The sequence below is a fragment of the Bartonella sp. AA89HNZF genome (genome assembly GCF_042196905.1).
Lineage (GTDB): Bacteria > Pseudomonadota > Alphaproteobacteria > Rhizobiales > Rhizobiaceae > Bartonella.
This window is the reverse complement of the sequence record NZ_JBHIRD010000006.1, coordinates 1-115,343: the sequence shown is the minus strand read 5'-3', so window position 1 is coordinate 115,343 and position 115,343 is coordinate 1. Positions and strand designations below refer to the sequence as shown.

The 115,343-nt window shown below is 37.0% G+C and carries 90 protein-coding genes, 2 tRNA genes, 2 other RNA genes and 3 pseudogenes (1 of these 97 running past the window's edge); 40 read left to right on the top strand and 57 right to left on the bottom strand.

Annotated features, from left to right (window positions below; genetic code table 11):
* Positions 1–178 (top strand): annotated as a pseudogene (locus tag ACFIN0_RS04625) (hypothetical protein); it begins 235 nt to the left of the window's first position.
* Between the two features lie 1,338 nt (positions 179–1,516).
* On the opposite strand, the pseudogene ACFIN0_RS04620 reads toward ACFIN0_RS04625, so the two are convergent.
* From ACFIN0_RS04620 to ACFIN0_RS04610, 3 genes and pseudogenes are all read right to left on the bottom strand, one after another.
* Positions 1,517–1,678: pseudogene (locus tag ACFIN0_RS04620) on the bottom strand (hypothetical protein); the annotation flags it as partial.
* Between the two features lie 46 nt (positions 1,679–1,724).
* On the bottom strand, positions 1,725–2,189 hold the full coding sequence (locus tag ACFIN0_RS04615; protein WP_375610516.1) for a hypothetical protein: 465 nt from the start codon (positions 2,187–2,189) through the stop codon (positions 1,725–1,727).
* A gap of 78 nt (positions 2,190–2,267) precedes the next feature.
* Positions 2,268–2,683: pseudogene (locus ACFIN0_RS04610) on the bottom strand (DEAD/DEAH box helicase family protein); the annotation flags it as partial.
* Between the two features lie 573 nt (positions 2,684–3,256).
* On the opposite strand from ACFIN0_RS04610, the gene ACFIN0_RS04605 reads away from it, so the two are divergent.
* From ACFIN0_RS04605 to ACFIN0_RS04590, 4 genes are all read left to right on the top strand, one after another.
* A complete protein-coding gene (locus tag ACFIN0_RS04605; protein ID WP_375702007.1) occupies positions 3,257–3,865 on the top strand; it encodes a fumarylacetoacetate hydrolase family protein in 609 nt (202 codons plus the stop codon).
* The gene (locus ACFIN0_RS04600; protein ID WP_375702006.1) at positions 3,862–4,494 is read left to right on the top strand and encodes a LysE family translocator; all 633 of its coding nucleotides are present in this window, start codon (positions 3,862–3,864) and stop codon (positions 4,492–4,494) included. Before ACFIN0_RS04605 ends, ACFIN0_RS04600 begins: the two co-directional genes overlap by 4 nt.
* Before the next feature lie 783 nt (positions 4,495–5,277).
* On the top strand, positions 5,278–6,678 hold the full coding sequence (locus ACFIN0_RS04595; RefSeq protein ID WP_375607000.1) for an amino acid permease: 1,401 nt from the start codon (positions 5,278–5,280) through the stop codon (positions 6,676–6,678).
* Positions 6,679–7,707: 1,029 nt separating this feature from the next.
* On the top strand, positions 7,708–9,099 hold the full coding sequence (locus ACFIN0_RS04590; RefSeq protein WP_375606999.1) for an amino acid permease: 1,392 nt from the start codon (positions 7,708–7,710) through the stop codon (positions 9,097–9,099).
* A gap of 116 nt (positions 9,100–9,215) precedes the next feature.
* On the opposite strand, the gene ilvC is transcribed toward ACFIN0_RS04590, so the two are convergent.
* The 3 genes from ilvC to ACFIN0_RS04575 form a co-directional block, all read right to left on the bottom strand.
* Positions 9,216–10,235, bottom strand: coding sequence for a ketol-acid reductoisomerase (ilvC, locus tag ACFIN0_RS04585; RefSeq protein ID WP_375610513.1), 1,020 nt, complete (start codon positions 10,233–10,235; stop codon positions 9,216–9,218).
* A gap of 1,286 nt (positions 10,236–11,521) precedes the next feature.
* The gene (locus ACFIN0_RS04580) at positions 11,522–12,256 is read right to left on the bottom strand and encodes a pyridoxine 5'-phosphate synthase (RefSeq protein ID WP_375606997.1); all 735 of its coding nucleotides are present in this window, start codon (positions 12,254–12,256) and stop codon (positions 11,522–11,524) included.
* A gap of 84 nt (positions 12,257–12,340) precedes the next feature.
* A complete protein-coding gene (locus ACFIN0_RS04575; protein WP_375610512.1) occupies positions 12,341–13,462 on the bottom strand; it encodes an ATP-dependent RecD-like DNA helicase in 1,122 nt (373 codons plus the stop codon).
* Between the two features lie 1,041 nt (positions 13,463–14,503).
* Here ACFIN0_RS04575 and ACFIN0_RS04570 point away from each other — a divergent pair.
* From ACFIN0_RS04570 to ACFIN0_RS04550, 5 genes are all read left to right on the top strand, one after another.
* Positions 14,504–15,430 (top strand): D-2-hydroxyacid dehydrogenase family protein, encoded by a 927-nt coding sequence (locus tag ACFIN0_RS04570; RefSeq protein WP_375702005.1) that lies wholly within the window; start codon positions 14,504–14,506, stop codon positions 15,428–15,430.
* 230 nt (positions 15,431–15,660) lie between these two features.
* On the top strand, positions 15,661–16,134 hold the full coding sequence (locus ACFIN0_RS04565) for an MFS transporter (protein WP_375702004.1): 474 nt from the start codon (positions 15,661–15,663) through the stop codon (positions 16,132–16,134).
* A gap of 76 nt (positions 16,135–16,210) precedes the next feature.
* Positions 16,211–16,828, top strand: coding sequence for an MFS transporter (locus ACFIN0_RS04560; protein WP_375702003.1), 618 nt, complete (start codon positions 16,211–16,213; stop codon positions 16,826–16,828).
* 68 nt (positions 16,829–16,896) lie between these two features.
* Positions 16,897–17,565: a hypothetical protein gene (locus ACFIN0_RS04555; RefSeq protein ID WP_375702002.1), complete on the top strand. Its 669-nt coding sequence runs from the start codon at positions 16,897–16,899 to the stop codon at positions 17,563–17,565.
* Positions 17,549–17,887, top strand: coding sequence for a hypothetical protein (locus tag ACFIN0_RS04550; protein ID WP_375702001.1), 339 nt, complete (start codon positions 17,549–17,551; stop codon positions 17,885–17,887). Before ACFIN0_RS04555 ends, ACFIN0_RS04550 begins: the two co-directional genes overlap by 17 nt.
* Positions 17,888–18,558: 671 nt before the next feature.
* Here ACFIN0_RS04550 and ACFIN0_RS04545 read toward each other — a convergent pair.
* From ACFIN0_RS04545 to ACFIN0_RS04515, 7 genes are all read right to left on the bottom strand, one after another.
* Complete coding sequence (locus ACFIN0_RS04545; RefSeq protein ID WP_375702000.1) at positions 18,559–20,358, bottom strand: acetolactate synthase 3 large subunit; 1,800 nt, start codon at positions 20,356–20,358, stop codon at positions 18,559–18,561.
* 270 nt (positions 20,359–20,628) lie between these two features.
* Complete coding sequence (gene miaA, locus ACFIN0_RS04540) at positions 20,629–21,501, bottom strand: tRNA (adenosine(37)-N6)-dimethylallyltransferase MiaA (protein ID WP_375701999.1); 873 nt, start codon at positions 21,499–21,501, stop codon at positions 20,629–20,631.
* A 705-nt stretch (positions 21,502–22,206) separates the two neighbouring features.
* Positions 22,207–23,730 carry a Do family serine endopeptidase gene (locus ACFIN0_RS04535; protein ID WP_375701998.1) on the bottom strand — a complete coding sequence of 508 codons (1,524 nt, stop codon included), beginning with the start codon at positions 23,728–23,730 and terminating at the stop codon, positions 22,207–22,209.
* 151 nt (positions 23,731–23,881) lie between these two features.
* Positions 23,882–24,820 (bottom strand): protease modulator HflC, encoded by a 939-nt coding sequence (gene hflC / locus ACFIN0_RS04530; protein ID WP_375606990.1) that lies wholly within the window; start codon positions 24,818–24,820, stop codon positions 23,882–23,884.
* A 2-nt stretch (positions 24,821–24,822) separates the two neighbouring features.
* Positions 24,823–25,962 (bottom strand): FtsH protease activity modulator HflK, encoded by a 1,140-nt coding sequence (gene hflK, locus ACFIN0_RS04525; protein ID WP_375701997.1) that lies wholly within the window; start codon positions 25,960–25,962, stop codon positions 24,823–24,825.
* 119 nt (positions 25,963–26,081) lie between these two features.
* The gene (locus tag ACFIN0_RS04520) at positions 26,082–26,591 is read right to left on the bottom strand and encodes a dihydrofolate reductase (RefSeq protein WP_375701996.1); all 510 of its coding nucleotides are present in this window, start codon (positions 26,589–26,591) and stop codon (positions 26,082–26,084) included.
* On the bottom strand, positions 26,588–27,382 hold the full coding sequence (locus ACFIN0_RS04515; protein ID WP_375701995.1) for a thymidylate synthase: 795 nt from the start codon (positions 27,380–27,382) through the stop codon (positions 26,588–26,590). Before ACFIN0_RS04515 ends, ACFIN0_RS04520 begins: the two co-directional genes overlap by 4 nt.
* Before the next feature lie 221 nt (positions 27,383–27,603).
* On the opposite strand from ACFIN0_RS04515, the gene ACFIN0_RS04510 reads away from it, so the two are divergent.
* The 3 genes from ACFIN0_RS04510 to ACFIN0_RS04500 all read left to right on the top strand — a co-directional run bounded on the left by ACFIN0_RS04510 (position 27,604) and on the right by ACFIN0_RS04500 (position 33,109).
* Complete coding sequence (locus ACFIN0_RS04510) at positions 27,604–28,911, top strand: MFS family transporter (protein ID WP_375607008.1); 1,308 nt, start codon at positions 27,604–27,606, stop codon at positions 28,909–28,911.
* A gap of 909 nt (positions 28,912–29,820) precedes the next feature.
* A complete protein-coding gene (locus ACFIN0_RS04505) occupies positions 29,821–31,131 on the top strand; it encodes an MFS family transporter (RefSeq protein WP_375606986.1) in 1,311 nt (436 codons plus the stop codon).
* A 670-nt stretch (positions 31,132–31,801) separates the two neighbouring features.
* Entirely contained in the window at positions 31,802–33,109 is a 1,308-nt protein-coding gene (locus ACFIN0_RS04500) for an MFS transporter (protein WP_375606985.1), read from the top strand.
* Between the two features lie 68 nt (positions 33,110–33,177).
* Here ACFIN0_RS04500 and ACFIN0_RS04495 read toward each other — a convergent pair whose 3' ends face one another.
* Positions 33,178–33,483 (bottom strand): DUF2853 family protein, encoded by a 306-nt coding sequence (locus tag ACFIN0_RS04495; protein ID WP_375606984.1) that lies wholly within the window; start codon positions 33,481–33,483, stop codon positions 33,178–33,180.
* A gap of 96 nt (positions 33,484–33,579) precedes the next feature.
* On the opposite strand from ACFIN0_RS04495, the gene ssrA reads away from it, so the two are divergent.
* From ssrA to ACFIN0_RS04470, 5 genes are all read left to right on the top strand, one after another.
* Positions 33,580–33,936, top strand: a transfer-messenger RNA (tmRNA) gene (gene ssrA / locus ACFIN0_RS04490).
* Between the two features lie 169 nt (positions 33,937–34,105).
* Entirely contained in the window at positions 34,106–34,657 is a 552-nt protein-coding gene (locus ACFIN0_RS04485) for an SspB family protein (RefSeq protein ID WP_375606983.1), read from the top strand.
* 8 nt (positions 34,658–34,665) lie between these two features.
* Positions 34,666–34,848 carry a DUF4169 family protein gene (locus ACFIN0_RS04480; RefSeq protein WP_375606982.1) on the top strand — a complete coding sequence of 61 codons (183 nt, stop codon included), beginning with the start codon at positions 34,666–34,668 and terminating at the stop codon, positions 34,846–34,848.
* A gap of 10 nt (positions 34,849–34,858) precedes the next feature.
* Complete coding sequence (locus ACFIN0_RS04475; RefSeq protein ID WP_273788067.1) at positions 34,859–35,110, top strand: ribbon-helix-helix domain-containing protein; 252 nt, start codon at positions 34,859–34,861, stop codon at positions 35,108–35,110.
* Between the two features lie 120 nt (positions 35,111–35,230).
* The gene (locus ACFIN0_RS04470) at positions 35,231–37,570 is read left to right on the top strand and encodes an ATP-dependent helicase (protein WP_375701994.1); all 2,340 of its coding nucleotides are present in this window, start codon (positions 35,231–35,233) and stop codon (positions 37,568–37,570) included.
* A 51-nt stretch (positions 37,571–37,621) separates the two neighbouring features.
* Here the strand turns inward: ACFIN0_RS04470 and ACFIN0_RS04465 are convergent, their stop codons facing one another.
* Positions 37,622–38,251: a DapH/DapD/GlmU-related protein gene (locus ACFIN0_RS04465; protein ID WP_375701993.1), complete on the bottom strand. Its 630-nt coding sequence runs from the start codon at positions 38,249–38,251 to the stop codon at positions 37,622–37,624.
* 139 nt (positions 38,252–38,390) lie between these two features.
* Here ACFIN0_RS04465 and ACFIN0_RS04460 point away from each other — a divergent pair, with 139 nt between their 5' ends.
* The 3 genes from ACFIN0_RS04460 to ACFIN0_RS04450 are packed head-to-tail and all read left to right on the top strand — an operon-like array spanning position 38,391 to position 41,712.
* Positions 38,391–38,972 carry an SCO family protein gene (locus ACFIN0_RS04460; protein WP_375701992.1) on the top strand — a complete coding sequence of 194 codons (582 nt, stop codon included), beginning with the start codon at positions 38,391–38,393 and terminating at the stop codon, positions 38,970–38,972.
* A 26-nt stretch (positions 38,973–38,998) separates the two neighbouring features.
* Positions 38,999–39,868 carry a 50S ribosomal protein L11 methyltransferase gene (locus ACFIN0_RS04455; RefSeq protein ID WP_375701991.1) on the top strand — a complete coding sequence of 290 codons (870 nt, stop codon included), beginning with the start codon at positions 38,999–39,001 and terminating at the stop codon, positions 39,866–39,868.
* A 17-nt stretch (positions 39,869–39,885) separates the two neighbouring features.
* Positions 39,886–41,712, top strand: coding sequence for an aminopeptidase P family protein (locus ACFIN0_RS04450; RefSeq protein WP_375701990.1), 1,827 nt, complete (start codon positions 39,886–39,888; stop codon positions 41,710–41,712).
* 607 nt (positions 41,713–42,319) lie between these two features.
* Here the strand turns inward: ACFIN0_RS04450 and ligA are convergent.
* The 25 genes from ligA to ettA all read right to left on the bottom strand — a co-directional run bounded on the left by ligA (position 42,320) and on the right by ettA (position 75,315).
* Positions 42,320–44,479: an NAD-dependent DNA ligase LigA gene (ligA, locus tag ACFIN0_RS04445; protein ID WP_375701989.1), complete on the bottom strand. Its 2,160-nt coding sequence runs from the start codon at positions 44,477–44,479 to the stop codon at positions 42,320–42,322.
* 112 nt (positions 44,480–44,591) lie between these two features.
* Positions 44,592–46,253: a DNA repair protein RecN gene (gene recN / locus ACFIN0_RS04440; protein ID WP_375701988.1), complete on the bottom strand. Its 1,662-nt coding sequence runs from the start codon at positions 46,251–46,253 to the stop codon at positions 44,592–44,594.
* Positions 46,254–46,259: 6 nt separating this feature from the next.
* Positions 46,260–47,153, bottom strand: a complete 894-nt coding sequence (locus ACFIN0_RS04435) for an outer membrane protein assembly factor BamD (protein ID WP_375612003.1) — start codon at positions 47,151–47,153, stop codon at positions 46,260–46,262.
* Between the two features lie 158 nt (positions 47,154–47,311).
* Entirely contained in the window at positions 47,312–48,196 is an 885-nt protein-coding gene (lpxC, locus tag ACFIN0_RS04430; RefSeq protein WP_375701987.1) for a UDP-3-O-acyl-N-acetylglucosamine deacetylase, read from the bottom strand.
* Positions 48,197–48,410: 214 nt separating this feature from the next.
* On the bottom strand, positions 48,411–50,174 hold the full coding sequence (gene ftsZ, locus ACFIN0_RS04425) for a cell division protein FtsZ (RefSeq protein ID WP_375606973.1): 1,764 nt from the start codon (positions 50,172–50,174) through the stop codon (positions 48,411–48,413).
* Positions 50,175–50,237: 63 nt separating this feature from the next.
* A complete protein-coding gene (ftsA, locus tag ACFIN0_RS04420) occupies positions 50,238–51,539 on the bottom strand; it encodes a cell division protein FtsA (protein ID WP_375701986.1) in 1,302 nt (433 codons plus the stop codon).
* Complete coding sequence (locus ACFIN0_RS04415) at positions 51,536–52,444, bottom strand: cell division protein FtsQ/DivIB (protein WP_375702010.1); 909 nt, start codon at positions 52,442–52,444, stop codon at positions 51,536–51,538. The genes ftsA and ACFIN0_RS04415 overlap by 4 nt, the downstream gene beginning before the upstream one ends.
* Positions 52,432–53,352, bottom strand: coding sequence for a D-alanine--D-alanine ligase (locus tag ACFIN0_RS04410; protein ID WP_375610496.1), 921 nt, complete (start codon positions 53,350–53,352; stop codon positions 52,432–52,434). The genes ACFIN0_RS04415 and ACFIN0_RS04410 overlap by 13 nt, the downstream gene beginning before the upstream one ends.
* 239 nt (positions 53,353–53,591) lie before the next feature.
* The gene (murB, locus tag ACFIN0_RS04405; protein ID WP_375606970.1) at positions 53,592–54,569 is read right to left on the bottom strand and encodes a UDP-N-acetylmuramate dehydrogenase; all 978 of its coding nucleotides are present in this window, start codon (positions 54,567–54,569) and stop codon (positions 53,592–53,594) included.
* Positions 54,547–55,974 (bottom strand): UDP-N-acetylmuramate--L-alanine ligase, encoded by a 1,428-nt coding sequence (gene murC, locus ACFIN0_RS04400; protein WP_375615073.1) that lies wholly within the window; start codon positions 55,972–55,974, stop codon positions 54,547–54,549. Before murC ends, murB begins: the two co-directional genes overlap by 23 nt.
* A complete protein-coding gene (locus ACFIN0_RS04395) occupies positions 55,958–57,094 on the bottom strand; it encodes a UDP-N-acetylglucosamine--N-acetylmuramyl-(pentapeptide) pyrophosphoryl-undecaprenol N-acetylglucosamine transferase (RefSeq protein WP_375608233.1) in 1,137 nt (378 codons plus the stop codon). The genes murC and ACFIN0_RS04395 overlap by 17 nt, the downstream gene beginning before the upstream one ends.
* A complete protein-coding gene (locus ACFIN0_RS04390; RefSeq protein WP_375606967.1) occupies positions 57,087–58,241 on the bottom strand; it encodes an FtsW/RodA/SpoVE family cell cycle protein in 1,155 nt (384 codons plus the stop codon). Before ACFIN0_RS04390 ends, ACFIN0_RS04395 begins: the two co-directional genes overlap by 8 nt.
* 141 nt (positions 58,242–58,382) lie before the next feature.
* Positions 58,383–59,777, bottom strand: coding sequence for a UDP-N-acetylmuramoyl-L-alanine--D-glutamate ligase (murD, locus tag ACFIN0_RS04385; RefSeq protein ID WP_375701985.1), 1,395 nt, complete (start codon positions 59,775–59,777; stop codon positions 58,383–58,385).
* A gap of 4 nt (positions 59,778–59,781) precedes the next feature.
* Complete coding sequence (gene mraY, locus ACFIN0_RS04380) at positions 59,782–60,852, bottom strand: phospho-N-acetylmuramoyl-pentapeptide-transferase (RefSeq protein ID WP_375606965.1); 1,071 nt, start codon at positions 60,850–60,852, stop codon at positions 59,782–59,784.
* Between the two features lie 22 nt (positions 60,853–60,874).
* On the bottom strand, positions 60,875–62,296 hold the full coding sequence (murF, locus tag ACFIN0_RS04375; protein WP_375610493.1) for a UDP-N-acetylmuramoyl-tripeptide--D-alanyl-D-alanine ligase: 1,422 nt from the start codon (positions 62,294–62,296) through the stop codon (positions 60,875–60,877).
* Positions 62,293–63,744: a UDP-N-acetylmuramoyl-L-alanyl-D-glutamate--2,6-diaminopimelate ligase gene (locus ACFIN0_RS04370; RefSeq protein ID WP_375701984.1), complete on the bottom strand. Its 1,452-nt coding sequence runs from the start codon at positions 63,742–63,744 to the stop codon at positions 62,293–62,295. Before ACFIN0_RS04370 ends, murF begins: the two co-directional genes overlap by 4 nt.
* 23 nt (positions 63,745–63,767) lie before the next feature.
* The gene (locus tag ACFIN0_RS04365) at positions 63,768–65,510 is read right to left on the bottom strand and encodes a peptidoglycan D,D-transpeptidase FtsI family protein (RefSeq protein WP_375701983.1); all 1,743 of its coding nucleotides are present in this window, start codon (positions 65,508–65,510) and stop codon (positions 63,768–63,770) included.
* Positions 65,510–65,914, bottom strand: a complete 405-nt coding sequence (locus tag ACFIN0_RS04360; protein WP_375606961.1) for a hypothetical protein — start codon at positions 65,912–65,914, stop codon at positions 65,510–65,512. The genes ACFIN0_RS04365 and ACFIN0_RS04360 overlap by 1 nt, the downstream gene beginning before the upstream one ends.
* Positions 65,911–66,909, bottom strand: coding sequence for a 16S rRNA (cytosine(1402)-N(4))-methyltransferase RsmH (gene rsmH, locus ACFIN0_RS04355; RefSeq protein ID WP_375609263.1), 999 nt, complete (start codon positions 66,907–66,909; stop codon positions 65,911–65,913). Before rsmH ends, ACFIN0_RS04360 begins: the two co-directional genes overlap by 4 nt.
* A gap of 260 nt (positions 66,910–67,169) precedes the next feature.
* Positions 67,170–67,560: RNase P RNA component class A (gene rnpB / locus ACFIN0_RS04350), an RNA gene on the bottom strand.
* A gap of 83 nt (positions 67,561–67,643) precedes the next feature.
* Positions 67,644–68,153, bottom strand: coding sequence for a lytic transglycosylase domain-containing protein (locus ACFIN0_RS04345; protein WP_375610489.1), 510 nt, complete (start codon positions 68,151–68,153; stop codon positions 67,644–67,646).
* Between the two features lie 350 nt (positions 68,154–68,503).
* Positions 68,504–68,695 (bottom strand): hypothetical protein, encoded by a 192-nt coding sequence (locus ACFIN0_RS04340; protein ID WP_375606958.1) that lies wholly within the window; start codon positions 68,693–68,695, stop codon positions 68,504–68,506.
* 817 nt (positions 68,696–69,512) lie between these two features.
* A complete protein-coding gene (locus tag ACFIN0_RS04335; protein ID WP_375615072.1) occupies positions 69,513–69,890 on the bottom strand; it encodes a hypothetical protein in 378 nt (125 codons plus the stop codon).
* A 2,162-nt stretch (positions 69,891–72,052) separates the two neighbouring features.
* Positions 72,053–72,991: an ArsR/SmtB family transcription factor gene (locus ACFIN0_RS04330; RefSeq protein ID WP_375701982.1), complete on the bottom strand. Its 939-nt coding sequence runs from the start codon at positions 72,989–72,991 to the stop codon at positions 72,053–72,055.
* A gap of 674 nt (positions 72,992–73,665) precedes the next feature.
* Positions 73,666–75,315, bottom strand: coding sequence for an energy-dependent translational throttle protein EttA (gene ettA, locus ACFIN0_RS04325; protein ID WP_375701981.1), 1,650 nt, complete (start codon positions 75,313–75,315; stop codon positions 73,666–73,668).
* A 160-nt stretch (positions 75,316–75,475) separates the two neighbouring features.
* On the opposite strand from ettA, the gene ACFIN0_RS04320 reads away from it, so the two are divergent.
* A complete protein-coding gene (locus ACFIN0_RS04320; protein WP_375606954.1) occupies positions 75,476–76,012 on the top strand; it encodes a hypothetical protein in 537 nt (178 codons plus the stop codon).
* Between the two features lie 47 nt (positions 76,013–76,059).
* Complete coding sequence (gene pncA / locus ACFIN0_RS04315; RefSeq protein ID WP_375606953.1) at positions 76,060–76,668, top strand: bifunctional nicotinamidase/pyrazinamidase; 609 nt, start codon at positions 76,060–76,062, stop codon at positions 76,666–76,668.
* A gap of 470 nt (positions 76,669–77,138) precedes the next feature.
* Here the strand turns inward: pncA and ACFIN0_RS04310 are convergent, their stop codons facing one another.
* The gene (locus tag ACFIN0_RS04310; protein ID WP_375606951.1) at positions 77,139–78,191 is read right to left on the bottom strand and encodes a DUF475 domain-containing protein; all 1,053 of its coding nucleotides are present in this window, start codon (positions 78,189–78,191) and stop codon (positions 77,139–77,141) included.
* A gap of 361 nt (positions 78,192–78,552) precedes the next feature.
* Between ACFIN0_RS04310 and ACFIN0_RS04305 the strand changes: the two genes are divergently transcribed.
* Together ACFIN0_RS04305 and ACFIN0_RS04300 are read left to right on the top strand one after the other, a co-directional pair.
* The gene (locus ACFIN0_RS04305) at positions 78,553–79,092 is read left to right on the top strand and encodes a helix-turn-helix domain-containing protein (RefSeq protein WP_375606950.1); all 540 of its coding nucleotides are present in this window, start codon (positions 78,553–78,555) and stop codon (positions 79,090–79,092) included.
* A 391-nt stretch (positions 79,093–79,483) separates the two neighbouring features.
* Positions 79,484–79,663, top strand: a complete 180-nt coding sequence (locus tag ACFIN0_RS04300) for a DUF1508 domain-containing protein (RefSeq protein WP_142416545.1) — start codon at positions 79,484–79,486, stop codon at positions 79,661–79,663.
* 753 nt (positions 79,664–80,416) lie between these two features.
* Here the strand turns inward: ACFIN0_RS04300 and ACFIN0_RS04295 are convergent.
* Positions 80,417–80,728: a hypothetical protein gene (locus tag ACFIN0_RS04295; protein ID WP_273790799.1), complete on the bottom strand. Its 312-nt coding sequence runs from the start codon at positions 80,726–80,728 to the stop codon at positions 80,417–80,419.
* Positions 80,729–81,304: 576 nt separating this feature from the next.
* Positions 81,305–81,430, bottom strand: coding sequence for a hypothetical protein (locus ACFIN0_RS04290; RefSeq protein ID WP_375606949.1), 126 nt, complete (start codon positions 81,428–81,430; stop codon positions 81,305–81,307).
* A 609-nt stretch (positions 81,431–82,039) separates the two neighbouring features.
* Here ACFIN0_RS04290 and ACFIN0_RS04285 point away from each other — a divergent pair.
* Complete coding sequence (locus ACFIN0_RS04285) at positions 82,040–82,354, top strand: helix-turn-helix domain-containing protein (protein ID WP_007347852.1); 315 nt, start codon at positions 82,040–82,042, stop codon at positions 82,352–82,354.
* On the opposite strand, the gene ACFIN0_RS04280 is transcribed toward ACFIN0_RS04285, so the two are convergent.
* Positions 82,278–82,460, bottom strand: coding sequence for a hypothetical protein (locus ACFIN0_RS04280; RefSeq protein ID WP_273790801.1), 183 nt, complete (start codon positions 82,458–82,460; stop codon positions 82,278–82,280). The two genes, ACFIN0_RS04285 and ACFIN0_RS04280, sit on opposite strands and share 77 nt — an antisense overlap.
* A gap of 1,684 nt (positions 82,461–84,144) precedes the next feature.
* Positions 84,145–84,221, bottom strand: a tRNA-Ile gene (locus ACFIN0_RS04275).
* A 181-nt stretch (positions 84,222–84,402) separates the two neighbouring features.
* On the opposite strand from ACFIN0_RS04275, the gene ACFIN0_RS04270 reads away from it, so the two are divergent.
* The gene (locus ACFIN0_RS04270; RefSeq protein ID WP_375606948.1) at positions 84,403–85,140 is read left to right on the top strand and encodes an SIMPL domain-containing protein; all 738 of its coding nucleotides are present in this window, start codon (positions 84,403–84,405) and stop codon (positions 85,138–85,140) included.
* A 28-nt stretch (positions 85,141–85,168) separates the two neighbouring features.
* Here the strand turns inward: ACFIN0_RS04270 and ACFIN0_RS04265 are convergent, their stop codons facing one another.
* The 3 genes from ACFIN0_RS04265 to dnaG all read right to left on the bottom strand — a co-directional run bounded on the left by ACFIN0_RS04265 (position 85,169) and on the right by dnaG (position 90,538).
* The gene (locus ACFIN0_RS04265) at positions 85,169–85,630 is read right to left on the bottom strand and encodes a YcgN family cysteine cluster protein (RefSeq protein ID WP_375606947.1); all 462 of its coding nucleotides are present in this window, start codon (positions 85,628–85,630) and stop codon (positions 85,169–85,171) included.
* A gap of 601 nt (positions 85,631–86,231) precedes the next feature.
* Complete coding sequence (gene rpoD / locus ACFIN0_RS04260; protein WP_375606946.1) at positions 86,232–88,247, bottom strand: RNA polymerase sigma factor RpoD; 2,016 nt, start codon at positions 88,245–88,247, stop codon at positions 86,232–86,234.
* Positions 88,248–88,600: 353 nt separating this feature from the next.
* Positions 88,601–90,538 (bottom strand): DNA primase, encoded by a 1,938-nt coding sequence (gene dnaG / locus ACFIN0_RS04255; RefSeq protein WP_375610486.1) that lies wholly within the window; start codon positions 90,536–90,538, stop codon positions 88,601–88,603.
* Between the two features lie 134 nt (positions 90,539–90,672).
* Here dnaG and ACFIN0_RS04250 point away from each other — a divergent pair, with 134 nt between their 5' ends.
* From ACFIN0_RS04250 to ubiC, 4 genes are all read left to right on the top strand, one after another.
* Positions 90,673–91,890: a mechanosensitive ion channel family protein gene (locus tag ACFIN0_RS04250; protein WP_375606944.1), complete on the top strand. Its 1,218-nt coding sequence runs from the start codon at positions 90,673–90,675 to the stop codon at positions 91,888–91,890.
* A 69-nt stretch (positions 91,891–91,959) separates the two neighbouring features.
* Positions 91,960–93,651, top strand: a complete 1,692-nt coding sequence (locus tag ACFIN0_RS04245; RefSeq protein WP_375610485.1) for a Na/Pi cotransporter family protein — start codon at positions 91,960–91,962, stop codon at positions 93,649–93,651.
* A gap of 855 nt (positions 93,652–94,506) precedes the next feature.
* Entirely contained in the window at positions 94,507–94,758 is a 252-nt protein-coding gene (locus tag ACFIN0_RS04240) for a GlsB/YeaQ/YmgE family stress response membrane protein (protein ID WP_375611967.1), read from the top strand.
* A gap of 1,156 nt (positions 94,759–95,914) precedes the next feature.
* Positions 95,915–96,421: a chorismate lyase gene (ubiC, locus tag ACFIN0_RS04235; RefSeq protein WP_375606941.1), complete on the top strand. Its 507-nt coding sequence runs from the start codon at positions 95,915–95,917 to the stop codon at positions 96,419–96,421.
* Positions 96,422–97,097: 676 nt separating this feature from the next.
* Here the strand turns inward: ubiC and ACFIN0_RS04230 are convergent.
* The gene (locus ACFIN0_RS04230) at positions 97,098–97,550 is read right to left on the bottom strand and encodes a GatB/YqeY domain-containing protein (protein WP_375701980.1); all 453 of its coding nucleotides are present in this window, start codon (positions 97,548–97,550) and stop codon (positions 97,098–97,100) included.
* Between the two features lie 258 nt (positions 97,551–97,808).
* On the opposite strand from ACFIN0_RS04230, the gene carA reads away from it, so the two are divergent.
* Entirely contained in the window at positions 97,809–99,005 is a 1,197-nt protein-coding gene (carA, locus tag ACFIN0_RS04225) for a glutamine-hydrolyzing carbamoyl-phosphate synthase small subunit (RefSeq protein WP_375701979.1), read from the top strand.
* An 870-nt stretch (positions 99,006–99,875) separates the two neighbouring features.
* Here carA and ACFIN0_RS04220 read toward each other — a convergent pair.
* Positions 99,876–101,096: an MFS transporter gene (locus ACFIN0_RS04220; RefSeq protein ID WP_375701978.1), complete on the bottom strand. Its 1,221-nt coding sequence runs from the start codon at positions 101,094–101,096 to the stop codon at positions 99,876–99,878.
* Positions 101,097–101,642: 546 nt separating this feature from the next.
* Here ACFIN0_RS04220 and ACFIN0_RS04215 point away from each other — a divergent pair.
* Entirely contained in the window at positions 101,643–102,482 is an 840-nt protein-coding gene (locus ACFIN0_RS04215) for a DUF1460 domain-containing protein (protein WP_375701977.1), read from the top strand.
* Between the two features lie 716 nt (positions 102,483–103,198).
* Here ACFIN0_RS04215 and ACFIN0_RS04210 read toward each other — a convergent pair.
* Positions 103,199–104,107, bottom strand: a complete 909-nt coding sequence (locus ACFIN0_RS04210) for a cation diffusion facilitator family transporter (RefSeq protein ID WP_375610480.1) — start codon at positions 104,105–104,107, stop codon at positions 103,199–103,201.
* A gap of 766 nt (positions 104,108–104,873) precedes the next feature.
* On the opposite strand from ACFIN0_RS04210, the gene ACFIN0_RS04205 reads away from it, so the two are divergent.
* On the top strand, positions 104,874–105,683 hold the full coding sequence (locus ACFIN0_RS04205; protein WP_375610479.1) for a TrmH family RNA methyltransferase: 810 nt from the start codon (positions 104,874–104,876) through the stop codon (positions 105,681–105,683).
* A gap of 280 nt (positions 105,684–105,963) precedes the next feature.
* On the opposite strand, the gene mnmA is transcribed toward ACFIN0_RS04205, so the two are convergent.
* Positions 105,964–107,187, bottom strand: coding sequence for a tRNA 2-thiouridine(34) synthase MnmA (gene mnmA / locus ACFIN0_RS04200; protein ID WP_375606934.1), 1,224 nt, complete (start codon positions 107,185–107,187; stop codon positions 105,964–105,966).
* Between the two features lie 404 nt (positions 107,188–107,591).
* Here mnmA and ACFIN0_RS04195 point away from each other — a divergent pair, with 404 nt between their 5' ends.
* The gene (locus tag ACFIN0_RS04195) at positions 107,592–107,867 is read left to right on the top strand and encodes a DUF1153 domain-containing protein (RefSeq protein WP_273790817.1); all 276 of its coding nucleotides are present in this window, start codon (positions 107,592–107,594) and stop codon (positions 107,865–107,867) included.
* A gap of 139 nt (positions 107,868–108,006) precedes the next feature.
* Here the strand turns inward: ACFIN0_RS04195 and ACFIN0_RS04190 are convergent, their stop codons facing one another.
* On the bottom strand, positions 108,007–108,393 hold the full coding sequence (locus ACFIN0_RS04190) for a flagellar export protein FliJ (RefSeq protein ID WP_375606932.1): 387 nt from the start codon (positions 108,391–108,393) through the stop codon (positions 108,007–108,009).
* A 562-nt stretch (positions 108,394–108,955) separates the two neighbouring features.
* Between ACFIN0_RS04190 and ctrA the strand changes: the two genes are divergently transcribed.
* Entirely contained in the window at positions 108,956–109,657 is a 702-nt protein-coding gene (ctrA, locus tag ACFIN0_RS04185; protein ID WP_375606931.1) for a response regulator transcription factor CtrA, read from the top strand.
* A 221-nt stretch (positions 109,658–109,878) separates the two neighbouring features.
* On the opposite strand, the gene chpT is transcribed toward ctrA, so the two are convergent.
* Positions 109,879–110,517: a histidine phosphotransferase ChpT gene (gene chpT / locus ACFIN0_RS04180; protein WP_375608212.1), complete on the bottom strand. Its 639-nt coding sequence runs from the start codon at positions 110,515–110,517 to the stop codon at positions 109,879–109,881.
* Between the two features lie 214 nt (positions 110,518–110,731).
* Between chpT and ACFIN0_RS04175 the strand changes: the two genes are divergently transcribed.
* From ACFIN0_RS04175 to ACFIN0_RS04165, 3 genes are read left to right on the top strand one after another with little or no spacing between them, the layout of a single operon-like run.
* Positions 110,732–111,328 carry a DUF1134 domain-containing protein gene (locus tag ACFIN0_RS04175; RefSeq protein ID WP_375606929.1) on the top strand — a complete coding sequence of 199 codons (597 nt, stop codon included), beginning with the start codon at positions 110,732–110,734 and terminating at the stop codon, positions 111,326–111,328.
* 27 nt (positions 111,329–111,355) lie between these two features.
* Positions 111,356–111,742: a hypothetical protein gene (locus ACFIN0_RS04170; RefSeq protein WP_375701976.1), complete on the top strand. Its 387-nt coding sequence runs from the start codon at positions 111,356–111,358 to the stop codon at positions 111,740–111,742.
* Complete coding sequence (locus ACFIN0_RS04165) at positions 111,732–111,998, top strand: hypothetical protein (RefSeq protein ID WP_375608211.1); 267 nt, start codon at positions 111,732–111,734, stop codon at positions 111,996–111,998. The genes ACFIN0_RS04170 and ACFIN0_RS04165 overlap by 11 nt, the downstream gene beginning before the upstream one ends.
* 314 nt (positions 111,999–112,312) lie before the next feature.
* On the opposite strand, the gene ACFIN0_RS04160 is transcribed toward ACFIN0_RS04165, so the two are convergent.
* Positions 112,313–113,431, bottom strand: coding sequence for a DegT/DnrJ/EryC1/StrS family aminotransferase (locus tag ACFIN0_RS04160; protein ID WP_375606926.1), 1,119 nt, complete (start codon positions 113,429–113,431; stop codon positions 112,313–112,315).
* A 49-nt stretch (positions 113,432–113,480) separates the two neighbouring features.
* A complete protein-coding gene (locus ACFIN0_RS04155; RefSeq protein ID WP_375701975.1) occupies positions 113,481–114,437 on the bottom strand; it encodes a Gfo/Idh/MocA family protein in 957 nt (318 codons plus the stop codon).
* 159 nt (positions 114,438–114,596) lie between these two features.
* On the opposite strand from ACFIN0_RS04155, the gene ACFIN0_RS04150 reads away from it, so the two are divergent.
* Positions 114,597–114,673 (top strand) — tRNA-Met (locus ACFIN0_RS04150).
* A gap of 196 nt (positions 114,674–114,869) precedes the next feature.
* Here ACFIN0_RS04150 and ACFIN0_RS04145 read toward each other — a convergent pair.
* On the bottom strand, positions 114,870–115,343 hold a 474-nt coding region (locus ACFIN0_RS04145; protein ID WP_375701974.1), incomplete at its 5' end, for a DnaB-like helicase C-terminal domain-containing protein.

Genomic DNA, 115,343 nt, shown 5'->3' with positions numbered 1-115,343 from the left:
TGGTCATGTCTATGGCAATGCCGAGGTCTGTAGCTCTGTTTATGGAAATGCCAAGGTCTGGGGTAAAGCCTATGGCAATGCAAAATTAAACAGTCAAAGTAAAGTAAGTGTCGTTCCCAAAAAATGTGAGGTTTATGAAAACGATAATATTATCAAGATTACAGATACAGATAAATAAATGACAGGCATGGACGGCGCCTTCTTTATGGTTATAAACGCATATAAAATGCATTGCTATAAACATATCATAAAAGAGAGAGTAAAATAAAAGAAATCCGTGCCAAATGATATGACGCGGCTTTCAAAATGAATCATCCATATGGAGTAATGAGTGCATATATACAAAACGTATCATATTGCAAGCGCTCTATTATCTTTATGAAAACTTATCAAAAGGAATGTAAATGTTGCATACGATTTTTACTCACTCATTTTAACAAGAGAGCCTATAAACGCTTGTTATGGCTATCAAACGTATCAAACAAATCAAAACGCTTGGTAGCTTTATCAAAACCCGCTTTTTACATTTACGAGCGTTGGTTTTCAAAACAATCTCTCATAAGACAATAAACAACCGATTTTATCAAACGCAAGGCTTTAAAAACTGTTATAAACATCAGTTTCAAACATTTAAACATGCATTTAGAAAAGCTTTCATAAGCGTATTTTCATTTTGCACTCAAATGTAACTTCTTTGCAAATTAATCGCTCTATATTTGGCTAGCAAAATTAAGTAAAATCCCATGCCTTATGATGTTAAAATATTTTTGAATTTTGCTTGCTTATCTTTGCCTCAATAGCAGCCCCCAATTTTGGGGTGAGTAAATCGCTAAGTTCATATTTGGCTCTGTGCTTTTAAACGGTAACTTTTAAAACGTTTTTTAGTACCATATCTAAGTAGATAGTATTCTACTGCTATGGCATTGTTCGTTTCCATTTTTTTGTGGAAACGAATACAGTTTCGTTTTTAAAAATTAGCATAGCTGTTGTGATGATACTATATTTATGCTTCTTACTTATCGTTTCTAAATTTTTAGAAAGCTTTTTTAAAAGCGATCTTTTCTTTAAATCCTTTTATGCAATCTTTAAAATTTTCGGTGTTATGATGATGCTGTTATAACAGCTCTCTATTTTACGCTTCTCAATTTTGAGAACTGTAATTTTATGTTTTTATCATGTGATTAACAATCCAATCATTAAAACAAGGTATGATCTTTAAACGTGTGTTATCGATAATTCCAAACAATTAAATTTTAAAACAATGTGATTTGTGCTGTGATAAAAACGTGTCATAAAATTTATAAACTGTTATGAATGATATCTGCTTTTCATTTGAATGACACATGCGTTATAACATTTACATGATGATTTGCTTTTTATGGTCTATTCATACATGGCAATCTTATATAAAAAATAGTCAAATGAATCATGCATAAAAGTGTAGATTTTTAAGGGGATTCATATAAAATAATTACACTCAAACTATTGACTTTATTGTATTTTTTATTATTATATCTTATATGCTTGATAAGAGATGACCTTCGATCTCACCAACATTCGCACATAGCGTATGAAATCCACTAATCTTTTTAGAATTATCCTCTGTATAGCCATCAGGAGCCGTCAGATTTTGCGAAAGATCAAAGGATAGCTCATTCGTCTGATCTTTTAGGAAGAGATATGTATAATAAAATCCTTTCCTGCTTCAAGATCTTCGTCAAAAGTCATCCTTCCATGCCCTGGAATGCGGTAAAAGAGGTACCTACCCCCACATTCTCACCACCATGATAAAAGCGAAAACATGCCCCTTCATTGATCACAAGACCTTTTCTATTTTTCGGATCGGCTTCCAGAATTCTGTCAGGTTGATGAAAACGCACATCCTCTAAAAAATTAGTGGAAAGAGAACCTACATTACCTTGAAGTTCAGAAAGACTGTCACTGTTCCTCTGAGCCTTCTCTTGAACTTCTGTCAATGCACTCTTCGCTTCTTCCGCTAACACTTTTGCCTCAGAGGCGGCTGTATTCGCAGAATTTGTCGTTGCTGTCACCGTGTCTAATGAACTCCTGACCTCTCCAAGCCCTTGCTTCGTCGTATCAGCTTTTTCTTTTGCTTGCTCCGCAACACTCTTCGCTTCTTCCGCTGTTGTCTTCGCAGTCTCAGCTACTTCCTTGGCTTCTACAACCAAAGGTTCTACCTTATCCGCCTTAACCTGCGCTACTTCACAAATGATCAGATCAAATTCTGATAAACCGTATTTCTTTTAAGCATCCGAAATCACTTGGATTGATTGGTAAGTAGCAAACACCACAGTCATTGCATTTACTAATACTTTATTTTCTTTTTTCAAAGCTTTTAAGCATCAGTTGGTAGCTGATAGAGCGAGATCTGAGACATCGAGTTCGGCAGCAGCATCTTTGTTTTACGACACTTGCCAACTTATGTATCAGAATACACCACAAAGGAATGAAACGGTACTTCTGTATAGCGTGTCCATTCTCTTATTGTTTGTGGCATCAAAGCCAGAAAAGGCACGAAAAACAAAACACGCTCTCCAGTTTCGGCTATTTGTTGTGCTATCTTAAAGCTGGTAAAAATCTTCTCCGTTCCACATACCATAATAAGTTTGCCACGGTCTGCTTCTTTTAAACCCTCATAGACTTTCTCATACTTTTGGATTTGTTGAAAAGTTATCCCTAATTGGTGCCCTAATTGCTTTTACGACATTCCCAGCATTTTTCTTTAAAAGCGAATTTTTTGCCTATAGAAATGCCGTTAAAATGTAGCTTTTTCTTTTCACTCTTAAGCTCCCCCCGCTGGGTGCGAGCACCCTCGCATTAATATTCCGAGAGCCTGAAAGTATTGAACACGAAACAGATCTTTTCTTTTAGTGCTCATAGCACCTAGATATAGAAAAATATCCCATAATTCCGAGACACCCACAGAGTGGGCTCATTTATGATCGAACTTTAGGGCTTTCAGACCCTACTAATCGCTGCGTAGACGAGCAAAATCACTCTTTAAGTAATAAAGTAATTTCAGGAGATTAGCAATCAAAATGAAAATAATCTCAAAAACTATAAGATTGAGCACTCTTCAAAAGAGGATAATGCGAAGGGCTGTCATCGTGGTTAGTCATTAACCCACATAATGCTTCTTTTCCAGAAAACGCAAAACGCGATATAAGAAAAAATGTTGTTTGCAAAGTTTTCTCTTGCCTATACAAAGAGAAAATAAAAAATTTGGAGGGCTCCCATGATAAATGACATCTACTGTGTTGGATACAATTATGTTGAACATGTTCATGAACTAGGCAATATTGTTGAAGATGAACCCGTTATCTTTAGCAAGCCAAAAAGTTCACTCGTTTTAGGTAATGAAATTTATCTTCCTAACTTTTCTAAAGAAATCCATTTTGAAACTGAAATTGTGCTCAGAATCTCAAAGGACACTTTCATGGTCACAGAGAAAGAAGCAGAAAAATGCTATGATGCCGTAGCAATAGGTCTTGATATTACCGCAAGAGACTTGCAAACAAAACTGAAAGAAAAAAAGCTTCCTTGGCTTTTATCTAAAGGATTTAAAGGAGCGGCATACGTCTCTGACTTCATAAACAAAGAAAAAATAAACAACCCAATAACCTTTACAATGAAGTTAAATGGCGAAACGAGGCAAGTTGGCAATACGAAAAATATGATCTTTAGCTTTGAGAAAATAATATCATTTTTAAGTCACTACATTCAGCTAAGGCGTGGTGATATCATATACACAGGCACTCCACAGGGCGTAGGAAAACTCTCTAAATTTGACAGAATAGAATTATATCTTGAAGCTCAATTAATCTCAGAGCTAAAAGTAGAATGAGTCATCAAATACTAACCTTTTTCATTGTTTCATTTTTTTTAGTCATCTCACCGGGACCAAACATGGCCCTTATCATCGATAATGCAACGAGATTGGGGAAAAAGAACGCATTTATGAACGTTTTAGGGTTATGTACAGCAACATATGCGCATAGAGCATTTTCCATATTAGGGGTATCAGCACTCATTCTCAACAACAAAACGCTCTTTCTTTTAGTAAAACTCATGGGAAGCTGCTATTTATTATATATGGGCTTTAAATCGATTAAATCTGGAATACACAGCTTAAATTCAAAAGAAAAAATATCAACGAATGAAAAAAGCATTGTCGGTACAACAAAGCTTTTTACCAGCTATATGGATGGTTTTTTGACACAAATACTAAATCCCAAAGTATCAATATTTTACATAGCAGCCTTTCCAAAATTCTTAGCTTCTGGCGGTAGCATTAAAAAAGGCTTTGAACTTGTAACGATACATTCCTTCAACATCTTTACATGGTTTACTTTAATGACCATTTTTATATCATTCGCAAACGCCACTTTAAAAAAGAAAAAAATAAAAGGATACATTAATATTGCGACAGGAACAGTTTTATCTCTATTTTCTTTTTTCATTTTCTTTGGATAATGTTATTTCGATAACAAATTGTAAAGTTAATAGAGCAATCTTTTCCTGATTCTGTCTCTCACTATGAATAGCTAAATCTCTAACAGAGCTTATACAATCCCCAGTTCTTTTTTTCTTTGTATAACTGAATTACGTTGCATTTCTTTATCATACTCTCAAGGACGCTTGTGTAAACAATGCGAGTCTCTCGTAACATTTTATAAAATGTTACCAATGTCTAAACAAAATCCTTATTCATCACTTTAAAAGAAAGAACTATGATATTGTTCTTTTCCTTTGTGAAACAAAAGTAATTCCTTCTCACTTATGATAGCATCATAAAAATAAAAAAATGATTTTAGAAATCATTTAAATTTTCCATTAAAAATTGTTCTTAAACTAAGATGAGAACTCTCGAGTGCTATTTGAGTAAAAATTAAAACTCTCACCATTATGAATAATAATAAATAATGTACTGATTACAAATAATAAGTTTCAAAAAATTATAAAAACTCCTGACAACTTTCTGAAATAATTTTAAAAGCTCCACGTCTTTTAATGAACAATTTATTTGTTATTAATAACAATAAAAAGTTCCCTATTCAGATATCCGTTACGTTATTTAAGAGGAAAACATTCTCTTTTTTCAAAACCATATTCCTAAAACATATTCTTGTCTTTATCCACACAAAATCATAAAAAACGTTTTTTTCCTTTACACCTCATTTATATCATGCTTCGATACAGAATAATGCATTTTTAGTGTAATTTAATCTCAAAATAATTAAAGGGAACCCCCAAAAAATGAGCTATAAACAAAATTTAAAAGATGGTCCTCAGATGAAACTACAACGTGGCCTAGATAACCGTCACGTACAACTTATAGCCCTCGGTGGAGCTATTGGAACAGGACTCTTCATGGGATCAGGAAAAACAATTAGTGTAGCAGGCCCTTCCATCGTACTCGTTTATGCTATTATTGGATGTGCCCTATACTTTGTCATGCGTGCTATGGGAGAATTATTGCTTTCTAATTCACAGTACCGGTCCCTTATTGATTTTTCAACCGATATGCTAGGACCGGGAATCGCTTTCTTTGTAGGCTGGAGCTATTGGTTGAGCTGGGTTGTAACTGGAGCTGCAGATATTATTGCCATCATCACTTATATGCACTTTTGGTGGCCAACGCTTAATCCATGGATTGCCGTTTTTTCTTGCATTGGTTTCTTTTTAATTTTTAATCTCTTTGCCGTAAAACTATTCGGTGAACTTGAATTTTGGTTTGGTCTTATCAAAGTCGTAGCAATTTTAGCATTAATTGTTGTTGGTTTTTATATGATCGCTACGAGCTTTACTTCTCCCAATGGTACTGTTGCTTCTCTCAATCACGTATGGAACGATGGAAATATCTTTCCGCGAGGAATGACAGGTTTTTTTGCTGGATTTCAAATTGCCATTTTTTCTTTTGTTGGTATAGAAATTGCAGGAACAACTGCAGCTGAAGTCAAAAATCCTAAAAAAGTTCTACCAAAAGCAATTAATGCAATACCAGTACGTATTGTACTCTTTTACATCTTCTCTCTCATCGTGATTATGTCAGTCACACCTTGGGATCAAATTGTTCCAGATAAAAGCCCCTTTGTTTCGATGTTTTGGCTTGCTGGTATTCCGATAGCTGCTGGTTTGGTAAACTTTGTCGTTCTCACCTCGGCTGCTTCTTCGGCAAATAGTGGTATTTTTTCTACTAGCCGTATGATATATGGGCTTGCAACACAAAAAGGTGCTCCTCCAATTTTAGGTAAGCTTTCCAAATATCATGTTCCAGCCAATGCTCTATTCTTTTCCTGCTTATGTATTTTAATAGGGTATACAATTGCCTCACTCTCTCCAAGCCTCATAAGTGCTTTCACAATTGTGACGAGCATCTCAGCTATTGCATTTTTATTCGTATGGTCTGTAATTTTGGTTAGCTATATTGTATATCGTCGCAATCACCCTCATTTGCATGCTGAATCCGTCTACAAAATGCCAGGAGGAATTATCGTGTGCGGGATAATTTTAGTTTTCTTTGCTTTCATGCTCTATTTGTTAACGTTAGAAGAAGACACCCTAACAGCTTTAAAATACGGTATATTCTGGTTTATTTGCTTAGGCATAACCTATTTTACATTTGTAAAGAAAAAAATAACTCAAGGTAACAAATAAAGTCTATACATAAAACATCTCAAAAAAGGGTAATTTTAGTTACCCTTTTTCTACTTAACCTCCTCCCCAAACATCAAAAAACGACGATTCCTACCAGCGCCGGTTTGTGAACAATCCAGCTTATTAAGAGGGAATGCTGCTGATCATTTATATGGTTCACCTACATAAGGCTCTATGGGCTAGCCCTGCCCTGAATACTCACCACACATTATAAAAATACTTAATGCGTAAAAATGTTATATGCTTTATATCACTACTCTACACAACAGTATTTTACTGCACAATAAGATAAGAAACGAGCTATTCTGTAAAAAATTCTCTATAAACTTCACTGACATTGTTTACTAATAAAACATGAGATTTATCTAAAACTTTTTCCCCTCCAAAAGTTTATATTCAATTTTTTATCAAAATTAAAAATATAGCTTTAAACAGAATATATCTTAATAGCTATCTGCAATAAAAAAAGATTCTATGAAAATATTTTTCTATTTGTAATAAATTTTAAATATAAATAATTAAAGGTAAATTTTTAAATATATTTTTTAATATTTAAAATAATAGTCTAACTATTTAAACTTATTTTATTTATATATAAAGTTTTATATTTAATAAATTTGCAATTTTATTTATATTTAATATATTTAGAAATCTAAATTAATAAATAATTTTAAATATAAAAGTTATTTATACAATATTTTACTATAAATAAATATATATAAATATAAATATATATAAATATAAATATATATAAATATAAATAATAATTATATGTAATATATTTTATATTATATATAAAATATATTACATATATATAAAATATAAAAAATCAAAAAAATGTAATAAAATTTATCTTTTGTTTCTTATATATAAAATAATTATTCCATTAATTAATAATGTTTTTGCTTTATTCTCATATAGTCATAGAAAAAAATTCCTTTACTCCCTAGCTATATCATGTTTCGATAGAAGGGATTACCTTTTTTAGGGTAATTTTATCTTAAAATAACTAAAGGGAACCTCCCAAAAATGAATAAACAAAATTTAGAAAAAAAACCTAAGAAGAAATTGCAACGTGGACTACATAACCGACACATACAACTTATAGCCCTTGGTGGAGCGATTGGAACAGGTCTCTTCATGGGATCAGGAAAAACAATCAGTGTAGCAGGGCCTTCGATTCTACTCGTTTATGCAATTATTGGTTGTGCTCTATACTTTGTCATGCGTGCTATGGGAGAGTTATTGCTTTCTAATACACAATACCGATCTTTTATTGATTTCTCAACCGATCTTCTAGGGCCATGTGCCGGATTCTTTATCGGCTGGACATATTGGTTGTGTTGGATTGTCACTGGAACTGCTGAAATTATTGCCATTGTCACTTATACACACTTTTGGTGGCCTGAACTCAATCCGTGGATTCCTGTTATAATTGGTCTTATGTCCTTTTTAATTCTTAATCTCGTCGCAGTAAAACTATTTGGCGAACTTGAGTTTTGGTTTGGTTTTATCAAAATCGTAGCAATTCTAGTCCTAATCGTTGTAGGATTTTATATGATCTTTACCGGTTTTGTCTCTCCAAACGGTACGGTTGCTTCTCTTAGCCATATATGGAACGGTGGGAATATTTTTCCGCGAGGAATTACAGGCTTTTTTGCTGGATTTCAAATTGTTATTTTTGCTTTTGTTGGCATTGAACTCGCTGGAACAGCTGCTGCTGAAGTAAAAGAGCCTCAAAAAGCTTTACCACAGGCTGTTAATTCAATACCAATCCGCATTGTATTCTTTTATATATTCTCTCTTCTTGTGATTATGTCTGTGACGCCGTGGGATCAAATCAGTCCAGAAAAAAGCCCATTTGTAACAATGTATGCACTTATTGGTATTCCAACTGCTGCAGGTTTGATGAACTTTGTTGTCCTCACAGCTGCCGCATCTTCAGCAAATAGTGGAATTTTTTCTACCAGCCGTATGATATATGGGCTAGCAACACAAAAAGGTGCTCCTAAGTTTTTAGGAAAACTTTCTCGTAACCACGTTCCAGCCAATGCATTATTCTTTTCATGTTTATGCATCTTATTTGGTTATGCCGTTGTATCGTTATCTCAAACACTCATAGCTGCTTTTACAATTGTTACGACAATTGCCGCAACTTTGTTTATATTTGTATGGTCTATCATTTTGATCAGCTATATCGTCTATCGTCGCAATCGTCCTCTCCAACATACTGTTTCTCCTTATAAAATGCCAGGAGGTGTTGTTATGTGTTGGGCGCTTCTTATTTTCTTTGCATTCATTATTTATTTATTGTCATTAGAAGCTGACACTGCCATAGCTTTAAAATATACTCCAGCGTGGTTTATATTTTTAGGGATTGTATACTTTCTTTTTGGAAGAAAGAATTATGCAAAAAATTAAAAAATAAAGCTTATGTTGCCAAAAACATATAAAAAAGGGTAACTAAAGTTACCCTTTTTTTTGATATTTATCTATAAAATTATAAAAGCTATTGATCAAATATCTCTGTAGAAGCTTCAATTACGCTCTTTATCAACCAAAGCGTTAGATTTTATCCAAGGCATCATAGAACGAAGTTTTTTACCAACTTCTTCAATAGGATGATTATCATTTAAACGCCGCATACTTTTAAAATGAGCAGCACCAGCCTTATATTCTTGAATCCAATTCGATGTAAATTTACCCGTTTGAATATCTTTCAATATACGTTTCATTTCTGCTCTGGTTTTATCCGTAATCACACGTGGACCAGAGATATATTCACCCCATTCAGCTGTATTAGAGATCGAATAATTCATATTTGCAATGCCCCCTTCATACATGAGATCAACAATCAGTTTCACTTCATGTAAACACTCAAAATAAGCCATTTCTGGTGCATAACCTGCTTCCGTTAATGTTTCATAACCAGCTCGAATCAATTCAACAAGACCTCCACAGAGAACCGCTTGTTCACCAAAAAGATCAGTTTCGCACTCTTCTTTAAAAGTTGTTTCAATCACCCCAGCACGTCCACCACCAAGACCACATGCATAAGATAATGCTAAATTATGAGCATGCCCTGAAGCATCTTGCGCCACCGCTATTAAGCAAGGAACACCACAACCCCGTTGGTATTCATGACGAACTGTATGCCCTGGACCTTTAGGAGCAATCATCACAATATCAACGTTTTTTTTAGGTTCAATCAAGCCAAAATGAATGCTCAAACCATGCGCAAAAGCAATCGCTGCCCCATCGTGTAAATGATCATGAATATGTTCCTTATAAATATCAGCTTGCAATTCATCTGGCGTTGCCATCATGATGAGATCTGCCCATTTTGCTGCTTCAGCAACACTCACCACTTTAAAACCATCAGCCATGGCTTTTTTAACTGTTTCCGACCCTGGACGCAAAGCTATTTGCACATTTTGGACACCGGAATCTTTCAAATTTAAAGCATGCGCACGCCCTTGAGAACCATAACCAACAATGGCTACTTTTTTCCCTTTAATGAGATTAACATCCGCATCACGATCATAATAAACACGCATAAAAAAATTCCTTCTTTCTCTATTTAAACTGGATTTCAGATTACTTTTATTCAATAAGAAACATTATCTACAGTGCATCACACACTTATAAAGACAAAAAACACCGCTTATAAGAACACAGCAATTGAATAATTTTAAAGTTTACATATTGCATAGAAAAAACTGTAGTCCCCAAACATTCCTAAAACATATACGGATCCCCAAATAAACTTCAACTGCTATTCTACAAAAACAATAATTACACAAAATAAGATTTCTAAAGAAAATTTAGCTAATATTCTACTCTTTTATCGTGCAACAAAACGCTATATTCTAAAAATTAAGATACAACACACAATTTTTAACATGAACCAAATCAATATAGATAGCAAGAAAAATTACAAAATAACAAGTATTGTTTTAGTACAACCTTCAAAAGCATACACAGCAATATCTTTAGAATAATAGAGAAGACGCTTTTACTTGTTACATTCTTTAATAACCACGCCTCTCACCAAAACAGAATGCCATTGTGTTATTCATTCATGCGCTTATTAAAAAATTCTTAATGCGCTCGAACTCTTTTCAATAGTCCTCTATAATAATCTAAGATTTATCGTACACGCCCCCTTTACTTTATAAAGTTACAAGTTGATATCATCATTCTATTTTCTCGCTCCCAATATTGCAATAGCTCATATTACATTGAGCCTATTCATAAAAAGCATTTTGTGACTTTAAATCTGTTCGATGAAATCATCCCCCTTGCGCGTCACAAGCAGAATTGCATGTGAATATGTCTTATGAACCATCGCATGGCAAAAGCTGCCGCAACATTAAACGAGCCCAAAAATGAAGACGATAATTTATATCTTTATGACGTAAAATGGTGATGCATAAGAGGTTTTACGTTACACTTTTCACAAGTAACACTGTGAAATAAGCTCAAACATATTAAAAGATATCTCTCAAACACCTTATGACGCTCAATAAATTTTGTGCACTGATCCATTTAAATTTCTTCGCCAATCCCTTATAAGAAAAATACTCTAAAAAACTATATTCCTTCGAAAAAATTATAGTAAGTAGATTTGGTAAAATTTCCTCATAATGGATGGTATATAAAAAAGCATTTCATACCCTAAAAAACACAAAAAATAGAAAGCTACTAATAAACAGAGGAAAATAGAATATTTTATAATGTATGCTAATAGTGCTATTTATCTCAACATATATAAAATTGTTTTTTTAGATAAATTGATAAAGCTTTATAAAAATTTTTTCCCAATTTTATAGAGAAACAAAGATTACGATAATAACCGGATAAAACGCTGAACAGTATCATGCATTCCATACTCTAATGCATCAGCAATAAGCCCATGGCCAATAGAAACCTCATCAAGCCAAGGAATACTTTTGACCAGAGCAGGAAGGTTCATAAGTGTCAGATCATGCCCAGCATTCATACCTAACTGCAACTCTTTAGCTCTTCTTGCTGCTAAAACAAGTTTATTGAGCTCTTGATCTTGTTTTGTTTTATCCTGAAATTCACCACCATAAGGTCCCGTGTAAAATTCCACACGATCAGCACCCATTGCTTTAGCAATATCAAGACCATCGACAGCAGGATTAGCAAAAAGGGATACACGAATCTTTCTTTTTTTTAAATTCTGAATAATAGGTGCTAAAAATTCTGCATCATGAGCAAAATTCCACCCATGATCAGACGTTGACTGATCTGGATCATCAGGAACAAGGGTAATCTGGTCCGCATAATTTTCAGCGATATCCAAAAATTGATCACTTGGATAACCTTCAATATTAAACTCAGCCGTAGGAAAATTGTTCTTTATTAAACAGTATATATCTGACAAATCCGCAAAACGAATATGCCTTTCATCAGGGCGTGGATGAACCGTCAAACCCGCTGCTCCAGCAGCAAGCGCTATATGCCCAATATTTGTTATACTTGGCCACGGAAGATTACGTCGATTACGCAAAACAGCAACAGCATTAAGATTAACCGAAAGTTTTACCGCCATGCCCATTTCCATTTTTTTATAGTGTGTAACAAGATAGAAAAAAGGCATTTTCTATCTGAAACTGGGATGATACACACATTTTCTCTATCGAACAATCGTTAAATGCTCTGCTGCGCGGGTAATTCCCGTATAAAGCCAGCGTGCATACATATCACGAAATGCAAAACTTTCATCAAACAAAACGACGTTATTCCATTGAGAACCTTGCGCCTTATGAACCGTTAATGCATACCCATAATCAAAATCATCATATCGCTTTTTTAATTGCCATGAAATTTCTTGATCAGGGTTTTCAAACGCTGCTTTTAAAAGTTTAATCTTTGCTACCCCACGCTCACTTTCTTCTGGTTTCACAAGAAGATTAATACTTGGTTTAACGGTCTCCTTCTGTGAAGTCATCACCTTCCATAAAGAGCCATTCAACAAACCTTTAATGGGATCATTTCGCAAACACACCAGCTTATCTCCCGCTTGCGGATAATCTGCTGTAAATCCCTTTAACACACGCAAACGCTGATTATAAAGGTGGCGTGTACGATTAACCCCTACCAAGACCTGATCAGCATCCAAAACCAATTGTTGATTGACCTCTTTACGTGTAACAACGCGCGCTTCTCCATAGTCACCATAAGCAATATCGCGTCCTTCGCGCACGTCCATAGCAAGACGTATAATCGGATTATCTCGCGCTTGCCGATGAATTTCTGAAAGAAGAAAATCTGGTTCTCCATTAGAAAAAAAGCCTCCACCAGATATAGGAGGCAATTGACCTGGATCACCAAGAACAAGAATTGGCGTCCGAAAGCTCATTAAATCACGTGCCAATTGTTCATCGACCATCGAGCATTCATCAACGATAATGAGTTTAGCTTGTGCAGCAGCACTTCTTCGATTTAACGTAAATGTTGGAGCAATAGACTTTTTTCCTGTTATTTCATCGGAAACTTCCTCTTCTCCACGCGGACAATAAATTAGCGAATGAATAGTACAAGCATTGCTTGCACCTTTAGAACGTAAAACCTGCGCCGCCTTCCCTGTAAAAGCAGCAAATTGAACAGAACCATCAACTGTCTCTGCAAAATAGCGTGCAAGCGTCGTCTTACCCGTCCCCGCATAGCCAAAAAGGCGAAAAAGAGGAGAACGCCCTTCCCTCAACCACGCGGCAACAGCCTTCAATGCATTATCCTGTTCCCGTGAAAACTGCATAGCTTACCAATATAAGTTTTGCATAAAAAAAGCAGTATTTTGAAAAAAACCGACTATCAAAAAAAACTTTTTTATTAAGAATTGCTGACACACACCCATCTAACAACTTTCGTAGCACAATTATCAATTATTTACCCATTATTTTTTCAAGATATTATAACAATTTAAATTTTATCTATACATCGATCTTCTTGGTAACAGCTTATACTTATCAAATAAAATATCATTTTTTACAACAGTAACACCAACAATGGAATATGCATATCTTAAATTTAAAATAACACCTAGTATACGCTTTTTATAACCAAAATTTAGAATGAGAAAAAGAGTATTGCCTTTGCAAAACCCTAGCTAGAAAAATGTCCTTAACAGGATAAAAATAATGTAATTTTATGAATACTATTTTACACAAAAAATCAGCTTTCTTGCACATAAAAATAAAGTATATCTACTATTCTGAAATAATAATTAAATATATCAAAAACCTTTTGGCAGAAATAAAAATAGCTCTCAACAAAACTACTTAATCCTATGATGATACACCTCTAAAGTTCCTATCTCCCTCTTATCATGATTTTAATAAATTTACTCTTCATGCTACAAATAAATTATATCTCAACGAATAAAGAGAGGCATCACGCTTATATGAAGCACGCTTTATCTCGCACAAATATGGAGCTTTTTCTGTTTCAACAATAAAACATGGTTCGTAAGTATGGCCTTCTTGGTAGTCTATTATAGAAAACTGGGACATGGTTTCAGTCCAACGTAGCACTTCAGGTTCGTCCTCTAGAATATGAGAAAAGCGCAATTCTTCATCTATTGAGTCAAACTTTTTCTTTTTGTCGCAATGTTTTAAAGTTTATAAAAACTAACTGATTAATGCTATTCTTATTGCTAGAAATAACAATGAAATCAAGGCGGATAATTTGTTAATAGGCTTGGCGTTATGCCAAAATATCAGCGGTAATATTGCTTTTTGTTTGTTTTAGAAATGAAATAATGAACTCAAATATTGATGAATGAAACAGGAGGTTTAAATTGAAAATATTAATTCCAGACGACTATCAAAAAGCCACCCTAACATTACAGTCTATTACAAAATTAATGAAATCACATGAAGTGCTGGTTATAAATAATTTAGCTAAAGAATGTGATTTAGAAGATAAGCTCAAAGAGATAGATATTCTTATCTTAATCAGAGAGCGGACTATAGTTGATAGAAATCTTCTCCTGAAACTGCCAAATTTAAAATTAATCTGCCAAACAGGCCCTATAGGTTCACATATTGATATAGAAACTTGTAGAGACTTAGGAATTGAAATATTAGACGGTGGTGGAGATCCAACTTCTGCTGCTGAATTTGCGTGGCTCTTAATTATGTCTGCGCGTAGAAAACTCTGTAAATCTGTATCTGATATGAAAAAAGGACGATGGCAAACAACATTTGGCAACCAAATGAAAGGGGCTACTCTTGGAATATTCGGGTTTGGCCGTATTGGTAAAATGGTTGCTCAATATGCTCAAGCTTTTGGCATGTCCATTTTGGTTTATGGGAGCGAGCGTTCAACGCAAGAAGCAAAAAATTTAGGTTATCATTTTACGCATTCAAAAGATGAGTTTTTTACACGTCCTGACGTTATATCCGTCCATTTACGTTTAAGCGATAAAACCAGAGAAATCATAAAATTAGATGATCTATTGAGCATGAAACCTCATGCTATTTTTGTCAACACAGCGCGTTCAGCTTTGGTTGAAAAAGGGGCGATAGAAAAAATACTAAGTTTGGAAAATTCAATTTACTTTGCACTGGATGTTTATGACAGCGAGCCAGTATATGAAAGCAAATTATTGCAATCAGATAGAGTTCTTTGCACACCGCATCTGGGCTATGTGACTGAAGAAAGCTTTGAGAATTATATTGAAAAAGCTTGCCAAAATATAGCGTCTTTTATAAAGAGCACTTAATGCCGGCTGAGCCAATGTTTGTAAAATTTATCTTATATCACTAGCATATCAAATTTGTACGACACATAATAGCTTATTTCCTTAAATTAAGCATATTCCTTAGCTTTCATATTAATGCCAATCGTATTGACAGATTTTTATGTAATCAGCAAAAATACCTCATTTATTGTTGCAAGCATTATTAAAAAAGGCTACTTTATTGGAATACAATTTAATTGGAGGGGGGCTGAGTGAGCAATAATAAATTTATAGAAAAGAATTATTATAGATGGATTGTATTGCTTGTTGCCACTATCGCTCAAGCATCAGCTTGCTTCTTTGTTCAAGGGATTGGTCCTTTAGCTGAATTTTTTAAGAAGGATTTCTCGCTTAGTGACTCTCAAATAGGTTTGCTGTCTTCAGCAGCGCAGTTCCTACCTATTATTGGGTTACTCATAGCTGGTGAATTACTAGACAAGTTTAACGAGCGCTATATTGTTGGCGTTGGCGCACTCGGCGTTTCTATCGCTCTTTTATTGGGAGCAATTGCAGATAACTCTATTTCCCTTTTGGTTTGTTTGCTAATTGTAGGGGGATTTTATAGTTCTGCTCAACCTGGTGGCGCTAAATCTGTTTCTGCATGGTTTCCACAATCGCAACGCGGATTTGCAATGAGAATAAAGCAGGCGGGGCTACCATTAGGTAGAGGCATTAGCTGGGTATAGTTATTCCTGCGAGTGCCCTTGTCTATGGCATACAAGGTGCGTTTTTGGTCGGTACCATAGTTTCTTTTTTAGGTGGATGTATATTTATTATTTTTATCACTCACCAACAAAAGTTGTAGCTATCGCTCCAGAAAGCAAAGCAAAAGTTTCGTTCTATGCAAATGTAAAGTCTCATCTTGCGATGTTAACTGCACCACATATGAAGAATATTATTTTCTCAGGCGTTTCACTTGTGATCGTTCCATATGTTTTAACCATTTTTATAACGATTTATTTTTATAGAATCTATCACCTGTCTTTAGCTAAAAGTGCTTATTTATTTTTTGTTTCACAGGCTTCTGGTGCCTTAGGAAGAATTATTTTAGCAGCGTGGAGTGATCATTGTAGAAAAGGACGATTTTTTCCTGTCTTGTTTTGCATGATTGCAGTCGTTTTTGGATTTTTAATATTAATTTTAGGCATGAGTGGATCCATAATTTATTTAACTATTTTATCTGCTTGGTTAGGTTTTTTTGGATTGGGATGGTATGGCCCTTGGGTCGCCTATATTGTAGACTCTTCACCAAAAGAAAGCGTTGGCTTTTCTCTGGGGTTAGCAATGTCTATAAATCAAATCGCAATTATTACTGCTCCACCATTATTTGGATTAATCCAAGATTTTACAGACACTTATGTACTAACATGGCTGTTTTAATTTTAATTATTATTTTTTCACTTTTCTTAATAAGAAAGTAGGGAAAGATAATTGGGGAGGAAATTATAATGATAAATGAAAATACTTTTGAGTTGAGCAATCTCGAAAGAGACAAACTTTGGGAGGCTTTGGACCATGTTATTTATGATCCATACTGTGGTATTGAATATTCGGTTAAGCTAAAAAAAATAGCATTTTCGCTGCTACCCCATAGAATATTGACAATTCTTATGAATCAAAAGATGTCTATTACCCCTAGAGCATATTTAATCTTTGAAAACCTTCCAATTGATAGACAAATTAATACGTCACCTAATCCTTATAATTTAGATGCGTCTTGTAAAAGTGGCTATATTAGCGAAAATTTAATTATGATGTTTTCTTTATTAATCGGAGAGCCTTATTCAATTAAATTTGAAGGCGAACATATAGTAAACAACCTAGTTCCTTTAGAGGATAATAAAAAAGATTATACAGGATTAGGATCTGAAGTTGAGTTAGATTTTCATATAGAAAATGCTGCGCTAAAATTTATAACAGGTTTAAATTTATCTCCTAAAGGGATACTTTTATCTGGTGTTCGCAATGATGTTAATGGCCCATTGACTAGAATATCTGATGCACGTCTCGCTTTAAAACTTTTAAGTGAGGAAGATTTGAGGAGCTTAAGGGATAATTTATATATAATTAATGTTCCTTATAGATTGGAGAAGAAATGGGATGACCTCTACAGGTAAAGTACCCATCGTTCAAGGGAACGGTGAATTCCCAGATATCAGCGCTGTTTTTTATCCAGGCATGTTAGAACCACAGTCAAAAAAAGCCAAGGAAGCTTTAGATCATTTTAAGGCTGTATCTTTTGGAATTGATGTACAACCAGGAAGATTATTATACATTGATAACAGAATGGCTCTACACTCTAGAGATAAATTTTTTGGATCATTTGATCGTTATGAAAATCCAATGCGGTGGATTCAAAGAGTGTTTGTGTCTGCAGATTTATGGAATCATAGATATGTAGAACAAATAAAAGAAAGAGTATTTGATTTTCAATGTTAATGTCCTAATAATGATATGATGTTGAGTATTATTCTGGTTTATATATATTGACTACACATCTCATATGTATAGATTTTTCCCGCATAATCAGGTGAGGTTACTACCTGATTATAAGCTATGGTGGCCAATTGATTTTCCATGGCTGTATTCGCTTTTTGTTATTTTCGCCATTCCTTTCAAGCCTCTAGGGGGATTTTCCTATCAAGCCCTTGAAAGAGCTATTTGGAGTAGTTTCATAATGCAAAACCAAAACATAGTGACAAACTTTTCTATTGTTTTCACAAGTATAACGGTTTGCATGGTTGCACCCTTCAAGCATGGTGGTTTTTTTCTTGCACGATGAAATCTTTCATATATGAGACAACATAATTAATTTATAACAGATAATTCAATGTATTATCTAAAAAATGCAACGATATAGCTATTAATGTGAACATATGAATTAAAAAAACAAACATCGCGTACAAATAAATTCAAACATAATTTGGCACACGACTTATAACATTTTTTAGATGAACAAATAATAATACACCCCATGTCTTTAAACAAAGAATGAAAATCATAAAATGAGCTCTAAGGATAATAAGAACTCTCCACAAAGAAGTGACAGAGATGAAGACTCCAAAGACTTCATCATCACCATCCTTCAGCATTTTGTTAACATATTCATTTTATACAAGAATCTTTCCCTCAGAAGAAATAGCATTTGCAATAGCTTCTTCGCTTGCCTCATCGGGTAATAACATCTCATTATGAGCACATCCCGATGGGATCATAGGAAAACAGTTTTCTAAATGATAAACACGACAATCAAAAAGAACAGGCTTATCACAATCAATCATCTGCTGAATTTTATCATCAAGTTCATCGGGTTTTGAACAATGAATTCCCACGGCTCCATAAGCTTGTGCCAATTTCACAAAGTCAGGCATAGATTCCGTATAAGAATGAGAAAGACGATTACCATGCAGCAATTGCTGCCACTGGCGGACCATTCCCATATACTGATTATTTAAAATGAAAATTTTCACCGGTGTGTCATGCTGAATAGCTGTTGCAAGCTCTTGAATATTCATCTGAATGGAGGCATCACCAGAAATACACACAACAAGCGCATCAGGATGCGCTATTTGAACACCTATAGCAGCAGGTAAACCATATCCCATCGTTCCAAGACCACCAGAAGTCATCCAATGTTTTGGTTCATCAAAATGATAATACTGCGCTGCCCACATCTGATGCTGCCCGACATCCGTTGTAATATAAGCATTCGCATCTTTGGTAAAAGCATACAGCCGTTCAAGAGCATATTGCGGCATAATGACATCTTTTTTCTCCGCATATGCCAATGAATTACGAGCTTTCCAACGGTTAATTTGCGTCCACCACGCCTCACGGACTTCACTGTTAAACGCTGGTTGCTGTATCTTTAAGAGTTGCGTCATATCTCCTAAAACACAAGCCACATCACCAATAATTGGAACTTCTGCTTTTACAATTTTATTGATAGAAGAAGGGTCAATATCAATATGAATAATACGCGCATGAGGTGCAAATGCATCAAGGCGCCCGGTGATACGATCATCAAATCGTGCTCCAACAGCTAACATGACATCACAATCATGCATGGCCATATTAGCCTCATAGGTTCCATGCATTCCAAGCATTCCAAGCCAATTTTTACCGGAAGCAGGATAAGCACCAAGTCCCATTAATGTTGAAGTAATCGGAAAATCCCCCAATTGAACCAAATTACGTAAAAGCTGTATAGCTTTCATCCCCGATGAAATAACACCACCACCAGAATAAATAATAGGGCATTTTGCCTCAACTAAAAGAGAAACGGCAGATTCAATAGCCTTAGTATTCCCTTTCAACGATGGAAAAGAATGTAAAGATTCCTGAACTTGAGGTGCTCTATAAAATCCTGAAGCAAATTGAACATCCTTAGGAATATCAATCAAAACCGGCCCAGGACGACCTGATTGAGCAAGAGCAAAAGCTTCATGAATAATAGCCGCAAGATCATTGACATTTTTAACCAGCCAATTACGCTTCGTACAAGGCTTTGTAATTCCAACTGTATCAGCCTCTTGAAAAGCATTTGTTCCAATCACCGTTGTTGACACCTGCCCAGAAAAACAAATAAGAGGTATCGAATCCATAAGAGCGTCTTGCAAAGGTGTAACAGCATTCGTTGCCCCTGGACCAGAAGTCACAAGCATAACCCCTACCTTCCCTGTGCTGCGTGCATAGCCTTCAGCTGCATGCCCTGCGGCTTGTTCATGGCGCACCAAAATATGCTGGAGTGTATCTTGGTGATAAAGAACATCAAAAATAGGCAAAACAGCCCCACCAGGATAACCAAAAATATGTTCAACGCCTTGATCTATAAGAGCTTGAACCACTATTTCAGCGCCCGACATTATTTTCCCATCTGCACTCTCTTGCTTTCTTGGATCATTTCTCATTTTTCCCACTCACCTACTTTATAGGACAATAAAAAAGCCCCTAACGGAGCCCATAAAAAAAGCCCCCAAAGGAGCCCATTACACAACACATACTGTATGATTACCCCCATTATTCCAACGTATAAAATATATAAAAAATTCCTTGTAGAAAGATTTCTAATTCCATTGATACCATTCGTCAATAAAAAATTATATTTTCTAAAAAATTTCTTTTTCACGAATTATCTTTTATCTTTCGATAAGTTTCTTTGCAAAGCTCTAACTCTTTTATCAAAAAGTAAGCATCCATTCTTCATCAAATTGATTACGAAACCATGTCATTTGTCTTTTTGCATATCTCCTCGTTTGTATTTTTACCGCTTCAAGAGCATTCTCAAAGCTTCTATATCCATCCAAATAAGCCATAAATTCAGGTATACCAATAGCCTTCATTGCTGGTAAAGAAGGGGAAAGTTTAAGTTTTTTCATAGCCACCACTTCTTCTAAAGCTCCTCTTTCAATCATAGAATCCAAGCGTTTATGAATACGTTCATAAAGCAGAGAACGTGGTGGCATGAGAAGAATTTTTTCGGTCAAATTCGGCGCAATGATAGGTGTTGTTTTTTGTTTCTGCCACCAACTGAGCGTCTTACCGGTTGCATCATAAACTTCCAAAGCACGGACAATACGCTGTCTATCGTGCGAAGAAATTTTTTCAGCAACATCAGCATCAATCTGTAACAACTGGCCATAAAGACTTTCAGGTCCTTCTTGATCAAGCAGCAGACGCCATTTCTGCCGCACAACATCTGGAACATGAGGAATTTCCGCAATCCCTTCCAAAAGAGCACGAAAATAAAGTCCTGTTCCGCCAACAAAAATAACTGATCTCAAAGAAAAAGTAGCCAATAGCTTCTCAACATCACACAACCATTGCCCTACTGAGTAATTCAATGTAGGACTCACATGACCATAAAGATAATGGGGAACAATCGCAGTATAAGCCTCTCTCGGCCGTGCTGTTAAAATATTTAAAACATCATAAACCTGCATTGAATCAGTATTAATAATGAGAGCATTTTTTTCTTTAGCCATTTGCAAGGCAAGTTCTGACTTCCCACTTGCCGTTGGCCCCGCTATTAATGTAACTGTTCTCTGTGTCATGAATAGCAATTTCTCCCAATCAATAACTTATTGCAACATGCAGACACCCCCAAAGCCACTGTATTTTCTCTCCATGATCATAGAGTAAATACTTCAAACAAAAATACGAACACAAATTCTCTTTAATACAAAGAAAATCCTATGAAACTTATAAAAAAGAAAAAATGGACTTAATAACAACACCAAAGGAATTTCCAAGCATTTTTTGCTATCATAATTCAATAACAAACCACAGCTATAATAATTCTGTCCGTTAATGCCATTAAAAACATACTCTTTGTCATCATTTATGAAAATAATACTAAGTTTAATCTATACAATCAAATAGCTTTATTTTTTCCTATAAAAATAGCATGCTACGCCGGTTTATAATCAGAGCCTTATAAAGCATCATATCAATACCATTTACTTGCGCATCACAAGCAGAGATAAAAATGGACTTAAGAAAGGTGTACCAATATCTCTTATGCAGCATTTCAAAGTCTAGGCTGTTACAATATTGATAACTGAAAAATACTATGATGGCACCAATTTATACTTTATATCCAGCATAAAGATATAATGATTTCCTATAGATTTTATATTGCACAGCCCATGCTCTCTATCGTGAAATGAGCTTGAGAAACATTGAACATCACATGCCTGACTTGCAAAAGACCCCATATACTAAATCTGCTAAAAAACAAAAAAATAATTTTTCAAACATCAATCCATTAAAATCGTTACGAACCGTAACTCTCCATCTGGACGCGCAACAATAAAGAGAGCATTTTTTCGTCCAGCTTCACGTAATTTATGAATACGTCTCTTAGCCTCATCAATTGTTGTGATAGAACTCTGATTAATATCAACTATCACTTCACCAACGCGAATACGCTTTTTATCCGCTGCACTATTTTGTGCAACAGCTGTCACCACTAGTCCTCGAAGTTTATCTGAAATTGAATAACGATGACGCAAATCCTCTGTCAGTTCAGATAACGTCATGCCCATAAATTGCATTGTCACGTTTTTCGACAGATCTTGATTTTTTTTATCATCAACTTCTTCTGTATCTTCATTTGGATCTGTTTCAATCAAACGTCCAAGCTTAACTTTTACTGTTTCTTCTTGCCCATTGCGTAAAACAGTAACGTCCACCACTTTTCCTTCTGAACTCTCTGCAACTAAACGCGGCAAATCACGTGCATGCTTAATTTTGGAATTACCAAAGGAAAGAATAATATCTCCAGTTTGTAACTGGCTATTATCTACATTATTTTCTTTCGTCTGTTCTATTTTACCAGCCACCAATGCTCCCACAGCATTGTCCAATTTTAAACTTTTTGCAATATCCTCTGTTACCGGCTGAATACGAATAGCCAACCAACCACGCCTTATTTCTCCAAAATCACGCAATTGATTAATAACAGAAAGAGCCATATCCGATGGAATAGCAAATCCAATACCGATAGATCCTCCCGAAGGTGAAACAATTGCTGTATTAATGCCAATGACTTCACCATTTCTATCAAATAACGGACCACCAGAATTGCCACGATTAATTGCTGCATCTGTTTGAATAAAATTATCATAAGGACCAGCATTAAGATCACGGTTACGTGCAGAAATAATGCCAACTGTTACACTTCCACCAAAACCATAAGGATTTCCAATAGCCATAACCCAATCACCAATACGTGCCTTTTCTGAATCACCAAAACGCACAGCTTTTAATTTTTTACTTCCTGCATCGACTTGAAGCAACGCCAAATCAGTTTTGCTATCCTTTCCAAGAAGCTTTGCCTTTAGTTTTGTACCATCCGTAAAATTAACTTCAATATCATCAGCATCAACGATAACATGATAATTTGTAACAATAATCCCTCTTTGCGCATCAATCACAAAACCAGACCCTAAAGAACGCACCTTTTGAAATTGACTATCTTTTTGACCATCTTTAGGCGTAAAGAAATCACTAAAATATTCCTCCAACAATGAATCTTTTGGGATAATGGGTACCGCAGTATTTTCATCCTGTTCTGTTCCTTCAACAGTCTGCGCCGTGGAAATATTCACAACTGTTTCCAAAAGCTCAGAAGCTAAATCGGGAATAGAAAGCAATGCCTTGCTTGTCTCGGCTCCCCAAGACAAACTCACTGATCCTGATAGAAACAAAGTCACACAAAAAACAACTCTTGTGATAAAAAACTTTAAAAACGTATTTTTACTCACGACACTTCTATCCATGACATGCCTTTAATCAAAGATGCAAAGAGCCCTACTAAATTTATCTACGTAAAACCAGCACGGCTCGATACTCTCTACCACTTTTACCATAAAAGAAAATGGTCACAGATCATTCTTTTCATGCAAAATCTCGTATCTGCAATCCATTATTTTATCTATTCTCTCCCGATTTTGGATCAGTTTTACTGAGGCCAGTATTCATTGTCGGTAAGAATGCTTTATTTGCCTGCGGCGGATTACGAAAATAGAAAAAGAAATCCTCATTTGGAGAAATCACCATCGGTGTTTTCTCTAAATTCTTGTATTGTTCCATCGCCAACCAAAAATCGTAAAAAGACGGATTAGCCTCCCTCGCATTCAATAAAAGACGAATACTTTCAGCTTGACCTTCACCACGGGTAATTTCAGCATCACGCTTCGCAGCTGCTACAATTTCCTCATACTCACGATTAGCTTCTGCCACAATACGATCTCGCTCCTGCTGACCACGAGCTCGGATATTTTCCGCAGCAGCTTCACGTTCAGCTGCCATTTGCCGATAGACATCTTCTGAAACAGCATCAGTCAAATCGGTTTTACGAATACGCACATCAACAATGGTAATACCCAACGAACCTGCATCTACAGAAAATTGCTTCTGTACTTCAGCCATCATCGCGCCTCGTTCATCCGATAAGGCTGCTTTAAATTCTCGCTTACCATAAACAGCACGCAAAGCGTCAATAAACCGTGGTGCAAGGTTTTCACGTGCCGCAATTTGTGGACGCCCAGAAGCAATGCGCTGTAAAAACAACTTAGGATCTGTAATACGGTAAATAAAGAACGCATCCACCTCATAATACGCACCACCACGAACCTGTACAGATTGTGTAGGAACATCGTAACGCAATAACCGATTATCAACAATGATCATCTTATCGATAAAGGGCGCCTTGAAATAGATTCCAGGATTAGATTCTACCTGAACAATTTGTCCAAAACGCTTAATTGCTACTTGTTGACGAGGATAGACGATAAATACGGACATCCACAAAATCATCAAAACAAACACTATAGCACTAAAAACAAACAAAAAGCGAGATTGCTGCATAATTAATCTCCTCCAGAAATACGAGAATCTAAGAGTAACGCAGGACGCGCTGCTGTTGCCTTTACTTTTTCCGATGACTTGCTACGCAACAATTCATTCAAAGGTAAATAAGGCACCGCTGGAGAATTTGCCTGATCAAGAACCAGCTTATTTGGTGAAGAAAGAATCCGCCCCATCGTCTCCATATAGAGACGGTAGCGCGCAGCTTCTGGTGAAATCGCAGCCTCTCGAGCTATTGCCTGAAAACGTTCAGCACGCCCTGTTGCCTCTTCAACCATTTGTGCCTTTTCACCTTTTGCGATTTCCCGTGTGCGTGAAGCTTCACCATTTGCTAAACCAATTTTCGTAAAACGCACACGATTCCCCTCTTCAATCATTCTTCCACGTTCCTGCTCCGCCTGTTGAACAGAATTAAACGCAGCAGCAACCTTTGTTGGAGGAGCAGCTTCACTGATAGACACACGGCTTATTTCGACACCAAGTTGATATTTATCCACAGTCAACTGGATAATCTTTCTAACGTCATTAGCAACTTCTTCTTTCTTGTCACGTAAAACATCATCAACCGGCCGCGAACCAATGACCTCACGCATTGCACTCTCAGCAACTTGGCGGACAGTTCCCTCTTGATCATTCACATTGAATAAAAACTGACTAGGATATGAAATCCGATAGTAAACAGAAAAATTAACATTAACGATATTCTGATCACTCGAAAGCATTAAACCATCACTTTGTTGCGCCTGACCGGGCTTCCCACCAATCGCGATTGTTTTTTCCGTTAAAGGGACTTTCATATAGGTCTCAATTGGCCAAAAATGAAAATGCAACCCATCACCAATAATGCCTTCTTTAGGGATGCCAAAGCGCAACTCTACCGCTTGTTCATTTTGCTGAACAATATAAATTGACTGGTATAACCAAAAAAACACAATAAGCAGAAGGAACAAAACAGAAAGACTACTTCTCCCGAATTGTTTAAACTGATCCTGCCCTTTGCGCAAAATTTCATTAAGATTAGGACCATTTTCGCCACCATTACCGCCACCAGAACCAAAGATATTCTTAGCTGGTGTTTTTTTGTCACCACTGTTTTTATCGCCACTCCACGGGCCACCACCATTTTGATTTGTCCAGGGCATTATCACCTCTTTAACTGATTACCACTACTCGAACACCAACCATTTGCTTGATCTTATAGGGTGTCTCTTACCTCATTACAATACAACTGATAAACCCTTCCACTTCATATTACAAAAAATTATTTCCGCTCATAAACAACAAAACGTGTCGGATGACTATCTTTATCCCCTTTTGGAATATCTTGTGTTTGCACAATAGTCCACTTTTCTTTATCAAAAACAGGAAAAAAACTATCACCTTCTATAGAGGCTAAAACTTCTGTAAGGAATATTTTATCAGCCATATGCAACCCTTGTTGAAAAATTTCACCACCACCAATAATAAAAATTTCCTCTACATCATTTTGAGAAGCAACATTTGTTGCAAGAGAGCAAGCTTGCGATAAAGAGTGAGCAACAACAGCCCCTTCAGCGTTGAAAGTACAATCACGCGTAATGACGATATTTGTACGCCCTGGTAAAGGGCGCCCAAGAGAATCCCAAGTTTTTTTTCCCATAATAATGGGCTTACCCAATGTCAAAGCTTTAAAGCGTTGCAAATCCGTTGATAAATGCCACGGCATTACACCTTCACGACCGATAACACCATTTTCTGCAACAGCAGCAATTAAACAAATGGAAATCGTCATATTGCTACCGGCGCTTTAATATGGGATTGTGCTTCATAATTAAGCAATTCAAAATCCTCAAATTGAAAAGAAAAAAGATCTGTTACCGCTGGATTTATGCGCATACATGGCAAAGCATTTGGTCTACGAGACAATTGACATTTTGCCTGTTCAAAATGATTAGAATAAAGATGAGCATCCCCCAGAGTATGAATAAAGTCGCCTACTTTAAGACCGCTTACTTGCGCAATCATCATCGTTAACAGTGCGTAGGATGCAATATTAAATGGAACACCTAAGAAAATATCCGCCGAACGCTGATAAAGCTGACAGGACAATTTTCCCTCCGCAATGTAAAATTGAAAAAGACAATGGCACGGAGGTAAAGCCATTTCTTCTATTAATGCAGGATTCCAAGCAGATACAATCAAGCGACGAGAATCTGGCATTTCTTTAATCATTGTTAAAAGATTACTAATTTGATCAATATGGCGCCCATCAGGAGCAGGCCAAGAACGCCACTGATAACCATAAACAGGACCAAGATCTCCTTTTTCATCAGCCCACTCGTCCCAAATTGACACACCATGTTCTTTCAACCATGCAATATTTGTATCACCTTTAAGAAACCACAAAAGCTCGTAAATAATTGAACGTAAATGTAGTTTTTTTGTTGTCAACAATGGAAATCCTGCTTGTAAATCAAAGCGCATCTGATATCCAAAAATAGATCGCGTTCCAACGCCCGTCCGATCTGTACGATCAATACCCTGATTTAAAACGTGGGATAAAAGAGCCAGATATGATTTCATGAGGGTTATTATGTCCGATTCTCCTCATTATAGAAAATAAAAACTGTAAAATTCGTACAAACATAATTCAAATCTTTATCCGAAAACATCTTACACAAGAAATTATCGTGATCTGACTAAAATTTTTATGCAAAAGATAAAATACTATAGACAGCTTCTGAAGAAAAGAACATAGAGTGATAATGAACAAAAATGGTGAACGTGAAATGAAGGGATTGACTATGGAAAAACAAGAATCTTTAGCATCACATGATACGCAAAAACGTATCTGGGCTATTGTATCCAGTGCATCAGGTAATCTAGTAGAATGGTATGATTTTTATGTTTATTCTTTTACATCCATTTACTTTGCATCACAATTTTTTCCCTCAGATGGCGATGTCGTTGCACAACTTTTAAAGGCCGCTGGTGTCTTTGCTATTGGTTTTCTTATGCGCCCAATCGGCGGATGGCTCTTTGGCTTCATTGCTGACCGCTATGGACGTAAACGCTCAATGCTTATTTCTGTTGGTATGATGTGTGGTGGTTCTTTCTTAATCGCCATACTTCCTACTTATGAAACTATTGGAATGGCAGCAGCAATTCTTTTACTTTTACTCCGAATGCTTCAAGGACTTTCTGTCGGGGGTGAATATGGTACGACAGCCACTTATATGAGTGAAGTGGCACTCAAAAACCGCCGTGGATTTTTTAGCTCTTTTCAATATACCACACTGATTGGTGGACAACTTCTAGCCAGTCTGGTTATATTCATTCTAGCACTTTATCTTACAGAGGATCAACTAAAAGCGTGGGGATGGCGTATTCCATTTGCCATTGGTGGCCTAGGAGCAGTTGTTGCAATTTACCTCCGCCGTACACTTCATGAAACAACCACAGAAGAAAATCGTTCTAAAAAGCAAGCTGGTAGTCTTTTAGAGCTTCTACGCAATCACAGAAAAGCTTTTTTTCTAGTTGTTGGCTTTACAGCTGGGGGATCGCTCACATTTTATACCTATACAACTTATATGCAAAAGTATCTGATCACAACCACCGGCTTTGATAAACATACTGCAACAACAATCATGACTGCTGCGCTCTTTGTTTTCATGTTACTTCAACCTGCATTTGGTTTTATGGCTGATAAAATTGGAACAAGAACTTCACTGCTTATTTGGAGTGTTTTATCTATTATCTTTACGATTCCTGGACTTCATGTAATTGGTAACACTAATGAAACATGGATTGCTCTATCAGTCATTATTGGAATGCTATGCATTATGAGCTTTTATACATCCATCTCTGGTATTGTAAAGTCAGAAATGTTTCCCGCTTCAGTGCGAGCAACAGGTGTTGGATTCTCTTATGCTATTGCCAATGCAGTGTTTGGCGGCTCTGCTGAATACGTAGCGCTTGAATTAAAAGACCTTGGATACGAATCTGTCTTCTATTTTTATATAACCGGCATGATGATTATTGCATTCATTGCGGTTCTCTTGATGCCCGATGCGCGCAAAAAAGGATATTTACAAGGAGACGATATTCATTAACTTTTGATGTTAACAAAAAAGCCCAGTATTCTGGGCTTTTTGTAATTCTTTCCCATAGAAGCTTAAAGCGCACGATTTTTTATCTCTTCAAACACCTAAAGAAGAAATTTTCTCTCCTGCATATACTGCTTATAAAAATAAACAGCTGCATATTATTATGAATAAATGCTTCTTTTGCTGAAGATAAAAAATTTTTGATTTATTTTAATACCCCCCATTCCCACTCAAAATCGAAGAAAAGTGATTATCTTTCAAGAAATTTTATCAATAATAAAGATTACACTCATGATTTTGTTTAATACGTTCTTAATAGTACCCCCTCATGCAAAACAAATCCTTTCATGAAAAATAGAAAATACAATTATATTATGAATTCGCACACTTTTTTGAGAAACATTTCTCAATATACCCAACTCCATTTCACAACGGCACCCGTGAATGACATAACGTAAAAGCCCCGTAAAATATAAACATGGGCATCACTCTCTTTACACTTAATAAAAGTGCAAGCCGCTATTATTATACTATTGACGAACTCTTAATATTGTACTCCCCCTTAACACTTAAGATCATTTCTAAAAAGTATTTTAACTGATACACCAACCTCGCATGCAATAGTCAATAACATCATTTTACGAAACAACATCAAGCATATAAACTAAAGAGTATCATATCTTCATAAATACTCTGCATATGCAAATAATTCACAATCAAACAAAAAACAATATTTCCTTAAGGATAGATTTACGCAATATAACAACACCATGAGCCCAAAACAGCACTGATAGATCTAGAAAAAATCTTTATGTTTCCCTAAAAATTTATCATGATACAATGGCGTTTTTATAATGCACATCGTAAATAGCTTTAAAAAGAAGAAAAGTTATAAATCTAAAAGGGGAATACTTCATGAATAATCAAACAACTTTAGATCCACATGATACAAGGAAACGTATTTTTGCTATTATATCCAGTGCATCCGGTAATCTGGTAGAATGGTACGACTTTTACGCTTACTCCTTTGCATCGGTTTATTTCGCTTCGCAATTCTTTCCTGAAGATGAAGATATCGTTACACAATTGTTAAAAACGGCAGGAATCTTTTTTATTGGCTTTCTTATGCGTCCAATTGGAGCATGGCTCTTTGGGTTTATTGCTGATCGTTATGGACGTAAACGCTCAATGCTTATTTCTGTTTTTATGATGTGTGGGGGCTCTTTTCTCATTGCCATACTTCCCACTTACAAAACTTTGGGAATAACAGCAGCATTCCTTCTCCTTTTTGTCCGTATGTTTCAAGGGCTTTCCGTTGGCGGTGAATATGGTACAGCCGCAACGTATATGAGTGAAGTTGCGCCCAAAAATCGTCGTGGTCTCTTTGCTTCTTTTCAATATGCAACAACGATCTCAGGTCAACTTCTGGCAAGTTTTATAATATTTATTTTAGCCATTTACCTTAACGAGGATCAGTTAAAAGCATGGGGATGGCGTATTCCCTTTGTCATTGGTGGCTTTGGAGCAATCGTTGCAATTTATCTGCGTAGCTTGCTTCATGAAACAACAACCCTCAAAAGCCGCTCTGAACAACACGCTGGTAGTCTTAAAGAACTTTTTCGTAATCATAAAAAAGCGTTCTTTTTGGTTGTTGGCTTCACAGCTGGCGGATCACTCACATTTTATACATACACCACTTATATGCAAAAATATCTGATCACAACCACTGGCTTTGATAAACAAACCGCAACAACAATAATGACTGCCGCCCTCTTTGTTTTTGTGTTACTCCAACCGCTTTTTGGTTCGCTAGCCGATAAAATTGGAGCAAGAGCTTCACTCATCAGTTGGGGTGTATTATCCATTATCTGCACCATTCCTGTACTTAAAATGATCGGGAATGCCCATAATCCATGGACAGCACTCTTAATCATTATTGGAATACTCTGTGTTATGAGTTTTTATACGTCCATTGCTGGTATCATAAAAGCAGAATTGTTCCCTGCTTCAATCCGAGCAATTGGTGTTGGCTTTGCTTTTGCCATTGGCAACGCACTGTTTGGCGGTTCTGCTGAATATGTAGCGCTTGGATTAAAAAATATGGGATACGAATCTGTTTTCTTTTTTTACATCGTTGGTATGATGGTCATTGCACTCATCTCTATTCTTCTTATGCCTGATATAGATAAAGGAGGATATCTCGATAAAGACGATAGACTTCATTAAACTTATTTTCTGGATAAAAAAAGCCCAAGAAATTGGGCTTTTTTTGATCTCCTCTCCACCCTAGTAAAGAACGAAAACCCGCCCCGCATTCGTCTTACAAACAACTCAGTTTCTCTTAAATTGTCTATAGTTACTGCCCTCTTTATGTAATTTACTTGATAAGATTCTATGGGCAGCCCTACCCTAAATATTTATCACGATATCTAAAAAACACCTCATACGGAAAACCTTATCTGAGGCTTACCTCACCCTCCTAAATGATGATGTGTTATGATACAATAAGATAAGTGAGGACACAAAATCCCCTTTTACATTATTTAAGCTTTATGAAATATTTTCAGTTTTGGGGCTTTCTGCTCATAAAGACCATCTCTTCTATGATCTTCCGGTATGATGCCAATATTGCATTCTTCTCATAAAGTTTAAAGGTATCTTGATCTACTTTTCAATGTTCTCTCCCTTTAAATGCAACGTGATAACTTTTTATTCTATAACACAAGTAAAACTCTTAAAAATAATAACAATATAACTCCAATAAATCATCTTAAAGAATTTCTCTAAGAAATTATCATGATACAATTGGATTTTTCTGGAAATCATAAAAAATTATGTTTAGAAATTATATTTAGAAATAAATATATGGACTATAAATCCAAAAGGGGAACAATTCATGGAAAATGAAACAATTTCAGCATCACAGGATGCAAGAAAACGTGTTTTTGCTATTATAGCAAGCGCATCAGGAAATCTCGTAGAGTGGTATGATTTTTACGTTTACTCATTTGCATCAATTTATTTTGCATCACAATTCTTTCCCTCCGATGGTGATACGATTACGCCACTGTTAAAAACCGCGGGTGTGTTTTTTATTGGCTTTCTTATGCGCCCTATTGGAGCTTGGTTTTTAGGATTTATCGCCGATCGTTATGGACGTAAACGCTCGATGCTTATATCCATTTTTATGATGTGTGGTGGCTCTTTTTTCATCGCCATACTTCCCACCTATGAAACCTTAGGAATAACATCAGCAATCCTTTTACTTTTAGCTCGGATGATGCAAGGACTTTCAGCGGGTGGTGAATATGGTACAGCAGCCACTTATATGAGCGAAGTTGCTCTCAAAAAACATCGAGGGCTTTTTGCTTCTTTCCAATCAGCCACCCTTATTACAGGTCAACTTCTTGCCAGCTTCATTATATTTATTCTAGCATCTTATCTCTCTGAAGATCAGTTAAAAGCATGGGGATGGCGCATTCCTTTTGTGATTGGTGGTTTCGGGGCAGTGATTGCGATTTATCTGCGTCGTTCTCTCCACGAAACAACCACGAAAGAAAGCCGCTCTCACAAACACTCTGGCAGTCTTAAGGAACTTCTCACCAAGCATACAAAAGCCGTTGTCGTAATTGCATGCTTTGCATCAGGAGGATCACTCACATTTTACACCTTTACGACTTATATGCAAAAATATCTGATCACAACCACCGGCTTTGATAAACATACCGCAACAACGATTATGACAGCTGTACTATTTATTTTCATCCTATTCCAACCCATAGCTGGTATCATAGCCGATAAAATTGGAACAAAAACTTTACTTATCATTTGGAGTATACTCTCTGTCATCTTTACATTTCCTGGACTCTGGATAATCGGTAATACGCATAGTCTATGGGTTGCCTTATCGGTCATTATTGGCTTGCTCTTCATTATGAGCATGTATACATCCATCTCTGGTGTCGTAAAATCAGCAATGTTTCCCTCTTCAATACGTGGATTAGGCGTTAGTATCTCTCATGCCATTGGTAACGCTTTATTTGGTGGTTCTGCTGAATACGTTGCGCTTGGATTAAAAAAGTACGGTCATGAATCACTCTTTTATTTTTATATAACCGTCGTGATGATCATGGCATTCATTGCTCTTCTCTTTGTCCCGAGTATGCGTAAAGGGGGATACCTCCAAGAAGATGAAAAACATTAACCCTTTTTATAAACGAAAAAAGCCCAAGAGATTGGGCTTTTTTATCATTATCGCAAATTTAATATTGTTTAAATTTTATGAAGTGCATTAAGGTGCTTAGCAACTAGATAATAAAAAGTCAGTCGACTTTTTCTACGCTCTCCAGACATCATCTCAGCCACTTTTGAAACGGCCATTTTAGCACTCTGTTCATCAGCTTCTAAAACATCTTGAACCCATTTTTCAACACGTTCTAACTCTTTTGGATCCGATGTAGCAACAAGCGCTGCATCCTGCTTTTTCATCACTAAAGCTAAACGACGGCTAAGTCGTTCTACTGCTGCTTCATCGGGATTTGAATCATATAGTTTAATATCTGCTAAATTATTTGTCATTTTGCATCATCTCCTCTCCAAAAATGAGCGGACTATAATTTACAGCCGCATCATATAGCTCTATAAATAATTAGAGGATTAAAAATATTAACAACCCCCCTTTTCCTAAGACTGTTCTTCATCTATATTTAAAAGGCTGGTTTACCAGCTATGGTAATAAATGGACGGTGAAATAAACCTATTGGACCCGGGGGCGGTACCCGGCGCCTCCACCAAAATATAAGAAAGCAAAGTTATATTTTGGTGGGGGCGAAATAGGATCGACAAGGGTGTAAAGATCGCTCTTTTACTCGGCATTGTACCACCGTTATCGGGCTAAATGAGTAGTTGCAAATGACAACTATGCGGAAGCACGTCTCGCCGCTTAAGGTGGTGTGAATGTTTCAAATTGAGTCTTAAACCGTCGCAGGTTTAAGCGGGGTTCGGAGGCACCTGGCAACAGAAGCCTTCACTTTTTAAATGTTGTTGATTGATCTTTCAGACATTATCAGACATTATTTACCATAGAGTTTCGTATTTATTGAGGTGCATCGTAGAAAAAATCTGCTAATTTAAAATATATTCTATCACACAATATCAATACGCCCCATTCTGCTACGTGAAATAAAAGGAATAAACTTCGATGGTTAAAGATCAAATCCGTTACGATATTCTCGTTCAGGATGCACTTCGTGGAGTTATCCGTAAAGTTTTATCGGAAGTTGCCAAAGCAGGTCTTCCGGGAAATCATCATTTTTTTATAACTTTTTTGACAAATGCCCCAGGCGTTAAAATTTCTCCTCGGCTAAAAAATCGCTATCCCGAGCAAATGACAATCGTCTTACAACATCAATTTAGAGATCTGAGTGTTTCAGAAACAGCTTTCGAAGTAACCCTCTCTTTCAGGGAAATAACCGAAAAGCTCGTGATTCCTTTTACTTCCATTCAAGTCTTTTATGATCCTGTAGCAGCATTTGAAGCAGCATTTGATCTGCCCTCAAATCTGACCTCTGGAGAAAGTGAACATTCAGAAAATACCTCAACTACGCCCATTACCTTATCAAACAAACAAAAAAAAGAAAATACGCTTACAAAAGAACAAAATCTCAGTACAAATATAGAACCTTCAAATAACGATGCAAAACAAAATCAAAGTGCTGATGTTGTCTCTTTAGATTCCTTTCGGAAAAAATAATTTTTCTCATGACTGAATTGATTAATCTTCGCCAATTTCGAAAACAAAAAAAACGTACAGAAAAATCTCTTTGTGCTGAGCAAAATCGTTATCGTTTTGGACGAACAAAAACTGAAAAACTTTTTGAGCAACAAAAATCTTTAAAAACGCAAAAATTTCTTGATCAAAATCGTTTACGAAACGACGAATAAAGGTGGAAAAATGCACGAAAATAATTCTATCGATTGGTCAAAAGTCATTCCACGAAAGATATCTGTTCGCGTTGATGGACACGCAACAAGCGTTTCTTTAGAACCACCATTTTTAGATATTCTAAAAGATATAGCCCGCAAAAAAGGACAATCTTTAGCCTTTATTATTACCGATATTGATAGCAAAAGACCACAACAAGTAAATCTTTCGGCCTCGTTACGCGTTTATGCCCTTCAAAGCGTTCTCACCCAACGCCTTTAATGTTTGTGCTTATTTTTTTACGTTCTCTTTCTGTCTGTTCAACTGAAACTGTTGTGACTTTTTAAGAGAAGTTTTTTTAATCTAGAACTTCAATGAAAAAAAGACTACAAAAGAGATACAATGAGTAATTTTTCTGATCACACCATACCTTTCTTTGAAGAAGATTCCCCTCCAGACCATGATAAGGAAAATTCTGGGTTTTCTTCCCCTGTCCTAAAAGAAAAAAAATCATATAATACAAACTATTTAGAACAGCTCAATCCAGAACAGCAACAAGCTGTTATGAATACTGAGGGGCCTCTTTTAGTTCTTGCAGGTGCTGGTACTGGAAAAACACGCGTTTTAACAACCCGTATTTCTCACATTCTGTGCTCTGGACTCGCCTCACCTCAACAAATACTTGCTGTCACTTTCACCAACAAAGCAGCCCGTGAAATGAAAACACGTATTGGTGAACTTATTGGAGAAGTTGTTGAAGGTATGCCTTGGCTTGGAACCTTTCATTCCACTGGAGCTAAAATTTTACGCCGTCACGCAGAGCTTGTTGATTTAAAAAGAAACTTTACAATTCTCGATAGCGATGATGTTCTTCGACTTTTAAAACAACTTATTCAAGCTGAAGGATTAGACGATAAGCGTTGGCCCGCACGAAACCTTGCCATGATGATTGATTCTTGGAAAAATCAAGGACTTTCACCAACACATATCTCAAAAAGTGATGCTCATTCCTTTGGTAACGGCATGGGACGTGAACTTTATCACAGTTATCAAAATCGATTAAAAGATCTTAATGCTTGTGATTTTGGTGACCTTCTACTTCATTCTATCTCTATCTTCCAACATAATCCAGATATTCTTCGCGAATATCATTCTCAATTTCGTTATATTCTTGTCGATGAATATCAGGATACAAATACAGCACAATATCTTTGGCTTCGCCTTTTGGCCCAACATCCTCAAGGTCAACATGTTAATCTTTGTTGTGTTGGCGATGATGATCAATCCATTTATGGATGGCGTGGTGCAAAAGTCGAAAATATATTACGTTTTGAAAAAGATTTTCCTTCTGCTAAAATTATTCGTCTAGAACGCAATTATCGCTCAACATCCCATATTCTTAAAACCGCCTCCCATCTCATTGCGCATAACGAAGAAAGACTGGGAAAAGTCCTTTTTTCTGCTCAAATAAAGAGTGAGGAAGAAAAGGTAAAAATTCATTCAGCATGGGATTCGGCAGAAGAAGCACGAGCAATCGGAGAAGAGATCGAACGCGCACAACAAACCGGTCATGCATTAAATCATATGGCTATATTGGTACGCGCATCATTTCAAATGCGTGAATTTGAAGATCGCTTTGTAACACTTGGCCTTAACTACCGCGTCATTGGTGGCCCACGCTTTTATGAACGCATGGAAATACGTGATGCCATGGCTTATTTACGCGTTGTTGTCCAACCTACTGATGATTTAGCTTTTGAGCGTGTTATTAATACACCAAAACGCGGCATAGGAGATGCAACCCTGCGCATTCTTTATGAGAGTGCACGTGCACGTGCTGTTCCTCTCTTTTCTGCTGCCGCAGACATCATTGAAACAGATGAATTAAAGCCTAAGGCACGCAGTGCGTTACGAATCCTTATTGAAAACTTCCGCCGCTGGCAAAATATGCTTCAAGACACTCCTCATAGAGAACTTGCCGAGATCATCCTTGATGATTCTGGTTATACAAACATGTGGTTAGAAGATCGCTCACCAGAGGCTCCTACAAGACTAGAAAATCTTAAAGAAATGATTCGTTCCATGGAACAATTTGAAAATCTTCAAAGTTTTTTGGAACATGTTGCACTCGTTATGGAAACGGAAAATAATGAAAATATGGATGCAGTCAACATCATGACCCTTCATTCAGCCAAAGGACTTGAATTTGAAACAGTTTTTCTTCCAGGTTGGGAAGAAGGACTCTTTCCCCACCAGCGCTCATTAGATGAAGGTGGACGTTCAGGATTAGAAGAAGAACGGCGTCTTGCTTACGTAGGTCTAACAAGAGCAAAAAAACATTTGCATATATGGTTTGTATCGAATCGAAGAATTCATGGACTTTGGCAACCTGCTCTCCCCTCCCGTTTTTTAGATGAATTACCAGCAGAACATATAGAAGTTGTAGAAATGGAAACATCCTATGGTGGTTATGGAAAATCTTCCTTTCAACATCACGATTCCTTTTATAATGACTATGCAACACCAAGACAAAAGCGTGCACAAAAAAACAAAAATATTGAAGGGAAAGTTATCTCTCAATCACTCTCTCATGCACCATCAGATTTTTCTGTCAATGATCGGATTTTTCACATAAAATTTGGTTATGGTCATATTACAGCAATAGACGATCATAAATTGACAATAATGTTCGAAAAAGCCGGAGAAAAGCGTGTACTGGATAATTTTGTAAACAAAGCTTAAATAAAAAGCAAACCACAATCGTTTTTTTAAGAGACAACTTTATTTTAAATGTCATTTCCATTTGCGAACAAAGGCTTCAATGGGCAAATTTTGCATATCAGGCAATGCGTTGTGAATTTTATCAAGCGGCCAATCCCACCAAGCCATATCTAAAAGGCATTCTATCACATGATTGGGAAAACGCATCCGCAATTGCTTAGCAGGCACCCCAACGACAATCGTATAAGGCAAAACATCTTTCGCTATAACAGCGTTCGCGCCAATGATAGCGCCATGACCAATTGTCACCCCAGGCATAATAACCGCACCATGTCCAATCCACACATCATGCCCAATAATAACACGTTTTGCACAACGCCTTTCACGAAAACCACTATCGAGTGCCATATAACGAAAATATTCGTTTGGACGATAGGTTATTTTATGCGTTGAAACGCGCTCCATGGGATGCTCCAACGCATTCACACGGACATGAGATGCAATAGAACAAAAACGCCCAATATCGCTGTAAATAGCCTCACTGTTACGTTCTAAATAAGAAAAATCTCCAACTATTACATCACGCAAAACTACCCGCTCATTAATTTCCACATAGCGCCCTAATTTACAACCATGCAGCCGTGCTGTCGTATGGATACGAGGTTTACTTTCATGAAATCGAAGATCGTTTTCAATATTCATTCTTACCTTCCATCAATTGCTTCATCAATAGATATGGAAAGACATACCAACCAAGCCAATAAAATCAACCGTGAAACAAACATTGCAAAACAAACCAGCCAATGCTAGAATTTTTTGACACTTTTAAAAGAGACAAACTATGAAAAATGTACTCCGCATTTTAGGGCTAACAGCTATATTTCTTACGGGGATTTTTATTTATGATGCATTTATAAATAAGCCTTTAGGTGATAACTTTACGCTCACTGATTCAAATGGAAAAACGATTACTGAAGCGGATATTCGAAGCCAGCCTTCAATAATTTTTTTTGGCTTCACTATGTGTCCTGAAATCTGCCCTACCACACTGATGAATCTTGATCAATGGCTTACAGCGCTTGGACCTGAAGCTGATAAGTTAGGAGTATGGTTTGTGACTGTTGACCCCGAACGTGATACACCAGAAGTACTCCATAATTATCTCAGCAATTTTAACAATAAAATCGTTGGCATCAGTGGAGATCCTGATAAAGTTCATAAAATGGTCAATTCTTTCAACATCGTTGCTGAAAAAGTCCCTGAAACAGATGAAAACTATACTTATAACCATACGGCAGCAATTTTTTTACTCAAAAAAGGTGGAAAATTAGCGGGTGTTATCCGTTATGACACGAAAGAAAGCGATAGCGAATTAAAAGATGAAATCGCCATTGAACGGCTAAAAAAACTCATATCAAACTAAAAAAGCCAATCAAAAGAAAGAACAGCATGTCGCAACAAATTCGCTTCTATTATACTGCTTTTAAAAGTGAAGCAGAGCAATTTTATACCCTTATAGAAAGAGCTTTTGATGAAGAAGGATATCCTCTTGCTCTTATAGAGATAGATGAACAAAATGCTATATATGAGCTTTCTCTATATGTTGATCAAGACAATCAAGAAGACGCATTGAAACGTTTTGCAAGCGTTCTTTCTATAGATTCTGATAAAATTAATATGGAAGTTTTACCCAATATTGATTGGGTACAAAAAAGTCTAGAAGGACTAAAACCTGTACATGCTGGTCCTTTTTTCCTTCATGGAAGTCACAACAGAAACGCCATTCCAGCTAATGTTCTCCCTATTGAAATTGAAGCAAATCAAGCCTTTGGAACAGGACATCATGGGACAACAGCTGGTTGTTTGGAAATGATTGCCAAAGTAATGAAACACGAAAATCCAAAAAATGCCCTTGATCTTGGAACTGGTAGCGGAGTCTTAGCCATTGGCATAGCAATGCTCAAGCCCATTAGTATTCTCGCCTCCGATATTGATCCTATTGCTATTCAAGTTGCACAACATAATATCGAGCTTAATGGCGTAAAAGAGTATATTACAACTGTTACAGCAACAAGTTTTACCCATGAACACATTGCAACACGTGCGCCTTTTGATCTCATTGTTGCCAATATTCTTGCCAATCCTCTCATTGAACTTGCGCAAGAAATGGTAAAAGCCCTTAAAAAAGGGGGATCACTTATACTCTCTGGAATTCTTGAAGAGCAACACGCCTACGTTTTAGATACTTATATAAAACAAGGACTCAAGCATATCGAAACATACCACCGTCAAGGATGGGTAACGATACATCTAAAATAAATGAAAAGGACGTCGTTATGTATCAATCTTTTGAGGCGACAACAAATCCCACGCATGCTGCAAAACGCATTGCCTCCCTTCGTAAAGAACTTGATCGCCTTGGACTAGATGGTTTTCTTGTTCCACGGTGCGATGAACATCAAGGAGAATATGTCCCCCCTCATGCTCAACGTCTTAGCTGGCTAACCGGCTTTACTGGTTCAGCTGGGATTGCACTGATTTTAAAAAACAAAGCCATCATATTTACAGACGGGCGATATAAGCTCCAAGTTCGCCAACAAACTGATCCTGATATTTTTGATTATGAAGATCTCATAACTTGCCCTCCTTCACAATGGCTTGAAAAAAATGGTCAAAAACTTTCTATTGGCTTTGATCCATGGCTCCACACGATTGCTGCCACCGATGCATTGAGAAACGCATTAGAAATGAAAGCAGGTGGAAAACTTGTAGAAGTTCAACATAATCCCATTGATCTGCTCTGGCATAATCAACCAAAATTACCACAATCTGCCTTATCAATTCACCCTCTCAAATATGCTGGGTGCGATACAGATGAAAAGTTGGCATTGATTTGCAGATATATACAAAAAGCAAATGCAGATGCTTTTATTTTTACAGACCCCTCTTCCATTGCATGGACATTTAATATACGGGGTAATGATGTTTCCAATACGCCTTTTTCCCTTTGTTTTGCTCTCATTCCCATCCAAGAAACACCAGCCTTATTCATTAATAGCAAAAAACTTGGTGGAGAACAGAAACAATATCTGGAACGTTATACAAAATTATATGAACCAGAACAGCTTATTCCAAAGATTAAAGAATACGCGCAAAAAGGGATAGCTTTTGCCTTAGATCCACAGTTAACATGCGAAAAATTACGAACTGTCATTGAAGAAGAAAATAACTCTTTCATCACACTTACCGACCCTGCTGCTCTACCACGTGCCATTAAAAATGACACAGAACTCAATGGCGCACGCAAAGCACACCTACGCGATGGTGTTGCCCTAACCCGTTTTTTTTCTTGGTTAGATAAACAAATACCAGGGTCAATAAGTGAAATTTCTGCTGCTCAAAAATTAGAAGAATTTCGCATAAATACAGCAAACGAAATGGGAGAAAAACTTAAAGATCTTTCTTTTGATACAATCTCAGCCGCAGGGGCAAATGGTGCCATTATTCATTATCGTGTAACAACGCAAACAAATAAACCACTCAATGCTGGTGAACTTTACCTCGTTGATTCAGGTGGACAATATCGTGATGGCACGACTGATGTCACACGCACAGTAGCAATTGGGAATATTGGAGAAGAAGAAAAACGCTGTTTTACGCTTGTCCTCAAAGGCATGATTGCTCTTTCAACTGCAAGATTTCCAAAAAGCACACGCGGACAAGACATTGATGCTCTTGCACGCATTGCATTGTGGAAAGCTGGTTTTGATTATGCCCATGGCACCGGTCATGGTGTTGGATCTTATCTTTCTGTCCATGAAGGACCGCAAAATATTTCTCGCAAAGGGTGCCAAGAACTCATCTCCGGTATGATTCTTTCAAACGAGCCAGGCTATTACCGCGAAGGCGCTTTTGGTATCCGTCTTGAAAATTTGATGATTGTGAAGCCAACACAAAAAATTGATGGTGGAGATATAGAAATGCTCTCGTTCGAAACACTCACACATTGCCCCATTGATCGACGGTTAATCCTTCCAGAGCTTTTGACACAAGAAGAACGACAATGGCTCAATGATTACCATGCGCGGGTTTATCAGATGAATGCGCCTTACTTAAATGAAGAAGATAAAAAATGGGCAAAAGAAGCAACAATGCCCCTTTAAATGAAGCAACGTATAACTTTTACTCTTTCTACAAAACATTACACCCTTCTCTTTTAAAGAGAGAAGTGCGAATTTACCATCAGCAAACACAAAAAATGCTTCTATGAAATACTTCAAGTTTTTTTGCCGATACGACAAAAGCCTTCCAAAATTGAAACAGAACGGGATACACTCTCAAAAGATAATGCTTATCAATTATCCTCCACCATCTCAACATGAGTTATAGCCTTATTCTGCTATACAGAAATTTTCATTATATTTTGTAATCCTCCGCGTCGCATTTCTAAAACGCCCATTATAACCAACTTATTACGCCGTTTAGATTCAAAAATTCTGCATATTTATTTACAATTTTTACCTTGCTTCACAGTAATAATTTATATTTTTTACTAATAATAACCTTGCATATTCTTCATCATAATAGTTTAAGTTTAATATTTAAGTTCAATGTTAATTATTTTAAATAACGTAATAAATATCAAAATATATGGCGCTCTGTTTTTGCAAAATAAACAGCCCCTATTATCCCCCTTTTTGATTTCATCCCCCCCAAAAATGTAAGAGCGATAATCATACAAATAGCATACGATCTTCTAGAAAACATCCTCTAAACATTATGTTTCTCAATCAGCTGTAGCCAAGCCTCTTCATCGATAACCTCAACACCTAATTCTTCAGCTTTAGCCAATTTGGAGCCCGCTCCAGGTCCTGCAACAAGAAGATCTGTTTTTTTAGAAAGTGAACCAGATGTTTTGGCCCCTAATCGCTCTGCCAATGCTTTTGCTTCATCACGTGACATATGTGCTAAAGTTCCCGTAAAAACAATGATCTTCTCCGCTATTGGTGAAGAAGCTATCATGATAGGTGCCTCATCAAGAGGTGTTACTTCTTCAAGCAAAACAGACAAAACTTCACGGTTATGCGCTTCTCTATAAAAATCAACAATTGCGCCCCCTACCTGTGGTCCAATTCCTTCAATATTGGTAAGTTCCATCCAAGCTTCATTGCCTTCTTTGTTTTCCTGCTCACATGGCATAAATGCTTCCATAGCCGCCGTTTCAAAAGCTGTATAATTTTGATATGCTCGTGCAAGGCGGCGTGCATTCACCTCTCCAACATGACGAATCCCCAATGCAAACAAAAAACGGCTTAAAGGAATTTCGCGGCGTGCATTAATGGCATCATACAGTTTCCGCACTGAAACAGTACCAAAACCTTCCATATTTTCTAAACGGATCAAAGACTTTTCTTGGCGCCGTTCTAAAGTAAAGATATCAACTGGTGTATGAATACAAAGCGCCTCATCTTGAGCATGGAAAAAAAATTCTACCTGCTTTTTACCCAAGCCTTCAATATCAAACGCATTGCGTGAAACAAAATGACGAATACGTTCAATCGCTTGTGCAGGACAAATAAGCCCACCGGTACACCGACGCACCGCTTCTCCTTCTTCACGAACAGCATGACTCCCACAAGCGGGACACAGATGAGGAAAAACAAAAGCAGAAGCATCTTTTGGACGTTTTTCAGCAATAATATCAACAATTTGAGGGATTACATCACCAGCGCGTTGTACAATCACGGTATCGCCTACACGAATATCACGCCCTTCACGAATGGGCTCTCCTTTATGGCCAATTCCCTTAATATAATCCTCATTATGCAAACTGGCATTGGTCACCACCACCCCACCAACAGTAATAGGTGTAAGGCGTGCAACAGGCGTCAAAGCTCCCGTACGACCGACCTGAATATCAATATCTTCCAAAAGCGCCATTGCTTTTTCTGCTGGAAATTTATGGGCTATTGCCCAACGCGGCGAACGAGAAACAAATCCCAAACGCTTTTGGAGCATCAAATCATTAACCTTATAAACAATGCCATCAATGTCATAGCTTAAAGAATGACGGCGTTCTTCTATATCACGATAATAGAAAATAATTTCTTTGACTGTCCTAAAGACTTTTATTAATGGATTGATAACAAAGCCATATTCTTTTAGCTTTTTCATCATCTCTATTTGACTTTCTGCAAATACTTCACTCACTTCACCACAAGCATAAGCAAAAAATTGAAGCTTTCTGCTGGCGGTTATCCGTGAATCAAGCTGACGGAGCGAACCAGCCGCTGCATTTCGAGGATTGGCGAAGGTTAACTTTCCCTTCTCTTGTTGGCTTATATTAAGAGCTTGGAAATCTTCCCGTCCCATATAAACTTCGCCGCGAACCTCGATTACCTCAGGAAAATCACCTTGCAAAACTTGTGGAATATCAGCAATTGTTCGAGCATTTGCCGTCACATTTTCACCGACAGTTCCATCCCCACGCGTTGCCGCACGCACAAGCCGCCCCTTTTCGTAGCGCAAAGACAAAGATAAACCATCAATTTTTGGCTCCGCTGTTATTTCCAACACTTGTGTTTCTGGAAGACGTAAAAAACGACGAATACGCTCAATAAATTCAGTAACATCTTCAGAGCTAAACGCATTATCAAGTGAAAGCATAGGCTGTGCATGAACAGACTTTTCAAACTTTTCAGAAATTGGTGCCCCAATTTTATGTGAAGGAGAATCAACACGAATAAGCTCTGGAAAAAGAGCTTCAATTTCTGCATTACGGCGGCGCAATGCATCGTATTCTGCATCAGAAATTTCAGGCCGATCATCACGATTATAAAGCACATCATGACGTGCAATTTCTTTTGCCAACCACTCTAATTCACTTTCTGCTTCAACAGCTGAGAGATTTTTAACTGCATCTTTGTTCATAAAATCTATTCCAAATTACGAGTTACTGCCATAAGGACTTCCACGCTTCCTCATAAAGTGAATCGCAAATAAAAATAAGCTTTCCAGTATTTTTATCACTGGCTAATTACCTTTATGCGAGAAGCTTTTGAGCCGCTGCACGCGCTTCTTCAGTAATCTGTTCTCCTGCCAACATACGAGCAATTTCTTCTGCACGTTCATGCTCTTCCATTTTATGAATAGCAGTAACAAAGCGTCCTTTATCATGACTCTCAATTTTCGAAATAAGAAAATGACCATGCGCTTTCGATGCAACCTGTGGTGCATGCGTAATAGCAAAAACCTGAACACGTTCTGATAAGCGTTGCAACCGTTGTCCAATAGCCGCTGCAACAGCCCCCCCAACACCTGTATCAATTTCATCAAAGATCAGCGTCGGTGCTGATCCTCGATCAGACAAAACAACTTTTAATGCCAACAAAAAACGAGACAATTCACCGCCAGAAGCCACACTAAGCATCGGTCCAGCTCGTGTTCCAGGATTTGTTCGCACCCAATATTCAATACGATCACATCCCTCTGCACTCCGCCTTTCCACATCACTTTGCATTTCAACAATAAACTCGGCCCTCTCTAATTTCAATGCAGGCAACTCAGCCATCACGCTTTCAGACAAGTGTTTTGCAACCTCTTGACGTTTTATTGACAACGCTTGTGCTAACATATCATAATTTTTCTTTGCCTGCTTTGCCTCATCTTCAAAACGTGTCAATATAGTCTGAGCCTCTTCAAAATCAGCGAGTTCAGCGTCCATTTTATCGCGTAACTGAATCAATTCATCCGCAGAAACTTGATATTTACGAGCAAAACCCCGAAGAGAAAAAAGACGCTCTTCTATCCGTTCCAATTCATCAGGTTCAAAATCTAATGCTCGTATTGCCGTCTCAATACCTTCTTGTGCTGTTGCAAGTGCATGCAATGCCTCATCAATAGATTTCACCACTGGTGCAATAAGTTCTTGCGCCTCAGGAATTTTCCGCTCCAAACGCCTCACCAAATTAGAAAGCACTGGGATTGGTGATTTTTGACCCGTTAAAAGATCATCCGCTTCTTTAATATCTGTTGCTATTTTTTCTAATTTAAGCATATCAGCACGACGAAGAGAAAGAGCTTCCTCTTCACCAACTTTAAAATCAAGCTTTTCAAGCTCTTCTACACACGCACGAAGATAATCAACCTCCCGTACAGCACTCTCTACTTTAAGACGCTGCCGTTGCAAACGCTCCTCAAATTCACGCCATGTGTGATAACACTGACGCAAATTTTCCACTTCATCTTCAAGACCACCAAAGGCATCTAATAATTGGCGATGTGTAGCAACATCAACAAGCGCACGATCATCATGTTGTCCATGGATTTCAACCAACAAACGGCCAACACTCCGCATCAATGCAACACTAGACACCTGATCATTGATAAAGACACGGCTACGTCCATCACTTGATTGCACACGTCGTAAAATAATATCACCCTCATCATCAAGACCATTCTCACGAATAAGTTGACGTGCAGGATGTGAAACAGACACATCAAAAACAGCTGTAACCTGCCCGCGGTCAACCCCATGACGCACAAGCGAAGCATCACCCCGCCCCCCTAGAGCAAGTGATAAAGCATCAAGGAGAATAGACTTCCCCGCACCCGTTTCTCCAGTTAAAACCGTCAACCCCGCTGTAAAATAAATATCGAGCGTTTCGATCAAAACAATATTATGAATCGAAAGCTGTACCAACATAGAGAATCAACGTACCCTCTTCTTATCACCACCTAAAGCATTTGAGATCCAAGAAGATTTATGCTCACGTGGCGATATTTTATTCTTCTGCAAGAGATTATAAGAAAATTTATACCACTCACTTTTGGGATAATTACGTCCTAAAATAGCTGCTGCCGTCTGTGCTTCTGCCGTTAAGCCGAGAGCTAAGTTAACTTCCGTTAAGCGGAAAAGTGCTTCTTCAATTTGATTTGTATCAGAATACTCTTCAACCACGGTACGAAACCGTCTACTTGCCGCAAGATAGCGCCGCCCCTCTTCATAATAGCGGCCAATCTGCATTTCTTTACCAGCTAGCTGTTCGCGACCAAAACGGATTTTATCCTTAGCATCCTTGACATACTCAGAATTAGGATAACGCTCTATAAGAAGCTGCATAGCAGCAATAGCACGTTTCGTGTCACGTTGATCACGCGTAACATCAGGAATCCGACGGAAAGAAGAAAGACCAATAATATAGTACGCATAAGCCGAGTCAGTCGACCCTGGATAAAGCGTAATATAGCGTTGAGCCATACTAATTGAATCATCATACTTTCCGAGTCGATAATTTGTAAAAGCGCCCATCACAAGAGATTTGCGCCCCCAGTCTGTATAAGCGTACTGTTTTTCAATCTTCAAAAACTTTTTCGATGCGTCCCCAAGCCGCCCACTTTCAAGGCTAGCAAGCGCTTGATTATAGAGAACATCTGGTGGCTCTATTTTCAAAACATAAGCAGATGGATCAAGGGTATTTTTCTCTTTAAAGAGGCATCCCGCTAACATACAAGTGCTTCCCAAAAGCACCACCCCCAATATCTTGCGTACAATGTTAGATTTTCTATATGTCATATTTCCAATGCACACATGAGATTTTTTCATATTTTTTCCGGCCTCCACAGAATATCACCTTGTAGCAAAAACAATTTATCAAAGGTTTTATACCATATCACTATAAAATCCACATAACCAATTTAGCAGTTCAGGTCAATCATCCCCTTAAAAATCAAATAAATAATAAAAAAATCTTGTCAATTTTTTTACTCTTTCTCTAAAAAGCTTTTTTCGTAATATGATTCGTCTGCCAAAACAGCCTTCACCAATTGCGCATTAATTCTATGCCCACTACAATAAGAACGAAATAATCCAATAAAAGGTGCACCAAGCAAAGCAGTATCACCAATCGCATCAAGCATCTTGTGCCGAACACATTCATTCTCCCAATAAGGACCATCGGGATTTAAAATTTTATCATTAAGGTCGATAACAAGAGAATTTTCCAAAGAAGCGCCTTTTGCCTTTCCAGAAAGCCGTAATTTTTCCACGTCTTTGATAAAACCAAAAGTGCGTGCCCGTGACAAATCATCTCGAAATCCTTGTGTGGTAAGATCAAAACTGAAATGTTGCTTACCAATAGCAGAAGAAGAAAAAGAAATCGTTATATCAAAACGACGTCCATTAAATGGCAAAAGCTCTGCAACACCATGAGCTCCTTCAACCCGCACCGGCTTTTTTATAATGAAATAAGAACGCAACGCATTTTGCTGTACAATACCAACATCTTCAAAAGCTTGGCAATATAGCCACGCTGAACCATCCAAAATAGGAATCTCATTATGTGACACTTCAATAATAAGATTATCCAAATTATAAGCAGCAATTGCTGCCATCAAATGTTCAATTGTTTCAACCCTTACATCTCCATCTCCAAGTACTGTTGATAATTCAGTTTCTCCTGTTTGCGATGCATGGGCTTGAAATATTTTCTCTGTTCCGTCTAATCCACAACGCCTAAAAATAATACCACACCCAACATCCGCTGGACAAACCTTTACCACTGACAAACAGCCACTATGAACGCCAATCCCCTTAAATGTTACTGCTTTTTTAAGAGTAGACTGATATTTTGGTACTAAACTCATCATATCATTTTATTAAATTGCTTGTACATCTTTTAACAAAATTTATAAAACTATAAAAAATATTCATAGTAAATAATAAAAAAAAACCGCTTATTGTAAGCGGTTTTTTTTAAACAAAGTATTTTATTCAAAAAACAGTAATATATTTTACTATATAATTTTTGACTGAGCATTAAAGAAATAATAAAATCTCTTACTTTACCTCATTTTTCATCAATTAATTTGCCTGACGACGTAAAAATGCTGGTATTTCCAACTGATCTTCTTCACTTATAAAAGTACGCTGATCTTGTGGTACCTGAGGATGCAGCTCACCAGAACGACGTGGAACATAAACAGAAGCATCTTGAGAAAGCGCCTGAGAGTTTTTATTGTAAACATGAGACTCTTTCTGCTGAGACGATCTAACAGCAGGCTCCAACCTCGCTTCTGGCTCAGCTTCTTCACGATGTGTCAAGCTCTGTTTCAAACGCTGCCAAAGATTACGAGGACCTTGATCAGTCACAAATGTTCTTTGGCTTTGTCCATGAGCAACAGGAGGAAAATCCTTTAACTCAGGCATACGCATTGGAGCGCGCGCTTGCATTTGTTTTGGTTGCACTGGCTTTTCTGTTTGCTTCACAACCCCTGTCATCTCATCAAGAACATGCGCTGTTGCCTCCATACTCACGGGAGCCGCCATCGCCTGTTGAGAACCGCGGCTTACTTGCATACGAGGCACATTTAATTTCTGTTCCTGAACAGCATTTGAGCCATACGCAACAGCACTCGTCGCACTTCGTGTCGTCATTGCTTCTACAGGATGTGCAAAAATTTGACTTTTGGGACGGAACTGTTCTCCGGTTGATTTACCCTTCTCTATTTCAAGTGATTCGATCACTTCTACCATTGACTCAGAACGCAGAGGCGATGATTGAACATGAAAAGAACTGTGTGACGTTCCAGGATCGCTCTTGCGTATTGAAGAAGCAGGCCTTTGAATCTGAGGATGAGAGGACTGAACCACATCACTAACTTCACGATCGATACCGGTCGCAACCACAGAAACACGAATAACACCTTCCAATGACTCATCATCAATAGCGCCAAAAATCACATTCGCATCAGCGTCCACTTCTTCACGAATACGATTAGCAGCTTCATCAACCTCAAAGAGAGTCATATCACGACCACCCGTAATAGAAATCAGTAAACCACGCGCCCCACGCATAGAAGTATCATCCAACAATGGGTTCGCAATAGCAGCTTCAGCAGCAGCCAAAGCACGCCCATCACCAGATGCCTCACCGGTTCCCATCATGGCTCGACCCATTTCGTGCATAACAGAACGAACATCAGCAAAATCAAGGTTAATCAAACCCTCTTTAATCATCAAATCCGTAATGGAAGCAACACCAGAATAAAGCACTTGGTCAGCCATAGCAAAAGCATCAGCAAATGTTGTCTTATCATTTGCAATACGGAAAAGATTTTGATTGGGAATAACAATCAATGTATCGACAGACTTTTGTAATTCTTCAATACCAGCCTCTGCCGTTTTCATACGACGTGCCCCTTCAAACTGAAACGGCTTTGTCACAACACCAACAGTCAAAATACCTTTTTCACGCGCTGCGCGAGCAACAACGGGAGCAGCTCCTGTTCCAGTTCCTCCCCCCATACCAGCAGTAATGAAAACCATATGAGAGTCTGCAAGATGATCAATAATTTCATCAATACATTCCTCCGCCGCGGCTTGCCCAACTTCCGGTAAAGCACCAGCACCCAAACCTTCTGTCACAGCTGCCCCAAGTTGGATAACACGTTCAGCCTTTGACATAGCCAAAGCCTGTGCATCCGTATTTGCAACAACAAAGTCAACTCCCTGAAGACCAGCATTTATCATATTATTCACGGCATTCCCGCCACCACCTCCAACACCAAAAACGGTAATGCGTGGCTTCAATTCCGCGATATCTGGCCGATGCAGATTAATCGTCATTTTCTTTTCCTTCTCATAAGACACCGCAAGCCAAAGCGATGAAATTTATCCAACTAGACTTAACTAAAAACTCTCACGCAACCACTGACCAACACGCTGAAAATACCCACGCGTGCCCATCGATAAATGATTTCCTGCCGCCTGCATTGTTTTTTCTTCAAAACCCACCAATTGCGGATAAATTAACAACCCAACAGCAGATGTAAACGCCGCCCCTTTTGCAAGAGAAGGAAGCCTCGAAATACCTAAAGGCCGCCCGATACGAACATTTCTTCCTAATATAGTACGTGCCATTTCTGGCAATCCTGTTAACTGGCTTGCTCCCCCAGTCAAAATAACACGTTTACCAATGATGTGACCAAAACCAGAACGATTTAAACAATCACGGACCATTTCTAAAATTTCTTCAACACGCGCACGAATGATACGCCCAAGAACTGCGCGAGGATATCGAGTTTCACGCTGTTCACTCCCAATTTCTGCTACATTAATCATTTGCCGCTCATCAGCACTTGTTAAAAGTGCTGAACCATAAACAACTTTTAAACGTTCCGCCTCTGTTAAAGACATAGAAAATCCGCGCGCAACATCAAGAGTGACATGATGCCCCCCAACAGCAAGAGCATCTGCATGAATAAATTTCCCCTCAAAAAACACTGAAAATGTTGTTGTTCCACCACCAAAATCAATACATGCAGCCCCTAAACGCGCCTCATCATTCATCAAAACAGCAAGACCACTTGCAAAGGGAGTGGCAACCATTGCTTCAACACTCAAATGTGCACGATTAATACAAGTTTCTAAATTACGCAAAGATGCTGTTTCCGCTGTTACCACATGCACATCGACACCAAATGTTTCCCCTGCCATGCCAATAGGATCAGAAATTCCTTTATCTCCATCCAATACATAAGAAACTGGAACTGAGTGCATAACATGACGTTCAGCATCAAAGGCTTTGCGCGAAACATCTGAAAAGGCCATACGCATATCACGCTTGGTGACTTCACGACCATTCAAATGGACCTTTCCATTAATCAAAGCACTTTGTAATCGACTTGAGGAAAAATTCACAATCACTGAATCCACCACCAAACCCGCCATTTTTTCTGCCGCATCAACAGCCAAGCGTATTGATTGCTCTGCTGCAAACATATCCATCACAACACCAGATTTAATACCACGTGAACGCTGCACACCAAAACCTAGAATTTCCGTAGAATGTGTACGACCATGTAAATAGTGCGCATGCTTCAAAGGACGCAAACAAGCAATAAGACAAACAATCTTACTTGAACCGACATCAAGTACCGTTAAAAAACGTGTTTTACGCCCCTTCAAATGATGTGATCTGAGTAGCATCATAGGCTTCCTGCCTTTCGCGCTTTTAAAATACGTTCTTCTTCTACAGTAGTATGATAACGCTCCAACGTTTCATCTGATAAAGAAACAGTAATCCGATCAGCAAGGCGTAAATCAACACTGAGAATATCGCGAGATAAAAGATCTTGCATTGTACCGGACGAAACAAGAGAAGAAAGCCTTTCAAGCGCACCACTTTCAGGCAACATAACGCGCATTCCGTTATCCAAAACAAGATCCCAACGCCGACCCCCTACCCGCACGAAAGCACGAACACGATTATATATTTCCGGATAAACTAACAGCGCTTGAATAAACACTTTAGCAGCATTTTGCGCCCCCTGCCCAACCACAAGCGGCAAATTCCAAACATTTTTCCCTTTAAAGGGCACAATGACACGACCTGTATAATCAACGATATCGACCAAGCCATCGTGTTGCCAAATGGCATAAGGTTCACGCTCCACGATGGAAATCCGCATTCTATTAGGATAAATCTTCTGAACATTAGCGGATTGAACCCAAGGCTGTTTTTCCAAAAGAGAGCGTGCTCTTTCAACATCAAAAGTGAATATAGAGGATGCAACATCAAGTTTTAAAATTTTCAAAATATCCTGCTTTGCTAAGCGGTTATTCCCTCTTATATCGACATCTACAACCACAAAACCAATATCTGATATTATCGTTTTTACGATCACACCCATCTGACCACTGGATGACAATCCATAAAAGGCCGTCACCAAGAAAAACCATACAACAGCAAAAGAGCCAAAATGGCGTGGAATATGAATATTGACAAAAACAAACTCAAACATAAACCGAAGAAAACGACGATAAAGACGTGGCAAAGCCGGCACTGAAAGCACCTCCATCGGAATATTCGTTTTATTAATACTCAACGCATGCATGATGCGTCCTCCACTATCCATTGAACAATATCGCCATAAGTACGACCGCTCGCTTTTGCAATATCAGGAAGAAGAGACGTCGATGTCATACCGGGTTGCGTATTAATTTCAAGCCAAACCAATTCTCCTGTTTTCTCATCAAAACGAAAATCAGAACGGCTAACACCTCGACACCCTATCGCCTGATGGGCTGCTAAAGACATTCTTTGCACACTTTGGTAAATATTTAGTGAAAGTTGTGCAGGACAAATGTGAAGAGAACCACCCGTTTTATATTTTGAGTCATAATCGTAGAATGGAAAGTGTTTATCGGGAAGAATTTCACACACATCCAGCACTTCGTTCCCCAAAACAGCACAAGTCAATTCACGACCAGGAATATATTTTTCAATCATTACCTCATCCGCATATCCCCACTCAGCTCCCCCAATATTATGCGGCGGTGCAGCTTCATTTCCTTGAACAATGACAACACCAAAACTTGATCCTTCACACACAGGTTTAATTACATAAGGAGGCTCCATGGGATGTGTTCGACCCAAAGCAAAGCGGCTCATAATACGAGAAGGAGCAACACAAACCCCAACACTTGCAACGATAATTTTTGCACGTCCCTTATCCATTGCCAAAGCAGATGCCATCACACCAGAATGGGTATAAGGAATTTTTAAATACTCAAGAATCCCTTGAATCCGGCCATCTTCACCAAATGGACCATGCAATGCATTGAAGGCAATATCGGGCTGTAACTGTTCAAGAACAGAAGCAATATGAGCGTCAACATCCACGCGGCTCACGCGATACCCCTGCACCTCTAGAACATCAGCACAAGCCGCCCCTGAAGATAAACTTACAGACCGTTCAGAAGAAAAACCTCCCATTAATACAGCTATATGTTTATCTTTCATAATAAATCACCCTCTTTCGCATACTATATGTAGTCTATATAGAATACATCAGCACCACATACAGGAAAAAACAAAGTTTATCCTTGCGAATCAATAACCTAGCATTTTGCATAATGAATCAGACTCAAAAGCTTGATGCAAGAGATTCTTTGTTAATTTATTGATTCTTAATAGAAATTTTTTATTATCTCTTTGAAATGACTCAATTTTTTATTTTCACTTTTTTAGTGAACAATAAATCAATGAAATGGATCAAAAGGAGGAACACTTCGACCACGCTCAAATTGACCAATACGCTCTATTTCCCATTGTAAAAGGTGGGCTGAATGTGCAAAAACACGTGCACGCACTGTTTCTCCCAATGCTTCAAGATCATATCCTGTTGCTTGCCCTGTATTGATCATAAAATTACAGTGCATTTCGCTCATCTGAGCACCACCAATCCGTAAACCACGACACCCTGCCTCATCAATCACGCGCCACGCAGATATATTCTCAGGATTTCTAAAAGTTGATCCACCGGTCTTTTCACGAATAGGTTGCACTGTTTCCCTATGGAGGGCAACTTCATCCATAGCAGCACGAATATCATCTTTATTACCGGTTTGTCCTTCTAATAAAGCAGCAGTAAAAATAAACCCTTCAGGAATATCACAATGGCGATAGGAATAATGCATATCTTTCAAACTCAAAATATGACGTTTTCCTTTACGATCCAGCGCATAAACCTCAACAACACGTGCTGCGGTTTCAACACCATTTGCACCCGCATTCATTTTGAGTGCCCCTCCAAGACCACCAGGAATACCGTGATAAAAATGAAAACCTGCGATTTCTGCCTTTAAAGCAGCGGTAGCTAAATGTTTATCGGCCGTACCTGCACCAACTAAAAAACGTTTTGGAGAAACTTGTTGCACTTGCCCAAAACCTTTTGGCGAAAGACGAATCACAACACCAGGAACACCCCCATCACGCACCAGCAGATTAGAACCTATTCCTACAATTGTTACAGGAATAAATTCAGGCAAATTTTGAAGGAAAAGAGCTAAATCTTCCTCATCAACAGGCTGATAAAAAAGTTCTGCTAACCCACCAGTGCGAAACCACGTCACCTTACGCATCTCAACGTTAGGTGTAAGCTTGCCTCTTATACCCCCCAACAGTGGTTGCAATTGCGCCAATAACGCCTCACCATCAATGTGCTGAAAATTTATCATGACCATCAAATACCAACAACTGATGAGGCAATGCACACGCCCATTGTGTGATATTGCCAGCACCAAGAAAAACCACATAATCCTCTGCCTGAGCAAATGTTGAGACAAGAGACACAACATCTTCCAGACCATGTATTAAGCGCACATCACGATGACCAGCCATTTTAATATGCTCTACCAATTCTTGAGAACCAAATCCTACAATAGGTTCTTCACCAGCCGCATAAACGGGCGTAATCAACACTGTATCTGCATCATTAAAACAAGCAGCAAAATCATCAAATAAATGATACAAACGCGAATACCGATGGGGTTGTGCAATCGCAATAACACGCCCTTTTGCACTCTCACGTGCAGCACGCAAAACTGCCTTTATTTCAACAGGATGATGTCCATAATCATCAAATATTTCAATGCCACGCCAACTTCCTATTCGCGTAAAACGCCGTTTTACTCCGCCAAATTCTGCTAAGCCCCTTTTTATAGCTTCATTTGAAATGCCAAGTTCATGCGCAATAGCAATCGCCGCCGTTGCATTGGCAACATTATGCTGCCCTGCCATGGGCAAAAGCAAATTTTTTAACTCAATCTTTCTTCCTGTTTTGCGTGAGCGAACAAGAACATCAAAATGCGTTTTTTGACCATCCATCGAAAGATTAAGAAAACGAACATCCGCTTGTGGATTTTTACCATAAGTGATCACCCAACGATCATCAATACGGCCCGCCAATGACTGAACCTCTGGATGATCAAGACACAAAACAGCAAAACCATAAAAAGGAACATTTTCTACGAATTGCCGAAAAGCCTCACGCACAGCATCAAAACTTCCATAATGATCCAAATGCTCAGCGTCAATATTAGTAATAACAGCAATATCAGCAGGCAGCTTTAAAAATGTACCATCACTTTCATCAGCTTCAACAATCATCCAATCGCCATCTCCTGTACGAGAATTCGTACCATAAGCATTAATAATACCGCCATTAATCACCACTGGATCAAAATGACCAGCATCAAGAAGGGCTGCGACCATTGATGTGGTTGTTGTTTTACCATGTGTACCACCCACTGCAATTGCACGCCGAAACCGCATCAGCTCCGCCAGCATTTCTGCACGTCTGACAAGCGGCAAATGTCTTTCCTTTGCAGCAATATACTCAGGATTTGTTTTTTTAACGGCAGTAGAAAAAACAACAACCTCTGCATTCCCTAAGTTTTCAGCACAATGACCTATATGAACGTTAATTCCTTTTTTCCGTAAACGTTCAACATTTGCACTTTCAACTTGATCTGACCCTTGAACTTTATAGCCAAGATTATAAAAAACCTCCGCAATTCCACTCATACCGATCCCCCCGATTCCGATAAAATGGATAACACCTATATCAAGTGGCATTTTCATTAAAAAGCTCCTCTTTTATATCTGACAACAATCGCCCTGCAATTAAGGATTCAGCCATATCAGCAAGGCAACGGGTTGCATGAGGTTGCCCAACTTTTTTTGCAGCAAGCGCTTGTTTTTCTAATAAATGGGGCGCACAACAAGCGTGCATTAAAAGAGAAGAAAGCTTTTGTGCATTTAAATCTTTTTCTGATACAATTTGCGCACCACCTACACGAGCAAGCAGAGCTGCATTGGCAGCCTGATCATGATCTAAAGCATGGGGATAGGGAACAAGCAAAGCAGGTCTACCAATCACCGCTATCTCACAAACGGATGAAGCCCCAGCGCGCGACAAAATAAAATGAGCATGTGCCATACGTTCAGCCATATCATCAAAGAAAGGAGCAACCTCTGCTTGTACGCCCATATCACGATAGATTTTGATCAACCCTCCTGCTTCACCGCGAACTTGCTGTACAATTCGCAAGCGTTTACGGTTCTTATCATCGAGTAACGCAATGGCTTCTGGAACAATATGTGAAAAAGCAGAAGCCCCTTGGCTACCACCAAAAATCAAAAAATTAAATGGCGTTTCCCCCTCTGAAGAATGATAAGGAATTTCGGCCGCCTTCAGCACAGCCTCACGGACAGGATTCCCCGTTAAAAGCATTTTATGGGCATAAGCGCCATTTGGCGACAACAAACCACCAGCGATTGCACGCACAAAAATTGCCAACATCCGATTGGCACGCCCCATAACAGCATTTTGTTCATGAATAAATGTCACACGCTTTGTTAAAGCCGCAATAAAAAGAGGAGGAAAGCTCGGATATCCCCCAAATCCTCCAACAAGAACAGGACGTAATTTATAAAACAACGCCAACGATTGCCCCATTCCCCTTAGTAAAGACCAAAACGTCTTTATCAGAGCAAAAGGATGGCGGCGTATAAATGTTGCCGATGAAACGATATGTGTATGCTCTTCATCAAAGCACCGAACAAAAGGGCGTGCTCTTTCATCTGTTATTAAATGAACATCATATCCACGCTCCCTTAATTCAACACCAAGGGATTCAGCAGGAAAAAGATGTCCACCTGTACCACCAGCCACCAAAACAATAACTTTTTTATCATTCATAAGGCGTATCCAAGACAGAAGAGGAAGAAAAAGCTGAAAGGCGTGCTTCTGGCCAACGACGTGTTAAACTGAGCAAAATGCCCATTGAAAACGCAATCGCCACCATCGAAGAACCACCATAAGAAATAAAAGGCAATGTCATGCCTTTTGGAGGAATTAAGTGAAGATTAACGGCCATATTAATAGCTGATTGAAAGCCAATCATCATTGCTATGCCAGTAATACCAAGACGTATAAAGCAATCACGTGTATTCATTGCTATATACAATGAACGCATAACGATAAAACCAAAAAGCATCATAATTAATAAACAAAGAATAATACCATATTCTTCAGCAGCAACGGAAAATACAAAATCTGTATGGCTATCAGGAATAATACGTTTTACTGTTCCCTCCCCAGGACCTTGCCCAAACCAACCACCATTCAAAATAGCCTCACGTCCAACATCTACTTGAAAGGTATCTCCTTCACCTGTCAAAAAACCATTGATACGCTCACGCACATGATACAGAAAAAGATAAGCTAAAACAATTCCTCCAGCACCTAAAATGAGAAAGAGAAAAATAACGGCTAGAGGCACACCAGCAATAAAAAACAAACCACCCCATGTTGCACTTATTAAAAGTGTTTGTCCAATATCAGGCTGCAAAACCAGAAGCACACAACAAATGCCATAAAGTACAATCGCTAACGTATAACCTAGAATTCCCCTCCTGCGTATCTGTTCCGAAAAAAGCCAAGCGGACATAACCACAAAAGCTGGCTTCATAAACTCTGAAGCCTGTACAGAAAAACCAAAGAGCACAATCCACCGCCGTGCTCCCTTTAATTCTGGACCCCAAAATAAGGTTGCAACCATAAGAGCAAGCGTTACAATAAGCAAAAGAGCACATAAACGACGAATATTAGGAATTGAAAAAAAAGAAATGGTCACCATCGTAAAAAATGCTGAAATGCTGAAAATGATATGCCACCGAACAAAATAAAAACTATCAGCAATTCCGATTTTTTTTGCAATCGTGGGGCTGGCAGCAAAAGACAACATAATGCCAATCCCCATTAAAATTAAACAAGCTGCAAAGACAGAGCGGTCAATCGTCCACCACCAATTAGCAATTGGGTCTCTATCTGCGCGCGTAACCATGATATCCGCCTTATCCGTTTTATAAATTGTTTCAAAGTGATATGGTTCCCCGCCTGTTTAACAAACACTTTAAAAACTAAATTACACAAAAAAAGATTCTGGAGTCTTAACGCAAAAATATTTTTTTATAACTGATGCTTTTTATTGTAACTGCATCACAAAAGAGACAAATGCTTCGCCCCGTTCTTCATAATTTTTAAATTGGTCATAACTTGCACAAGCAGGTGACAAAAGAACCGTCACCTCTTTTGCCTTACAACCTATTGCGTCAACAGCTGCTTCACGCACCGCATTTTTCAAAGTTAAGCTCATAGAAAAGGGAAAAGCAGATCCAATAATGCGAGCAAATTCTTCCGCCGCACTCCCAATCAAATAGGCTTTACGAATTTTAGGAAAAAATTCTTTAAGAGACTCTATTCCTCCCTTTTTTGCCTGTCCCCCAACAATCCAAAAAATATCATTAAAGGTGGAAAGCGCAGGAGCTGTTGCATCTGCATTAGTAGCCTTGCTGTCATTGATAAACAAAACCGCCCCCATTTTACGCACCTGCTGCATACGATGATCCAACCCTTTATAACTTTCTAAATGCTTTTTTATAGAGGGATCTGTTATTTTTAAAGCCTGCAATGTTGCCAATGCCATAAGAGCATTTTGCGCATTATGACTCCCACGTAACACCGCCATAGGAGCAAGATCTGCAAGCATATGACGCTGTCCTTGACGAACAGAAAAAAGCTTGGTTCCATCTGCATAAAAACCATTTCCAACAAAATGATTCTTGGAAATTGCCTCAATTTGCTTCCCATCATGAAGTAACTGTTGATATAAAACCTGACAAGCTGCATCATCAACTGAAATAAAAGCCTGAGAAGCCTGAGCAATCAGATGCCTTTTGGTTTGCACATAACAGGCAAAACTTCCATGTCGATCAATATGATCAGATGTCAAATTCAATAAAAGTCCAATGGTTGGCTGAAGAGAGGGAGTAAGATCAATTTGAAATGATGAACATTCAATCACATAAATACGTTTTTTAACAAATGGCTTAAGCGTCAATATTGCCTTTCCAATATTTCCCCCCATCTGCACATCATAGCCCATTTTTTCCAATAAATGCGTAAGCAAAGCCGTTGTTGTCGACTTTCCATTCGTCCCCGTAATCGCAATAAACGGAACATCTTGGTCACAAAAACCATAATGCTGTAAAAAATCATGGCGTGCACGAACAAACAATTCAATATCACCAATAATTTCTACATTTTTTTTTCGTGCCTTTTCAACAACCCAATGCGGTTGAGGATAATTTAAAGGAACTCCAGGAGCGAGAACCAATGCAACAAATTCTGACCAGTCCTCATCGTGGAGATCTCTTGTTGGAATATTTTGCCGACAAGCCATCTGCACGCTTGAAGGACTATCATCCCACGCCACCACTTCTGCACCACCACACATTAATGCTTGTGCCGTTGCTAATCCAGACTGCCCCAATCCAAACAGAGCAACTTTTTGACCTTTATAACACGTAACAGAAATCACATTCTCACCGCAATTTAAGTGTTGAAAGACCTATGAGAGCGAGAACAATCGAAATAATCCAAAAGCGTATCACCACTTGGCTTTCAGTCCAACCTTTTTTCTCAAAATGATGATGTATCGGTGCCATAAGAAACACGCGTTTTCTTGTTAATTTGAAATAACCAACCTGAATAACGACCGAAAAAGCTTCCACAACAAAAAGTCCACCAATAAGAACCAAAACAATTTCGTGCTTCGTAGCAACCGCAACAGTCCCTAAGAGTCCTCCAAGAGCCAACGATCCAGTATCTCCCATAAAAATAGCTGCAGGTGGTGCATTAAACCATAAAAATCCAAGCCCTGCCCCAACAACAGCTCCCAATAAAACAGCCAATTCACCTGTTCCCGATACATAATGGATTTGGAGATAATCAGCAAAATTCATATTACCAGAAAGATAAGCAATCAGAGCAAAAGATAAGGCTGCAACCATCACAGGAACAATAGCAAGCCCATCGAGTCCATCCGTCAAATTAACCGCATTACCCGTCGCGACAATGACGAAAGCAGAAAAAGGAATAAAAAACCAGCCCAAATTGATAAGATAATCTTTCAAAAAAGGCAAAGCTAATCCAGATGAGCCAATTTGCAGAATGGCAAAAGCAGCAATCGCCGCAACACAAAATTCCAAGCTTAACCGTGCTTTCCCAGAAAATCCTTTGTCTGTTTGTTTTGTGACCTTAAGATAATCATCATAAAACCCAATTACCCCAAAAGAAAGCATAACCAATAGCGATACCCAAAAGTAAATATTCGATAAATTACCCCATAAAAATGCCGATACCACAATGCCGATTAAAATCATTAATCCACCCATTGTAGGTGTTCCAGCCTTTTTAAAATGTGTTTGAGGTCCATTAGCACGAATCGGTTGCCCCTTACCTTGCCGCAATTTAAGAGAAGCAATGATGCTAGGTCCAAACAAAAAGACGATAAGCCCCGAAGTAAGCATAGCTGCTATCGTGCGAAAAGTAATATAACGAAAAACATTTACACCCGGAAGCCAATCACTAAACGAAGAAAAAAACAGCATCATGGAACAAAAAAACCTCTTAAAACTATGAAGAAACTGCTTTATAGCGATCAAGCAATGCAGTCACAATATTTGATGAACAAAGGCTATTGGATGATTTAATCATAAGTAGGTCGCCAGGAGAAATTTCTGCTAAAAGAAGCGGTAAAATTTTCTCAATATTTTCAGCATAATGAACCTTAACACCAGCAGACAAATCACTGACTAAAGATTTCATCGCCTCACCAAATAGAAAAACCGGATTAGCACCGGAAAGACGTATTGGTTTTATTAAATCACGATGAAGCTTTTCACTATACCCCCCTAACTCTAGCATATCCCCTAAAATAGCAATTCGCCGCCCCCCTTTTCCTACAGGTCCTGTAGCAAGAAGCTCAAGTGCAGCACGCATAGAAGCAGGATTTGCATTATAGCTTTCATCAATGAGATAAAATTCACCCCCATTTGATAAAGACAGTCGATAACGAACACCTCGCCCCTTTTGAGAAGAAAAATGGCGAAAAGAAAGAAAAACAGGCTCTAACTCAACCCCCATAGCATCACAAGCAGCAATAACCCCTAAACTATTTTGCACAATATGGCGTCCCGGAGCCCCAATTTGAACCTCCTTATCCCGCCCCCCAATACGCACAATCATAGAAGAACTATCGGTTAGAAGACGTATATCTCGCGCTTGATAATCAGCATCTTTAGTCCCACCAAAGCTTAAGATCTTCTTTACACCGCATTTCTTTGCTTTTTGAACGAGATAAGAAAAAAAATCACTATCCGCATTTAAAATGGCAATGCCTTCTTCATCCAATCCTTCAAAAATTTCAGCTTTTGCCTTTGCTATTTCTTCAAGATTTTTGAAAAATCCCATATGTCCTGCACAAATATGCGTAATGAGAGCAATATGCGGACAAACCAGTTTGACCAGAGGGCGAATTTCATCTCTATGATTCATGCCAATTTCAAAGATACCATAATCACTCTCCATAGGCATCCGCGCTAAAGTGAGTGGAACCCCCCAGCAATTGTTTAAAGAAGCGAGATTCGCATGAACATTCCCAGCCGTTGCAAGTGCTTGTTTCAAAGCTTCTTTTGTCGTCGTTTTTCCCACCGATCCTGTTATCGCGATAATCTTAGCTCTTGAACGTTTGCGTGCAGCTTGTGCAAGTTGTTCTAAGGCTTGCAAAACATCAGGAACGACAATGAGTGGAGCCAATATCTTTTTCATATCCCTCAAACGGTGTTCCGCAACGATAAGAACGCCTGCACCTCGTTCATAAGCTTGCGCAGCAAAATCATGACCATCAAGATGGTGCCCTTTAATGCAGAAAAAAACATCCCCTTCCGCAAGAGTACGACTATCAATGGAAACCCCAGAAAAAGTTTCTGGCAAGCTTCCCATTACAACACCATTAATTGCAGCAACAAGTGCTTGCTTATCCCATAAAGCTGTCATTTCTTTCTGTCCTCTAAAGCTTCTATCGCTTTCAGACGATCTGAAAAAGGATAAGTTGTCTGCCCTATAATTTGGCCATCCTCATGACCTTTTCCAGCAATGATGAGTGTATCACCAGCTTTCAAAAGCTCCACCGCGTAAGAAATAGCTTCACCACGATCTGCTATCTCTATTGCTGTTGGCACCGCCTGTAAAATATCTTTACGTATTTTTTCTGGCATTTCTGTTCGAGGATTATCATCTGTTACAATAACAATGTCCGCTTTATCCGCCGCAATTTTTCCCATCAAAGGTCTTTTTCCTTGATCACGATCTCCTCCACAACCAAAAACAACGATCAAGCGTCCTTGCGTAAAGGGACGAACAGAAAGCAAAACCTGCTCCAAAGCTTCTGGTTTATGAGCATAATCAATATAAACAAGCGCATTATTTTCTGTCTTTCCCACAAACTCTAACCGCCCAGGTGCCCCCTGCAAAGTTTCAAGCGCAGGAAAAACCTTACGAGGTGAAACGCCCGTTGCAATGGCTAACCCCGCTGCCATAAGCGCATTGGCTACCTGAAAATCTCCAGCTAAAGGCAAATCAAATGTATAAATATTGTTTTCCACACGACACTCAATACACTGTTTGGAGCGTTGATGTTCGACACGATTAATCGTGATAAATTGCCCCTTACGACCAATTGTCAAGACACGGCGGCGCGCTTGTGTAACAACATCAATAACCTTTTGTGAATAAACATCATCAGCAAAAATCAAAGCAGGAGCAGATACAGGCAAAAGTGTATCAAACAACCTCATTTTAGCCCGCAAATAATCCTCTACCCCCGTGTGATAATCCATGTGATCTCGCCCTAAATTAGTAAAGGCACCAGCCGTTAAACGGACTCCATCAAGTCGTCCTTGATCAAGCCCATGCGAAGAAGCTTCAAGAGCGGCATGCGTCACACCTTCATGAGAAATTTCACAAAGAAGACGGTGCAAGACGACCGGATCAGGTGTTGTGAGAGAACCATAAACATTCCGTTTAGGAGAAACAACACCAACCGTTCCTATACTCGCTGCACAAAATCCAACATGAGTCCAAATTTGCCGAAGAAAAGAGACAACAGATGTTTTACCACTTGTACCAGTCACAGCAACAACTGTTTCCGGCTGAGAACCGTAAAAACGTGCAGCTGCCAACGCTAAACTATGACGAACATTAGAAACACGTAAAATGGGAACAGATAAATCCTCAAGAACAGCATGACAGTCTGTAACGATTGCTCGTGCGCCACGCTTTATCGCGTCATCTATATAGTGTCTTCCATCACTTTTTTTCCCTTGAACAGCAACAAAAACATAGCCTGGCAAAACTTGCCGAGAATCCACACTTATTCCTGTTATTTCTATTGAAGAAAGGCTTTCATCTTCAACACATTCTGTAAAAACTGTTCCCAACAACATGATAACGCACCTTTATATTTATTTTACCGTTGTTTAAAGAAACTTGAATTGCTCTTTTTACTTAAAAGAGGCTCATATTCTTTTTTAAAATCGGGTTTTACACCAAGAAAACTAGCTGTGCGACGAACAATATTAGCAAGCATTGGTCCAGCATTCATCGCCGCTGTTGCTGAACGCTGTCCCTCTGCAGGCTTTGGTTCATCGATAATTGTTAAAACAACATAAGCAGGATCATCAATAGGAAAAGCAGCAAGAAAACTATTGAAATTTTTTGTTTTAGAATATTTTCCATTTTCAACTTTCTCAGCTGTTCCTGTCTTACCACCTACACGATAACCTTCTACTTTTGCATTACGTCCAGACCCAATCTCACTATTTAATTGATAAAGGTAACGCATATTTTGACTTGTTTTAGCATGCAAAACCCGTTTTGCATGGTGCAAAGTTTGTTCTTTTGTCCGTTTTAAAAATGTCGGAGCAATTAACCAACCACCATTCATTAAAGCAGCAGCCCCAACAGCTGTTTGCAAGGGAGTTGTTGCCATACCATGCCCAAAAGCAATCGTCATAGATTGGATATCCTTCCAATGATGTGGCACAATAGGATGAGCAACTTCAGGCAACTCTGTTGCGAGTCGATCCAGTAGCCCAAGTTTTTGCAAAAAATCACGATGTTTATCAATCCCTATCGCTAATGCTTCTTTAGCAGAACCAATATTGGAAGAATAAACAAAAACCTCCCATAACGTTAAGGGACGATTTTTTCCGTGAAAATCATGAATAATATATCCACTACTTGCTTTTATGGGCTTTGAAGCATCAATAATACTGTTTAAATGAAAAATATTGGAATCAAGTGCCATGGCAGTCGTAAAACTTTTAATAATCGATCCCATTTCAAATGTTCCGGCCGTCATCCGATTGAGACGATCACTTTTTAAAGCTTCAATAGGATTTCCAGGATCAAAATCTGGTAGAGATGCCAACGCCAAAACTTCCCCCGTATGTATATTTAAAATAACAGCTCCTGCAGCAATTGCCTTATAACGCTTCATAGCCTGAATAAGTTCATCATGGACAATTGCCTGAAGTCGCACATCAATCGAAAGCTGAACTTGTTTTAATGATTCTTCCACGGCAAGACCAGCGGCACGCAGAGCACTCAAACCCGCATCATCAATATATTTTTCCATACCTGCAATGCCTTGATTATCAACATTCACCATACCGAGAATATGGGAAGTTACAGGTCCATCGGGATAAAAACGACGAATTTCAGTCCGAAAACCAATTCCTGGAATACCAAGGGCCATAATTTGTGTCTTCTGCATTGGTGTTAACCCACGCTGTATCCAAGAAAAACCAGTTTTTCTTTTTAAGCGCTTATAGGTTTCCTGCCAATTAAGATCAGGCAAAACTGTTGAGAGCAATTCAATGGTTTCATCCACATCAATAATACGTCGTGGCTCAGCAAAAAGTGAATAAGTTTTAATATCTGTTGCCAATAAACGACCATTACGATCAACAATATCAGGCCGCGCCGTCAGTTGAAGAACTCCTGGCCCCTTTGCTTCTTCAATCTGTCCACCTTCCAACCCATAAGAAATAAGACAAGCCCCCATGATGCCATATAAAACTAAAAAGCAGAACAACGAAAAAAGCAAACGTGGACGACTAGAATAGGGACGACGAACAGAAACATTATGATTATTCAACGAATTCTTAAAGTGCTTTTTCTTCTGTAAGAATAAAAAAGTCGACTTCATCACTGCACGCCTTTTTGGACAACACCATTCATCTGAGAATCCCGACGATTTGCCAAAATATCTTGATTATCTTCCAATATATTTTGTTTAATCAATTCTTCAATTGGATCATGTACCCGTACCGGAATGTCTTTAAATTCTACGATTTGACGCGGCTGTATAACTTCTAATCCAAGTTCTTTTTGATAACGTTTCGCAAGTTTTTGCATGCGCGAAGGCTTGATCATCACAGCCCACTCAGCATGAAGCAAACTCACCGTATTTTTTGCTGCAGCAATTTCATGCTCAAGATGAAGAACTTCATTCATTCGTTTTTGAACATCATATTTTACCTTATAAGTAAGACCTGCCATACAAATCATAATCATCACTAAAATCATATCAAATGTACGAAAAACTGTCATTTCTTGCCGCCTTCAAAACTGGCAATCTCTGCTAAACTAAATAATTTCATATCTTCTGTAAGAGCCTCTGCTTCAGTCCGTACACCAATACGCAACCGCGCAGAACGTGAACGAGGATTTTTCTGTAACTCCTCTTTAGTTGCCGTGATCCCACCTCTAAACAAAGGAAAAAATGTTGCTGGAGCAGCCTTTATTTCTGGCAGATAGCGTGATCTCATACGTTCTCCAGAACGAGTCGAAAAAAATCTTTTGACCATACGATCTTCAAGAGAATGAAAACTGACAACCCCCAAACGGCCTCCAGCTTTTAAAACGCGTTCAGCAGCAAATAAACCACGCGCCAATTCACCAATTTCATCATTAACATAGATACGAAGAGCCTGAAATACACGTGTTGCAGGATGAATACGATCTCCCGGTTTACGTCCTATCAACGTTTCGATAGCATACGCCAAATCACCCGTACGCAAAAAAGGCTGAACAACACGACGCGTTTCAATCATCCGTGCAATTCGTCCCGCATAACGCTCTTCTCCTAATACCTTAAAAATACGTGCCAAATCTCTTGCTTTTAAATGATTGACAACATCGCTAGCTGTAAAACCAGTCTGAGCCATTCGCATGTCCAATGGCCCATCTTTTTGAAAAGAAAAACCTCTTTCTGCTTCATCAAGCTGCATTGAAGAGACACCAATATCCAAAATAACTGCATCCACCTTCTCTTCAACGACACGATCAAGCTGTGAAAACGCCATATGGACCAAACGAAGGCGTGGAAAAAATTCTTCAACAAGCAATTGTCCTGCACTGATAGCATGAGGATCACGATCAAGAGCAATCACCTGTGCCCCTGCCTTTAACAAAGCGCGCGTGTAACCACCAGCACCAAAGGTGCCATCAATCACTTTTGCTCCAACCAATGGCATAAGCCCAGCCAAAACTGGCTGTAACAACACTGGAATATGGCGTTCAGCTCTTTGATCCTGCTTTATCAAAATAATCCGTCTTGAAGTTATGCTGTCTTAAATCAACAGCTCTCTCATGGCAACTGATCTTAGAATAACCTGGCCTTCATCACATTAATCACAATGAACGAAAAAACTAAAGTTATCCTAAAACAGATCCTAACGCATTATACTTAAAGAAATGTTATAATTTTTTAAAACACTCTTTGCTCAAGTGTCCATTTCAAACACATAGACTCCATAAAAGACCATATATAATTGATCTTATAAAATATCGCGTATCATCATGAAATATCAGTCGGCCTATAAGCCGGGTTCTGTAGAGTAAAGCTTACACTTTACATGGCAACCATTCATCTGGGACGGATGTTACCATCCGCCTCGTGCAACCTACCCGAATGACTCGCCCGGAAATCGGCTGCAAATTAAATTTTGCACGTCATTTCTATTTGGTCTTGCTCCCGGTGGGGTTTACCTTGCCACATTCATTACTGAATGCGCGGTGGGCTCTTACTCCACCCTTTCACCCTTACCTATAAAAATAGGCGGTTTACTTTCTGTGGCACTTTCCCTAGGGTCACCCCCGCCGGGTGTTACCCGGCACCGTCTTTCCATGGAGCCCGGACTTTCCTCACCTGCCGCCTTTCAGCATTGGACAAGCGCGGCTGCCCAGCCGACTGACATACTGATTTATAAAACATTTTTTGCTCCGTGAAAATAGCATCTTAAAATATTTTATGACAAACCTCTCTCAACAGATGTTTTTATTTTAATGAAGCCAGATAAGTCTTTACTTTTGCGCAATATTTCGCTGAAATGGAATTCATTTTTTTTGCAGCATGACCTGCGTTATATTTAAGGATTGTACCACACGTACTTCCACCACTGAGTTTATAGGCCCGTGCCAAATAACGCATACCATATTCAAGATTGGTCGCAGGATCGTACAAATCCTGTACAGAACCACTAAAGCCCAACCCTCGTGCCGTAGAGGGTTTAATTTGCATCAAACCTATTTCGCCAGCAGCCCCCTTTATACCTGCTTTATAATTACTTTCAACTTTTACAACAGCATGTGCTAAATTAACCGGAATATTATACTTATTTGCAAATTTCTGAATAAGAAACTCATAAGGACGATTAGAAATCTGAGAAGCAACACTCCCTAAGCCTTCTTTTGCTTCTGCAACATTTAAAACACTATGAGCCCAACTTATATCAAATACAAAAAATACAGCACACGCTATATTTAACAAAATTTTCAAAAATTGCATTTTCTTTCTCTCACTCAAAAATTCTCAAATTCTAACCGCAAATAATTTTCGAATGCATTGTACAAAAAAAGAAAGCAAAAGAACGGCTTGAAAAGGGAAATATTAAGACAATTTCAAGATAAAGTTCTGTATAAAAAGAAAAACTCTTTATACAAAAATTATAGACTTCTCTATATCATCAAATAAAAAAATTAAAAGCCTATAATTAAACTTATATCATATTAACTAAAATGATATATTCTATCAAGTTCTGTTATATCTATTGTATCAATCAATTTTTATATTACAAAATAGCACTTTAAAAAGATATGATATTTTTTTATATACGATGATTAAATTTTTTATTGATATCAATCCCACAAAGCAATAGAGACGAGATCATCTTTACCAAAGATCCTCGATATCGCAAAAGTTTCACAAAAATAAAACCCGTTATTGATGCTTCTTTCTAACCAATAAACACGCGCAGCATTCTTTATGGCCCCAATAAACCATTGACTAAAATCAACCCCTACCTCCATCACTGTGCATAAGGAGTCCATAGATATACAAAAACCATCATACGCTATTTACCAATTCAAAATATTGCAACAGACTTTTAGCTCTCAAGATATCTCAAAGAAGCTTTTTAATTCCTTTTTAAAAGAGTTTTTATCCACACAAGCCTCCCACTTGTATATACAAGAAACTGATTTTGATTTTTTCACCATGGATAAATTTAAAATGAGAGGATTTTATAATTCTTAAGATTCTCATTCAATATAAAATGATAAATTATCATTATAAAACAATATACTAAAAAAGTTATATCCGTTTTTTTCCTACAACAAAGCTTAACAATTACTTGTGTCTATTTTTTTGAAAAATGTTAGAAAGCTCAATACCCCCAAAGCCTTTTTAAATAAAAATAGACCTCTCATCTTCATTCAAATATTTTTTCTTTGTCACAGACTATCATCTTATCAGCCTTACACCTCATTTTCAGAAATCATACAAGTGGATAAATATCCTAAAATCCGTAGAATAAAAAAGCTTAAATCCTTTAAAATTTTTTATTTTCTCATATCAAATAAAAAAATAACCGGCATATAAAATGCGGTTAACGTGTTTTATTATAGTCAATACTGCTTTTGTCATTGTAGCGATTGATAATGCAATTAACTTGGACCAATACCCTTGATAGACTTTCTATCACTCCTGTAATGATTGCAACATTACCCTTATACTCCAATTGCTTACCTTTTGAGAGATAAATTTTGTTAATACCTTACAAATTGATTATCTCCTCGCACTTTTCAAGACTTCACGAAAAGCTCTTGCTCCTTAAAATAAAACCCAAAAGCGCGATTAAAAAAATAGCTAAAAATAAGCATTAGCAATGGAAGGACGAGAAATCGCTTTCGAGAGAGCCATAGCAACAGTTTCACCAGATTTTTGAGCCTGTTCACGACTCTGCCCACTTTTAGAAGCAAGCGCAATTACATCACGACGCAGCTGCGCAATAAACAACTCTTGCTGTTGAGGGGTCATTTTAGAAAGATGCTTGATGATATCTGGAAAAGATACGGATAATCTCTCTAATAACTCCTCCTCTGTTACATCAAGCTGCTGAGAAGACAAAGAAGAGTGACCGGGAAAAAACTGATAAACAACACCACTTTGAAAAGCAAAAAAGACAGCGCCAAAAATAAAAAACACAAATAAAATAAAAATAATACGATGCGAAAAAGATTCCATTATCTCTTACCTAAAGATCACAGAATACAAACATAGATTCCCTTTACGATTTCCCTTATAGCATTCAACAATGCCTCAATAAAGAAAAATCAAATTATTCAAAATAAATACGCTAACACTATCCGCCTAACAAGACATCCCCCTCTACATATTTACGTACTATAGGCGAAACAATAACAGATCTTACACTTCCCCCCTATAAAACCTTACACATCCCCTAAAACAATTATAAAAAGCCTGACTGAGGAAATCCTCAGTCAGGCCAGACAATCTAGGGGATCCACGCGGGGGGGGGGGAGGAGGTTCCCCGATTGTCCTCTTACATCAACCACTAAGATAGCCGATGCAATATTCTTGCTATGGAATAAAATTCTTTAAACAACAAGAAATTCTTATCATCTTCTACGCAAAAAAACATAAAAGAATTATAAATTATTTAAAAATGTTTAAATTTAGGCAAAAAAAGTTCAAAATGACCCAATTTGAAGCAATTTTATTTCAAGAAGCATCAATTAGAATCTACGATCATTATAACTTTTAAATAGTTTCTTTCATAACTCTGATGATCATATTAAAAAACAGTAATTTCTACGTATCCACCCTATAAAAATTAAACTATGTAAAAGTAGAATCGCTTTTCCAACAGCAATCACCACAAAAAGAAAAACGTAGATTTTTAAAATCTTACACAAATAACCGTAAAAAATGGAAAACATCTTCTTGCAAGAAAGCTATGATTATTCATATAAAACAATAAATTAGAGAAATAAAATCTTATCTATATTTATAAAAAATTTCTGTAAATGATCATTAAAATATTGTTACATCCTTCATGTAACAATCAATGAGGAACTTAAACAGCTTAATCTTATGAGAAAATGAGAACTCTGAAGGTATTTGTTTCGAATCACGCGCCATCGTCATTCCAAGTAACGATAAACCATTTTACAATAACCAACAGTCTCTAACTCATTTTAACATAACAAACCGAAATCAACGCAGACATTTTCTCTTAATCTCTATCATTTAAATGATCCCGTAAAGTAATACACACAGTAGTTTCTATGCTCAAAAATTTTTATAGTCTGTTCTTCTAACGTAAACAATTCATTGATTTACAATCATAACTCATCATTTTACAATTTACATGAGAGATCTCAAGAACGTAAGGTTCCCTTATTTTCAATCTTCGTCTATTGAATTAATGAATAGCCATACTATCGCACATCACAAACAAGAAGAAGCATATGGATAAAAAACATAAAACGATGATGCCTGCTTACAACTTTTACTTAAACTAAAGACGATGGTGCCCTATCAATTTTACGCTATACCCACGGACTGCGTCATAAGATGAGCGGCAAACATAAAAAGAAAGAAAATACTTTTGGCAAAAACAATGGACTTATTTAATAACCTTCATAACTTCTCATGATAAAGAGATACGAAATTTTAGTGTAATATCACGCTTTTTTTCCTACTTTCAGCCACAGACTATCCCTAGATCATCGCCGATCTTATTTTATGAATATAATGCATTGTCTTACCCTTTTACTTTTTCGTCTTTTTAGAGCATCTTTTTGCACCCCTCACTAAAAGTTCCAAGGTACTCCTTATCTAAAAACCTGTTTTAAAGAGACATTTTAAGATCTATTGGGCACCACCATCTTTGACATTTATAAAGGTATGAGCCTTCACTATATTATATTGTGCGGCATTATATCATATTGCAGCCGCTCTCACATTTAGAAAATGTATGAAAGATGTATTTTCTTTTACAAACGGTATCATTAAGATAAATACCTTCTTTTGTAGCAGACAAACAGACTCTTTCGGATTCTGAAACAGGAAATTTGAAATGAGACAACATTCCTGTATTCAAACCTCTTATTGAGTTTAAAAAAATCAATGATCTTTTAAAATCAATATATTGGCTAATAAAATATAATATCAGGACACCTTAAATAATGATCCTTATAGGCTTAACTCTATAGAAGGTGTTTCATTATACAGCCTACACGCCGCTATAAAACACCAATACTCCCATATAAAAACATAATACAAATGTAAAAAACAATAGCTTATCAATGATTGAATAAAGTTTTATCTCTACGCTATTCCTTGAGAAAAATCAGAGAATAAAGTGCGTTAACAAACGCGATTTATGCAAAATCTACTTGTTTATCTTTGATATCGTCAACTAATAAACGCGGATCACGAGCAAGCCAAAGTGTAACCATGCCCTCCTTACTATTTTCATTTTGTATAGGAGTAAGACAAACTGTTTGCTCTAGCATAAGTCCGGCATTTTTTAGCCACTTTTCTATTTGTAAAGTCGAAAATCCAAGACGCATATGTGCTTGATCAAAATGTGAAGAATCAGCTTTATGATAACCCAAATCCACAATCAATAAACGCCCATAGGGACGCAAAACACTTGATATCTCATGAAGAAACATTTCAGGATTTTCAAAAAAATGTAAAACCCAATGAAGAATAACTAAATCAAAAGTTGTATCTCCAACAGACAAGTGAAAAACATCGCTATCAAGCACAACTTCAACCGCATGCGTATAAAGATTAGAAAACAATTTTAAGATAGAGTCTCCACCTCTTCCAATATTCAGCATCATCTGAAATGGTTTATCGCCAATGATTTCAAGTAAAGAGTTTTCTACACCATGATCTGCCATATAGGATGACCGTAATACATCCCGTTGCAACGCATTTTGTAAGAAATGCTTCTTCCTCGTTTTTTGACGCTGCTTTTTAACATCCTTCAAACGTTCTAAATCATGCGCTAACAACACATCATTCTTTGGTAAAGACGAAAGAATACCCATCACAATGTCTTTACCCCCAAAATCATGACAAAGCTTAAAATAAAGGCTATCCCCCTTCTGATAACGCTCAATCAATTGTGCTTCGTACAATAAACGTAAATATCGTGATATACATGCTTGCGACTGATCAAGAATAAAAATAAAATCAGGGATTGTTAAATCTTCATGACGCAAGAGCGTAAGAACACGTAAATGGCTTACTTCTGCAACCGCTTTCAGCAGCTCAATTATTGCATCTAAACTTGTACTTTTTTTCATAATTATCCCCTAAACATTCCTATAAACATTTGTTTATAGGAAAAAAAGTCAAGCATACAACGCATATTCTCATCTATTTTGTGCTCTCTATTTTATCATACTATGATAAAAAATAGGCTCATGTAAAAAACGAACAGATCTTATCCATCTGTTTTTCGTTATAATGATAACACATTGATTTATAATAATAATTCATTCATTTCAACTTGAATAAAAAACCGGAATACCATAAATTTTTCTCATTTCAAATCTATTTATGATAAATCAATCCAAATCATTCTCTTACAGCACATAAACGGAGGGAACAGATAGATAAAAATACCTTTTATGCCCACCTCAAAACAAGAACTGTATACCATTGAGAAAAAATAAATAATATGATAGTGTTAGCTTGCATCTTTATTAAGTAAAGGCGATAATGCTCAATGACCAGAGCATTTGTAGAAGTAATACTATACTCTTCATCTCCTCCTTTTCATTGCAGTTTTACAAAAAATAACCGGTTATATATCATGAGTAAAATAACCCTATTTAGGTCATAATTTCATAAAGTGTCTCTTACTCTTTTCAATGAATAAAAACTCCCACAGAGTACACACACACTTTATTTATGAAATAACAAACGCAATAAAATACACTATTATTCTAACAAAGTTGCGATAAGATAAAAAATTCTAGCGTGTAAGAGGTTTATAATTTGCATGCTTAGGATTAAGAGATTCCGCCCCAAGACGACGAACTTTATCAGCCTCATATTCAGCAAAATTACCTTCAAACCATTCTACATGACCATCACCTTCAAAGGCTAAAATATGTGTTGCCAATCGATCAAGAAACATACGATCATGCGATATGATAACTGCACAACCAGCGAAATTTTCCAATGCATCTTCCAATGCACCCAATGTTTCAGTATCAAGATCATTTGTCGGTTCATCAAGAAGAAGCACATTCCCCCCCTCTTTTAGAAGTTTCGCCAAATGTACGCGATTGCGCTGCCCTCCTGATAAATTTGCCACCTTCTGCTGCTGATCTGCCCCCTTGAAATTAAAAGCCCCGCAATAAGCGCGGCTATTCATCTCATATTTGCCTAATTTAATAATGTCATTTCCACCAGAAATTTCCTCCCAAACAGTTTTATCCCCCACCAAGGAATCGCGACTCTGATCCACATAACTCATGTGAACTGTTTCACCGATACGTATCTGACCTGAATCGGGATTTTCCTGTCCCGTTAACATTTTAAACAAGGTCGACTTTCCCATACCATTGGCACCAATAACGCCGACAATGCCGCCAGCAGGAAGTTTAAAAGAAAGAGAATCAATCAATACACGTTCACCATAAGCTTTAGAGAGATTATCAACCTCAATAACAACTTGTCCTAACCTTTCTCCAATAGGAATAATGATTTGCGCCTCTCCAGGACGGCGCTCACGTGCTGCTTGAACCAACTCATCATAAGCCTTAATCCGAGCTTTTGACTTTGCTTGTCGCCCTTTTGGACTAGAAGCGATCCATTCTTGCTCACGTGATAAAGCACGTTGACGCGCTGCCTCTTCACGGCCTTCCTGAGCCAAACGCTTGGCTTTAGCCCCCAAATAAGCAGAATAGTTCCCCTCATAAGGAATACCTTTACCGCGATCTAATTCTAAAATCCAACCCGTTACATTGTCGAGAAAATAACGATCATGGGTTATCAAAAGCACAGCCCCAGGATATTCACGTAGATGCCTCTCAAGCCAAGCCGTCGTTTCAGCATCTAAATGGTTTGTCGGTTCATCCAAAAGTAATAAATCAGGTTTTGACAAAAGTAATTTACAAAGCGCAACACGCCGCTTCTCACCACCAGAAAGTTTTGTGACATCCCCATTGGCTGGCGGACATCCAAGAGCAGCCATAGCCATTTCCACTTGACTTTCTAAATCCCAAAGATTCTGACTATCAATAATATCCTGAAGCTGTGCACTTTCATCAGCCGTTTCTTCGCTATAATTCATCATCAATTCGTTATAACGCTCAAGAATTGCCTGTTTATCTGCAACACCTTCCATCACATTGCCGCGCACATCTTTTCTTGCATCAAGCAAAGGCTCTTGTGGTAGATAGCCACAGCGCGCTCCTTCACAAAGCCATGCTTCTCCTGTATATTCCTTATCTAGCCCAGCCATAATACGTAAAATCGTTGATTTACCAGCACCATTTGGACCTAAAATACCGATCTTCGCATCTGGATAGAAAGACAAATGAATATTTTCTAAGATTTTTTTATTGCTGTAAGACTTGTTGAGCCCAGCCATATGATAGATAAATTGACGTGCCATAAATTTCTCTTTATATTGCGCGATATTAAAGATTAGGGTTTGAAAAAATTGCTTTCGCTTTTTGAAACTGTACAGTAAATAGTGCTTATACCGTATCAAAAGCTTTTCGCTTTATATTGGTACATTTTTTCTAATCTCACAAGCCCCAGTATGGTTCTGAATGCAAAAAAACATCGCCTCAAAAAGCAAAAAGCAAATCTTTTTAGCTGTCCCTGAAACCTGTTATCAAACATTGCCCATCTTTTCCATACCAGATATAACCTTGTATTTTTATCGTATTAAACCAACTTATCAATGTGATAGGATACCAGAAAGAAAAGCAATTCTCTACGCGCCTTCTTTTTTTGCCTTATGGGCTTTATATTACGCCGTAAAAAATCCTTCCCTTTTTTCATCGATTTTTTGTTACGGGAAACAATGGACTTCACCCCTTTCCTTGATGTGGCTTAAATTACGTTTACAAAATGACTGCCGCCTTATGGGATCTGACGTCCCAAGCCCAATGATCATGAAGGCATTGCACCAACACGTAGCAACAAATGACTACAGTGCACTCCCCATTGGTACGTGGTTACAATTCGTAAAAAACTATAAAACAAATTGTAAAAACTTATCCATTCCCCTCTTTTGGCTTGATAACTGTAAAAATAGTATCAATATTCAGCAACTCATTTCAAAACTTCAAGGCGAAATATAGCTTTTTAAAAATACGATAAAAGCGCGTCTCCTATGAGGAATATATTTATGGAAAAAAAAGCCTTAATCGTCATTGATGTTCAAAATGACTTCTTACTTGGTGGAGCACTTGCAGTACCACAAGGTGATACTATTTTACCCGCCATCAATAATCTCATAAATCATTTTGATCACGTTATCTTAACCCAAGACTGGCATCCCAAAAACCATTGCAGCTTTGCTTCCTGCTATCCTGAAAAAAAAACCTATGATACAGTCACTCTTGACTATGGTCCTCAAATACTTTGGCCTGATCATTGTATACAAGGAACACAAGGAGCAGAGTTTCATACATCTCTTAGAGTGGAAAAGGCACAACTTATCCTTAGAAAAGGCTATAATCCAAAAATGGATAGTTATTCTGCCTTTCTTGAAAATGATCAAAAAACACCAACAGGTTTACATGTTTATCTCAAAGAGCATGGTTTTACCAAGCTCATTATGTGTGGCTTAGCAACTGATTTTTGTGTCGGATTCTCTGCTCTTCACGCCATACAATACGGTTTTAAAGTCAGTGTTTCATTAAATGCTTGTGCTGGTATTGATGTAAACGGATCACTAAACACTATGCTTAAAACTATGAACGAAGCAGGTATAGAACTGTTAATGCTCTCCTAAAATATTCTTTTCTCATCTACCATTATAACATTCTGATTTATAATGAATAAATTTTTTTACCTATTTAAGAAAGGAACCCAAATATCGTAAAATTCTCTCATTTCACCCCTATTTCAATACCATTCTCTTAAAACATCATAAATAGGATTGATGTATGAATAAAAATCTTGCAAAAAAAACAGCCAAAATGCTTCTTATGAATCATTAAATGCAAAAGCAGTTATGATACTAAAAGCTGGTAAAAAGTATAGCGTAAACTTGCACCTTATATTGAAGTCAAAAAGCCTCTATACGTCAAAAGTTATCCAAAAGATTATACATTATTTCCCTCATGGAGGAAAATCGCGCAATAGTGTCAACTTTAAAACAAAAACATCAATAAGCAATAACATGGCATTTTTTGCATAAAAAGCCTCTCTCTATTCAAAGACATGCGATAAACAAAAGCGTGAGAAAACACGAATTTTTCATTACTTAGACACGCCCTGTTTATCCAATTGACAACGCTTAAAACGAATCGAAGAATACAACGCTATTCCAATAATACAGACTCCCACAAGTCCTGTTAAAACTTCAGGAACCGATATAATCGTTTGCAGATACATAATCACTGCAAGAACTAGAATTGCATAAAAAGCACCATGCTCTAAATAACGATAATGCAATAATGTTCCTGATTCAACCAACATAATTGTCATAGAACGAACGTAAAATGCTCCGATACCAAGACCTATCGCAATAATAAAAAGGTTGTGTGAAAAGGCAAAAGCACCAACCACGCCATCGAAAGAAAAACTAGCATCAAGAACTTCTAAATAAAGAAACGCCCCTACTCCCCCGTGAGCTACTGTTGTTAAAGTCTTTTGAGGAGTATCCAAGAGATGACCGACAACTTCAACACCGATAAAGGTCAAAAGTCCATAAAGTGCTGCCAATAAAAAAGTTATTTTATTTTCTGCGTCAATCTGACCTGAAACAAATAAGATCAAAATCAAAACAATTGCAATATCAATTCCAACAAGCGCCCCAAACTTTTGAGCAGGTCTCTCTATAACATTAAGCCAATGCACTTCTTTTTTAGAATCAAAAAAATATTTTAAGCCAACCATCATAAGGAAAGTTCCTCCAAAAGCGGCAATCCCCATATGTGCATCGATTAAAACTTCGGCATATCGATGTGGTTCCCATATCGCTAATTTGACTGCCGCAATGGGATTAATCCCAACAGCAACGACAACCACCAATAACGGAAAAACAATCCGCATCCCAAATACAGCTATCAAAATGCCCCATATAAGAAAACGGCGACGCCATAACGGATCCATTCTACCAAGAATACGCGCATTGATAATAGAATTATCAAAAGATAAAGAAATTTCCAAAATCCCTAAAACACAGCAAATAAAAAAATATTTAAGAAAACCAGTAATGCTTCCCGTTTCGAACCAACCAATAGCCCCTCCTAAAAAAATACCAATAATCGTGAAAAAAAAAGCACACCCAAAATAGCGTAATAGGGCCATGATCATTCCTCAAAGTTTATTTTCTAATTCAACTACAGCACACACAGTATAAATCCAAAGCTTGCATCTCTTTAAAGTTGCATCTATTAATGCAGGGGTGTATAGAATATATATGGTAAGGTTACATGAAAATTCTCTCAAAAAAAAAGCAAGAGACAAATGTAGCAACAAGGAATTTTGTTTTGAAGTAAATATCAATTGTCAATACAATAAATGAAAGATTGCTTTCTATCTACGAAAATAAAAAAATAACAAGAAATTAAAGCTATAATATTGACATTATATCATAGAATATTAATACATAGTGTGCTTTTATTATTTAATGATTTATACCATGATGATTTACCGAGGGAGATAATTCGTGGCACGTCCTGAAACTGAATCAAAAACCATATTTGGAAAACGTTTACGTTATGTACGTCTTGCTTTAGGCGATCCATCACGTGAAACCTTAGCTAAAAGTTTTAGCATGACAAAAAATTCCATTGCTTTTTATGAGCGTGGAGAGAGAGAACCCAATCTTAGTGTCTTACAAACATACCGCACGTTATATGGTGTCAATATTAATTGGCTTTTAACTGGACAAGGAAAAATGTTTGACACCGAATATACAAAAGGTGATTTTGACTGGAATTATTTTATTAAAAAAATCGAGGGACTGGAAGAAACGCTTTCCGATAGTGATCGTAACGAAAAACTAAATCAAGAAAAAATCGACAGTTCTTATGAAAAATTGCAGCAATATTTGTCAAGACAAGGTTTATCAAATGGTTTTAACCCTAAAACTACAACCTCTCTTATTGATATGAAAGCTAAAATGGCCAATTCTTATACCCTTAGCTTATTCATTGATTTACTCATTCGAAGCGTATCCCAAAAAGAGGTTATAGCTAATCAATAAACGTCTATTTAAAAAGAAAAACAAGAAATGATTAAACTCTACCAGTATGGAGAAAAGTGTTTTTTACTTTATCCGTGCTGGTGAAATTTTATATAATTTATAAACTTTGTTTCTATAACGACAGAAAAAATATTTGCGTTGTAAATAAAAGTATAGTGTCATTAAATTAAAAAAAATAATTTTATAGTATAAAATTCTCATTCATATCTTATTGACAATAATTTTTTTCTTGTTAAAAGAATAATAGCTCTCATAGAAATTATTTTTTAAGGTCAGAAAATTTAAGGGGCATATATTGACGACTTCCTAGAGAGACATAGATTAATGTTTACAAGCGGATTAGTTAAATATTTATCCTGAAAATTATCAGCTATTTTATGAGGTGGGAAGCATGTATTTTGAGGTGTTTCAAGGAGTTCACAATCAATGGTACTGGCGTTTAATCTCAGGAGATGCACAAAAAATTGCTTTTTCCAGTAAAGGTTACCCAACAAAACAAGATATCCTAATCAATATTGAGCAAATAAAAGAAATTACACATAAGGCTCTTATTAGAGAACTACAGTCCTAACGTTCTTTACCATTAAAACAAGCGTTTATTTTGTATAACGGTATGGTAGTTACTTTTGTGACAAATGAAAAGTGATGGATTTCCCCTCAATGAGAGAAAGTTCTTGTATTATTTCTAACACTCACAAATAACAGTCATATTCTTACAGATTATATGTTTATTTTTAATCATACTCAAATCTCTATAGCCTTTATCAAAAAGAAAATCTCTTAAGTTTTGTATTTTTCATAAAAAATAAACAAACATGAAGAGAAGATAAATCATCAATGATGAAATATATTTACTCTCCAAGATATTAATATCTTTTACGTTCATATTCCTCTTCTGTATCTGATAACCATAACTGACTTACCGATTTCATCTTCATAAAAAGCAAATATCTCTTTCTTTCTATTATCATGCAATTTTTTATACCTATTAGCTGAAACTATCGTGGCATTTATACCTTACATCTAAAAGGAACGCGCAAAATTGTTTCCAGCAATAATATAAAATTTCTGGATTGTATAGACACACTTTTTAATAACCAGCCTACCTATAAACTAGTTTATCATCATAAATTCTTATTTTATGATCAACGACGCTCTGTCTTATAAAATTAAATGTTGTCATAAAATCAGAGTAAACCTGAATATCTCTTCCAATACAATCTCTCCATCAGCACCATAATTGGCTTCATTAAAGTTTATCTCTCTCGTCATTCCAATATTCCTAACACATTTCCAAACCCTTTAATGCAAAATATGAATACAATCACTCTTTATCATCTTCAGATTTAAGCATTTTTTTATATTTCTTTTCATTTTTTTCATATTGCTTAATTTGTTTTTTCAGTTTTTCAATTGCTTGGTCACGTCTTTTAATCACCATACTTTGCTCTCTAATAGCCCTATCTCGTTCTTCAGTCATCTTCATAGAATCTCTTAAAAACTCATGCTTTATTCTTCTAGATTCCTCTTTTAAAATTTTCACTTGACTGCGATAATATAAAGAAAACCGAAATATAACCCCGCTGCATAACAAAACAACAACCATTGCTCCCAATAAAATTTCGTTTACACTCATTTGGATCTCCCTTAATTGTCGCTCAAGTGATCATCTTGATCAATTTGTTTCATCCTCAATCAAAAAAAGAATGCAATAAATCGCATGTTCCAAGTGTGAACAGTCACTCTCGGCGTTCTTATTTTCTCCATTAAAGCATTGATAAATGACGCAAAAAAATCTCTGAAAGCGGCTAAATCTACACTCACACCAATTATTTGCGACACATTTATTGACACAAAATACAAAAAATAAGGAACGTCAAATAAAACTAACGACGCAATCCAATCATACAAACCTTGCCCAAATCGTTCCTATCTTCCTTTTTTACGCCATGTGGAATGCGGCTATATATGAAAGTTTTTCATTATTACAAAAATCTTCAGTGTCACAAAGCACAGCATTTCTGTAAAATTTTGCCTTCCCACAAATCTTTACATCACCACAAACTAAAGCATCATTATAAACTCGAGCCTTTCTACAATCACGAGTATCACCACAAAGTTCAATACATTGAGCATTCAAAACTTGATCAAAAAAGACCGCATTAGCATAAACATATGCATCTCCACTCATATTTAAATAACGATAAAGTTCTTATTTTTCATAAACATGCGAACTCGTACGAACGACTAAACAACCATATGTTAATGCATTGTTATAAATAACAATATCATTATAAACACAGACTTCATTATAAACCGCAGCATCATAAAAACACATTCACCCCCATAAGGGCATTGATCGAATGTGCAATTCTACCAAACAACCACCTTTGTGGATCAGATTACCTTCCTGTTTAATAAAATATCCAAGATCACTTTTTTAATATTTCCCATTTTTTTACGCATATATACGATATACCATCTGATAGTGATCTAATTTATTACAATAAAGAAGAAATCAGTATTCTTTGTCTATGCAATTTACATTTTTTCTACAGCCATTATCCTATCTCTTAAGGCTCTAAAGCTTTGTTATATTCACACACTACCTCAACGCAGAATTTTTTTTACAAATTCTGATGTTGGGGTATATCTTGATTTATAATGCTGCTACGTATACTATCATAGTGAAATCTCATAAACATACGAGTGTGTATCGCCCTTTCTGGTATACACATTTACTTTTTCACAACCGTGGAACTAAGCAACCATTTTTATTGATTCGAATCTGAAAGTGTATGGGGACATTTTGTTATTAGTTAAAAACAACTCTATATGCTTCCTTAGCGAAGAGCTACACATGGATATTTTCACGCTCCTTGTATCATATATTCTGGATTCGCAACGCAATATTAACGCTATAGCGTAAATATGTAAAGGTCTAAAAATGACAAAGACTGAAAAAGATTGGTTCCAACGCTTAGTTGAATTGATAAAAAGTGACGGACGAACAATGATTGAAATAAGCAGAGCTGCAGGCTGTGGACAAAATTACGTCCAACAAATGATAAATGGAGGCAAGAGGCCTTCTGTAGATAAACTCATGGCTATTTTGAATACACTGGGAAATGCTAGTGCCATATATGTAATAACTGGTTTCAACATTTCCGATGAAGATTTAAAACTCATAACTTTGATTTCGTCTGGAGATAAAAAGAAGATTGAAGCCTTAAATGTTCTGTTGAATGAGCAGAATCTGTAGAATTTTCTACTTTATCCAATATCGCTTGCTTTTGAGACGTCGATAAAGACTCCCATTTCACAATAATATCAGATAAAGTTGTTTCAAATTTTTTATCATTCTTCATAGTCATACTCCATGTAGTCACACTATATAACGCTAAAGCGTTTAAAATATATCTCATACCTTAGAAAAAAATATTTGCAATAGGCAGTATGGAAGCAATTGTGTACAAACTTATTTTACAAAATCAGATGAAGTTCTATTAGTCATGTACCATGGTGAAACAGAAAGCATCACACGATCCAGACCTTCTTATGAAAATTGGTATAATCTATCAAAAACGCGAATAATGTTACGCAGATCTTGCGATTCGGACCAATAAAAACTAATGTGAAAATATCCCTGAAGACACTCCTGAACTCTATATAAGAGAACACGAAAGAGCTTTTTTGAAAAAAATACATCACAATTTATTCTACATAGCACTATCTATGTTTTTTTAACAATATTGCAAAGCAAGAATATAACAATGTTATAGGAATAAATTCTTATAAACAGAGCCTCACTACCTAAAACTCTGTAACACGTTTACAGGTAACCTCCCCTCTAAACGCACCTTGTAAATACTAATATAAGTCTCTATCATAAGCAAAAATGATACTATTAAAAAATAAAACGAATCACCACGCACAATCTTTTTACGTAAATTTGATACAGATTTACAACAAGAGAGAAATTCCCTTATGCAAATGAAGAATTATATTTTCAAAGTATGACTTTGAAGAAGAAGTATACTTTTCCCAAAAAACACTCTCCCTGCCAATAATTTTTCATAAGAGAAGAAACTCATAACAAAGATCAAACTCTCCTCACAATCAATACAAGGAAGATTTTAGCAATACAAAAAAGAGCTAGGTTTATCAAAATACGATCAATCCCCGATGAGAATAAAATCAAAAAAGACCTTTGGTCCTTCAATAACAATTCGAATTACATGCTATACTTTGAGCATTAAACAGAAAATACACAAAGTCCAAAATGGTATTTTAATGAATTTTCCAATATCATAGAAAACATTTCTTACAGAATAATAAAATGCTTATTACAATAGAATCTGGATGATGCAAAGCAATAGAAACAATCACTCAATTGATTTTTCAAAGAATAATTAATAAAATTCTTTCAGAGAATACGCCACCGTCACTATGAACAATATTTCTCAAAATATCAAATAGAATTCCTTTCTTGTGAAAAAGAAAATATCAACAAATGTTATCATCGTTGCCCCCATGATACATATGAATGCCCATAGATCACATTCTCTTATACACTAACCTTTCATCACGATGATGCTATTCGAACGTCTAAAAGACATTAACATCACTTAGAAAAAAGCAAATTTACACTAAATTTTTTTTGAGCCATTTGTTCTGAACAGGTACAATCTTTAAAATTGGTTTTATTGAGGTCTATTTATTTGCAGAACAAGTATAAATAAACTTATCCAATGAAGCTTTTAGCCTTCTATTTTATGAAGAACACCATACAGAAAAATTATAAAACAGTATATGAATTAAAAAAGTAAATAGGACACATATCAGTTAATCCAAATGCTAAAAGGTTGCAAGTGAGAGAACTTCTTTGATGAAACTAAGAAAACATACCATCATATTAAAGCGACTGAGAGAAAAAACTGCAACAAACAACGACTAAAAGATTCTAAAAAAACAGGAAAATAAATAAAAAACGAAAAAGGTAGAATCTCAAAACTTTTAAGCGATCTATTTTTCTATTGGACATTTCCCTATTGGTGGGCCCGGAGGGACTCGAACCCCCAACCAAGCGGTTATGAGCCGCTGGCTCTAACCAATTGAGCTACAGGCCCTACATAGGTTGTTTCTCTCTAAACTAAAATGCCCTATGATACAAGAGCTGACAAAGATTATAACCCATCTTTTTCTCTTTTTTTCTCTTTTCTATTGGTTTTTTTTCCAGTGCTCTAATTTCTTTACAAAAACTCTCAAAAATGAGAAAGTAATAAACTGATAAATATTAAAGGAATAGATATGATAAAAAAGAAAATTCAACCACTGAAGGGGTCTCTGGTTAAAACAGCTATATTAGCATTCACACTCTTAACCACTTCATTGACTGTGCATGCTGAAGCAAACAAAATAAAAAATGCAACAATCACAGTGACTGCAACCGGAGAAAGTCAAGCAGCACCGGATATGGCCATTATTAATCTAGCCGTTGTTACCTATGACAAAACTGCCCAAAAGGCATTAGCTTCTAATAATCAATCCATCAATGATATTATAAAAGCTTTTAAAAACAATGGTATCCAAGCAAATGATTTGCAAACATCAGGCTTATCCATTTATCAGTCGACCTCTGATAACCACCACGAAAAAAAGAATAATGAAAAACTCTATCATGTTTCAAATTCTTTAACCGTGCGCATTCGTGATCTTACCAATGCTGGTAAAATCTTTGATCAAGCGATGACACTAGGTGTTAATTCAGTTAACGGCATTACTTTTACCAACGCAGATACAAAGCCATTTTATCAAGAAGCACGTAAAAAAGCCATTACTGAAGCCATTGAAAAAGCGCAAACGATAGCACAAGCTGCCGATTTAAAATTAGGAAAAATTATTGAAATCAATGAAAAGGATGATTACTACCATCCAGCACCACGTCTCATGAGTAGAGCAGCAGATGCAAGCTACGCAAATACAAATTTTGCAGGTGGTGAATTAAATTATAATGTGAGTGTCACTGTAGTCTTTGCGATCGATTAAGTCACCAACTGTTGTATAAAAAATCACATTACTGGCCTTCACGTAGAAGACCAGTAATGTGATAAAGATAATCTTCCTCAGATAATAATTCGTCTTCGTAAATCTCTATCTGTTCGCGTGCAGAAATACGCGCGATATGTACCGTCTGACAATCTCCTGATACCAATGGATGCCACCAATGAAGATCTTTTCCCTCGTAAATTAATCTATAAGCACAACTTTCTGGAAGCCAACAGGCTGTTTTAACTGTTGTAATGTCTAGCGATATACAATCTGGTACAATTGATTTACGATGAGCATAATCTCGACACCTGCAGGTTTCCCCATCTAAAAGACGACAAGCAATACTGGTTGCATAAAGGTCACCCGTATCGTCGTCCTCAACTTTATGGAGACAACAACGGCCACAGCCATCACAAAGGCTCTCCCACTCAGAAATGGAAATCTCTTCTAATTTTTTTACTTTCCAAAAGGGAAGTTCTTCACTCATAAACTCAGGCACACCTTTTTAAATTAAGACGATCTATAAAAAATGAAACATTTAATTTCTATAATTTCATCTATTTTTGTCTCTTAAAAAGATTAAACTCAATGTATAGTTTAAACCATGTTCTTAAAATCCATCTGAATAAAAAGAGAATATTCAAAAAATAGCGTATATAAATGAACGTAACCTATTAAAACATCTTTTTGTAAACTTAACGAAGAATAAAATGCGTCACCTAAAATGATAGAAAAATTCCGCAAAGAATATACATTTTCATCAAAAAGTCCGTATGTTGCAATATAAGTTTATTCCTAATAGATCTCATTTCTTAAAAAACGAGCCGTGCTATACGCAAGGTAATGTTTTATCGTTCATTTTTTGAAAGCCCCCCTACTCTTTACTCCATAACCACCCTTTGCCCTATATCTATTGAGAAGTATAAAGCCCCAAAGATAAGAAAAACATTAAACATCGTAAACTTTCTAGATTATTCAAATTCTTCCTATGTTTTTCTCAAAAAAGTATCCAAGTACAACATGAAGCACCTCCCCCCCTTCATTAAGAAGAAGAAGGAAGCTATTAAAATGCACACGAATTCCTTTATTTAAGAATCGAGAAAACTGCGCAATTTTCGTGAACGGCTAGGATGTTTTAATTTACGAAGTGCCTTTGCTTCGATCTGACGAATACGCTCTCTTGTAACTGAAAATTGTTGTCCTACTTCTTCCAACGTGTGATCTGTATTCATCCCTATTCCAAAACGCATACGCAAAACACGCTCTTCCCGCGGTGTTAATGAAGCAAGAACGCGTGTTGTCGTATCTCGCAGATTAGCTTGGATAGCAGCATCAATTGGTAATAACGCATTCCTATCCTCAATAAAATCACCCAAATGGGAATCATCTTCATCACCAACAGGCGTTTCGAGTGAAATAGGCTCTTTTGCAATTTTAAGAACTTTTCGTACTTTTTCTAACGGCATAGAAAGCTTGCTAGACAATTCTTCTGGTGTTGGTTCTCGTCCAATTTCATGGAGAATCTGACGCGAGGTACGAACGATTTTATTAATTGTTTCAATCATATGAACAGGGATACGAATTGTACGTGCCTGATCAGCAATTGAACGTGTAATAGCCTGACGAATCCACCATGTCGCATAAGTTGAAAACTTGTAACCGCGCCGATATTCAAACTTATCCACAGCCTTCATCAAACCGATATTGCCCTCTTGAATAAGATCAAGAAACTGCAAACCACGATTGGTGTATTTTTTTGCAATTGAAATGACAAGACGCAAATTAGATTCTACCATCTCTTTTTTCGCAATTGTTGATTCGCGTTCACCTTTCTGCACCTGCATAACAATCCGACGAAATTCACCAATCGAAATAGCCGTTTCTTGCGCAAGATTTTGTATCTCACTTCGCAGTTTATGGATTTCTTTTGCTTCACGCACCGAAAACTCTTTCCAACCAGGTGTAGGCAAAGCAGCAATATAATTCATCCAATCCGCGTCCAATTCACGCCCTTGGTATTCTTTTAAAAAATCCTCATGGCCAATGCCATAGCTATTGGCAATCCGTTTCAGCTTACCTTCATTATGAATCAATCTCTTATTAATGTCATAAAGCTGTTCAACTAAAGCTTCGATACGATTTTGGTTTAAAGAAAGAGATTTTACTGCTTGAATCAACTCACCCTTTAATTGAATATATTTCTTCTTCTGAGAAGATGTAAGTGCCCCCTCTTTACGCTCTGCCAAACTGCTTTCAACATGCTGATCTTGTAATTTTCGTAATTTTACATAGGTTTGAGCAATAAAATCCAATGTTTCCATAACTTGAGGACAAAGTTCATTTTCCATTGCAGCAAGCGATAAGTTAACATCGTCCTCGTCTTCTTCATCATCGTCTTCAATGTTTCTCTCTCCTGCGCTCTCCCCCATATTACGTATACCAGAAGACATTTTTTCTTCTACTGTCTTATCAACTTCACTTCGCTCAATAACAGGAGCCTGCTTTGCTTCTGGACCAGCATAAGTCGTTTCAAGATCAATAATTTCACGAAGAAGAATACGCTGCTCTTTTAACTCGTCACGCCAGATAATAAGAGCCTGAAAAGTCAAAGGACTCTCACAAAGTCCCGCAATCATTGTCTCACGGCCTGCTTCAATACGCTTAGCAATGGCAATTTCGCCTTCCCGCGAAAGAAGCTCAACAGCTCCCATCTCACGCAAATACATACGCACCGGATCATCGGTGCGATCTGTTACTTCGCGTTTATTTGTTGTCGTTGCAATTGCGTGGCTAGAGGCTTCTACTAAATCCCCCCCCTCTACCGTAACTTCTTCTTCATAATTTTCAGACTCAACTTCATCCTCATCATCCACAACATTAACCCCCATCTCAGAGAACATCGCCAAGATATCTTCAATTTGTTCGGATGTAACCTCGTCAGAAGGAAGAACTGCATTGAGTTCATCCATCGTTACGTAACCATTTTTTTTGGCAAGTTTAATCATTTTCTTGATGGCATCATCAGAAAAATCAAGAAGAGGGCCATCTAAACTCGCTTGGCTTTTTACTTCTGCATTATCTTTCTGTTTAACCTTTGTTGCCATACCATAACTCCACTCGATCACGCCATAGTTTCTATGTGACCAGCTTTTTTGTTCTCACTTCAATCACCCAATAGTTTCTTATATATATTTCTTAAGAGATTACTATTAGAAAGAATACATTTTGTATACACCTTGTCATTCAGCCAAAAACGCGGGAAAACTCCAGAAGTTTCCCCGACACCTCTCAGTCCTTCTGAGATAATCTCTGTACCCTATCGTAAGAACCAATTTCCCGCTTTTCCTAAAATTTGCCCGCTTTTCCTAAAATTTAATTGTCATCTTTATAAGAATGTCACTCCACATAAACTTCCTCATCTAAAATTTAAGTGACTGATTCGCATTAAAAAAGCGAATCATTTTATCGTATCTTGTGTATTCCCGTCTATTTTTTCATCCAACCAACTTCCAAATCCTTCAATTAACGCTTCTGTTGCCTGCATCTGCTCCAGCTCATTTTTTACCTCACGAAGCAGATCAAAAACCTCACTCTTAGGATTTTCTACAAGTTGCTCTTCAATATCCTGTAACCTCTTATGTAGGTGGTGTTCTTGAAGATGCAAGTAGACAGCTTGTTTTAATATAGCACGTGCATCTTCTATAGGGGATCCACCAAGAATAATACGCATACCAATATTTTGCACAAGATATTTCATACGCTCTAACAGAGCCTTTTGTCCTCTTTTTTCTAAGAATGCAACCATCGTCTCTTTATCATGAAGCTGTTGGTCCCCAAGAATTTCCAACATGGCTTGATGAAAAATTATCAATTGAGTATTTTTTAATTCTAACTCAGAAAGAATTTCAAAATTTTCATACCACAACTCAGGATAGTAAGCTAAAGTAAGTAAAATCACTGCTTCACGCAAAGGGATAGATTGCGAAGAATTTCGTACTATTTCAGAATTTGCTAACAGAGAAAAGGTTTGATCTTTAAAGGTCCTATTTGGTGAAGATTGACCATATCGCCCTTCCCCCTTTTGTTTTGAAAAAGAGGGACGAAAAAAATCAAAAAGGCGTTTTTTTATATCTTGCAAATAATAACGACGGACATCTTCATCCTTAATCGTAAAAATTTGTTGTTTTAGTTGTTTTTCTAGCGCTGCTCGTGCCTCTGGAATTTCAAAATGCTTTCCATAGGTAGCACGCCACCATAAAAGCTCACTCAAAGGAATAGCTTTTTGCAAAAAAGAAGAAAAAAGCTGTGCTCCACCAGCACAAACAATTTCATCAGGATCTTTCCCTTGTGGCAACAAAACAAAGCGTACACAAACCCCAGCCTTTAAAAGAGGCAACACACGATCAGCAACACGAAAAGCAGCTTTTAAACCAGCATCATCACCATCAAAACACAAAATAGGCTCCTTCCCCATCTGCCATAAAAGCTCAATTTGCGCTTCCGTTAATGCTGTCCCTAAGGGTGCTACAACTCCTTCAAAACCAGCTTTAGTCAATGCAATAACATCCATATACCCCTCAACAACAAGGAGTGAATGAATTTTCTCATCGCCAACAAAGCGACTATTTTTGCGAGCTGCTGCCGCGTTATAAAGTATATTTCCTTTATGAAACAGCACTGTTTCAGGGCTATTGAGATATTTTGCTCGTGTATCTTTCTCTAATGCACGCCCTCCGAAAGCCACCACACGTCCGCGCAAATCTTCGATAGGAAACATAATGCGATTTCTAAATCGGTCATAAGAATCCGCGCTCTCCTCATGCACTGAGAGAAGCCCACATTCTTCCATTTGCTTTATTGAAATGCCCTGTGCACTCAAAGCTTCTTTCAAAGCTGTACGCCTTACCGGTGCAAAACCAATGCGGAAACGCTCTACAAGCTCTGGTGTAACACCACGTGCATCCAGATAACGACGTGCTTGCATACCTCCTTTATCGCGTAAATTATATTGAAAAAAATCTGTAGCAATTTTCATCACATCATAAAGGTCAGCTTTTTCCAGTTGACGCTGATGACTTTGTGAATCCAAAATAGGGAATTTCATTCCCGCAAAATCAGCCAAACGCTCTACACTTTCTGAAAAGTGCAGTCCATCAAGCTCACACAAAAAGGTAAAAATATCTCCACTTACACCACAACCAAAACAATAATAGCGCCCTTTATGATCATCACAATGAAAACTTGGCGTTTTTTCACCATGAAATGGACAACAACACCAAAAGTCTCCCCGTGAAGGCTTACTTTTTCGAGGATCAAAATCCACCCGTTGACCAATTACTGTTGAAATTGGGAGTCTCGTACGCAGTTCATTAAGGAAATCGGGCGGAAAACGCATTATCTCTCACAGAGTTTAAAAATTCTTTTTTGCATATTTAACGACTTTAGAGCATAATTCCAATACTTCCTCTTAAGCAGTTGTAAAATTTTAAACCCTCAACTGCATATATTTTTAGAAATGGAGAATAAAAAGTGATCGAATTTATTGCTCAATATCCGTGGTTAGAGGCTATTTCTTGGCTTGTTATTCTTACTATAGCTGCCCTTTTAGTGAACTTTCTAGGACGAAAATTACTTATTCACGGAGCAAAAAAACTCTCTTCTTTTCTCCCCAAAAATACAACGATCGATATTAATAATGCTATTCAATACATAGCGGATATCATTTCAGCTTTTATTCTTTCAATTGGTGTTAATTTTATCTCAACATTGCCCGATGCATTTAGCACTGTCATCGGTAATGTTGCCAACGCCTTCATTATCTTCTTTGTCGTCCTGACAATTTCTTCCTGTCTCAATGTCATTAACATCCTTTACGAACAACGACCAACAGCACGACTAAAACCAATAAAAGGTTATATTCAAATTGCTAAAATTGCACTTTTTGCTGTTGCAACAATTTTAATGGTCGCTACATTAATTGACCGCTCCCCTCTTATTCTCTTCTCCGGTCTTGGTGCAATGGCCGCGGTTCTCATGTTAATTTTTCAAGATACGCTTCTTTCTCTCGTTGCCGGTATTCAAATTTCATCCACTGATATGGTGCGTGTTGGGGATTGGATTGAAATCCCCAATCTCGGTGCCGATGGTGATGTTATTGAAATTGCCTTGCATACTGTTAAAGTTCAAAATTTCGACAACACCATCACCTCAGTTCCTATCCGTAAACTTGTGACCGACCCTTTTAAAAATTGGCGTGGAATGCAAGAATCGGGTGGAAGACGCATCAAACGCTCTCTTTTTATTGATCAATCAAGTATCCATTTTCTCACAAAAGAAGAACAAAAATATCTTTCCCGATTTAATTTATTAGAAAATTATTTCACGCAAAAAGTAGCAGAAATTGATCAATGGAATGCTCAATTAGATAAAAATCATGATGTCTTAGCCAATACACGCCGTTTAACCAACATTGGAACTTTTCGTGCTTATGTTTTTGCTTATCTACAACAGCATCTAAACATCAATCCTAATATGACCCTCATGGCACGACAATTACCTCCTACAGAAAATGGTTTACCTTTAGAAATCTATTGCTTTACGAACACCACCGTTTGGATAGACTATGAACAAATTCAAGGCGATATCTTTGATCACCTTTATTCCATTCTGCCCTGTTTCGGTCTAAAGGTTTTTCAAAATCCAAGCGGTTATGATTTTAATCAAGTATTAAAAGCAAAAGTAAAATAAAAACAATAAACTTCAATTTATTAATTTGAGGCAACCACATTCACAACAACAAAGAAAGAATAAAGTATCATGAATGGTTCATTGGTACTCCTTCATCTTGCCGGCGCTATTTCTTTACTTCTCTGGGCCACACGCATGGTGCGCACAGGAGTTGAACGCGCCTATGGCGACAGACTTAAATATAAAATGTGCCACGTCGTTTCAAAACCATTGTTTGCCGTAAGTTTTGGGCTTTTTACAGCAATGATTTTACAAAGCTCTACAGCAATAACACTCCTCGTTGGCTCTTTCGTTGAATCTGGTTTTGTCTCTGGAGTAGCAGGACTTATGGCTGTACGCGGAGGAGAATTAGGATCAGCAATCGTTGTAAAAATCCTAACCTATGATCTCACTCTTGTTGTACCCTTGTGTCTTTTAATTGGCACTTGTATCTTCATGACAACAGAAAAACGTGAATGGCGTCAAATAGGACGTATTATCATCGGTATTGGTCTTTTGATTTTATCTTTAGAAATGATAAGTACAGCGACAGAGCCTTTACGTGAAAGCGAAATTTTGCCTAGCATCATTCGTTATCTTTCAACCGATCCTGTTTCCACTTTTTTGTTGGCTGCTGGCTTAACCTACCTCTTACATTCATCTATTGCAGGAATCATTTTGCTGGTCAATTTTGCCAATTACGATCTTATCCATACGCAACTCTGTGTTGTCATGGTTCTTGGTGTCAACTTTGGCTCTTCTCTTATAGCACCACTTTTAACGCGCAACGCCTCTCCTAATACTCGCCTCGTTCCCTTAGGAAATTTACTCATGCGTGGAGCAGGGTCAATCCTTATACTTATCTTATTTCTCTCCTTTCAACCACCCATCACATGGCTTGGCAATAACGCCCCTACTCAAGTGATTAATGCCCATATCATTTTTAATGTTTTCATTCTCCTTGCTGGAATACCTCTTTCAAAGTGGGTTTTACAATTAACCACTCAGATCGTGAATATAAGTGCAAAAAAAACGCAAACCGATAAAACGCTCAATTTATCCGATCAAACAGCTCTTGATGATAGTGTTCTTGAACGCCCAACTCTCGCCCTCTCGAATGTCATGCGTGAAGTCATTCATATTTGTGATCTTGTAGACATCATGCTAGAAAAAATTATGGGACTTTATGAAAAGCCTGATCCCAATATTATTCGTGAACTCAACCAACTCAACACCATATTGGACAAAAAACATATCGCCATCAAACTTTATCTTGCACGATTAGCGGGACAAAAATTATCTGACGAAGAAGCTCTTCAAACGCAAGAACTTCTAGGTGCCTGTATAAAATTAGACCAAGCAGGCGATATCATTATTCACAATATGTTGATGCTGGTTAAAAAGAAACAACAAAAAGGTTTACAGTTCAGCAGCGAGGGCTGGAGTGACCTCCTTCGTTTCCACGCCATTGTACTAGCCAACGCGCATATAGCATTTAACGTTCTCGTCTCACGTGATACACACACTGCACACCTATTGGTACAAAAAAAAGATCAGCTACGAAACTTAGAAAAAGAGATGAGTTTAAAACATTTTAAACGTCTGCGTGAAGGGGATCTCAAAAATGTAGAATCATCCAGTCTTCATCTCGACACTGTGCGCGACCTTAAACAAATCAACTCTCTTTTGACCTCAATGATCTACCCCATTTTAGAAGAACAGGGACTTCTTCAAAGTTCTCGTCTACGCAACCCTGCTGAAGAACAAACAGAAAAAACTTAAACCTTTCAAATAACTTGAATAAAACACACATCACATCGATTATTCAATTTTGAATATGGTCAAGATATTGATTTAATCAAAATATCTTATTATTCGACAATTTAAATGAGCTTTCTGCATCGTAAGTTTCTTTCATTTAAAATCTATACATGATGAATGGCTCAAAGTCATCTGCTTGCACATTACAAACAAAGCAGCATGTAGAATAGAACTCTTGAAGAAAGACGTAAAAATGCCTAACCATCTCAAAGCCAAGACTGTTAAACACATAAAGAGTAGGTCAAGAGTATGATAGTTCCAACCTAAACCCGCCTTGTAAAAAGGGAACCGCTTCACAGTAGCAGCGAAACAGAAATACTCTATAAGAAATACAAAACCCCACAAAAATGCAACATTTATATCAAGATTGGTAGAGGTTCAACCTATACAGCCATGCTATAACGTATCAACGAAACAGTTTTCATTTCAAACATCATTGATATCAATTGGCAAGCTCCAAACTTTTAAATATCCATTTTACTTATTGCTTTAATCACAATTGTTTTTTAATGTAAGAGAGAGATTTAAAAAGCTTATAAATACACTTTATGAGTTCTTAGAACATTTCTACTAATATTTTCTTCTTTTATTCATATTTATCAATTAATTAATTTATTTATAAATTAAAATATGTTGTATATTTATACTTATTAAGTATTATTATGATATAAATGTGAATATTATTTTTATATAAAGGAAAGTAATAAGTAAAATATCTAAAAGAAATATCCTTTCCACTGGTTAAAAAAGGAATAAACCTTGATTTTTACAAAGTTTACTCTAGTTACAATTTAAATTCAGGCAAAGGAGGGTATCATGGAAAATGCAAACATCGGTTGGATTGCTGCTATTATTATCGGCGGGATTGCAGGTTGGGCAGCACAGTATATTATGAAAAGCCAAACAGGAATATTGTTAAATATTATCTTAGGAATTATTGGCGCTGCGCTAGCAAGCTTTCTTTTTAGTCTTTTAGGTGTAAGTTTTGCTGGTTGGCTTGGCTATCTTATTTCAGGTTTTATAGGAGCCTGTATTCTTATATGGATAGGACAAAAAATTCGATCATAGAGTATTTATTTTTTACACCTTTTGGAATTCAATACAAAACTAGGAAACAACTAGCAGAGTTTGAAATATTTTCTTGTAACTTGGTGTTACCAATTTTGATATGATGGTGAGATGCTTAAGCTGCGATTTTAGGCATACACCATCACCGTATTATAAAACGAAATGCAGTAAAGAACTTTATAACGCACCATTTCATACCTATATAAACTTACGCATATCAGGAGAGATATGTTGCGTTATTTTAACGAAATACGAACTGATTTATGTACCACGTGCGCAAATCCAGCATATCTCACTGTAATAACAATTCATAAGGTTACAAAAATCACTAACGATGATTAAAAATTCTACCGTATAATGCTTAATAGCTATACACTCTATCAACAATACCCTTTTTACCGAAAAACTCGAAGCGCTTTTTTACATTCTTAAGAAATAAAGAGAGACGGCAAGAATAAAATGATAAATATTTTTTCTAATCTATGAAATAAAATAGTATCTAAAATAAATATGAAAATTAAATTATAATGTGTTTTTTTAAATTTATTTTTAATAATAAAAATATATAAGTAAAAATTAATAATATTAATGCAAATTTATTATAAAATTAATACACATTGTGTGATGTAATATTTCAAAATTTTAATAATATAATATATTTTAGATTTTGCAAAAATATATGCATTACTATAAACTTCTTGATTATAAAGAATACGATCTCCTTTACATCTCAATTCAAAAGATTTGAATATCTCTTCTCTTTCTAAAGTATAAAATAAAGTTTTGTTCCTCTTAAAATTTCCTCTTTATATCATCTTGCATAGATGAATTTTTAGCTCTTCTTTATATGCGTTACAAACGAATTTTAAAGCACGAAACATTTTTCCCATTGCTCTCATGCGATAAAGAAATTTCCGTAACACATTGTGAAAGCGCCTTGAACAAAACATAATACTTTATTTTACTTTTTTAAATGAAAATAATCCTATAATATATACTTCCTGCATATCTTCTTTTAAAGACCTTTGCTTTCGATTTTCCCTTTGATATCTTCCTGTTAAAATCTTGCTGCTTTTATACTCCTTGTATTACAATAGAGCTATCTATTTAACCCAACATAACATATGGAATAAGACTTTAGCTGTGGAGTAAAACGATGTCTTATCTTGAAGATTCCATCTTACCACCTCTAAAGTGGTTTTCTGATCAAAGTCCTCCAATACCAGAAAACGTTCGCAATTGGCTCATGGAATCGGGCTCAATGACGCTTCGATTAAAGAAATATTGTACCTGCCTCCAAGTTCAACCACAACGCGAATGTTTTATTACGCGAGATAAATTAACAGAAGAAGCAGAGCATATCCCCGAAAGTGCGCGTTATTGGCTACGTGAAGTCATATTAATGGGAGATAATAAGCCTTGGCTCCTTGGACGCACTGTAATTCCACAAGAAACCCTCCTACACAATCAAGCCTTAATGCATTTGGGAACTGTACCTCTAGGACATTATTTATTTAACAATGACAAATTAACCCGCGATTACATTCATATTGGTCAACAAGGTGCGCTATGGGCACGTCGTTCCCGCTTGCGGTTAACGGATAAGCCATTGTTGCTAACTGAACTATTTTTAACAGATTCACCACTGTATCCCCACAAATAGAGGTTACTCATTTTATTCTGCATAATTTATAGATTTTATATAGCTTATAAGGGATTTAATCAGAGAAAAGAATTTCAAAATTATCTCAAGAACACGTTACAAACAAAGGCTTCTTTTCAAAAGATCTTTTTATTTCATAAACTCAACTTAAAAATCTCTTCCCTAGAAAAAACGTTTTAAAGTTTTGATTTTCTTATCATTAAAACCAGTACTTGAATTAAAAAGATACACACCATATTGATAAAACCATCTACGTTTAAATTTCTTGCTGAATAATCACCACTCTAAAATACGGAAACTCTTTATCAAAAAAATGCTTTGAAACAGCAAAAAAGACAATAATACACTCTCCAAAATTGGAAATCTGTATCAATTAGCTTAATCATCCTATTTTGAAATTTTTAACAGTGCAGACAATAGATCTTTTTAAAAAAGTAAAAACTCTATAATATTTTTGTTTTTTAATGGTCTAAAAGCTTTGAAAAACAGAAAATATAATACATAAAAGATGTTTCATTGCTCTATGAGAGCCCAAAAAGTTTAGTTGATATCAAAAAGTTATTTTTTTGATAATAGTATGTATGTATAAGATAAATGACATTTATCAACATCCTACTGACTTACAAAGGCGACGCACAATAAAAAATATTTTCCAATCCCCTTGAATTAACAAGATCTATTGCAATTTCTCACGAAGACTATTGCACACTTTAGAAAAATTCATTTGCCCCGCATACCGTTCCTTAAGCCATGCCATCACCTTACCGATATCGCGTAATTTTTCAGCCTTTGTTTGTGCCAAAGCTTCACAAAGAACTTGTTCTACTTCCATCTCCTTAAGTTGATAGGGAAGAAATTCACGAATAACTTCTATTTCTGCTTGTCCTCTCTCTGCCAATTCCAAGCAACCAGACTCTTTATAGGCTCGCATCAATTCTTCACGCTGTTGAAGCATTTTAGTGAAAACAGACTGTATCTGCTGATCATCCACTTCTAGCTTCCCTTCATCATAATAAAGAATATCACGATCCCTAACTGCAGCATTCATTAAACGAAGTGTAGCAAGACGCGCACTATCTTGCGCTTTCAAAGCAGCCCTAAGAGCCCCATCAATCTGGTTACGCAACATAAGTTTATCCAATTTTGTTCAAGAAGAAGATGCCTTTTAACCAATCTTTATCCATCTTGCAATGGAGGATAAAAAAATAATTAAGGACTCGATCTTCGAAAAGCTAAAACAAGACTTTACCTCTTCATTGAATGTACTTATACTGCCTACTTCAAGCGAAACGTTACCAGAATAATATACACAGCATCTGTTAAAGGTATGATTTTTGTGTAAAGTTGATCATTATACCTTTCAGGGAATAAATTGTGGATACATACTATGATACAAACAACTTCACCCAGCCACCCTTGGAGTATCAAAAAACCTACAGCCCTCTTAGTCTTAGCAGATGGAACCATTATTGAAGGTAAAGGAGCAGGTGCTACAGGTATCGCTGAAGCTGAAGTGTGTTTTAACACCGCCATCACAGGCTATGAAGAAATCCTCACCGACCCGTCATACACACAACAAATCGTTAATTTTACTTTTCCTCATATAGGAAATGTAGGGGCAAATAGCGAAGATATTGAAGATCTCTCTCCTCTCAATTGTCATGGTGCTGTTGGCGCTATTTTCAAGGCAGACATTACAAATCCCTCAAATTACCGTGCCAATGAAAATCTTAATCAATGGCTTAAAACGCGTAAAATTATTGCACTTTGTGGTATTGACACACGTGCGCTCACAATTCTTATTCGTGAAAAAGGTGCGCAAAATGCTGTCATTGCACATGATGCTAATGGAAATTTTGATATTCCTTCTTTAAAGAGGCGTGCGCAAAAATGGCACGGTCTCGTCAATCTTGACCTTACGAAAGATGTGACATCTCAATCATCAATGCAATGGGATGAAAAACCATGGAGTTGGAATAAAGGATACGGTACAAACAATGTGCACAATCTTCATATCATTGCCATTGACTATGGTATTAAACGCAATATTCTTCGCCTTATGGCAACACAAAAAGCCCGCATTACTGTTGTACCTGCCCACACAACTGCAAAAGAAATTCTGGCAATGAATCCTGATGGCGTTTTTCTTTCTAATGGACCAGGAGACCCCGCAGCTACAGCTCAATATGCCGTTCCAACAATCAAAACATTAATTGATCATAATTTACCAGTTTTTGGAATATGTCTTGGTCATCAACTTCTCGCTCTTACGGTTGGTGCAAAGACCGTGAAAATGCACCAAGGACATCATGGTGCCAACCACCCAGTTAAAGACCTTAACACTGGAAAAGTTGAGATTGTATCGATGAATCACGGTTTTGCTGTAGATTCTACCTCTTTACCACAACATGTTCAAGAAACACATATTTCTCTCTTTGATGGTTCAAACTGTGGTATTCGAATCATTGGAAAACCTGTTTTTTCTGTTCAATACCACCCCGAAGCTTCTCCGGGACCACAAGATAGCCACTACCTCTTTCAGCATTTTAGTGATCTCATTATGAATTATAAAAAAATATCTTAAAATAAAAAGCCTCACCTTTTAGCTTCTCTCCTTTAAATTATATTATCTTCCTACGCACAATTATATTATTTTTATACCTACAACTTATTGAATAAATATTCTTATTTATCATTCTGAAACTAAAAAGAGCGCACTGAATAGCTTAAATTTTTCTCATTCCTCTTCTCTTAAGGTCGTATCCATCAAAATCATTGGCTTTTCCCCCCCAAGCAAGATAAGTGTGTCGATAAAAACTATTTTTAAAAAGAGTAAAGTGTCTAACCTTCAAATAAATATTGGATTCACAATACAATTTTAAGAATTATATTGTGCATGAGAAGTATAATTCCTACTAAAGAATAAAAAAATTAAATTGTGAGGCAATACAACAAATCTCTACTTTTTAAAAGATATTGCCGTAGATGGTTTTGAAAACTGTACAGCCGAATAAAAAAGTAATAGCAAAACAGAAAAAATCTTTTCAATTTTACAACTTTATATTCTTCCAAAATGAGGTTTTCTTTCGATTCCAGAAATGATGCCAACAAATATAAGCAATATTTTACTTCCAATTTGCCATATAAAATTTGGAATTGTTCATACAATACTGATACATCTAACTCAGATACGTTTTAATCTTTTTTTTCAATATGCTGCTACATTAGCACTGGATATTAATTTGCAAGCAATAGAAAAAATACGGTCTCCCCTATGCAAACAATATCACAAAATAAAAAAATTATTTTCACTAAATGAGAAGGATATATCGATATTCTATACAACACTTTGTGAAACAAATATCACAAAAAACTTTCTGCCTATAAAATGATAGATTTTGTTTATCTTGTGCATTCTCTAGCAAAATAGTACGTACCAGCCCCTCTCAACAAATTAACGTACCCGCAAGACAAAAATAACTGTCGCAACAACAAGAAGAAAAAAGCCTCCAACAAAAGGAGCACCAGAAAAATAAAACAGTGCATTTTTATCTGTAAAACATTCAAAAAGAAACACATAAAAAACAGAACCAAATGTTAAACTCAACGAAATAACAGATGTCATCGCTCCTTGCAGTTCTCCTTGTACATTTGTCGGTACCTGCGCTGAAGCAATAGCACGTATAGGTGCATGAACAAGATACTCAAGCATAGTACACACACAAACCATATAAACCATCCACCCCTGCGTCGCAAATGTATAACCCAGCATAGCAACAGAGGCAAACAAAAGCCCTACTATAACAATATGCCAATCACTCCATCGTTTAGAAAAATAAGGCAAAATGAGAGCGACTACAATAAATTGGCCTATCCCAAAAACACTATAGGAGAGTCCAATAGAAAAAGAACTCCAATCATAGCGTTCTTTTGCAATGAAAGCCCAAATGCTTAACCATACAGATTCCGCAAACCAATAAAGAAAAAAGACCAATAACACCCAAAGAACCATCGGGTATTGTTTCAGATGCCAAAAAACACCTAAGGGATTTGCCCGCTTAATATCAAAAAAGCGCCTATTCCATAAAGAAAGGGTTTCTGGAAGCATAACCCAAGAAAAAATAAAATTAATGAGTGAAAAACCAACAGCAAAATAAAACGGAATACGCGGACCAAACTGACCTAAAAAACCACCAATAAAGGATCCTAAAATAAACCCCAATGCGGATGCAATGCCTAACAGACCAAAATTGCGTGTACGGGTTTTATCATCAGATATATCCGCAAGATAAGCTGTACAAGTTGCAAAACTAGCGCCACTTATCCCTGACAAAAGACGCCCGATAAATAACATAGAATAGCTCCATGCTATAGCACATATGAGATTATCAAGAGCAAAGCAAATAATAGAGAGAAGCAAAATAGGACGACGACCATAACGATCAGAGAGATTGCCAATAACAGGAGCAAACAAAAACTGCATCACTGAATAAGCTGCAAGTAATTTTCCTCTTTCTACAAAAGATGTACTGACCTCTTTTCCAGTTAATTGAGAAAAATATTCAGGCAAAACAGGACAAATGATCGCAATACAAAGAATATCTAACAATAAAGTGATGAACACTAAAATGAGCCCACGCTGAACAAATTTCGGATTGAGCATTTGGTCTTGCATAACATACACACTATTTTACGCATACAGTGACTCCCCCGCTCTATTTTAACTCCCTTTTCCTTTTAAAAGTATTCTATACCGTATATTTTTCACATATAATATAATAACAAAGTAAAAATTACAAAAAGAGTCAAGATAAAAATATAAAATTATTTTTTACTTGATATATCATTATCAAAATATAAGAATATCTTTTATATTAAATGAAAAAATATTTATGAGAATAAATCATGAATAATTAATATTAAAACATAGAGTATTAAAATAACTTTGGATATATTATGATTAATTTTATAATACATTATTATCAATTCTCATACTGCTAATTTTTAAAACATAAACTCTATTAGATACATCAATACCATATAATAATTTAAAACTTTAATAATCATAGTAAAAATATATTAATACTGTAAAAATTGTTTATATTTATTGAATAAATCAAGATTATATGTTATTATTACATTAAAATCTAATAAGCATGAGAAAACAGTTCTTTTAGTACGTGTTGTCCGTGAATTGTTAAATTTAAAAATGGTGTGTAAAATGCAAAAAATATCCCTATTAATTCTCACTTTAATGTTAGTGATAGGACGTGATGTCCAAAATTCTTATTCACAAGAGGGGGGGGTAGAAAATAAAATAGAAACACAACAAACAACCAGCGTAGAGCTAGATCCCTATACTTTAAATAAATTAAATGCTCTTCTCAAAAAACGTTCAGAAATAAATGATCACGAAAAAGGAGCCGTGATTAACTTTCTTTCTGAAGCTTTTTTAGGAACACCTTACAAAGCTAATATGTTACATGGCTCAGAAAATACACCAGAAAAACTGATTATTGATTTTAGAAGCTTAGATAACTTCACTTGTATGGATTATGTTGAAGCATTGCGCAAATCAACATCCCAAACAGAATTTATAAATAACGTCATAAAAACGCGTTATATTAACGGTAATGTTGATTTTTTAAATCGGAAACATTTTTTTACGGATTGGGCTTATAGAGAATATAAACTCGCCACTGATATTACCGCTGAAATAAGTCCCCATGCGGTAAAAATAGAAAAATATCTCAACAAAAAAGCTGATGGTGAAAGCTATCTTCCTGGACTTCCAGTTGTGAAACGCACAATAACGTATATTCCAAGTAACTTTATTAATGAAGAGGTTATAAGCCGTTTAAAATCAGGGGATTTCATTGGTATTTATGCAAAACTTGCTGGATTGGATGTAACACATGTGAGTTTCTTTATCATGACAGATAAAGGGCCGATGTTACGACATGCTCCTTCACACAAAGAAAATGAAAAAGTCGTCGATACCCCTTTTATGGATTATGTTGCAAAAACACCAGGAATCGTCGTTTTAAGAGCCCTTGAATAACATCATAGCGATATGAAATAGCTTTTCTATTCTTAATAGATATACTGAAGCTATTCAGATAAACGTCTAACTTTGTATAATCTACACGGATAAAATCATATTTGAAGAATGGCGGTTATAATTACTTTTACTGACTGAAGGCTGAAGGCAAGCAAACTCTGTTATTTCTTGTATCATACTTTCTTTTCATATGCTCGAGCTAAGAATTATCTATAGACCACCGCCATTCTAATCTTTATGAATATAAAAAATATTTTTTTGCAAGCATAAGTAAAATAAGGTATGTTATGATTATTGTCTCACAAAGTATTTTATATAAAATTTATAATTAAGCTCTATTTCCTCTCGCCCTCAAAAACAAGGGATCTATTCTTGACAGCCCCGTAAACAATACATCTTCTTAAGCCAATTTCAGCGGATAACCATTTCATGTAATTCAATTAAACGCCACCAGCAAGCCTTACTGCTCGGCATTGACCGCGCACTCAAAAAATGCTTAAGAAATCAAATTTTATAGGTCTTATCTCACCACACCTTAAATGACAGTGTACGATAACAGAATAAATCTTGCCTTAAGAGCCTCTGTTTAATCTTCCCCTTTATTGATGCCAAAATACAATCAACAAAAGAGCATCATCGTATTTTCAAGAGATATGAGTTGCCACACCGTAAAAAATTAATGTTCGTAACATGACAACCCATTTGAAAAAATCTTTTTATATAAAAGGGATCACCGTTGTACCAGGAGGCAATTTTGCCTCATCTTCAGGCTCGACATGAATAGAAATACGCACATTATCAAATTCTTTTTGAAGAACAGCTTCAATTTTATCACAAATTTTATGTGCTTCTCCTACCTGCATTACAGCAGGCACAACCAAATGAAACTCTATAAAAGTAACCCTCCCAGCAACACGCGTCCGCAAATCATGGACCTCAAGCGCACCCGATGCATTTGCAGAAATCAGCTCACGAATCCGCATGCTTTCATTCAATTCAACACCAACATCCATTAATCCCTGAACAGCATTTCTAATCACCTTCCAGCCCTGTAAGAGAATATTAACGGCAACGATTATCGCTAAAATTGGATCTAAAGCTCCCCATCCTCCGACAAAACCGGCAATCAAACCAATTAAAATTGCAAGCGACGTAAAAACATCTGTTATAAAATGTACTCCATCAGCTTTAAGAGCCGGTGAGCGATGGAGTTTTCCCTGCCCAATAAGAACCATTCCCCACATACAGTTTATGACAGTTGCAATAAGATGAATAACAAGCCATATTCCAGGTTTCTGCAACAATTTAACGGTAGAAAGAGCTATCCATGCTTCTCTTAAAATAACAATTGCCGCAATAATAATGAGTACCCCTTCAAGAATTGCGGAAAAATATTCCGCTTTATGATGCCCAAAGGGATGATCATGATCTGCTGGCTTCATACTCACTTTAACAGCCCACCATGCTGCCAATGACGCAAGGATATTAACGATTGATTCCAATGCATCAGAATAAAGTGCAACCGAACCTGTAATGTGATATGCCCAATATTTCAAAGCAAAAACAATACACGCAATAAAAATAGAGTATAAAGTTAAGCTTTGTATATTGATTTTTACATCCATGAACCTCATCCTTTTCTTCACGAAATAGGGAATTAATATTTTCAACCATATCATTATACTTTTGGCATAACGACGATCTTTCCTCAATATTACAGAAGCTTCATCATACAATAAACGCCTCAGCTCACCATTATTATCGTAAAAACTGCTCAGTTACACGAACAGCACCAATAAATAAAGAAGAGAGAAAATAATAGAAAAAAGAGCTTTCCCAAGAGCAATCAAACACATAACCTTCATTATTAATCGTTTTCTGAATAACTTGAAGCCATCTCACTTCTCATAAACGAAAAACTTGTTTTTGCTCAAATCTATCATGATCATGCATTATTTTTCAGTCTTATGATGTGCATTATAACCCATCTATAAGCCATCTTTGCACCTTAGAAAAAATATCTTAGCACTCTACGGTAACTTTACAGGTCAACAGGATTTTAAAATATGATTTACTGAAAAATTTAGATATAAAAAGAAGAACAATGATTACCCTCAAAAAAAAGAATCTGGGCATTGGGGACCCAGATTCTTTTCCCTTAAAAACTAAGGGCATACAGAACTTGGGAAATAGCGGGGACCCAAGACACTGCACCCGATACGAGAAAAAATATATGATTCCGTATCAGTATTTTTACATTATACCTATGGTTGCATATTGTCAATACAAATTCTACCATAAGTTTTAAAAAATATTTTTTTATCTCTTCTTTTTAAATAAAACAAATTCTAACATCTGGAAATCATAAGAAAAAAGCACTAAAAATCTCGCATGCATTTGAATATCATAACAATCAATGAAACAGATGATCCACGCCTAAAAGCCTATCATAATATCCGTGAAAAAGATCTTGTTGGACGGCAACATCAATTTATTGCTGAAGGCAAAGTAACATTGTCCGCATTACTACATTCGAAAGAGTTTTCTGCCATCTCACTGCTCATCGTAGCAAACCGTCTCTCTGGACTTCTACCGCTTTTAGAAAAAACACAGCCCCTATGTCCCATTTATTGCGTTCCACAAAAAGTTATGGATAATATCACCGGCTTCCATGTTCATCGTGGTGTTCTGGGTATTGGTAAACGCAAAATACTGCCATCCTTACAAAGTTTTTTACAATATCTTCCAGAAAAAGCTTTGATTCTTGTTTTATGTGGTATCTCGAATCACGATAATATGGGATCAATTTTTCGTAATGCAGCAGCCTTTGCCAGTAATGGCATTATTGTCGACAAAACCTCATGCGATCCACTTTATCGCAAATCAATAAGAGTTTCTGCCGGCGCTGCTTTAAAAGTACCCTATACGCAAAACGCTGATATAGATGACATTATAGCTGCTCTAAACGATGAAAACTTTCATCTTTATGCACTCTCCCCTTCTGCCTCACACACTCTCAAACAAGCCAACAAAACCAAAAAAATAGCACTTATTTTTGGAACAGAAGGCGATGGCTTACCACCCCATATACTACAACAATCAAACACCTTACGTATTCCCATGACTGACGGTTTTGACAGCCTTAATGTTGCCACAGCCTCAGGTATTGCACTTGCCCATTTTACTAACTTTGACCCCTAAAGATGATAACACTTCAAGTTATAGAACATATCCAATGTTGTGTGTTATCTACCAGTCTCCAATAATATTACCGTTCCCTAGCCTTTGAAAACATTGATAAAAAACATTTTCACATTTTCTTTATAATCATTTTCCACACCCTAACCCCGCTTATGAAATGCAGAAGATATAATTTTGATGGATTCAATCATAAAATAAACTTTCAATGAGAAAATTTTCCGGAAGTCTCTCATTCAAGTTTAAGATTAAAAAATATCATTATAAATCAATTCACTATGCTTTATAAAGCTGTTGTTTTTAGTTCTGAGGAAACAGAATCTTTTGTTTCAAGATTGCATAAAACGCGCTTCAACATCATTTCAGTATCGGCCGCACGTTCTGAATGTGTTACAAATCCTCCCCCAAGAATACGCGCCTCATGACCATTTCCATCATAAAGAACGCAAGCTTGCCCTGGTGCCACACCATTTTCACATTCCAATAAATCAACGGAAAAAATACCTTCTTTATAATGTAAGCGCGCAAGGTGAGGAGGACGCGTTGAACGCACCTTTACAGCCACCTCAATACCTTGAGAAGGGAAATTATCTAACGGTTCATCACCAAGCCAATTCACATCACGTAAAAAAAGCTTATGCGTTTCTAACATTTCACGCGGTCCAACAATAACACGTGCATTTTCCACATCGAGATAAATCACATACAGCGCTTCACCCGTTGACACCCCAATACCACGACGTTGACCAACAGTATAATTAACAATCCCCGAATGTTTACCTAAAATCTTTCCATCAATATGGACAATAACGCCAGGATTAGCTGCTTCTGGACGCAGTTTTGCGATAACATCTGAATATTTTCCTTGTGGAACAAAACAAATATCCTGACTATCATGCTTATTGGCAACCACAAAGCCCATTTCTGCTGCCATTTCACGAACGCGGGCTTTTGGAAGGTCACCAAGTGGAAAACGCAAATAATCAATCTGTTCTTGTGTCGTTGCAAAGAGAAAATAACTCTGATCACGATCATTATCGAGAGGACGAAAGAGTGCTCGATGCGCTCCGTGGGAACGCGAACGAATATAATGTCCCGTAGCCAAAGCATCTGCCCCCAATTCGCGTGCCGTTGCTAATAAATCAGCAAACTTAACCGTTTGATTACATGCAATACATGGTACTGGGGTCTCTCCATGAGCATAACTTTCTGCAAACGGATCAATAACAGCTTCACGAAAGCGCTTTTCATAATCAAGAACATAATGCGGTATTCCTAGTGTTTCTGCGACGCGGCGAGCATCTTCAATATCTTGTCCTGCACAACACGCCCCCACCCGATGCGTTGCTTCCCCATGATCATAAAGCTGCAACGTAATGCCAATAACATTATACCCTTCCTTTTTCAAAAGACCTGCAACAACCGATGAATCAACCCCCCCCGACATTGCAACAACAATGCGAGAATCCTCAGGTTGTCCTGGTAAATCAAGGCTGTTTAAAAACATGTATTCATTCTCTATTTAATGCTCTCTTTAATGGATACCCATCTATTATTAATATTCTGATGCGCGTTCTTTGCCACTTTTATACTATTAATTGCTCTTTATATTGTTTTTTTATCCTTTCCACAACCATAGCATCACATTCTAAAAAGCTGCTGCAAACAAAAAAAGAATGATGGAAATAAGGCATAATGGTAATTGTTTAGGAGAAATCTTTTTAGAAAACCTTTTTTCTCTTTTGAAAAATCCAGTAAAATATTGCAAGAATCTCTTCTAACACTTCAACTTGAGCTTCTTTTTACATACCCAATCACTTTATTAATTTTTTCTTTCAGCGCTTTTAGCTCTTTTTTAAATTTCATGCTCTATAAACGAATCAAGTCCTTGACTAAAGGTAGAGGATACGAATGAGCAACTTGATAAAAACACAAATGAAATATGTTATTGGGCCAGATGGAAGTCCGCTTACAATTGCCGACCTACCGCCGCAAACAACACGGCGCTGGGTGATTCGTCGCAAAGCTGAAGTTGTTGCGGCTGTCAGAGGTGGATTATTAAGTCTTGACGAAGCGTGCCACCGTTATACTTTGACTGTAGAAGAATTTCTTTCATGGCAAAGTTTAATCGATGAACACGGTTTAGCGGGATTACGAACGACCAAGATTCAACACTACAGGCATTAAGTTGCCATTGATTAATAACATAAAGCAATCTATAAAACAGCTAAACTTGATAAAAGTTTGGCTGTTTTATACTATATCCAAAAGATAAACCTGAAAGAATGGATTTTTCAATAATTGCTTTTATCATCCAGCCATTAAATTAGCCAACCATTGAATTAGATTGAATCAAAATATCCTTATCATCCGCAGCAATCTTCTTTTCTCGTGCTTCCAAAAGCTGTGCACGTTGCAGCTCTGTATTAGCTTCATGGAGAGCAATTTCAGCATTTGTTTTTTGAAGTTCTAAATCACGAATTGAATTGATCAGATTATCACGTCTTTGCCGCGCTGCACGCGCAAAAGCAGAATAAGCAAAATGGTGAACATCATTGTTTCCAGATTTACGTTCTTCATGAGTAATCTGTGCTTCCAACTCTAACACCATTCGTTCAAATTCTGCGATCATCATCTCAAGCTGTGCAATTTCACGGCGCTTTCCACGCACTTGAAACATCCTCAATCGCACCATATTTTCTCGTGGCTTCATACTCACTACTCCTTGATTGCGCCAACTCAAAACTCGCATTTACATCCAATAAATATCTTTTAGTTATATATCTATCCGACAAAAACAGTCTATTAACTTGAAATTATAATAATTTCTGCCTTTCATTAAAGCATCTAAAAATACAATCTGCTTTAAAGAGTAATAACTATTTCTTTAACTTTTCCCCCATTATAAACTGAAGAGGTTTAAAGCTCAGTAAATAAACACTGAAATTGTAAAAAAGTAATTTATAAAGCTCTTTTACAAATTTTTTTAAGTTAAAGTTTATAAAAAAGTCCTCCTTTTTTATTATGTTAAAAAATATAGGATTTTTCTAAAATAATTTTGTAGCCTCTTTCAAAAATAAAAATATTTTGTTAACCACTATCATGGATAGTGGGGAATTTAGTAGTGATTGTTACGCGTACTACTGAAATGTTCATAAACGCTTTGTTATAAGCGTTTGATTTAATGAATTGTTTTTATAACAGTGGTTTTGCTAACTGATATAAAATAGAAATGCTCCTTATGATTCGTGAAGGAGCAAAGTGAGGGATCTAAAATGCGCGTATTATTAATTGAAGATGATAGAGCAATTACTCAAAGCATTGAGTTGATGTTAAAATCGGCTAACTTTAATGTTTATATCACTGATCTGGGTGAAGAAGGTATCGATTTGGGAAAACTCTATGATTATGATATCATTTTGCTTGATCTGAATTTGCCTGACATGTCAGGGTATGATGTCTTGCGGACTCTAAGGTTGGCAAAAATAAAAACTCCTGTCCTAATCCTTTCTGGTATGAATGCCATTGAAGACAAGGTTCGTGGTTTTGGCTTTGGAGCAGACGACTATATGACGAAGCCTTTTCATAAGGATGAGCTCATTGCACGTATCCATGCAGTTGTTCGTCGTTCAAAAGGGCATGCACAATCGGTTATTGTTACCGGAGATCTCACCGTTAACCTTGACACAAAAACTGTCGAAGTTGCAGGGCGCCCTGTTCATTTAACCGGTAAAGAATACCAAATGTTAGAGCTTCTCTCTTTACGCAAAGGTACCACCCTTACCAAGGAAATGTTTCTCAATCATCTCTATGGTGGAATGGATGAACCAGAACTAAAGATTATCGATGTTTTTATCTGTAAATTGCGGAAAAAATTGGAAGCAGTCTCTTCCAGTGTAAATTACATTGATACAGTTTGGGGACGTGGTTATGTATTACGTGATCCAGTTGAAGAGAACGTACGAAAAACCGCTTAAGCAGTGAACATGCACATTGTAAAATCTCGGAGTGTAGCGGGCCGAGATTTTTTCCGAGATCTTTTCTCTTTTAAAAGTAGAGACTCGCACACAAAAAATCTCATATAGAAAGCGCTTAAAGCTTAAGAAGTAACCACACCCAATTTACACATATAACCTTATCACTCATAAGTTCAATCGAAGCCACTTTTCCCAACACAGCTTAAGCGCTTCTCTCTTATTCAAAGCTTTTTTACACTTTCTAAAACAATACAACCATCACTTTCATCAATATTTATTTTCATCTCTGTCATCTGAGCAAGTAACATTGTGTAATAAAATTGGATGACATGTGCATCAATAAGCTCTTCTTGAACTTCTCCACGAAATAACGCAAGAAAATGAGGGGGTATACGGAGAGTTCTACCGAAAACCTCAAATCGAAAAGAACGTTTATTTTCTTCTTGCAAAATCATAACAACAATTTCACCACCACGAGAAACTGTTGCGTTTGCAATCAATAATAAATTAAGCAAAAGTTTAACTTCATCTTTTGCTAACAATAAAGAAGAAGCTTGCCATTTTAAAGTTGCTTTTTCTTCTTTCATATATTGCTGAGCAACCTGCTCTGCAGCCCGTGTATCTATTTGTCCTCCACTTGCACCAGCAAAACCAAAAGCTAATCGCGCAAATTGTAGACGTGCAGCAGCACTCGCAACGGATAAACGCACCAATTGTAAAGCATCTTCTTCAGCTCCTCCTTCATCATAAAGCTCCATTGCATTTTGAATAGCCCCCACAGGTGAAATCAAATCATGGCAAATACGACTACAAAGCAAAGCAGCAAGATCCATAGGCTTCAAAAAAATATCTAACGTCATAATGATTGAAAACTCCTAGATTCAAAAAAACAAACTTTATTTTAAAGAAAAACTCTTAACATCTGATGCATAATAGGAAACATTAACAATCATGCTAAAAAATTTAGAAATAAATTCAAGAATTTAAATAACCTTATATCTTATTTTTTATTTGAATAGAATGAAAATTCTAATATTATCTTTTTGTTTATCACTAATAAAAGGAGAAAACTCTATGGCTCTCTCTCTGCTCAAATACTGGTACAAAAATATTATATCTTTAATCTTCCTTTTATTCATCACCATAAACACTACACAAGCTCGACTAAAACCAATAGAGCAAAACGAACCTCATTATTCACTCCAAGAAATTATTGATTCTGGTCATATTTTTTTTGGAAAAACAGCCAGTGGTCTGGCTGTTGCAATTCAAAATATTTTTTCAAAATACGGTTATCCCAATGCCTATATTTTAGGAGAAGAAGCTTCTGGTGCCTTTTTTGCTGGATTAACCTATGGCGAAGGAATGGTTTTTACCAAAAGCTATGGTCAACATAAAGTTTTTTGGCAAGGTCCCTCAGTAGGATGGGATTTTGGCGGACAAGGCTCCCGTTTAATGATCTTAGTTTACAATCTTAATGGCATAAATAATTTATGGAGACGCTATGGAGGTATTTCAGGTTCGGCCTATTTAATTGCAGGTGTTGGTTTTCATGTCCTCAAATACCATAATACCTTGTTAATCCCAATACGTACAGGAGTCGGCGCTCGCCTTGGTATCAATATAGGATATTTAAAATTAACACCTAAACCGACATGGAATCCGTTTTAAACGGTTTCTTATTTGAAAAGGGGTATTATGCTTATTCAATCATTTCTTTTTTTTATACTTGGAGTTGCTTTTACTTCCTGGTTACTGGTGCTTTTATCTCCTTTTATTTGGCGTAAAGCCGTTCATTTTGCGTATAAAGATGTTTGTGCGAAAATGCCATTATCACTCGCGGAAATAGAAGCAAATCACGATTTTCTTCGTGCACAACATGCTGTAGAATTAGCAAACAACCAAAAAAAGTACGAATTTTTGCAAAAAAAATATGTCCAACAAAAAATACAACTGAGCCAAGTAACAGAACAATTTTATCGGCTATGCCTCTCCACAAAAGATACTCTCACCAAAGAAGCGATAGCAATCAAACAAAATATCGCCACACTACACACTTCCAAAGGAAAGACAAATGATGCGTGAAAAAGTCGCACACTATCAGCAACGCTTACAAAAAATCCAAACTCATGAGCTGGACACGACCGCTAACCAGCAACTGCTAGAAGAACTCCGAGAAGAAACAAAAGAACTTGCAGCAACATTGGCAGCTCACATAGCACTACAAGAGGGGAATACATCACCCATCAACACATTGATTCAAAAATCCAAAAGCAAAAATGACCTAGCATCACGTATTCGCCAAAAAATAAAGCTTCTCTCCCAAGTCCCCCTTAAATAAGTTGTCTTTAAAAACACCTTAAATGAAGAGTGAAATCAACAAAGATCTCTCATAACCGAAATATTTTTTATTAAACGTGGCTTTCTCACTAAACGAAAGAACAAATTTTCTTAAATCCACGCCGTTTTGTAAAAAAAACATCTTCTTGTCTCGCTGGTTCTCCTTGCTGATCATATCACCGCCCTAAAAGACAACATTTCATGAGTCCAGACAATTATACTTAAAAACATTTGCCACACACTCTAATAAAAATATTTTCTAAAATGGATCCATTCATAAAGCTTTTACATATTTTTAAAGATAAAAGAACTCTCTCAAGAGTAATAAAAGTCTTTTATTTTCTGAATAATCATATCCTGATCATTCTGCGTTAAATAAGGATGCATGGGTAAACTTAAAACACAATCTCCTAAAGACTCTGAAACAGAAAGAGAATCTGTGACATAAGGAAAATGTTTATAAGCAGGCTGTTTATGTAAAGGAGTTTTATAATAAACCATTGTAGGAATATAATTTTTTTGTAAAAAATCTTTTAGTTTATCACGTTCTTTTACCTTAATCGTATATTGTGCATAAGCAGAACGAATATTTTCTCCTATTTCTGGAACTGTAACAATATCTCTTAAGCCATCGGAATAACGTTGAGCAATTTCTACACGCTTTTGCATTTCATCTTCAAAGATAACAAACTTTTCTAATAAAATTGCAGCTTGAATGCTATCTAAGCGCGAATTCATACCAATACGGACATTATCATATTGCGTTTCACCTTTACCATGAAACAAAATAGAACGTAAAAGTTCTGCCAAATGATCATCATTGGTCATCATAGCACCTCCATCACCATAACATCCTAATGGTTTTGCAGGATAAAAACTTGTGGCCGCTACATCACCAAAAGCACCACACATAGTATTACCGCTTCTTCCGCCCATAGATTGTGCAGCATCTTCAATCACAAAAAGATTTTCCTTTGCTGCTACTTGAGCAATTTGCACATAGTCAGCAGGCAGCCCAAACAAATCAACAGCAATAAGAGCTTTTGGCTTTAGACGTCCTTCTTTTTTTACCATTTCAATTGCATGAGAAAGTTTTTCAACATCAATATTGAATGTATCAGGTAAAACATCAACAAAAACAGGTTTAGCCCCCACCAAAGCAACCACTTCAGCCGTTGCAGAAAACGTAAAACTAGGACAAAAAACAGCATCCCCTGGACCAATATTTTTAGCCATAAGAGGCATCTTCAAAGCATCTGTTCCATTAGCACATGCAATCACATGTTTAACGCCAAGATATTCTGCCAATTTCTCTTCAAATTCTGTTACTTTTGGCCCCAAAATATACTTACCACTAGCGACTACATGCGCAATTGCAGAATTAATTTTATCTTCAATACGCGCACGCTGCGCCCCAAGGTCGATGAATTGCATATTAACTCCATTGATCATCACAAGAATGCAAAAGCGCTACCTATCTCTTTTATCTATCATAATTGATATCAGCAGCTGTTAAAATCCGTAAAACCGCAATAGCATCATCACCATTTGTACGAGGCGATTGACGCGTTTCAATACAATGAAGGAAATGCCGTAATTCGCAAGTAAGCGGCAAATCTTCACAAACATCGATGTAATTCAGCTCATCCATGCTAAAAGCCCACTCTTGATTTTCTTTCCAAACGGCAAAATGGTGCGTTGCCAATTTACGACTCCACGGTTCCATATCATCAAAAACGAGTATAGCCTTTGTTCCAACAACAATTAAACGCCTCTCACGATAAGAACTCAAGCGTGAAGTAAAAAGATGACTACGCACACCATTTGGAAAAGTCATATGAATATGAGAAAAATCAGAAATCTGATCAACGACAGCAGCGCCCTCACCACGAATTTCGGAAGGTTCACATCCTGTCAACGCCAAAATCATTGAGAGATCATGAGGGGCAAGATCCCATAAAGCATCACTGTGTGTGTGAAATTTTCCAAAGCCTAATCTATGAGAATAAATATATCGCACATCTCCCACATCTCCGTTTTTCACCAATTCACACATTTTTTCAAAAGCTGGATGAAAACGCAAAATATGGCCCACCATAAAAACTCGCTCATAGGCCTCAGCCTCCTGAACTTGGCGTTTAGCATCAGAAACATTCAAGGCTATTGGTTTTTCCACCAAAACATCTTTACCATTTTTAACAGCACGCAGCACATTTTGCGTGTGAAATTGTGGAGGCAGCGCCAACACCAGTGCATCAATATCTCTATGAGCAAAAAGATCATCTGGTTTAATAATCTCCACACCATACAGTGTTGCAAAACTGGCAGCACGATCACTATCAATATCAGAAACTGCTGCTAAAGCCCCAAGAGAGTGAAGTGTCTTTATATGATTTCCACCCCAATGACCGCATCCTAAAACCGCTACACGTGGCACCATTTTTACGCCTTACCTTACTTTATCATATAAAACTACACTTACATATCGAGGATAAAATAAAATAACAAGAAAAAAGCTTCAAAACGATGCTTGACATCTTACTATTCTACCCCTTATATCCGCAAAAGATGAAATAGTTTACAGTAATATATCTGTTTTGGCGGAGTAGCTCAGTAGGTTAGAGCAGAGGAATCATAATCCTTGTGTCGGGGGTTCAAATCCCTCCTCCGCTACCATTGTAGCTAGCCAGCAGGTTTTGTATATTTTTGTAGCTTGTGTAGCTAGTGTAGCTTGCCAGCGGTTTTTGTATATTTTGCCACTAGGTTTTGTACCAATTTATTTTTTCTCAAAGAGTTTTTAAGGGGTTCTCAAAGGGTCTTCAAATGCTTTTCAAAGGGTATTTAAAGCTCTCTTTAACGCATTTTTCTGCTCCTATTTTTCCAAATCACTAAAGCGTGTAAAATCGGATTGAAAGGCAAGGGGAACGATTCCTGTCGGACCATGGCGTTGTTTTGCTATAATAACCTCGGCTTTACCCTTGGCTTGCTCCATTGCATCTTGCCATTTGCTATACTCAGCGGTGCCTTCTTTGGGTCCTTCATTTTTGAGATAGTATTCTTCACGATAAACGAACAGAACAATGTCGGCATCTTGCTCGATTGAACCAGATTCACGTAAATCGGAGAGTTGTGGACGTTTATCGGTTCGGTTTTCAACTTGACGCGAAAGTTGTGACAGAGCAATGATGGGAATATTGAGTTCTTTTGCAAGTGCTTTTAATCCGGTGGTAATGGCTGTAATTTCTTGAACGCGATTTTCTAATGAACGCTTTGAACCGCTTGTCATGAGTTGGATATAATCGATAATCAAGACATCTAGACCATGTTGTCGTTTAAGACGCCTTGC

Bases quoted from the DNA above. Each gene is read 5' to 3' on its own strand.
- ACFIN0_RS04605 (WP_375702007.1), top strand. From the start codon at position 3,257: ATGATAAATGACATCTACTGTGTTGGATACAATTATGTTGAACATGTT.
- ACFIN0_RS04600 (WP_375702006.1), top strand. From the start codon at position 3,862: ATGAGTCATCAAATACTAACCTTTTTCATTGTTTCATTTTTTTTAGTC.
- ACFIN0_RS04595 (WP_375607000.1), top strand. From the start codon at position 5,278: ATGAGCTATAAACAAAATTTAAAAGATGGTCCTCAGATGAAACTACAA.
- ACFIN0_RS04590 (WP_375606999.1), top strand. From the start codon at position 7,708: ATGAATAAACAAAATTTAGAAAAAAAACCTAAGAAGAAATTGCAACGT.
- ilvC (WP_375610513.1), bottom strand. From the start codon at position 10,235: ATGCGTGTTTATTATGATCGTGATGCGGATGTTAATCTCATTAAAGGG.
- ACFIN0_RS04580 (WP_375606997.1), bottom strand. From the start codon at position 12,256: ATGGCGGTAAAACTTTCGGTTAATCTTAATGCTGTTGCTGTTTTGCGT.
- ACFIN0_RS04575 (WP_375610512.1), bottom strand. From the start codon at position 13,462: ATGCAGTTTTCACGGGAACAGGATAATGCATTGAAGGCTGTTGCCGCG.
- ACFIN0_RS04560 (WP_375702003.1), top strand. From the start codon at position 16,211: ATGTATATTTATTATTTTTATCACTCACCAACAAAAGTTGTAGCTATC.
- ACFIN0_RS04555 (WP_375702002.1), top strand. From the start codon at position 16,897: ATGATAAATGAAAATACTTTTGAGTTGAGCAATCTCGAAAGAGACAAA.
- ACFIN0_RS04550 (WP_375702001.1), top strand. From the start codon at position 17,549: ATGACCTCTACAGGTAAAGTACCCATCGTTCAAGGGAACGGTGAATTC.
- ACFIN0_RS04545 (WP_375702000.1), bottom strand. From the start codon at position 20,358: ATGAGAAATGATCCAAGAAAGCAAGAGAGTGCAGATGGGAAAATAATG.
- miaA (WP_375701999.1), bottom strand. From the start codon at position 21,501: ATGACACAGAGAACAGTTACATTAATAGCGGGGCCAACGGCAAGTGGG.
- ACFIN0_RS04535 (WP_375701998.1), bottom strand. From the start codon at position 23,730: ATGGATAGAAGTGTCGTGAGTAAAAATACGTTTTTAAAGTTTTTTATC.
- hflC (WP_375606990.1), bottom strand. From the start codon at position 24,820: ATGCAGCAATCTCGCTTTTTGTTTGTTTTTAGTGCTATAGTGTTTGTT.
- hflK (WP_375701997.1), bottom strand. From the start codon at position 25,962: ATGCCCTGGACAAATCAAAATGGTGGTGGCCCGTGGAGTGGCGATAAA.
- ACFIN0_RS04520 (WP_375701996.1), bottom strand. From the start codon at position 26,591: ATGACGATTTCCATTTGTTTAATTGCTGCTGTTGCAGAAAATGGTGTT.
- ACFIN0_RS04515 (WP_375701995.1), bottom strand. From the start codon at position 27,382: ATGAAATCATATCTGGCTCTTTTATCCCACGTTTTAAATCAGGGTATT.
- ACFIN0_RS04510 (WP_375607008.1), top strand. From the start codon at position 27,604: ATGGAAAAACAAGAATCTTTAGCATCACATGATACGCAAAAACGTATC.
- ACFIN0_RS04505 (WP_375606986.1), top strand. From the start codon at position 29,821: ATGAATAATCAAACAACTTTAGATCCACATGATACAAGGAAACGTATT.
- ACFIN0_RS04500 (WP_375606985.1), top strand. From the start codon at position 31,802: ATGGAAAATGAAACAATTTCAGCATCACAGGATGCAAGAAAACGTGTT.
- ACFIN0_RS04495 (WP_375606984.1), bottom strand. From the start codon at position 33,483: ATGACAAATAATTTAGCAGATATTAAACTATATGATTCAAATCCCGAT.
- ACFIN0_RS04485 (WP_375606983.1), top strand. From the start codon at position 34,106: ATGGTTAAAGATCAAATCCGTTACGATATTCTCGTTCAGGATGCACTT.
- ACFIN0_RS04480 (WP_375606982.1), top strand. From the start codon at position 34,666: ATGACTGAATTGATTAATCTTCGCCAATTTCGAAAACAAAAAAAACGT.
- ACFIN0_RS04475 (WP_273788067.1), top strand. From the start codon at position 34,859: ATGCACGAAAATAATTCTATCGATTGGTCAAAAGTCATTCCACGAAAG.
- ACFIN0_RS04470 (WP_375701994.1), top strand. From the start codon at position 35,231: ATGAGTAATTTTTCTGATCACACCATACCTTTCTTTGAAGAAGATTCC.
- ACFIN0_RS04465 (WP_375701993.1), bottom strand. From the start codon at position 38,251: ATGAATATTGAAAACGATCTTCGATTTCATGAAAGTAAACCTCGTATC.
- ACFIN0_RS04460 (WP_375701992.1), top strand. From the start codon at position 38,391: ATGAAAAATGTACTCCGCATTTTAGGGCTAACAGCTATATTTCTTACG.
- ACFIN0_RS04455 (WP_375701991.1), top strand. From the start codon at position 38,999: ATGTCGCAACAAATTCGCTTCTATTATACTGCTTTTAAAAGTGAAGCA.
- ACFIN0_RS04450 (WP_375701990.1), top strand. From the start codon at position 39,886: ATGTATCAATCTTTTGAGGCGACAACAAATCCCACGCATGCTGCAAAA.
- ligA (WP_375701989.1), bottom strand. From the start codon at position 44,479: ATGAACAAAGATGCAGTTAAAAATCTCTCAGCTGTTGAAGCAGAAAGT.
- recN (WP_375701988.1), bottom strand. From the start codon at position 46,253: ATGTTGGTACAGCTTTCGATTCATAATATTGTTTTGATCGAAACGCTC.
- ACFIN0_RS04435 (WP_375612003.1), bottom strand. From the start codon at position 47,153: ATGAAAAAATCTCATGTGTGCATTGGAAATATGACATATAGAAAATCT.
- lpxC (WP_375701987.1), bottom strand. From the start codon at position 48,196: ATGATGAGTTTAGTACCAAAATATCAGTCTACTCTTAAAAAAGCAGTA.
- ftsZ (WP_375606973.1), bottom strand. From the start codon at position 50,174: ATGACGATTAATCTGCATCGGCCAGATATCGCGGAATTGAAGCCACGC.
- ftsA (WP_375701986.1), bottom strand. From the start codon at position 51,539: ATGATGCTACTCAGATCACATCATTTGAAGGGGCGTAAAACACGTTTT.
- ACFIN0_RS04415 (WP_375702010.1), bottom strand. From the start codon at position 52,444: ATGCATGCGTTGAGTATTAATAAAACGAATATTCCGATGGAGGTGCTT.
- ACFIN0_RS04410 (WP_375610496.1), bottom strand. From the start codon at position 53,352: ATGAAAGATAAACATATAGCTGTATTAATGGGAGGTTTTTCTTCTGAA.
- murB (WP_375606970.1), bottom strand. From the start codon at position 54,569: ATGATAAATTTTCAGCACATTGATGGTGAGGCGTTATTGGCGCAATTG.
- murC (WP_375615073.1), bottom strand. From the start codon at position 55,974: ATGAAAATGCCACTTGATATAGGTGTTATCCATTTTATCGGAATCGGG.
- ACFIN0_RS04395 (WP_375608233.1), bottom strand. From the start codon at position 57,094: ATGAATGATAAAAAAGTTATTGTTTTGGTGGCTGGTGGTACAGGTGGA.
- ACFIN0_RS04390 (WP_375606967.1), bottom strand. From the start codon at position 58,241: ATGGTTACGCGCGCAGATAGAGACCCAATTGCTAATTGGTGGTGGACG.
- mraY (WP_375606965.1), bottom strand. From the start codon at position 60,852: ATGATGCTGTTTTTTTCTTCGTTTAGTGATTGGCTTCCGGGTGTAAAT.
- murF (WP_375610493.1), bottom strand. From the start codon at position 62,296: ATGACAGCTTTATGGGATAAGCAAGCACTTGTTGCTGCAATTAATGGT.
- ACFIN0_RS04370 (WP_375701984.1), bottom strand. From the start codon at position 63,744: ATGTTGTTGGGAACAGTTTTTACAGAATGTGTTGAAGATGAAAGCCTT.
- ACFIN0_RS04365 (WP_375701983.1), bottom strand. From the start codon at position 65,510: ATGAAGTCGACTTTTTTATTCTTACAGAAGAAAAAGCACTTTAAGAAT.
- ACFIN0_RS04360 (WP_375606961.1), bottom strand. From the start codon at position 65,914: ATGACAGTTTTTCGTACATTTGATATGATTTTAGTGATGATTATGATT.
- ACFIN0_RS04345 (WP_375610489.1), bottom strand. From the start codon at position 68,153: ATGCAATTTTTGAAAATTTTGTTAAATATAGCGTGTGCTGTATTTTTT.
- ACFIN0_RS04340 (WP_375606958.1), bottom strand. From the start codon at position 68,695: ATGGACTCCTTATGCACAGTGATGGAGGTAGGGGTTGATTTTAGTCAA.
- ACFIN0_RS04335 (WP_375615072.1), bottom strand. From the start codon at position 69,890: ATGGAATCTTTTTCGCATCGTATTATTTTTATTTTATTTGTGTTTTTT.
- ACFIN0_RS04330 (WP_375701982.1), bottom strand. From the start codon at position 72,991: ATGAAAAAAAGTACAAGTTTAGATGCAATAATTGAGCTGCTGAAAGCG.
- ettA (WP_375701981.1), bottom strand. From the start codon at position 75,315: ATGGCACGTCAATTTATCTATCATATGGCTGGGCTCAACAAGTCTTAC.
- ACFIN0_RS04320 (WP_375606954.1), top strand. From the start codon at position 75,476: ATGCAAAAAAACATCGCCTCAAAAAGCAAAAAGCAAATCTTTTTAGCT.
- pncA (WP_375606953.1), top strand. From the start codon at position 76,060: ATGGAAAAAAAAGCCTTAATCGTCATTGATGTTCAAAATGACTTCTTA.
- ACFIN0_RS04310 (WP_375606951.1), bottom strand. From the start codon at position 78,191: ATGGCCCTATTACGCTATTTTGGGTGTGCTTTTTTTTTCACGATTATT.
- ACFIN0_RS04300 (WP_142416545.1), top strand. From the start codon at position 79,484: ATGTATTTTGAGGTGTTTCAAGGAGTTCACAATCAATGGTACTGGCGT.
- ACFIN0_RS04295 (WP_273790799.1), bottom strand. From the start codon at position 80,728: ATGAGTGTAAACGAAATTTTATTGGGAGCAATGGTTGTTGTTTTGTTA.
- ACFIN0_RS04290 (WP_375606949.1), bottom strand. From the start codon at position 81,430: ATGTGTTTTTATGATGCTGCGGTTTATAATGAAGTCTGTGTTTATAAT.
- ACFIN0_RS04285 (WP_007347852.1), top strand. From the start codon at position 82,040: ATGACAAAGACTGAAAAAGATTGGTTCCAACGCTTAGTTGAATTGATA.
- ACFIN0_RS04280 (WP_273790801.1), bottom strand. From the start codon at position 82,460: ATGAAGAATGATAAAAAATTTGAAACAACTTTATCTGATATTATTGTG.
- ACFIN0_RS04270 (WP_375606948.1), top strand. From the start codon at position 84,403: ATGATAAAAAAGAAAATTCAACCACTGAAGGGGTCTCTGGTTAAAACA.
- ACFIN0_RS04265 (WP_375606947.1), bottom strand. From the start codon at position 85,630: ATGAGTGAAGAACTTCCCTTTTGGAAAGTAAAAAAATTAGAAGAGATT.
- rpoD (WP_375606946.1), bottom strand. From the start codon at position 88,247: ATGGCAACAAAGGTTAAACAGAAAGATAATGCAGAAGTAAAAAGCCAA.
- dnaG (WP_375610486.1), bottom strand. From the start codon at position 90,538: ATGCGTTTTCCGCCCGATTTCCTTAATGAACTGCGTACGAGACTCCCA.
- ACFIN0_RS04245 (WP_375610485.1), top strand. From the start codon at position 91,960: ATGAATGGTTCATTGGTACTCCTTCATCTTGCCGGCGCTATTTCTTTA.
- ACFIN0_RS04240 (WP_375611967.1), top strand. From the start codon at position 94,507: ATGGAAAATGCAAACATCGGTTGGATTGCTGCTATTATTATCGGCGGG.
- ubiC (WP_375606941.1), top strand. From the start codon at position 95,915: ATGTCTTATCTTGAAGATTCCATCTTACCACCTCTAAAGTGGTTTTCT.
- ACFIN0_RS04230 (WP_375701980.1), bottom strand. From the start codon at position 97,550: ATGTTGCGTAACCAGATTGATGGGGCTCTTAGGGCTGCTTTGAAAGCG.
- carA (WP_375701979.1), top strand. From the start codon at position 97,809: ATGATACAAACAACTTCACCCAGCCACCCTTGGAGTATCAAAAAACCT.
- ACFIN0_RS04220 (WP_375701978.1), bottom strand. From the start codon at position 101,096: ATGCAAGACCAAATGCTCAATCCGAAATTTGTTCAGCGTGGGCTCATT.
- ACFIN0_RS04215 (WP_375701977.1), top strand. From the start codon at position 101,643: ATGCAAAAAATATCCCTATTAATTCTCACTTTAATGTTAGTGATAGGA.
- ACFIN0_RS04210 (WP_375610480.1), bottom strand. From the start codon at position 104,107: ATGGATGTAAAAATCAATATACAAAGCTTAACTTTATACTCTATTTTT.
- ACFIN0_RS04205 (WP_375610479.1), top strand. From the start codon at position 104,874: ATGCATTTGAATATCATAACAATCAATGAAACAGATGATCCACGCCTA.
- mnmA (WP_375606934.1), bottom strand. From the start codon at position 107,187: ATGTTTTTAAACAGCCTTGATTTACCAGGACAACCTGAGGATTCTCGC.
- ACFIN0_RS04195 (WP_273790817.1), top strand. From the start codon at position 107,592: ATGAGCAACTTGATAAAAACACAAATGAAATATGTTATTGGGCCAGAT.
- ACFIN0_RS04190 (WP_375606932.1), bottom strand. From the start codon at position 108,393: ATGAAGCCACGAGAAAATATGGTGCGATTGAGGATGTTTCAAGTGCGT.
- ctrA (WP_375606931.1), top strand. From the start codon at position 108,956: ATGCGCGTATTATTAATTGAAGATGATAGAGCAATTACTCAAAGCATT.
- chpT (WP_375608212.1), bottom strand. From the start codon at position 110,517: ATGACGTTAGATATTTTTTTGAAGCCTATGGATCTTGCTGCTTTGCTT.
- ACFIN0_RS04175 (WP_375606929.1), top strand. From the start codon at position 110,732: ATGGCTCTCTCTCTGCTCAAATACTGGTACAAAAATATTATATCTTTA.
- ACFIN0_RS04170 (WP_375701976.1), top strand. From the start codon at position 111,356: ATGCTTATTCAATCATTTCTTTTTTTTATACTTGGAGTTGCTTTTACT.
- ACFIN0_RS04165 (WP_375608211.1), top strand. From the start codon at position 111,732: ATGATGCGTGAAAAAGTCGCACACTATCAGCAACGCTTACAAAAAATC.
- ACFIN0_RS04160 (WP_375606926.1), bottom strand. From the start codon at position 113,431: ATGCAATTCATCGACCTTGGGGCGCAGCGTGCGCGTATTGAAGATAAA.
- ACFIN0_RS04155 (WP_375701975.1), bottom strand. From the start codon at position 114,437: ATGGTGCCACGTGTAGCGGTTTTAGGATGCGGTCATTGGGGTGGAAAT.